At 70.1% G+C, this 113189-nt stretch carries 107 protein-coding genes (1 of these 107 running past the window's edge); 60 read left to right on the forward strand and 47 right to left on the reverse strand.

Going from position 1 to position 113189, the window contains the following annotated elements; all coding sequences use genetic code 11:
- Positions 1 to 46: 46 nt before the first annotated feature.
- The 4 genes from Pmi06nite_RS16620 to Pmi06nite_RS16635 all read right to left on the reverse strand — a co-directional run bounded on the left by Pmi06nite_RS16620 (position 47) and on the right by Pmi06nite_RS16635 (position 3035).
- Positions 47 to 1291 (reverse strand): RNA polymerase sigma factor, encoded by a 1245-nt coding sequence (locus Pmi06nite_RS16620; protein ID WP_203953919.1) that lies wholly within the window; start codon positions 1289 to 1291, stop codon positions 47 to 49.
- Positions 1292 to 1299: 8 nt separating this feature from the next.
- On the reverse strand, positions 1300 to 1707 hold the full coding sequence (locus Pmi06nite_RS16625; protein WP_239113984.1) for a YciI family protein: 408 nt from the start codon (positions 1705 to 1707) through the stop codon (positions 1300 to 1302).
- Between the two features lie 342 nt (positions 1708 to 2049).
- Positions 2050 to 2517 carry a hypothetical protein gene (locus Pmi06nite_RS16630; protein WP_203953921.1) on the reverse strand — a complete coding sequence of 156 codons (468 nt, stop codon included), beginning with the start codon at positions 2515 to 2517 and terminating at the stop codon, positions 2050 to 2052.
- A complete protein-coding gene (locus Pmi06nite_RS16635; RefSeq protein ID WP_203953922.1) occupies positions 2514 to 3035 on the reverse strand; it encodes an RNA polymerase sigma factor in 522 nt (173 codons plus the stop codon). The genes Pmi06nite_RS16630 and Pmi06nite_RS16635 overlap by 4 nt, the downstream gene beginning before the upstream one ends.
- Before the next feature lie 174 nt (positions 3036 to 3209).
- Here Pmi06nite_RS16635 and Pmi06nite_RS16640 point away from each other — a divergent pair, with 174 nt between their 5' ends.
- The gene (locus Pmi06nite_RS16640; protein ID WP_203953923.1) at positions 3210 to 3950 is read left to right on the forward strand and encodes a hypothetical protein; all 741 of its coding nucleotides are present in this window, start codon (positions 3210 to 3212) and stop codon (positions 3948 to 3950) included.
- Between the two features lie 20 nt (positions 3951 to 3970).
- Here the strand turns inward: Pmi06nite_RS16640 and Pmi06nite_RS16645 are convergent, their stop codons facing one another.
- Positions 3971 to 4711: an SDR family NAD(P)-dependent oxidoreductase gene (locus Pmi06nite_RS16645; protein ID WP_203953924.1), complete on the reverse strand. Its 741-nt coding sequence runs from the start codon at positions 4709 to 4711 to the stop codon at positions 3971 to 3973.
- A 293-nt stretch (positions 4712 to 5004) separates the two neighbouring features.
- On the opposite strand from Pmi06nite_RS16645, the gene Pmi06nite_RS16650 reads away from it, so the two are divergent.
- The 3 genes from Pmi06nite_RS16650 to Pmi06nite_RS16660 all read left to right on the forward strand — a co-directional run bounded on the left by Pmi06nite_RS16650 (position 5005) and on the right by Pmi06nite_RS16660 (position 7164).
- Complete coding sequence (locus Pmi06nite_RS16650; RefSeq protein ID WP_203953925.1) at positions 5005 to 5364, forward strand: ArsR/SmtB family transcription factor; 360 nt, start codon at positions 5005 to 5007, stop codon at positions 5362 to 5364.
- A 116-nt stretch (positions 5365 to 5480) separates the two neighbouring features.
- A complete protein-coding gene (locus Pmi06nite_RS16655) occupies positions 5481 to 5909 on the forward strand; it encodes an RrF2 family transcriptional regulator (RefSeq protein WP_203954153.1) in 429 nt (142 codons plus the stop codon).
- Positions 5910 to 5982: 73 nt separating this feature from the next.
- Complete coding sequence (locus Pmi06nite_RS16660) at positions 5983 to 7164, forward strand: globin domain-containing protein (RefSeq protein ID WP_203953926.1); 1182 nt, start codon at positions 5983 to 5985, stop codon at positions 7162 to 7164.
- Positions 7165 to 7176: 12 nt separating this feature from the next.
- Here Pmi06nite_RS16660 and Pmi06nite_RS16665 read toward each other — a convergent pair whose 3' ends face one another.
- Positions 7177 to 7593, reverse strand: coding sequence for a hypothetical protein (locus Pmi06nite_RS16665; RefSeq protein ID WP_203953927.1), 417 nt, complete (start codon positions 7591 to 7593; stop codon positions 7177 to 7179).
- A 40-nt stretch (positions 7594 to 7633) separates the two neighbouring features.
- Between Pmi06nite_RS16665 and Pmi06nite_RS16670 the strand changes: the two genes are divergently transcribed.
- A complete protein-coding gene (locus Pmi06nite_RS16670) occupies positions 7634 to 8251 on the forward strand; it encodes a CGNR zinc finger domain-containing protein (protein WP_203953928.1) in 618 nt (205 codons plus the stop codon).
- Between the two features lie 71 nt (positions 8252 to 8322).
- Here the strand turns inward: Pmi06nite_RS16670 and Pmi06nite_RS16675 are convergent, their stop codons facing one another.
- The 3 genes from Pmi06nite_RS16675 to Pmi06nite_RS16685 all read right to left on the reverse strand — a co-directional run bounded on the left by Pmi06nite_RS16675 (position 8323) and on the right by Pmi06nite_RS16685 (position 13962).
- Entirely contained in the window at positions 8323 to 10722 is a 2400-nt protein-coding gene (locus Pmi06nite_RS16675) for an HNH endonuclease (RefSeq protein WP_203953929.1), read from the reverse strand.
- A 233-nt stretch (positions 10723 to 10955) separates the two neighbouring features.
- Complete coding sequence (locus Pmi06nite_RS16680) at positions 10956 to 12305, reverse strand: carbohydrate-binding domain-containing protein (protein ID WP_203953930.1); 1350 nt, start codon at positions 12303 to 12305, stop codon at positions 10956 to 10958.
- Between the two features lie 259 nt (positions 12306 to 12564).
- Complete coding sequence (locus tag Pmi06nite_RS16685) at positions 12565 to 13962, reverse strand: hypothetical protein (protein ID WP_203953931.1); 1398 nt, start codon at positions 13960 to 13962, stop codon at positions 12565 to 12567.
- Between the two features lie 239 nt (positions 13963 to 14201).
- Between Pmi06nite_RS16685 and Pmi06nite_RS16690 the strand changes: the two genes are divergently transcribed.
- The 4 genes from Pmi06nite_RS16690 to Pmi06nite_RS16705 all read left to right on the forward strand — a co-directional run bounded on the left by Pmi06nite_RS16690 (position 14202) and on the right by Pmi06nite_RS16705 (position 19240).
- Entirely contained in the window at positions 14202 to 15791 is a 1590-nt protein-coding gene (locus tag Pmi06nite_RS16690) for a flavin monoamine oxidase family protein (protein ID WP_239113966.1), read from the forward strand.
- Between the two features lie 160 nt (positions 15792 to 15951).
- Entirely contained in the window at positions 15952 to 16668 is a 717-nt protein-coding gene (cseB, locus tag Pmi06nite_RS16695; RefSeq protein WP_203953932.1) for a two-component system response regulator CseB, read from the forward strand.
- A 1-nt stretch (position 16669) separates the two neighbouring features.
- The gene (locus Pmi06nite_RS16700; protein ID WP_239113967.1) at positions 16670 to 17932 is read left to right on the forward strand and encodes an ATP-binding protein; all 1263 of its coding nucleotides are present in this window, start codon (positions 16670 to 16672) and stop codon (positions 17930 to 17932) included.
- Positions 17933 to 18325: 393 nt separating this feature from the next.
- Positions 18326 to 19240, forward strand: a complete 915-nt coding sequence (locus tag Pmi06nite_RS16705; protein ID WP_373317309.1) for an endonuclease/exonuclease/phosphatase family protein — start codon at positions 18326 to 18328, stop codon at positions 19238 to 19240.
- Between the two features lie 5 nt (positions 19241 to 19245).
- On the opposite strand, the gene Pmi06nite_RS16710 is transcribed toward Pmi06nite_RS16705, so the two are convergent.
- Positions 19246 to 20193, reverse strand: a complete 948-nt coding sequence (locus tag Pmi06nite_RS16710; RefSeq protein ID WP_308442504.1) for a DUF2218 domain-containing protein — start codon at positions 20191 to 20193, stop codon at positions 19246 to 19248.
- A 109-nt stretch (positions 20194 to 20302) separates the two neighbouring features.
- Here Pmi06nite_RS16710 and Pmi06nite_RS16715 point away from each other — a divergent pair, with 109 nt between their 5' ends.
- Positions 20303 to 20857, forward strand: coding sequence for an ArsR/SmtB family transcription factor (locus Pmi06nite_RS16715; RefSeq protein WP_203953934.1), 555 nt, complete (start codon positions 20303 to 20305; stop codon positions 20855 to 20857).
- Positions 20858 to 21055: 198 nt separating this feature from the next.
- Positions 21056 to 22033 carry a hypothetical protein gene (locus Pmi06nite_RS16720; protein ID WP_203953935.1) on the forward strand — a complete coding sequence of 326 codons (978 nt, stop codon included), beginning with the start codon at positions 21056 to 21058 and terminating at the stop codon, positions 22031 to 22033.
- A gap of 25 nt (positions 22034 to 22058) precedes the next feature.
- Here the strand turns inward: Pmi06nite_RS16720 and Pmi06nite_RS16725 are convergent, their stop codons facing one another.
- Positions 22059 to 22970, reverse strand: a complete 912-nt coding sequence (locus tag Pmi06nite_RS16725) for a cupin domain-containing protein (RefSeq protein WP_203953936.1) — start codon at positions 22968 to 22970, stop codon at positions 22059 to 22061.
- Positions 22971 to 23041: 71 nt separating this feature from the next.
- On the opposite strand from Pmi06nite_RS16725, the gene Pmi06nite_RS16730 reads away from it, so the two are divergent.
- The gene (locus Pmi06nite_RS16730; protein ID WP_239113968.1) at positions 23042 to 24427 is read left to right on the forward strand and encodes an FAD-dependent oxidoreductase; all 1386 of its coding nucleotides are present in this window, start codon (positions 23042 to 23044) and stop codon (positions 24425 to 24427) included.
- Between the two features lie 92 nt (positions 24428 to 24519).
- Here the strand turns inward: Pmi06nite_RS16730 and Pmi06nite_RS16735 are convergent, their stop codons facing one another.
- The gene (locus tag Pmi06nite_RS16735; RefSeq protein WP_203953937.1) at positions 24520 to 25269 is read right to left on the reverse strand and encodes an SDR family NAD(P)-dependent oxidoreductase; all 750 of its coding nucleotides are present in this window, start codon (positions 25267 to 25269) and stop codon (positions 24520 to 24522) included.
- 162 nt (positions 25270 to 25431) lie between these two features.
- Between Pmi06nite_RS16735 and Pmi06nite_RS16740 the strand changes: the two genes are divergently transcribed.
- Positions 25432 to 26019 carry a TetR/AcrR family transcriptional regulator gene (locus Pmi06nite_RS16740; RefSeq protein ID WP_203953938.1) on the forward strand — a complete coding sequence of 196 codons (588 nt, stop codon included), beginning with the start codon at positions 25432 to 25434 and terminating at the stop codon, positions 26017 to 26019.
- A gap of 168 nt (positions 26020 to 26187) precedes the next feature.
- Here the strand turns inward: Pmi06nite_RS16740 and Pmi06nite_RS16745 are convergent, their stop codons facing one another.
- From Pmi06nite_RS16745 to Pmi06nite_RS16765, 5 genes are all read right to left on the reverse strand, one after another.
- Positions 26188 to 27000, reverse strand: coding sequence for an HAD family hydrolase (locus Pmi06nite_RS16745; protein WP_203953939.1), 813 nt, complete (start codon positions 26998 to 27000; stop codon positions 26188 to 26190).
- A complete protein-coding gene (locus Pmi06nite_RS16750) occupies positions 26993 to 28222 on the reverse strand; it encodes an MFS transporter (RefSeq protein ID WP_203953940.1) in 1230 nt (409 codons plus the stop codon). Before Pmi06nite_RS16750 ends, Pmi06nite_RS16745 begins: the two co-directional genes overlap by 8 nt.
- Positions 28223 to 28306: 84 nt before the next feature.
- A complete protein-coding gene (locus Pmi06nite_RS16755; protein WP_203953941.1) occupies positions 28307 to 28804 on the reverse strand; it encodes a winged helix-turn-helix transcriptional regulator in 498 nt (165 codons plus the stop codon).
- 52 nt (positions 28805 to 28856) lie between these two features.
- Positions 28857 to 29438 (reverse strand): NAD-dependent epimerase/dehydratase family protein, encoded by a 582-nt coding sequence (locus Pmi06nite_RS16760; protein WP_203953942.1) that lies wholly within the window; start codon positions 29436 to 29438, stop codon positions 28857 to 28859.
- A 91-nt stretch (positions 29439 to 29529) separates the two neighbouring features.
- The gene (locus Pmi06nite_RS16765; RefSeq protein WP_203953943.1) at positions 29530 to 30285 is read right to left on the reverse strand and encodes an SDR family NAD(P)-dependent oxidoreductase; all 756 of its coding nucleotides are present in this window, start codon (positions 30283 to 30285) and stop codon (positions 29530 to 29532) included.
- A 129-nt stretch (positions 30286 to 30414) separates the two neighbouring features.
- Here Pmi06nite_RS16765 and Pmi06nite_RS16770 point away from each other — a divergent pair, with 129 nt between their 5' ends.
- Complete coding sequence (locus tag Pmi06nite_RS16770) at positions 30415 to 30849, forward strand: Rrf2 family transcriptional regulator (RefSeq protein ID WP_203953944.1); 435 nt, start codon at positions 30415 to 30417, stop codon at positions 30847 to 30849.
- A gap of 37 nt (positions 30850 to 30886) precedes the next feature.
- Here Pmi06nite_RS16770 and Pmi06nite_RS16775 read toward each other — a convergent pair whose 3' ends face one another.
- From Pmi06nite_RS16775 to Pmi06nite_RS16785, 3 genes are all read right to left on the reverse strand, one after another.
- Positions 30887 to 31792, reverse strand: a complete 906-nt coding sequence (locus tag Pmi06nite_RS16775; RefSeq protein ID WP_239113986.1) for an aminoglycoside phosphotransferase family protein — start codon at positions 31790 to 31792, stop codon at positions 30887 to 30889.
- Positions 31793 to 31864: 72 nt separating this feature from the next.
- Positions 31865 to 33046 (reverse strand): hypothetical protein, encoded by a 1182-nt coding sequence (locus Pmi06nite_RS16780; RefSeq protein ID WP_203953946.1) that lies wholly within the window; start codon positions 33044 to 33046, stop codon positions 31865 to 31867.
- A gap of 55 nt (positions 33047 to 33101) precedes the next feature.
- Complete coding sequence (locus Pmi06nite_RS16785; RefSeq protein ID WP_203953947.1) at positions 33102 to 34196, reverse strand: hypothetical protein; 1095 nt, start codon at positions 34194 to 34196, stop codon at positions 33102 to 33104.
- A 180-nt stretch (positions 34197 to 34376) separates the two neighbouring features.
- On the opposite strand from Pmi06nite_RS16785, the gene Pmi06nite_RS16790 reads away from it, so the two are divergent.
- The 6 genes from Pmi06nite_RS16790 to Pmi06nite_RS16815 all read left to right on the forward strand — a co-directional run bounded on the left by Pmi06nite_RS16790 (position 34377) and on the right by Pmi06nite_RS16815 (position 39155).
- The gene (locus tag Pmi06nite_RS16790; protein ID WP_203953948.1) at positions 34377 to 35240 is read left to right on the forward strand and encodes an N-formylglutamate amidohydrolase; all 864 of its coding nucleotides are present in this window, start codon (positions 34377 to 34379) and stop codon (positions 35238 to 35240) included.
- 60 nt (positions 35241 to 35300) lie between these two features.
- Positions 35301 to 35822 carry a MarR family winged helix-turn-helix transcriptional regulator gene (locus Pmi06nite_RS16795; protein WP_203953949.1) on the forward strand — a complete coding sequence of 174 codons (522 nt, stop codon included), beginning with the start codon at positions 35301 to 35303 and terminating at the stop codon, positions 35820 to 35822.
- Entirely contained in the window at positions 35815 to 36471 is a 657-nt protein-coding gene (locus Pmi06nite_RS16800; protein ID WP_203953950.1) for an NADPH-dependent F420 reductase, read from the forward strand. The genes Pmi06nite_RS16795 and Pmi06nite_RS16800 overlap by 8 nt, the downstream gene beginning before the upstream one ends.
- A 45-nt stretch (positions 36472 to 36516) precedes the next feature.
- Positions 36517 to 37599, forward strand: coding sequence for an LLM class flavin-dependent oxidoreductase (locus Pmi06nite_RS16805; RefSeq protein ID WP_203953951.1), 1083 nt, complete (start codon positions 36517 to 36519; stop codon positions 37597 to 37599).
- 51 nt (positions 37600 to 37650) lie between these two features.
- Complete coding sequence (locus tag Pmi06nite_RS16810) at positions 37651 to 38064, forward strand: hypothetical protein (RefSeq protein WP_203953952.1); 414 nt, start codon at positions 37651 to 37653, stop codon at positions 38062 to 38064.
- 278 nt (positions 38065 to 38342) lie between these two features.
- The gene (locus Pmi06nite_RS16815; RefSeq protein ID WP_203953953.1) at positions 38343 to 39155 is read left to right on the forward strand and encodes a glutamate racemase; all 813 of its coding nucleotides are present in this window, start codon (positions 38343 to 38345) and stop codon (positions 39153 to 39155) included.
- Here Pmi06nite_RS16815 and Pmi06nite_RS16820 read toward each other — a convergent pair.
- Positions 39149 to 39988, reverse strand: a complete 840-nt coding sequence (locus tag Pmi06nite_RS16820) for a pentapeptide repeat-containing protein (RefSeq protein WP_203953954.1) — start codon at positions 39986 to 39988, stop codon at positions 39149 to 39151. The genes Pmi06nite_RS16815 and Pmi06nite_RS16820 overlap by 7 nt on opposite strands.
- Before the next feature lie 285 nt (positions 39989 to 40273).
- Here Pmi06nite_RS16820 and Pmi06nite_RS16825 point away from each other — a divergent pair, with 285 nt between their 5' ends.
- Together Pmi06nite_RS16825 and Pmi06nite_RS16830 are read left to right on the forward strand one after the other, a co-directional pair.
- Positions 40274 to 41176, forward strand: a complete 903-nt coding sequence (locus tag Pmi06nite_RS16825) for an alpha/beta fold hydrolase (protein ID WP_239113969.1) — start codon at positions 40274 to 40276, stop codon at positions 41174 to 41176.
- Between the two features lie 155 nt (positions 41177 to 41331).
- Entirely contained in the window at positions 41332 to 41673 is a 342-nt protein-coding gene (locus Pmi06nite_RS16830) for a hypothetical protein (protein WP_203953955.1), read from the forward strand.
- Positions 41674 to 41958: 285 nt separating this feature from the next.
- On the opposite strand, the gene Pmi06nite_RS16835 is transcribed toward Pmi06nite_RS16830, so the two are convergent.
- Together Pmi06nite_RS16835 and Pmi06nite_RS16840 are read right to left on the reverse strand one after the other, a co-directional pair.
- Positions 41959 to 42441: a nuclear transport factor 2 family protein gene (locus Pmi06nite_RS16835; RefSeq protein WP_203953956.1), complete on the reverse strand. Its 483-nt coding sequence runs from the start codon at positions 42439 to 42441 to the stop codon at positions 41959 to 41961.
- Positions 42442 to 42472: 31 nt separating this feature from the next.
- Positions 42473 to 43483: an NADP-dependent oxidoreductase gene (locus tag Pmi06nite_RS16840; RefSeq protein ID WP_203953957.1), complete on the reverse strand. Its 1011-nt coding sequence runs from the start codon at positions 43481 to 43483 to the stop codon at positions 42473 to 42475.
- A 91-nt stretch (positions 43484 to 43574) separates the two neighbouring features.
- Between Pmi06nite_RS16840 and Pmi06nite_RS16845 the strand changes: the two genes are divergently transcribed.
- Entirely contained in the window at positions 43575 to 44159 is a 585-nt protein-coding gene (locus tag Pmi06nite_RS16845; protein WP_203953958.1) for a TetR/AcrR family transcriptional regulator, read from the forward strand.
- Positions 44160 to 44279: 120 nt separating this feature from the next.
- Here Pmi06nite_RS16845 and Pmi06nite_RS16850 read toward each other — a convergent pair whose 3' ends face one another.
- Positions 44280 to 44972 (reverse strand): GNAT family N-acetyltransferase, encoded by a 693-nt coding sequence (locus Pmi06nite_RS16850; protein ID WP_239113970.1) that lies wholly within the window; start codon positions 44970 to 44972, stop codon positions 44280 to 44282.
- A gap of 93 nt (positions 44973 to 45065) precedes the next feature.
- Here Pmi06nite_RS16850 and Pmi06nite_RS16855 point away from each other — a divergent pair, with 93 nt between their 5' ends.
- The gene (locus Pmi06nite_RS16855) at positions 45066 to 45473 is read left to right on the forward strand and encodes a DUF5959 family protein (RefSeq protein ID WP_203953960.1); all 408 of its coding nucleotides are present in this window, start codon (positions 45066 to 45068) and stop codon (positions 45471 to 45473) included.
- Between the two features lie 70 nt (positions 45474 to 45543).
- On the opposite strand, the gene Pmi06nite_RS16860 is transcribed toward Pmi06nite_RS16855, so the two are convergent.
- The 7 genes from Pmi06nite_RS16860 to Pmi06nite_RS16890 form a co-directional block, all read right to left on the reverse strand.
- Positions 45544 to 46077, reverse strand: coding sequence for a DUF1707 SHOCT-like domain-containing protein (locus tag Pmi06nite_RS16860; RefSeq protein ID WP_203953961.1), 534 nt, complete (start codon positions 46075 to 46077; stop codon positions 45544 to 45546).
- A gap of 199 nt (positions 46078 to 46276) precedes the next feature.
- A complete protein-coding gene (locus Pmi06nite_RS16865; RefSeq protein ID WP_203953962.1) occupies positions 46277 to 46921 on the reverse strand; it encodes a hypothetical protein in 645 nt (214 codons plus the stop codon).
- A gap of 151 nt (positions 46922 to 47072) precedes the next feature.
- A complete protein-coding gene (locus Pmi06nite_RS16870; protein ID WP_203953963.1) occupies positions 47073 to 47507 on the reverse strand; it encodes a GlcG/HbpS family heme-binding protein in 435 nt (144 codons plus the stop codon).
- Positions 47508 to 47517: 10 nt separating this feature from the next.
- Positions 47518 to 47916 carry a glycerol dehydratase reactivase beta/small subunit family protein gene (locus Pmi06nite_RS16875; RefSeq protein ID WP_203953964.1) on the reverse strand — a complete coding sequence of 133 codons (399 nt, stop codon included), beginning with the start codon at positions 47914 to 47916 and terminating at the stop codon, positions 47518 to 47520.
- A gap of 3 nt (positions 47917 to 47919) precedes the next feature.
- Entirely contained in the window at positions 47920 to 49767 is a 1848-nt protein-coding gene (locus tag Pmi06nite_RS16880; RefSeq protein ID WP_203953965.1) for a diol dehydratase reactivase subunit alpha, read from the reverse strand.
- Between the two features lie 11 nt (positions 49768 to 49778).
- Positions 49779 to 52085: a propanediol/glycerol family dehydratase large subunit gene (locus Pmi06nite_RS16885; RefSeq protein ID WP_275409573.1), complete on the reverse strand. Its 2307-nt coding sequence runs from the start codon at positions 52083 to 52085 to the stop codon at positions 49779 to 49781.
- 33 nt (positions 52086 to 52118) lie between these two features.
- Positions 52119 to 52541, reverse strand: coding sequence for a diol dehydratase small subunit (locus Pmi06nite_RS16890; RefSeq protein ID WP_203953966.1), 423 nt, complete (start codon positions 52539 to 52541; stop codon positions 52119 to 52121).
- 269 nt (positions 52542 to 52810) lie between these two features.
- Between Pmi06nite_RS16890 and Pmi06nite_RS16895 the strand changes: the two genes are divergently transcribed.
- The gene (locus tag Pmi06nite_RS16895) at positions 52811 to 53635 is read left to right on the forward strand and encodes an SDR family NAD(P)-dependent oxidoreductase (protein ID WP_203953967.1); all 825 of its coding nucleotides are present in this window, start codon (positions 52811 to 52813) and stop codon (positions 53633 to 53635) included.
- Between the two features lie 96 nt (positions 53636 to 53731).
- Positions 53732 to 54361 (forward strand): TetR/AcrR family transcriptional regulator, encoded by a 630-nt coding sequence (locus Pmi06nite_RS16900; RefSeq protein ID WP_203953968.1) that lies wholly within the window; start codon positions 53732 to 53734, stop codon positions 54359 to 54361.
- Here Pmi06nite_RS16900 and Pmi06nite_RS16905 read toward each other — a convergent pair.
- A complete protein-coding gene (locus Pmi06nite_RS16905; RefSeq protein ID WP_203953969.1) occupies positions 54297 to 56000 on the reverse strand; it encodes a GAF domain-containing protein in 1704 nt (567 codons plus the stop codon). The genes Pmi06nite_RS16900 and Pmi06nite_RS16905 overlap by 65 nt on opposite strands.
- 69 nt (positions 56001 to 56069) lie before the next feature.
- Here Pmi06nite_RS16905 and exaC point away from each other — a divergent pair, with 69 nt between their 5' ends.
- Both exaC and Pmi06nite_RS16915 read left to right on the forward strand, forming a co-directional pair.
- A complete protein-coding gene (exaC, locus tag Pmi06nite_RS16910; RefSeq protein ID WP_203953970.1) occupies positions 56070 to 57593 on the forward strand; it encodes an acetaldehyde dehydrogenase ExaC in 1524 nt (507 codons plus the stop codon).
- Positions 57594 to 57595: 2 nt separating this feature from the next.
- Entirely contained in the window at positions 57596 to 58003 is a 408-nt protein-coding gene (locus Pmi06nite_RS16915; protein WP_203953971.1) for a DUF779 domain-containing protein, read from the forward strand.
- Between the two features lie 111 nt (positions 58004 to 58114).
- Here the strand turns inward: Pmi06nite_RS16915 and Pmi06nite_RS16920 are convergent, their stop codons facing one another.
- Positions 58115 to 59608 (reverse strand): aldehyde dehydrogenase family protein, encoded by a 1494-nt coding sequence (locus Pmi06nite_RS16920; protein ID WP_203953972.1) that lies wholly within the window; start codon positions 59606 to 59608, stop codon positions 58115 to 58117.
- 153 nt (positions 59609 to 59761) lie between these two features.
- Between Pmi06nite_RS16920 and Pmi06nite_RS16925 the strand changes: the two genes are divergently transcribed.
- Entirely contained in the window at positions 59762 to 60280 is a 519-nt protein-coding gene (locus tag Pmi06nite_RS16925; protein WP_203953973.1) for a PadR family transcriptional regulator, read from the forward strand.
- A gap of 15 nt (positions 60281 to 60295) precedes the next feature.
- On the opposite strand, the gene dxr is transcribed toward Pmi06nite_RS16925, so the two are convergent.
- The gene (gene dxr, locus Pmi06nite_RS16930) at positions 60296 to 61504 is read right to left on the reverse strand and encodes a 1-deoxy-D-xylulose-5-phosphate reductoisomerase (RefSeq protein WP_203953974.1); all 1209 of its coding nucleotides are present in this window, start codon (positions 61502 to 61504) and stop codon (positions 60296 to 60298) included.
- Positions 61505 to 61605: 101 nt separating this feature from the next.
- On the opposite strand from dxr, the gene Pmi06nite_RS16935 reads away from it, so the two are divergent.
- A complete protein-coding gene (locus Pmi06nite_RS16935; protein ID WP_203953975.1) occupies positions 61606 to 62055 on the forward strand; it encodes a group II truncated hemoglobin in 450 nt (149 codons plus the stop codon).
- A gap of 61 nt (positions 62056 to 62116) precedes the next feature.
- On the opposite strand, the gene Pmi06nite_RS16940 is transcribed toward Pmi06nite_RS16935, so the two are convergent.
- A complete protein-coding gene (locus Pmi06nite_RS16940; protein ID WP_203953976.1) occupies positions 62117 to 62710 on the reverse strand; it encodes a TetR/AcrR family transcriptional regulator in 594 nt (197 codons plus the stop codon).
- A gap of 205 nt (positions 62711 to 62915) precedes the next feature.
- Here Pmi06nite_RS16940 and Pmi06nite_RS16945 point away from each other — a divergent pair, with 205 nt between their 5' ends.
- Entirely contained in the window at positions 62916 to 64364 is a 1449-nt protein-coding gene (locus Pmi06nite_RS16945) for an MFS transporter (protein WP_203953977.1), read from the forward strand.
- Positions 64365 to 64455: 91 nt separating this feature from the next.
- Here Pmi06nite_RS16945 and Pmi06nite_RS16950 read toward each other — a convergent pair whose 3' ends face one another.
- Complete coding sequence (locus tag Pmi06nite_RS16950; RefSeq protein ID WP_203953978.1) at positions 64456 to 65037, reverse strand: TetR/AcrR family transcriptional regulator; 582 nt, start codon at positions 65035 to 65037, stop codon at positions 64456 to 64458.
- Positions 65038 to 65151: 114 nt separating this feature from the next.
- Between Pmi06nite_RS16950 and Pmi06nite_RS16955 the strand changes: the two genes are divergently transcribed.
- A complete protein-coding gene (locus Pmi06nite_RS16955) occupies positions 65152 to 65610 on the forward strand; it encodes a nuclear transport factor 2 family protein (RefSeq protein WP_203953979.1) in 459 nt (152 codons plus the stop codon).
- A 24-nt stretch (positions 65611 to 65634) separates the two neighbouring features.
- Here the strand turns inward: Pmi06nite_RS16955 and Pmi06nite_RS16960 are convergent, their stop codons facing one another.
- The 4 genes from Pmi06nite_RS16960 to Pmi06nite_RS16975 form a co-directional block, all read right to left on the reverse strand.
- Entirely contained in the window at positions 65635 to 66468 is an 834-nt protein-coding gene (locus Pmi06nite_RS16960; protein ID WP_203953980.1) for a helix-turn-helix transcriptional regulator, read from the reverse strand.
- 330 nt (positions 66469 to 66798) lie between these two features.
- Positions 66799 to 69417 (reverse strand): FtsX-like permease family protein, encoded by a 2619-nt coding sequence (locus Pmi06nite_RS16965; protein ID WP_203953981.1) that lies wholly within the window; start codon positions 69415 to 69417, stop codon positions 66799 to 66801.
- Positions 69417 to 72626, reverse strand: a complete 3210-nt coding sequence (locus Pmi06nite_RS16970; protein WP_203953982.1) for an FtsX-like permease family protein — start codon at positions 72624 to 72626, stop codon at positions 69417 to 69419. Before Pmi06nite_RS16970 ends, Pmi06nite_RS16965 begins: the two co-directional genes overlap by 1 nt.
- A gap of 126 nt (positions 72627 to 72752) precedes the next feature.
- Entirely contained in the window at positions 72753 to 73490 is a 738-nt protein-coding gene (locus Pmi06nite_RS16975; protein ID WP_275409574.1) for a GntR family transcriptional regulator, read from the reverse strand.
- A gap of 171 nt (positions 73491 to 73661) precedes the next feature.
- Here Pmi06nite_RS16975 and Pmi06nite_RS16980 point away from each other — a divergent pair, with 171 nt between their 5' ends.
- The 12 genes from Pmi06nite_RS16980 (at position 73662) to Pmi06nite_RS17035 (ending at position 86931) form a co-directional block, all read left to right on the forward strand.
- The gene (locus tag Pmi06nite_RS16980; protein ID WP_203953983.1) at positions 73662 to 74666 is read left to right on the forward strand and encodes a Gfo/Idh/MocA family protein; all 1005 of its coding nucleotides are present in this window, start codon (positions 73662 to 73664) and stop codon (positions 74664 to 74666) included.
- A gap of 4 nt (positions 74667 to 74670) precedes the next feature.
- The gene (locus Pmi06nite_RS16985; RefSeq protein WP_203953984.1) at positions 74671 to 75615 is read left to right on the forward strand and encodes a sugar phosphate isomerase/epimerase family protein; all 945 of its coding nucleotides are present in this window, start codon (positions 74671 to 74673) and stop codon (positions 75613 to 75615) included.
- 3 nt (positions 75616 to 75618) lie between these two features.
- A complete protein-coding gene (gene iolC / locus Pmi06nite_RS16990; RefSeq protein ID WP_203953985.1) occupies positions 75619 to 76584 on the forward strand; it encodes a 5-dehydro-2-deoxygluconokinase in 966 nt (321 codons plus the stop codon).
- Complete coding sequence (locus Pmi06nite_RS16995; RefSeq protein ID WP_203953986.1) at positions 76581 to 77480, forward strand: class I fructose-bisphosphate aldolase; 900 nt, start codon at positions 76581 to 76583, stop codon at positions 77478 to 77480. The genes iolC and Pmi06nite_RS16995 overlap by 4 nt, the downstream gene beginning before the upstream one ends.
- A complete protein-coding gene (gene iolB, locus Pmi06nite_RS17000) occupies positions 77477 to 78400 on the forward strand; it encodes a 5-deoxy-glucuronate isomerase (RefSeq protein ID WP_203953987.1) in 924 nt (307 codons plus the stop codon). Before Pmi06nite_RS16995 ends, iolB begins: the two co-directional genes overlap by 4 nt.
- Positions 78397 to 80343 carry a 3D-(3,5/4)-trihydroxycyclohexane-1,2-dione acylhydrolase (decyclizing) gene (iolD, locus tag Pmi06nite_RS17005; RefSeq protein WP_203953988.1) on the forward strand — a complete coding sequence of 649 codons (1947 nt, stop codon included), beginning with the start codon at positions 78397 to 78399 and terminating at the stop codon, positions 80341 to 80343. The genes iolB and iolD overlap by 4 nt, the downstream gene beginning before the upstream one ends.
- Positions 80340 to 81236 carry a TIM barrel protein gene (locus Pmi06nite_RS17010; RefSeq protein ID WP_203953989.1) on the forward strand — a complete coding sequence of 299 codons (897 nt, stop codon included), beginning with the start codon at positions 80340 to 80342 and terminating at the stop codon, positions 81234 to 81236. The genes iolD and Pmi06nite_RS17010 overlap by 4 nt, the downstream gene beginning before the upstream one ends.
- A gap of 121 nt (positions 81237 to 81357) precedes the next feature.
- Positions 81358 to 82323: a sugar ABC transporter substrate-binding protein gene (locus Pmi06nite_RS17015; protein ID WP_203953990.1), complete on the forward strand. Its 966-nt coding sequence runs from the start codon at positions 81358 to 81360 to the stop codon at positions 82321 to 82323.
- An 8-nt stretch (positions 82324 to 82331) separates the two neighbouring features.
- On the forward strand, positions 82332 to 83387 hold the full coding sequence (locus Pmi06nite_RS17020; protein ID WP_203953991.1) for an ABC transporter permease: 1056 nt from the start codon (positions 82332 to 82334) through the stop codon (positions 83385 to 83387).
- On the forward strand, positions 83384 to 84280 hold the full coding sequence (locus Pmi06nite_RS17025) for an ATP-binding cassette domain-containing protein (RefSeq protein ID WP_203953992.1): 897 nt from the start codon (positions 83384 to 83386) through the stop codon (positions 84278 to 84280). Before Pmi06nite_RS17020 ends, Pmi06nite_RS17025 begins: the two co-directional genes overlap by 4 nt.
- Entirely contained in the window at positions 84277 to 85302 is a 1026-nt protein-coding gene (locus Pmi06nite_RS17030; RefSeq protein ID WP_203953993.1) for a Gfo/Idh/MocA family protein, read from the forward strand. Before Pmi06nite_RS17025 ends, Pmi06nite_RS17030 begins: the two co-directional genes overlap by 4 nt.
- 126 nt (positions 85303 to 85428) lie before the next feature.
- The gene (locus tag Pmi06nite_RS17035; protein ID WP_203953994.1) at positions 85429 to 86931 is read left to right on the forward strand and encodes a CoA-acylating methylmalonate-semialdehyde dehydrogenase; all 1503 of its coding nucleotides are present in this window, start codon (positions 85429 to 85431) and stop codon (positions 86929 to 86931) included.
- Between the two features lie 68 nt (positions 86932 to 86999).
- On the opposite strand, the gene Pmi06nite_RS17040 is transcribed toward Pmi06nite_RS17035, so the two are convergent.
- The 3 genes from Pmi06nite_RS17040 to Pmi06nite_RS17050 form a co-directional block, all read right to left on the reverse strand.
- Positions 87000 to 88169 (reverse strand): phytanoyl-CoA dioxygenase family protein, encoded by a 1170-nt coding sequence (locus Pmi06nite_RS17040; RefSeq protein WP_203953995.1) that lies wholly within the window; start codon positions 88167 to 88169, stop codon positions 87000 to 87002.
- 92 nt (positions 88170 to 88261) lie between these two features.
- Entirely contained in the window at positions 88262 to 88996 is a 735-nt protein-coding gene (locus tag Pmi06nite_RS17045; RefSeq protein WP_203953996.1) for a sulfite exporter TauE/SafE family protein, read from the reverse strand.
- Positions 88993 to 89994 carry a LacI family DNA-binding transcriptional regulator gene (locus Pmi06nite_RS17050; RefSeq protein ID WP_203953997.1) on the reverse strand — a complete coding sequence of 334 codons (1002 nt, stop codon included), beginning with the start codon at positions 89992 to 89994 and terminating at the stop codon, positions 88993 to 88995. The genes Pmi06nite_RS17045 and Pmi06nite_RS17050 overlap by 4 nt, the downstream gene beginning before the upstream one ends.
- A gap of 99 nt (positions 89995 to 90093) precedes the next feature.
- On the opposite strand from Pmi06nite_RS17050, the gene Pmi06nite_RS17055 reads away from it, so the two are divergent.
- Together Pmi06nite_RS17055 and Pmi06nite_RS17060 are read left to right on the forward strand one after the other, a co-directional pair.
- Entirely contained in the window at positions 90094 to 91143 is a 1050-nt protein-coding gene (locus Pmi06nite_RS17055; protein ID WP_203953998.1) for a Gfo/Idh/MocA family oxidoreductase, read from the forward strand.
- Positions 91140 to 91991 carry a TIM barrel protein gene (locus tag Pmi06nite_RS17060; protein WP_203953999.1) on the forward strand — a complete coding sequence of 284 codons (852 nt, stop codon included), beginning with the start codon at positions 91140 to 91142 and terminating at the stop codon, positions 91989 to 91991. The genes Pmi06nite_RS17055 and Pmi06nite_RS17060 overlap by 4 nt, the downstream gene beginning before the upstream one ends.
- Here the strand turns inward: Pmi06nite_RS17060 and Pmi06nite_RS17065 are convergent.
- The gene (locus tag Pmi06nite_RS17065) at positions 91969 to 93015 is read right to left on the reverse strand and encodes a magnesium transporter CorA family protein (protein WP_203954000.1); all 1047 of its coding nucleotides are present in this window, start codon (positions 93013 to 93015) and stop codon (positions 91969 to 91971) included. The genes Pmi06nite_RS17060 and Pmi06nite_RS17065 overlap by 23 nt on opposite strands.
- Positions 93016 to 93237: 222 nt before the next feature.
- Between Pmi06nite_RS17065 and Pmi06nite_RS17070 the strand changes: the two genes are divergently transcribed.
- Positions 93238 to 93894, forward strand: a complete 657-nt coding sequence (locus Pmi06nite_RS17070; protein ID WP_203954001.1) for a class I SAM-dependent methyltransferase — start codon at positions 93238 to 93240, stop codon at positions 93892 to 93894.
- 32 nt (positions 93895 to 93926) lie between these two features.
- On the opposite strand, the gene Pmi06nite_RS17075 is transcribed toward Pmi06nite_RS17070, so the two are convergent.
- Positions 93927 to 94136, reverse strand: a complete 210-nt coding sequence (locus Pmi06nite_RS17075; protein ID WP_203954002.1) for a hypothetical protein — start codon at positions 94134 to 94136, stop codon at positions 93927 to 93929.
- 73 nt (positions 94137 to 94209) lie between these two features.
- Positions 94210 to 95160, reverse strand: coding sequence for a LysR family transcriptional regulator (locus tag Pmi06nite_RS17080; RefSeq protein ID WP_203954003.1), 951 nt, complete (start codon positions 95158 to 95160; stop codon positions 94210 to 94212).
- A gap of 110 nt (positions 95161 to 95270) precedes the next feature.
- Between Pmi06nite_RS17080 and Pmi06nite_RS17085 the strand changes: the two genes are divergently transcribed.
- The gene (locus tag Pmi06nite_RS17085; RefSeq protein ID WP_203954004.1) at positions 95271 to 96524 is read left to right on the forward strand and encodes an alpha/beta fold hydrolase; all 1254 of its coding nucleotides are present in this window, start codon (positions 95271 to 95273) and stop codon (positions 96522 to 96524) included.
- A 109-nt stretch (positions 96525 to 96633) separates the two neighbouring features.
- On the opposite strand, the gene Pmi06nite_RS17090 is transcribed toward Pmi06nite_RS17085, so the two are convergent.
- Entirely contained in the window at positions 96634 to 97083 is a 450-nt protein-coding gene (locus tag Pmi06nite_RS17090) for a carboxymuconolactone decarboxylase family protein (protein WP_203954005.1), read from the reverse strand.
- Between the two features lie 83 nt (positions 97084 to 97166).
- Between Pmi06nite_RS17090 and Pmi06nite_RS17095 the strand changes: the two genes are divergently transcribed.
- From Pmi06nite_RS17095 to Pmi06nite_RS17145, 12 genes are all read left to right on the forward strand, one after another.
- Positions 97167 to 98051 carry a sigma-70 family RNA polymerase sigma factor gene (locus tag Pmi06nite_RS17095; protein ID WP_203954006.1) on the forward strand — a complete coding sequence of 295 codons (885 nt, stop codon included), beginning with the start codon at positions 97167 to 97169 and terminating at the stop codon, positions 98049 to 98051.
- A 220-nt stretch (positions 98052 to 98271) separates the two neighbouring features.
- Positions 98272 to 100563 (forward strand): M64 family metallopeptidase, encoded by a 2292-nt coding sequence (locus Pmi06nite_RS17100; RefSeq protein WP_239113971.1) that lies wholly within the window; start codon positions 98272 to 98274, stop codon positions 100561 to 100563.
- A gap of 660 nt (positions 100564 to 101223) precedes the next feature.
- Positions 101224 to 102633 carry a TROVE domain-containing protein gene (locus Pmi06nite_RS17105; protein ID WP_203954007.1) on the forward strand — a complete coding sequence of 470 codons (1410 nt, stop codon included), beginning with the start codon at positions 101224 to 101226 and terminating at the stop codon, positions 102631 to 102633.
- A gap of 11 nt (positions 102634 to 102644) precedes the next feature.
- A complete protein-coding gene (locus tag Pmi06nite_RS43220; protein ID WP_505881654.1) occupies positions 102645 to 102722 on the forward strand; it encodes a 50S ribosomal protein bL37 in 78 nt (25 codons plus the stop codon).
- 40 nt (positions 102723 to 102762) lie between these two features.
- Positions 102763 to 103290: a PH domain-containing protein gene (locus Pmi06nite_RS17110; protein WP_203954008.1), complete on the forward strand. Its 528-nt coding sequence runs from the start codon at positions 102763 to 102765 to the stop codon at positions 103288 to 103290.
- Between the two features lie 119 nt (positions 103291 to 103409).
- On the forward strand, positions 103410 to 104447 hold the full coding sequence (locus tag Pmi06nite_RS17115; RefSeq protein ID WP_239113987.1) for a LacI family DNA-binding transcriptional regulator: 1038 nt from the start codon (positions 103410 to 103412) through the stop codon (positions 104445 to 104447).
- 71 nt (positions 104448 to 104518) lie between these two features.
- The gene (locus Pmi06nite_RS17120; RefSeq protein WP_203954010.1) at positions 104519 to 105775 is read left to right on the forward strand and encodes a sugar ABC transporter substrate-binding protein; all 1257 of its coding nucleotides are present in this window, start codon (positions 104519 to 104521) and stop codon (positions 105773 to 105775) included.
- A 13-nt stretch (positions 105776 to 105788) separates the two neighbouring features.
- On the forward strand, positions 105789 to 106781 hold the full coding sequence (locus Pmi06nite_RS17125; protein WP_239113972.1) for a carbohydrate ABC transporter permease: 993 nt from the start codon (positions 105789 to 105791) through the stop codon (positions 106779 to 106781).
- A complete protein-coding gene (locus tag Pmi06nite_RS17130) occupies positions 106778 to 107596 on the forward strand; it encodes a carbohydrate ABC transporter permease (protein WP_203954011.1) in 819 nt (272 codons plus the stop codon). Before Pmi06nite_RS17125 ends, Pmi06nite_RS17130 begins: the two co-directional genes overlap by 4 nt.
- Positions 107597 to 107696: 100 nt before the next feature.
- The gene (locus Pmi06nite_RS17135) at positions 107697 to 109688 is read left to right on the forward strand and encodes a glycoside hydrolase family 31 protein (RefSeq protein ID WP_203954012.1); all 1992 of its coding nucleotides are present in this window, start codon (positions 107697 to 107699) and stop codon (positions 109686 to 109688) included.
- Positions 109689 to 109742: 54 nt separating this feature from the next.
- On the forward strand, positions 109743 to 111971 hold the full coding sequence (locus Pmi06nite_RS17140) for a hypothetical protein (protein ID WP_203954013.1): 2229 nt from the start codon (positions 109743 to 109745) through the stop codon (positions 111969 to 111971).
- A 158-nt stretch (positions 111972 to 112129) separates the two neighbouring features.
- On the forward strand, positions 112130 to 113189 hold the 5' portion of the coding sequence (locus Pmi06nite_RS17145; protein WP_203954014.1) for a DNA glycosylase AlkZ-like family protein. The gene runs 44 nt beyond the window's last position; only the first 1060 of its 1104 coding nucleotides appear in the window; it begins with the start codon at positions 112130 to 112132; its stop codon lies off the right edge, out of view.

Below are 113189 nucleotides of genomic sequence, written 5' to 3' on the forward strand. Positions count from 1 at the left end.
AGACCGCGCGCGGCGGCGCGGGCACGCCGTAACGCGGCCTTCACCGTCACGAATCATCCTCCAGGCGGGCGGCGCGGGAGCGCAGGTAGCGCTGTTGCGGAAGACCGGCCGTCCGCCGGGCCGCCTCCTCGTAGGCCTCGCGGGCCGCCACACGATCACCGGCCATCTCGAGCAGGTGGGCCCGGACCGCGTGGAGCCGGTGGTCCTCGGCGATCCGCTCGTCGGCCGCGAGATCTCCGAGGATGTCGAGCCCCACCTGGGGACCGCGGGCCATCGAGACCGCGACGGCGTGGTTCAGCCGGACCATGGGATTGTCGGAGATCCGCATCAGCAGTTCGTACAGCGCCGTGATCTGCGGCCAGTCGGTCGCCTCCGCGCTCGGCGCCTCGTCGTGGACCGCGGCGATCGCCGCCTGGAGCTGGTAGGGGCCCGGCACCCCTCGCGGCAGCGCCTCGGTGACGAGTGCGACACCCTCGACGATGTGGCCGGCGTCCCAGAGGCCGCGGTCCTGCTCCGCCATCGGGATCAGCTCGCCGTCCGCGCCGGTGCGCGCAGGGCGGCGTGCGTCGGTGAGCAACATGAGCGCGAGCAGTCCCGCCACCTCGCCGTCGTCCGGCAGCACGCGGTGGACCATGCGAGCGAGCCGGATCGCCTCCGCCGACAACTCGCTGCGGTACAGGCTCGGTCCCGATGTGCTGGCGTAACCCTCGTTGAAGATCAGATAGAGCACGTGGAGCACGGCGCCGAGCCGTCCGGCGCGCTCCGCTCCCGCAGGCATGCGGAAGGGGATGCCGCTGTCCTTGATCCGCTGCTTGGCGCGGCTGACGCGCCGGGTCATGGTGGCCTCGGGCACCAGGAAGGCCCGGGCGATCTCCCTGGTCGTCAGGCCGCCGACCGCACGCAGAGTGAGCGCGATCTGGGACGCCGGCGACAACGCGGGATGACAGCACATGAACAGCAGGATCAGCGTGTCGTCGGATTCCGACGGCGGCGTGTCGGCGGCGGGCGCCGGCCGTTCGCCGGGCAGAGTCCACCGGGCGACGGTGTCCTCGCGGCGCCGGCGAGCCTGCTCCGCCCGCAGCAGGTCGGTCAGCCTGCGTGAGGCGACCGTGATCAGCCAGCCCAGGGGGTTGTCCGGGATCCCTTCCTCCGGCCACTGCGTGGCGGCCGCGAGGAGCGCCTCCTGCGCCGCCTCCTCAGCCGCGTCGAAATGCCCGTACCGCCGGACGACCGCGCCGAGGACCCGCGGCGCCAGCCGGCGCAGCAGGTCCTCGACCTCGGTGCCGGGCACGGAGGCGATCAGTAGTCCAGTTCCGCCTGGGATTCCGCGATCGGCCGGACGTCCGCGTAGGCCCTCGCGGCTACGTGCTCCGGGGCGGGGCACTCGCCCAGCCGGGCGGCGATCTCGGTGGCCCGGTCGAAGCTCTCGCACTCCAGGATCCAGTAACCGGCGAGGACCTCCTGGGTCTCCGCGTACGGACCGTCCGTCACGACCGTGGCGCCGTTCCCCGGCCCGAGTCTCCGCGTGTGGACCGGAGCCGCCAGCGCCCGCGTCTCGACGAGTTCCCCGGACTCCTCGAGGTCCTTGTTGAAGGCCTCCATGAAGGCGCCCAGGGCGGCGAAGTCCTCCGCGGACCAGGCCGGCGTGCCCGCCGCCTTGCCCGCCATGTTGTCGTAGTCCTGCTGGGAGGCATAGCTCAAGATCATGTACTTCACGGTCTCTCCCTTCTTCCGGCACCTCTGCGGTGCCGTACGTCAGAGACGTCGGAGCCGCCCGGCCATCCCGGACACCTGAACACCGGAGATTTCCAGATTTCCACGGAACGCGCTCCCCTGGGCTGGTTCGCGGTCACTCCGAAGGACCCGTACCGCGAGTACGAGGGCGCCCTGCCCGAGGGTGTCGAGCCGTTTCGCGAGGACACCGTGGTCAGCCCAGGAAGTCCAGCATCAGATGGGCGAGCACCAGCAGTCCGCCGACCGGAGCGAGGACTCCGACGAGCAGGATTCTGACGATCGTCGGCGGTGTTCTTCAAGGAGTCTTCGTGGGTTTCACTCCCCGCTCAGCTCGCGCTTGCGGCGCAGCAGCGTGGCACGACGGACGTGAGCGCGTACGGCGAGCACCGCGGACACCGCGACGAGGACACCCCCGGTCGCCAGCGGAAGGACCGGTCCGGCGCCCCGCTGGACGGCGATCGTCGTCACGACCGCGGTCGTCACGGCCGAAGCGGTCAGGGCGAGCCACGCGGCGATCACCCGATCGGTGGCGAACAACGGCGCCCGATGCGTCATCACCCACCCCCCGTAACTGGCCCAGGCCAGGCAGAGCACCGTGAACAGGGCGAAGGCGAGACGGGTTCCGCCGGGGAGCGGTCCCGGCTCGGTGATCAACAGCGCTCCCATGAAGACCGCCCCGGCCAGGCCCGCCGTCAGCGCCACCGCGGCGCGGATCCGCGCCCATGGCGACAACGGCAGCCGCCCGATCATCTCCTCCGCCGACACACGCGGCTCGTCGTTCATGGCTGGAATCCCCTCTCGGTCAGGTGGTCACGTAACAGGCGGCGGGCCCTGCTGAGCCGGGACTTGACCGTTCCGAGCGGAACCCGGCAGATCTGCGCGCAGTCCTCCAGGGACAGGTCCTCCAGGTAGAACAGCACGAGGATCTCCCGCTCGAGCACCGGCAGGCCGGACAGCGCGGTGACGAGCGCGGCGCGGTCCGTCGCCGCCTCGACCGGGTCGTCCATGACCGGCTCGCCGTCCGAGGTCCGCTCGGCCTCGCCGTACTCCTCCCGCAGACGGTCGGCCACCGCACGGCGGGCGATGGTGAAAAGCCAGGGTGCGAACCGGCCGGGCTCGCGCAGCCGGGGCAGCCCCCTGACCACGGCCAGCCAGACCTCCTGGGTCACGTCGTCGGCCCGCGCGGCGTCGAGCATCCGCCGCACGTACGTCCACACCGGCACGTGCCAGACGCGCACCAACTCGGCGAGCGCGGCACGCTCCCCGAGTTGGGCACGCACCACCAGCAACTCTTCGGTCATATCGTCCTCCCGTCACCCAGCACAGTCGGACGAGACGGCCTCCAGGTTCACGCGTCCTCGTGGACTCCTCATCCCGGACAGGTTGGACACCTGGTGCGCCCGGGTCAAGAATGCTCGGCGTCACGGCGTTCGAGGTCCGGACCGTCCGAGTCCGGAGCAAGGGATGTGCGGCGTATGGCCACCGAGATGCACCCGTACGCGGCGGCGGCCGTCGCGGCCCCGTACGCGCTGGACTACTACCTGGTGCTCCCGGACAGACCGTCCGCTGAGACGCCCGCGGAGGGAATCGTCGTGGAGGAGTTCGTCCTCGCCGACGACCACACGGCGATCGGCCTGGACAGCGCCGGGTGGACCGCGGCGGACGGCGACTGGTGGAGTTCGGCGGCCTTCGCCCGCGGGATGCGCGGGGACCCGGAACTACGGCGCCGCGTCGTCGCGGTCCCCCGCCGTGACGCCGAGGTCGTCTACCGGCGGCTCGGTGGGGGCGAACTGCCCGGTGAGACGGCGTTGCGGTCCCGCTTCCACGACCGTGAGCCGTTGGGCGAACCCCTCCTGCTGCTCAGCTCTCCCGAGGCACCCGCGGGCTTCCGCGAGAAGCGGGTCTATCGCGTCCTGTTCGCCGGCGAGGTGGGCCGGGACCGCCTGGCGCACCTGCGGGCGATCTGGCGGATGACGCTGTCCGACGACTTCGCCGATCCGCGAACGCGTGTGGTCGGCACGGCCTCATTGAATGTGGCCGACGACCTGTTCAGCTGGGATCTCCGCCGGATCGGTCCCGGTGTGGCGTGGTGCCTCGACCTGACCGCCTGCCTTGCAGGGCGATCCGGCGACACCGTACGGCCGCTGCTGCGGGAGTTGACGACGGTGATGCGTCACGAAGGACTGATCCCCGTGACGATCGAGCGTTTCTCCTGATCCTGGGCGGGTTCTTCAGGTCAGCCCCGGGTGGTGTAGCCCCCGTCGACCGCGAGTTCCACACCGGTCACGAAGCTCGAGCGCGACGAGGCGAGGAACAGGATCGCCTCGGCGATCTCCGACGGGCGGCCGATGCGGCCGATCGGGTTGCCGGTCCTCGCCCACTCCTCCAACTCCTGTTCGCCGAGCACGTCGACGACGGCGTCGGTCTTGGTGTTCCCGGGCGCCACCGCATTCACCCGGACACCGGTTCCGGCGAACTCGGTGGACCAGGAACGGGTGAGCGAGGCGAGTGCGGCCTTCGTCCCGCCGTACACGCCCGCGTTCGGCATGCCCTCGATGTCCGCGATCGTGGTGACCGTGACGACGCTGCCCGAGCCCCGGGCCGCCATCTTCTGCAGCAGCGGAGCGGTGAGGAAGTACGTGCCGCGCACATTGGTGTCGAACAGCCTGTCGAAGTCCTCCACGGTCTGGTCGGCGGTGGAGGCGAAGGGGAAGATGCCGGCGTTGTTGACCAGGATGTCGACGCCTGCCGCCTCCTCGGCGAGCCTGCGGACATCGTCCAGGTCGCTGATGTCGGCGGCGACATATCGGGCGGTGCCGCCCTCGGCCTCGATCTCCTTGACGACCGCCTCGAGCCGGTCGGCCCTGCGACCGGCCAGGATCACGGACGCGCCCTCGCGGGCGAACAGGATCGCGGTCGCCTGGCCGATCCCCGAGCCGGCCCCGGTGATCAGCGCCGTCTGATTCTGAAGTTCCATCTACAGGTCCTTGTCTACGCGAGCCGGACCCCGTCCGGCTCTGATCGGGCGACCCCCGTCCGTGGTGCCGCCGCCCGCTTCCGACCCGTCAAGGTACGACGAGTTCCGTACCTGTTTACACTTTCCACAGGTACGACACAAGCCGTACCTGAATCCTTTGCACCCCTTTGGCCTGGTGTGACATTCCGGGCTGCTCGCCGGAGGCGCAGCGCGGGATCGCTCGGGATCGCTCGCGCGAACTCGAAGGGAAGGCGCATGGTATGATCTACGTCGTACCTTGAGGGGAGTTCGTCATGCCGGACCCTGAGGGTCACCCCGCCGTCGAGGAGATGGAGCTCGGCTCTCTGTTCGCGGCACTCGCCGACCCTCACCGCCGTCAGGTCATCGAGGACCTGTGCCGGGAGGAGGACGGCGTCGAGCGGACCTGCGCGTCCTTCAAGCTCAACGTCTCCAAGTCGACCCTTACCCATCACTTCCGGGTGATGCGTGAGGCGGGCCTGCTCCGGCAGGTCGACTACGGCAACAGCCGCAAGGTGACGCTCCGCCGCGCGGATCTCGAGCAGCGCTTCCCCGGACTGCTCGACCTGGTCGAGGCGCAGCGGATCCCGTCCTCTCCGGACGCCGAGGCGACCCCCTCTCCCCCCGGCCCCTGAGGCGAAATCCCGCGGCCTTCTCCGCCCACGGAGACGGAGCGACACTCCCAGACCGTGCACGATCTCGGCCGGGGTGTTAATTGGTAACCAAGAATCCGATTTGATACGGTCACATGGTGCGCCTGACGAAGTTCACCGACATGGCCCTGCGCGTCACCATGCGCCTGGCGGCAGCGGAGCAGGGGGCCACGCTCACCACCCAGCAGGTGGCGGACGCGATGGCGATCCCCTACACCCACACCGCCAAGGTCGTCGCCCGCCTCCAGCACCTCGGGGTGCTGGAGGCCCATCGAGGACGTGGCGGCGGCCTGCAGGTGACCGGGTTCGGACGTGCGGCGTCACTCGGCTGGCTGGTCCGCGAACTGGAGGGCGAGGAGGAGGTCGTCGCGTGCGAGGGCGACCCACCGTGCCCGCTGCGGGCGGCCTGCCGTCTGCGGGGCGCGCTGCGCGAGGCGCAGCAGGCCTTCTACGCCGCGTTGGACCCACTGACCGTGGGCGACCTCGTCACCTCTCCGACCGGGCCGGTCCTGCTCAGCCTCGGATGATCCGGTAGCCCGAGCGAGGGTCGTCGGCGCATGCATTTTAATATGAAGATCACTTACTAATTTGGGGGACGACATGCTCTCACCGGACGCGGCGACCACCGTCCGAACCACCCTGCCCGCGATCGGCGACGCCATCGAGGACATCAGCGCGCGCTTCTACGACGGGATGTTCGCCGACCATCCCGAACTGCTGCGCGAGCTGTTCAACCGGGGGAATCAGGCCAACGGCCGGCAGCGCAGCGCCCTCGCCGGGTCGATCGCCGCCTTCGCCACCGCCCTGGTGCGGCATCCCGAGGAACGGCCGGACGCCATGCTCGCCAGGATCGCCCACAAGCACGTCTCGGTCGGTGTCACCACCGAGCAATACGAAGTGGTGCACAAATACCTCTTCGCCGCGATCGCGGACGTGCTCGGCGACGCCGTCACCCCGGACGTGGTCCGCGCCTGGGACGAGGTCTACTGGCTGATGGCGAACGCGCTGATCGCCCTGGAGGCGGGCCTGCGCCGGGACTCGGCGACGGGCTGGCTGCGGGCGACGGTGGTCGGGCGACGGCGCGAGACCGCCGACGCGGCCTCCTTCACCCTGCGGCCGGAGGTCCCGCTGACCTTCAAGCCCGGTCAGTACATCAGCGTCGCGGTCGCCCTGCCGGACGGGGCCCGTCAGATCCGGCAGTACAGCCTGTCGTCCGCCCCCGAGCGGGACGACTGCCGGATCACGGTCAAACGCGTGGGCGGCGGCGAGACCCCCGACGGCGAGGTGTCCAACTGGCTGCACGCCAACGTGGGACCCGGGGACGTGCTGACGGTCTCCCCGCCGTTCGGCGACGTGACGCTGCCCGGCGGCGACACCCCGCTGCTGCTGGCCTCGGCCGGCATCGGCGCCACTCCGATCCTTTCCATGGTGGAGCATCTCGCGGCCACCGGCTCCGCCCGGCAGGTCACCGTCGTCCACGCCGACCGTTCGCCGGCCGACCACGCGCATCGTGAGGAACTCATCCGGCTGGTCGACGGCCTGCCGGGCGCCACCCTGCACCGGTGGTACGAGGAGGCGGTCCACTGCGCCTGCCGGCCGGCGCCCAACGCCGGCTACGTCGACCTCGCGGAGATCGAGCTACCCGACCGGCTGACCGCCTACCTCTGCGGGCCGTTGCCGTACATGCGCAGTGTCCGCTCCCAGTTGCTCGCGCGCGGGGTGCCGGCCTCCGCCGTCCATTACGAGGTCTTCGGACCCGACCTGTGGCTGGGGCAGGACTGACCGGGCAGGACCTCAGGCCGCGAGAAGGCCGACGCCGAGGGTGATCACGCCCGCGGCCAGCGAGGCCGCGCCGAGCCACAGGATCGCGATGAAGCGGTTGGGCCCGGTGACCCCCCGGCCGGCCGACGAGGCGAAGAACCCGCCGGACATCAGGACCGCCGCCACCGGGACGCCCAACCGCGCGAGCCAGCCCGCCGCGCCGGTGAGAGTGGTCGCGTCCGCCAGTAGCTGGCAGACCAGGCCCAGTGTCACCAGGACACCGGCGTGAGCGTGCCCGGCACGGGCGAACGACTTCTGGAAGTCGGTCATCGGCACATCCCCACGGACGATCTTTGTCATGAACCAGCCACCGAACTCGATGGTCACGATCGTCAGGAACAGGAGGCCGGCGACGACGCGGCTGGCGTCACTCAGGGGGATCACAGCCATGGGGGGCTCCTCGTCATCACTATCTATGTACGATACGGCAGTGACGATAGATCCCGCCGGAATCACTAGTCAACAAACTTTTGACAGTTATGTCGCCGAGTTCGCCGGGCTCGCCCTCCGGCTCGTCAACGACCTCGCGAGCGAACACGCGCACGGCCGGCACGTCGATCCCCCACGCTCAGGGGCCGACCAGCTGGTGATCATCGAGGAGGCCCTGTCGGCCGACCAGAGCCTCCACACCGCCCCCTTCGGTCCCGACGGCGCCGAAGTGCTGACCGCCGCCGTCCGACGTCTTCGCGTCGCCGTCGACGCGTGCGTGGACGGCGACGTCCAGGGTGCAGCGGACGTGCTGAACGACCTGCTGGCGGCGCACAACGCGATGCCCAACCTGCACGGACGGCCCGGGCAGCCGCTGGTGCTCGCGTTCCACGCCGTCGGCCAGGGTCCGGTGGACTCCTACATCGCCGACATGGCCACCGGCATCGCGATGATCATCGGTGCGGGCCGTACGGCCAGGCTCGGCCGGTGCTCGGCCCATGAGTGCGATCGCGTCTTCTACGACGTCAGCCGCAACGCCTCGCGGCGGTTCTGCGATCTGTCCTGCCAGAACCGCGCCAAGGCGACCGCCTACCGGGCCAGGCGGGCCCACGACGCCTGAGGACGGCACGACCGCGCCTCCCCCGTCTCGGTGAGGGATCCGCGCCGCGTGCTCGTCCGGACCCGGTGCCCTCAGTAGGCGAGCGCGGGGATCGAGAAGCCACCCGCGTGCTGGGCGGCCCGGTGAATGGACCTCGGCACGAGGAGAAGGACGTTGTCACCCTCGACGTGGTGCCATGTCAGCGGGTCGGCGGGGTTGGTGCGGAACGCGACGGCCCGGGCCACGTCCGGATCCCCGTTGGCCAGCAGCCATCCGCGCGATCGCGCCAGGGCCCTGTCGGCGAGCCGTTCATGCAGATTGCGGTCGGGGATCGCGTACTGGTCGCGCGGGATGAGGGCTCGTTCCTCAGCGAATTGCGAAAAATCTGGATATCCGTTCCGGTACGGGATCGGGCGGTACCGGGCACGGATCAGAGCCACCGGGTCGTTCGGCGTGAAATCGGATTTGCCGGGCACCCCGCTCCACTCCCCCTGACGGGCCTTGCGGGGAGCGGAGAACGAGTCGATGTGCCCGTCCCCGGTCTCGCCGAAGATGAAGCACAGCGGGTCGCTGGAGAAGCGGCACCAGCGCCCGTTCTCCCGCTGCTTGCGCCAGACGTGGCCGTTCTCCATGATCACCTCTTCGGAGTACACCTCGCCCTGGATCGCCCGGCGAGCCGGGGACGACTGCGCGAGCTGGAACTCGTGCCGAAGCAGGTCGGGTTGCTGGGCCAGCCGGTCGCTGGAGAGCCCGGCCGTCGCCTTGAGCGTCCCCGGGTCGGCGACCTGGGGAGCCATCGCGTCGATCTCGGCCTTCACCCGGTTGGTGATCGACTCGCCGGCCGCCGGGGTCAGCTCCCGGATCTTGACGACCTCCTCGGCCAGGCCGACCGTGTTGCGGGCAGCCCTGGCCGCCTGGACCGAGCCCTTCAGCGTGACGAAGGCCGCCTTCAGCGCGGAGACTTCGGCGATCGCGCCGACCAGGGTGACCGCCAGCCAGAGGAACGACGGATCGTCACCCGCGATCGAATCGGCGCGGTCGAGCGAGGTCTCCTGGGTGGCCTTCTTGAACCGGTAGTCCATCAGCTCCTGGTATGCCGTCGCGATCGTCAACGCCGTGGTCCCGGCCTGCGCCGCGGTGGCCAGACCGGCCAGGACGGCCGTGCCCGCCAACCCCGCGGGAGCGGCCGCCGCGCCGGCCGTCAGGATGCCCGCCGCCACCGCGAAGCCGACCGTGATCGCCGCGAGCAGCCGCTGCCGTTCCGCGGCCTCCTCGTGCACCTGGCCCACCCGGTGCCTGACCCATTTCTCCTCGAACGGCTTGGCCTGCTTGCCCTTCAGCGTCAGATCAATGATCTTCGGGAGCTCCCACGCCTTCTCCTTGTCGTTCAAGGAGCGGGAGGCGGTGAGGTTGTCGCCGATCCGGCTGTCGATCTCGGTGACGACGTTCTTCTTGAGCCGGCGGTCGGCCAGGATCCCCCAGGTCGGCAGGTCCTCCAGGCGGCTCGCGGCCTTCCCGTCCTCGTTGTCGGTGTACATCGCCAGGGCCGGGAACGTCGCCTCGTGCGTCGTGCGCAGCTTCGCGTAGGACTGCTCCTCCTGGTACCACGCCTCGTTCGTCGTCCCGGCCGCTTCACGCAGGGCGGGATCGGGGAAGTAGGGGACGATCGGGGCCGGTGCGAAGGAGCCGGGATGGGCGGGCGTCTGGAGTTGCCTCCGCATCACACCGAAGGCGTCCTTGGCCTTCGCGGCCGCCGCGTCCGCTGAGTGGCGCCTGGCGGCGAGCGCCTTCGCGGCGGCGCGCAGCCCGTCCAGGTCGGGCTCCTCGACGGGCCAGCCCTCCCCGGTGTACTTGTCCCTCTCCTTGTTGAGCGCGTCCCGGCTCTTGGTGAGGACGATCTGGGCTCCGGCGGCCGCCTCGTCGCGGAAGCTCTCGACGTACTTGTTCCGCTCCTTCTGGAACGTCTGCAGCACGGGCTCGAAGGCGGCCTGGACCTGGTCGATCAGCGCGGGATCCGTCCCCTTCAACTGCAGGCGGAGGCGGTCCTCCATCCCCATCCGGAGGAAGGCGTACGCGAACGACTCCGCACCCTCGGCGCCCTTCTCGACGACCAGGATCTCCAGGGTGGTGCGCAATTGAGCGGGATCGCCGGCGAAGAAGCGTCCCTGGAAGGAGACCCCCGCCTGGGCCGCGGCCGGCGGCGCCCGCTGGACGGTCGGCTGCCCCGGCTGATGCCGGTCCTCCATCACGCGCTGGACGGGAGGCTCCTCGGTAAGGCCGGGATCGTGGGTGATGAGCTCCGCGGCCTGCTTGTCCTCCGCGGGGCAGGCGCACCCGGGGTCCTTCGGCGCGCACCGCTGCACGTCCACCGCCATCACACCGGGACGGCCCGGTGAGGCCGCGGCACCGCTCCGCTGCTGTACGGCGGAGGCGACCGCGCCGTTGCCCGCGGACCGCTGGAATCGCAGCAGCGTCTCCACACCACGCGGCATCCCCTGACGCGAGGCGGTCCTGTCCGGTGAAGCGCGCCGAACCTGCTGCTCACGTTCAAACACATCTGCTCCAGACGCTCGCTCCCCCCACCTTCGCCCATCCGTCTGCTCCGCCGTACGGAAGGAAGGGCGGCCTCAGGGGCGGGATCGGCTGCCCGAAGGGGCGGCCGGCGCCGGCGCGGCGACCGCGGACCCCGGCAGGGGTCTCACGGTCGCCGTGGTCGTGAGGTCCGCTACCGCACCAGGCCGAGGCCGGTGAACGAGCGGTCGTACTCGGTAAACGACTGGTTGCCGTACGGCCCGTAGACCCAGGTGCGCACGGAGTCGGCCTTGGTGTCGATCTCCACGAGGCGTACCGGGTTGGTGGTGTTGGAGTGGAACGTCTGGAGGAACGAGTAGATCTTGTTCCCGTGGACGCCGGTGTCCACCCGGTTGCCCGCGACGCCCACGTGACCGGAGAAGACGAACTTGATGTTGGCGTACTGCTTGATCAGGTTGTCGTACAGGTACTGCGGGCTGTTGGCTCCGTACGAGCCGCTCTGCTCGATGTTGCCGTTGGCGTCGATGTAGTCGTGCGTGACGACGACGACGTTGTGGTGCGGGTTGGCGGCGACGACGCTCTTGGCCCAGTTGACCACCTCGGTCCGCGGCCACAGTTCGAGGGTCATCACCAGCCACTGCACGCCGCCGGCGTCGTAGGTCGAGTAGGAGTTGTCGACCTTGCCCGCCTCGAACTGTCCCTTCACGGCGCCGTACTGGGCCGCGGTGAAGTACTGGTTGAAGACGCTTGTGTCCCGGACGAGTTCCCGCGTGTGCGCGGGGTCGCGCGCCGAGCCTCCGACACCGGTCGCCTGCGTGTCGTGGTTGCCGATCGCCAGCGAGTACGGGATCTTCGCCGTTTCGAGGGACCGCATCGCGTTCCCGGCGATCACGTACTGCGAGTGATCGGGGGTGTCCCAGTTGACGACGTCGCCGGAATGCGTGACGAACCGCAGGTCCAGCGCGGACTTGTTGCTCACCAGCCAGTCGGTGCGGTTCTTGAAGCGGGTGTCGCTCGCGTTCAGCACCTCCTGCTGGGTGTCGGGCATGACGGCGAAGCTGAACTTGGTGTCCGTGGTCGGCGTCTCCATCCGGGCGTAGGCCAGGTGGACGTTGCGGTCACATGCCGTCGTCTGCACGTCGTTGACGAGCTGGATCTTGATGGTGTGCGTGCCCGCGCCGAGCGCCGGCCCCACCCCGTAGGTGCCGTAACTCGTGGCGCTCACGATCGTGGTGTCACCGAGGAGCGTGCCGTCCGCCGTCACCCGGACGGTCGGCCAGCCCTGGCAGTTGTCACCGATCGCGCCGATCTGCACCCGGCCGGAGCCGTCGATCGTCGTGGTCGCGTAGCTGGAGTTGCTCCACAACGAGGCCTGCGTGCCGGACGCGGGCACCGGGATGCCCTTCGCCGGAGTGATCGTCCCGTCCACCACACTGAACTGCGAGGCCGGCGCGGCGCTCGCGGTGCCGGAGAGGCCCGCGGCCGCCACCGCCGCTCCCGCGATCGCCGCGATGACCGCGGATCTCGTTCTCCTGAAGCGCATCGTCGAATTCCTCCATGCACGTCATCCGCTGCTTGGCACCTGGATGCTAAGCAAGATCAGGTACGGCACATGAAAGACCTGAAACACATTGGAGATACGCCGGCTGTACTTCACATTTCGCCCGGCTCGCGGTTCGGCTCGTCTGTCAGGGCCGCTTCCGCGACCGGCTCGAGGGGGTCCGCGTAGTAGCGCCCGGACGGCGCGAGCGCCGCCCTGAACGCCGGCCGCCGCGATCTTCCCCGGCGATCACCGTGATCGCCTACATGCCGATCACTTTCTTGATGCCTTCGAAGAGGAAGTTGCCGCCCACGCCGACCGCCAGGTCCACACCCACCTGGTAGACGACGCCGAGCGTCTTCCGCACGCGGGAGACGGGCATCTCCGGCTCCGCCAGCGCCCCGCGGAGATCTTCCAGCGCCGCCTCGAGCCCACCCGGATCGGACGTCTCCGGGAAACGGTCGTGTTGCGCTTCGAGGAACTGGACGACGGCCTTCACCAGGGCGGTGATCTCCGGATCCCGCTCGTTGTGCACGATGTCGCCGACGCCGCCGATGTTCGAATACGCGAAGGTCGGGTTGTAAAGGTGGAACTGGTGACTGATCGTGGGCGCGGCAGGCCCGCCGACCGCGGGCGGTGAGACGGAACGCGTCCACGCCGTGCCGAGATCGCTCAGCTTGATCCTGTGGTCACGGACCTCGACGCCCAGCCTCGCCCGCAGCCGGGGCAGCCCCTCGAGGAGGGTGCGCCGCCGTCCGGGGTCGGGCACGGCGAGTCCGACCGCCACGCAGGCCCGTACGGCGTGCCGCGCCGACCGGGGTGGATGCCCCGCCCCGATCATGGACGCCAGCAGGACGCTCTCCTGGGCCCAGGAGGACGACAGGGCCGCCATCAGGGCGGACACCGCCTCCGCGAGGGTGACGTCGTCATTCGCCACGCGCGCCGGGACTCCCCTCCCGCCGCGCAGGAAGTGGTCGGCCGCACCCGCCGGGATGAAAGACCGGCCGGCGAGCCAGACACCCGATGTGCGTTCGTCCCCGGAGAGGTCGAGCACCAGGACGGGCGCGAACTCCGGCGGGGGCAGCGGATGCAGGTACGGCTTCGGGATCCCCGGAATGCGGGGCCGGGTGGGCCGCGGCCCCTGCGGATTCGCCGTCCATTCGGCGAGGTCCATCCGGAACTTGAGGTTCGCCTCGCGCTCGCGCTCATCTCGCTGCGCCGTCCGCCGCCGGTGGTCCGCCTCGTTGTCGGCGTTCCGCTCGCGGATCGACCGGGTCCTCTCGTCATGGTCGGCCTCGGAGCACACCCAGTCTCCGGGGCGGAGATCCTTCGCGCGTACACCCCTCGCCTTGTTCGGCGCGCGGTTGTACAGGGACCCTGCGATACGACCGCTCCGCGCGGAGCGTTCCGCCTCCCGGTGCAGGAGCACGATCCCGTCGGCGTACGTCGCGACGGCCAGGGCGACGGGCGGGACGGGCAGGAACCACCATGACGACCCGGTCGTCTCAATGAGGATCATCGCGACGACCGCGACGGGTGCGGCGGCGAGCAGCCCTGCTCTCGCAGACGCCCACAGAAGCCGTCCGTCGCTCTCCCTGGGAACGGCGGCCGCGATGACTTCTGGGGCAATGCGGACATCGTCGGAATTGCGGCTTCCCACCCGTCGATTATGTGCCCCGAAGATCGTTCATGGGGAGGGAAACCGGAAAGCGAGGGCCGATCCAGGCCTCCCCCATGCGCGCCCGCCGCGGCCGGATGGCGGGCTCTCGAAACACCACCGCAATCATCATGGAATGTCGAATTTTATGGAGGTTTGGGAGAAATTGCCCCGGAACATGATCGTCGATCCCATGCAACAGATCTTGCTCACACTTGCCACCAGAGATCTTGGAGGTGTCTGTGAGCTACAGCAGGCGTGGGTTCCTGACAGCAGTGGGCGCGACCGGAGGGGCGGGAGCGCTCCTCGCCACGATGGGCGCGCTCGGACTCGCACCGACCGCCGAGGCGGCGGCCCGCACGGCCTTCGTCCCCCCGCAACCATCCGACTTCACCCTCACCGGGAGGGGCGCGAAGAAGGTCGTCATCCTCGGGGCGGGAATCGCCGGCCTGGCCACCGCGTACGAACTGGGCAAGGCGGGCTACGACTGCACCGTGCTCGAGGCCCTGGACCGGGTCGGCGGCCGCAACTGGACCATCAGGGGCGGCGACCGGATCACCGAGCTTGACGGCTCGACCCAGATCGCACGCTTCTCCGACGGCATCTACATGAACGCCGGCCCCGCCCGGCTCGCGCAGTGGATGGTCACCATGGACTACGCCCGCGAACTGGGCGTGCCCCTGGAGGTCTTCACCAACTCCAACTCCCAGGCGTACATCTACAACGAGGCCGCGGGCATGACGGCGCCGGTCGCCTGGCGCACCGCCAAGGCGGACGTCTACGGGTACATCTCCGAACTGCTCTCCACGGCCACCGACAGCGGCGCGCTCGACGCCAAGCTGACCGCGCAGGACAAGGAGCGGTTGCTCTCCTTCCTGCGCTCCTTTGGCTCCATCGGCAACAAGGCGGCCGGCTTCGCCTACACCGGCAACGAGCACCGGGGCTACAGCGTCAACCCCGGCGCGGGCGAGCAGCCGGGCACCGTCCTCGGGCCGGTGCCCTCCCTGTCGGACGTGCTCGCCAGCGGCGTCGGCCAGCGGTTCTCCTTCGAGTTCGGCTACGACCAGGCGATGCTGATGTTCCAGCCCGTCGGCGGCATGGACGCCATCCCCAAGGCGTTCGCCGACGCGATCGGCAGGCACAGGATCTCACTGAGGTCGAAGGTCACGAAGATCACCGACCTGGCCCAGGGGGTCGAGGTCGAGTACCTGGACAAGAACGGGAAGACCAAGAAGATCAAGGCGGACTTCTGCGTGGCCGCCATGCCCCCGCACATCCTGGCCAAGACCCCGCACAACCTCGGCCCCGACGTGCAGGCCGCCCTGTCCATGCCGACGGTCACGTCATCCGGCAAGATCGGCCTGGAGTACCGCCGCCGGTGGTGGGAGACCGACGAGAACATCTACGGCGGCATCACCAACACCGACCTCGACCTGTCCGTCGTCTGGTATCCCTCCTACGGGTACGGCGGGCGGCGCGGCCTCATCATCGGCTACTACAACAACGGCGCCAGCCAGGACGCCTACGCCGCACTCACCCATCCGCAGCGGGAGAAGCGCGCGGTCGAACAGGGCATGAAGATCCACGGCGCGAAGTACCGCGACGAACTGGTGACATCGGCGTCGATCTCCTGGAGGCTGCAACCGCACATCGAGGGCGCCTGGGTCAGCTGGCCGTCCCGCACCGGCGGTTACCAACTGCTGAACAAGCCGGCCGGCCACGTCCACTTCGCGGGCGACTGGCTCAGCTACATGATCGCGTGGCAGGCGGGCGCACTGGAGTCGGCCCGCAAGACCGTCACCGATCTCCATCAGCGCGTGCTCACCAGCTGAGCCTCGGCGCACCGCAGGAAGGGCACGGTCGCACGGCGGCCGTGCCCTTCGCCGTCGGTCCCGCCCGCCCGTCACAGATGGCCGAGCGATCGTGAGCACGACGACGATCCACCGGCGGTCCCCTGTATTGTCCTGGTGATGCACGTACCGTTTGAGAGAGATGTCTGATTTGGCCGCCACTAGCGGACCGTCGGCTCCCGTCACCGTGCTGCTCGTCGAGGACGACGAAGTGATCCGCAAGACGGTCGGAATGGCACTGGAGCGCTACGGCTACGCCGTGACCTCGGCCGGCGACGGACTGACGGGTCTGGAACTCTTCCGGGACGGGCGACATGATCTGCTGCTGCTGGATGTGATGCTGCCCGGCCTGGACGGCATCGGGCTGTGCCGCAGAGTCAGGGAGTCCAGCCTGGTCCCCATCCTGATGATGTCCGCCCGTGGCGACTCGCTGGATGTGGTCTCAGGCCTTGAGGCGGGCGCGGACGACTACGTCGCCAAGCCCGTCGACACCGCGGTGCTGGTGGCCAGGATCCGCTCGCTGCTGCGCCGGGCCACCTTCTCCGCGGCCGCCGAGGAGCCTCCGAAGCCCGGCGCGGGTCTGATCTTCGGGGATCTGACCATCGACACCGACGGCCTGGAGGTGTTCCGGGACGGCGAGCAGGTCGCGCTGGCCCCCACCGAGTTGCGACTGCTGCTCGAGTTCGCGGCGAATCCGGGAATCGTCCTGGACCGGCAGACACTGCTGCGCAATGTCTGGGACTACGGGTGGGACGGCGACAGCCGCGTCGTCGACCTGTGCGTGCAGCGTCTGCGCAAGAAGATCGGCGCCGAGCGGATCGAGACGGTCCGCGGCTTCGGCTACAAGCTGCGGCGCTGAGGTGGACGCCGACATCGTCCAGGCCGCGCGCGGCCTGCTGAACCCGAGGTCGCAGCGTTGGAAGATCGTGGCGCTGGTGGCCATGGCGTCGTGTGCGGTCGCGCTCGCCGTGGGCGTGCTGGTCCATCGGAGCACCTTCGACCGTTCCATGGCCATCGGCAGGGAGCGGGCCCAGAACGCTTTGGGGCCCGTGGTCGACCAGTACCGGCAGACCGGCGTCGCCGACCCCCTGAGCGTGCAGGATCCGGACGCGATGCCACCGGCGCTTCTCCGGCAGGACCTGGAACAGGTCGGCTTCTGGTACGACGACCGCAGGCCGGACATCCCGTGGATGTGGGCCGCCGAGTCGGTCGACGGCCATGTGATCGCCGTCCAGATGGAGATGGGGTCGGAGTTGCGGAGCCTGCAGGCGCTCGACCGGCACATCGTGGAGGCCTCGCTCGCCGTGCTCGCCGTCGTCGTGCCGTTGGCGGCGCTGGCCGCCGAGCCGCCCAACCGGCGGTTGAGACGGGTGGCCAGGACCGCGCGGCGCATCGCCGACGGCGACCTGGACGCCCGGATCGGAACGGCCGGGCGGGCACGTGACGAGATCACCGACATCTCCTCGGCCGTCGACTCGATGGCGGGCGCTCTGCAGGAACGGCTGCTCACCGAGCAGCGCTTCACCGCCGATGTCGCCCACGAACTGCGCACCCCGCTGATGGGCCTGCTCACCGCGTCCGAACTGCTGCCGGAGAGCGAGGCGACCGACCTGGTCCGCGACCGGGTCCAGGTGTTGCGGACGCTGGTCGAGAACCTGCTGGAGATCTCCCGTCTCGACGCGGGCGCCGAATCGGCCGATCACGCCGTCGTGCCGTTGGACCAGGTCGTCGAGGAGTCCGTACGCCGTGCGGGACTTCAGGCCAGGCTGACGGTGACGGGCGATCCCGTCGCCGACACCGATCCCCGCCGGCTCGACCGGATCGTCGCCAACCTGGTCGCCAACGCGCACCGTCATGGACGGCCGCCGGTCGAGGTCGCCGTCGACGGGACGACGATCGTCATACGTGATCACGGTCCCGGCTTCCCCGGCGAGTTGCTGGCGGACGGGCCGCAGCGCTTCAGGACCGGGGCGGCGGAGCGCGGCCACGGCCACGGCCTCGGCCTGACCATCGCCCTCGGCCAGGCCCGGGTGATCGGCGCCGAGCTCACCTTCCGCAACGCCCCCGACGGCGGCGCGGTCGCCGTACTCCGGCTCCGAGGCCGTACGCGGCCCGAGGGCTGATACACATCCGAAACGCGCCTGAGCGGTCGCGGAGACGCGGCGCCGACGCAACGGATGCCCGCACACGGCAGAGTCGACCGGTGTGAACGGCGGTCGTTCGAGGTGATGCCGATCCCCTCTGGGACATCGGGATCATCCGCTTACACCGCCGATGCTCGGGTAGCCTGCGAGGCGAAGATGATCCTGCACGCGTACACCGCTCCCCAAAGGGATCTCCTGACCGGTTGGGATAACGGCCAGAAGGTGGTCGCCGCGGTTCAAGACTCGCTGCCCTCGGCTCTGGCGGCACGCCAAAGGGGGAAGTGAAGCCACATGACGACGACCGTCGACGCCACCTCGCAAGAGGGGGGCGGCCCTGGCACCGACAGCCGGCGTCGTTGGCAGGAGGCCGGAATGTGGCGGCGGGGGCGGATCATCGCAGGCCTGGCGGTCCTGCCTGTCCTGGTGATGTTGCTGCACGCCCACATCCCCAACCGGACCGGCAACTTCGGCAGTCTCACCGAGACCTTCCTGCCCTGGACGGGGCTGGCCGTCCCCCTGCTCGCGGCGTTCGCGCTGGCCCGCCGCTCGGCGACCGCCCTCGTCGCCCTGACGCTGCCCGCCGTCATCTGGCTCGCGCTCTTCGGCCGTACGCTCACCGACAAGCGAGAGGACGGCGGGGACCTGATCGTCGCCTCCCACAACGTCAACAACGACAACCCGGACCCGACGGGCACCGCGCGGGCCCTCATCGCGTCGGGCGCCGACGTGGTCGGGCTCGAGGAGCTCACCGCCTCCGCGGTGCCGATCTATGAGAAGGCCCTGGCCGGCGCGTACAAGTACCACGCGATCCGGGGCACCGTCGGCCTGTGGAGCAAGTACCCCATGAGCGGCACTCGGTCGGTCGGCATCGTGGAGTGGTCCCGCGCCCTGCGCAGCACCGTCCAAACTCCCCGCGGGCCCGTGGCCGTCTTCGTCGCCCATCTCCCGTCGGTGCGGGTCAATCTCGACGCAGGCTTCACCGCCGACCAACGCGACGCGTCCGCCCGGCTCCTCGCCGAGGCCCTGCGCGACGACCCGGTCTCGAAGGCGATCCTGGTGGGCGACTTCAACGGCACGGCCAACGACAGGGCTCTGGCCCCGGTGACCTCGCAGATGCGCTCGGCGCAGGGCGCGGCGGGTGACGGCTTCGGGTTCAGCTGGCCCGCGGCGTTCCCCATGGCCCGCATCGACCAGATCCTCGTCAGGGGCGTCGAGCCGGTCTCGTCCTGGACGTTGCCCGCCACCGGCAGCGATCACCTGCCCGTGGCCGCGTCCGTCGACTACTGACGGGTTCAGCGCCTGCGGGCGAGGGTGACGCCGTCCCGCACGGGCAACATCACCGAGTCGACCCGGGCGTCGGTGGCGATGAGATCGTTCAGGCGGCGCATCGCCAGATGGCGCTCCTCCTGGTAGGCCGGGTCCATGACGCGGCCGCCGAGGAACACGTTGTCCAGGACGACCAGGCCACCGGGACGCAGTCGCTGGACGATCTCCTCGTAGTAGGCCGGGTAGTTCTCCTTGTCGGCGTCGATGAAGGCGATGTCGACGTACGGCTCGGCGGGGAGCGCGCGCAGCGTCTCGAGGGCCGGACCGACCTTCAGGTCGATGCGGTCCGCCACACCGGCGCGCTCCCAGTAGTCCCTGGCGATGGAGGTCCACTCGTCACTGACGTCGCAGGCGAGCAGCCGCCCGTCCTCGGGCAGTCCCTGGGCGATGCAGATCGAGGAGTAGCCGGTGAACACCCCCACCTCGATGGCGTGGCGCGCGCCGACCAGGCGCACCAGCATGGTCAGCAGCGCGCCCTCGTCCCGGGAGACCTGCATGCCCGACGCGTCGCCGGCGGCCTCCCGCGTCTTGACGACCAGTTCGTCGAGCACGTCGCCGGCCGGCGTGCAGTGATCGAGCAGATAGTCGCCGACGACGGGATCGACGAGCTGCAGCGAACTCCCCGAGACGGGCTCCGTCCAGTCGACGACGAGCGACTCCTGGGTGGCGAAACGCAGCAGGTGGCGGGTCACGACGTCCTGGACGCCCGCCACGCCTTCCGCGTCACCGGCAGTCACGATCATGCCGAGGTGATCTCCGGACGGCGTGAGCACGCAGGTCCCCTGGGCGAAGGTGAGGGTCCCTCTGCCGTCGCCGGAGAGTTCCGCGGTCGTCTTGTGGCCCATATGCGAGATGAGCTGCTTTATGTAGCGAGAAGAGCGGGAGGTCGCGACATGTGCCGTCGAGACGGGCATCGAAGATCCTTCAACTAGGGCGAAGCGTCGAGAATCCTCAACGCTTGAACGAGTCTGAGGTTCGGCCCGGCCGTTTGTCAAAGCGTCGACATTCCTAGACACTTGGCCTGTGGAAGACGAGCCGACCGAGCAGGAGCACCTGGTCCTGCGCTCACCGGCGCAGTTCAAGGCACTGGGGCATCCGGTGCGCCACCGCCTGGTGAACGTCCTGCGCCAGCGGCCCGCGACGCTCGGCCAGTTGACCGCGGCGCTCGGCTCGACCAAGGGGACCATCGGCTATCACATGCGGATCCTCCGGGAAGCGGGCCTCGTCAGGCTGGCGTCCACCCGGCAGGTGCGAGGCGGCACCGAGCAGTACTTCGCACTGGTCAGCCGGGGCTTCAAGCTCCACGAGGAATCCGGGGTCGGCCCGGAGTTCCTCATCAACGCCGCCCTGGCCGAAATGTTGCCCCCACGTCCCGGGCAGGGAGGGCGCACGCTGCTGCGCCACCTCTGGCTCACGCCGGACGAGGCCGACGCGCTCGCCACGCGACTCCAGGCGTACGCCACGGACCCGCCCCCCGCCGACAGTTCCCGAGGCGAGGCGTACGGCCTTCTGGTCAGCCTGTATGCGGCCGACATCCCTGCCCTGTCCCCCGACGAACACGACGCGGAATCCCGCTGAACTCGCCGAGGTCAATCGCCGATCCGGCTTTCGCCTGCCGCCGTTTCCGCCGAGTGACTGTTCGCCGCGTTCTCCGGTCATTCCTGGAATGGAGGGGCCGGAAATTCAAACGCGTCCGCCCGTGACACAACGGTGTTCAAACCTTCTTCCGCGAGCCGCCGTCAAAAGGTCGACGGGGAATCAGCCGAGGGGGAGAACATGAGATCACTACGGGGAGCACTGACCGCGGCGGGGGCGGTCACGGCCCTGACTCTGGTGTCCGGAGCGGCCTGGGAGCCGGCCGCCACGACCCCGACGGCGGCCGCCGTGACATCGAAGTCTTCGGCCGCCGCCGCTTCACCGGCCACCGGCCAGGCCGGCGGGGTCTACATGCGGTTCGGCGCGAAGGGCACGGCCCAGGTCGTCTGGGCTCGGCCGGGCGAACCCCTGCGGGTGGCGACGCTGGGCGGCGGAAAGCACATCACCCAGTTCGCGGTGTCACCGGACGGCACCAAAGTGGCCTGGATCCATCAGGGAAAGGTCCACGTCACCCGCTACAACGCGACCGGCCGTGCGATCGGGGACCGGACGATCGCCACGGACGCGGGCCACGCGCCCTGCGAGACCCCGGTCTTCTCCCCGAACTCGACGACCGTCGCCTACCCGTCCCGGGCGAAGTCCGCGGTGCCGATCATCGCGGCCGCCAAGGCGGACGGGACGGGGAGACACGTCATCGGGCGGAGCGAGGGCTCGTGTCACCTCGCCTGGTCGGGCGACGGCCGCTACCTGGCCGGATACTCGGGCGGCACGGGAGGCGTCCACCTGCTCGACGTCAGGACGCGCACGTCGAGGAAGGCCGTCGGCATCAAGTACGCCAACCATGTCCAGAGCCTTTCACCCGACGGCCGCCGGGTGATCGTCCACCGGCTCACCCCTGCCGATCCGGGCGGCGACGGCCTGTGGCCCTTCGGGTTCCCTCCCTCGATCGTCGACACGAAGACGGGGAAGAAGGTCACCATCCCCGTTCGCGGCACCCTGATCGGCGCCATGTACCTCAAGGACGGCCGCCTGGTGGTCCGCGTCCAGGGCAGGGCGCACCACACGCTCGTGGTCGTGGGCGCCGACGGCGAGATCCAGCGGCGCACGGCGGAGCCCGCGAAGGTCCGCCAGGACGCACTGGCCGCCTTTCTGAAGTGACCGGTGGAATGCACGCTCTTTTCGGCTATGAGCGGGTCGCGTTCCGCCGGAATCGGGCCGGAGTGGTGGCCGTCGCCGTACGGAATGCTCGGCCGAAGGCCGATTCCGACCGGTAGCCGACCTCGGCGGCGACGGCACCGACCGGCCGGTCGGTGCCGGTGAGAAGTTCGGCCGCGGTCATCATCCGGATGCGGGTGAGGAAGTCCCCGACGGTCATGCCCGTGCCGCGGGTGAAGTGGCGGATGAAGGTGGCGCGCGACATCGAGGCGAGCCGGGCGAAGTCGGCGATGGTCCAGTCGTGTCCGGGGTCGCGGAGCACAGCGTCGATGGCCGTCCTCAGGCGCTCGTCGTCGACGGCCGTCCAGAGGGCGTCGCCGGCAAGACGGCGGTTCGACGTGCTGCGCAGGACCATCGCGAGGAGTGCGTCACACAGGGATATCACGATCGCCTCCGTGCCCGGGCCGTCGTTCTGCGCCTCGCTGCGCATCAGCGCGCTCAGCATCCGCACCGGTTCACTCGATTCGGCGCCGAAGGACACGTGCAGGGGGTCGGGCAGGGTCTCGAAGAGCAGTCCGCCTGCGCCCGGACCGAACGCGTAGTGACCGCAGAACAGATCGATCTCGCTCTCGGCACCCTGGCTTCGCGCGGTCAGGAACGCGACGCCGGCCTCTTCGACCACCGGTCCCGGGCGGCCCACGCCGCGTGTGTGGACGCGGTGCGCCGTCCCTCGTGGAAGCAGCACGACGTCCCCGGGCCTCAGATCGATGCTCCGGTCGGCCAGTTCGAGGGTGCACTCGCCCTCGAGGAGGAGATGGAAGGGCGCCTCGCCCGCAGGACGTACGGGGTTGTCGAGCGTCGAGTTACCGGCGAGCAGGCAGCGCTTGTCGATGCCGCCCCGCAGGCGGGCCAGGCGGATCAGATGACTTATCGAGTCCATGATACTTTCGCGATAGAAACTGAGACTTCATCGCCTTGTCGGCTCTCTCGTTCAAGATGGATTCTAGACGTATGAACGAAATGAGCACCGTTTTGAACGTCGATGTCCTGGTGATCGGGTTCGGCAAGGGGGGCAAGACGCTCGCCGCGACGATGGGCCGGCTGGGCAGGCGTGTGGTGATGGTCGAGCAGTCCGACCAGATGTACGGCGGCACCTGCATCAACATCGGGTGTGTGCCGACCAAGGCGCTGGTCCATCACGCCGAGTCGCGCCGCCGGGACGACACGGCACAGGAGTGGTACCAGCAGGCCGTCGGAACCGTGGAGAAGCTGACCACCCTGCTTCGTGGCAAGAACTTCCAGATGCTGGACACGATCGACACCGTGACGGTCGTCACCGGCCGCGCGCGGTTCGTCGGCCCCAAGACCGTCGAGGTCGGCGCCGGCGCCGACCGGCTCACGATCAACGCGGAGACGATCGTGGTCAACACCGGGTCCGAACCGATGATCCCGGACATCCCCGGCCTGCGAACCAGCAAGTACGCCACGACCAGCACCGATCTGATCAGCACGACAGAGTTGCCCCGGCGACTCGCCGTCCTCGGCGGAGGCTATCTCGGCATCGAGTTCGCCGCGATGTACCGCCGGTTCGGCGCCGAGGTCACCGTCCTGGAGGTCTCCCCGCAGATCTTGCGGCGCGAGGACGACGACGTGGCCGCGGCCGCCGTCGACATCCTCGTCGGCCAGGGCATCACCCTCGTCACAGGAGCGCAGGTCACCGAGGTCCGCGACGGGGACGACAGCGCGACCGTCGTCTACGAGAAGGACGGTCGGCGGCTCACGCTGGAAGCCGACAGCATCCTCGTCGCCACCGGCCGCTCGCCGGCCACCCGCGGGCTCGGTCTCGAAGCGGCCGGGGTCCGCACCACCGGGCGCGGGGCGATCGAGGTCGACGAACATCTGCGCACCAGCCGGGGGCACATCTTCGCGGTCGGCGACGTGAACGGAGGACCGCAGTTCACCTACATCTCGCTGGACGACAACCGCATAGTCGCCGACCAGCTGATCGGCACAGGCGCGCGATCCACGGCGGACCGGCAGGCGGTCCCGCACACCCTGTTCATGACGCCGCCGCTGTCCACGGTCGGGCTCACAGAAAGGCAGGCACGTGACCAGGGACACACGGTGAAGATCGCAAGCAAGCCCATCGCGGAGATCGCCGCGATGCCCCGGGCCAGGATCGTCGAGGAGACCCGCGGACTGATGAAGTTCGTCATCGACGCCGGCACCGACCGGATCCTCGGCGCGGCCCTGCTCAGCGTCGACTCGCAGGAGCTCATCAACACGGTCGCCCTCGCCATGCGCCACGCGGTGACGGCCGGTGAGCTCCGCGACACCATCTACACCCACCCCAGCTCGACCGAGGGATTCAACGAGGTCCTCGCCGCGGCCTCGTGAGACATGACTCACGCGGTGCGCTCCCCCGGTCGCGGAGGATCTCAGATGTAAGCGGATCGACCGTGGGGGGCCGAAGCGCGCTGCCATATCTCCTAGATCTGGGCGAACCCGCCGTCGACCGGCAGGTCGATTCCGTTGATGCCACTGGCGTCGTCAGACGCCAGGAACGTGACGGCGGCGGCGACCTCGTCCGGCTGGATGTTGCGGCCGCCGGGCATCTCGGCCGCGAGCTGACCGAAGAAGTCCTCGACGTCGAGGTCTCCGGCGAGGGCCGCGAGTCCGGGTGTTACCGTGCGGCCGGGGCTGACCGCGTTGACACGGATGCGGCGACCGGAGAGCTCCTGCAACCAGGAACGGACGAGGTTGCGGCCGGCGGCCTTCGTGGCCGCGTAGACACTGCGGCCCGGACCGCCCTTCACCCCGTCCACGGAGGACGTGACGATGATCGCGCCGCCGTCCGTGATCAGCGGGAGCGCCTTCTCGACGGTGAGGACCAGCCCCTTGACGTTGATGTCCAGGTGGCGGTCCACGAGGTCCTCGGTGATGGCGCCCAGGCTGTGCCCCTGCAGGATCGAGGCGTTGGCGAACAGGATGTCGATCCTCCCCCGGGTCTCCCGTACGCGTGCGTAGAGGCGATCGAGGTCGTCCGCCTTGGACACGTCCGCCTGCACGGCGATGACGTCGCCTCCGAGTTCCGCGACCGCCTTGTCGAGCTCCGCCTGCCGGCGGCCCGCGATGACGACGGAGGCCCCTTCCGCGAGGAATCGGCGGGCGGTGGCCAAACCGATTCCTGTCGACCCACCGGTGATGACGGCGGTCTTGCCCGCGAGCACTTCTGACACGACTCCCCCTTCGGCTCCGGCACACACCGGCGTCGGTGCCGGCGGCTGAAGCAGCAGTTCATGGACCGATCGGTCCCGGACCGATCGGTCCCATATTGGACAAGGCGCTGACCGAAGTCAACTTTTGAAGGACCGATCGGTCCGCTAAGGTGGGTGCCGGAGGTGATCCGGTTGGCACGCAGGCCCGCACCCGACACGCGTGAGCGGATTCTCGACACCGCCGCCCTGCTGTTCTACGACCACGGCGTGCAAGCGGTGGGAATGCAGCAGATCATCGACCGGGCGAAGTGCGGAAAGAGCCTGCTCTACCGCGAGTTCCCCAGCAAGGCCGAATTGGTCGCGGAGTATCTGGAGCGCGCGAGGCAGGACTTCGGGCGACAGTACGCGGAAGCCGACGATCACGCGGGGAGCGACCCCTCGGCACGGTTGATCGCCTTCGTGGAGGCGATGGCCGAGAGCGTCCAGTCGCCCGACTATCGCGGTTGTCCCTTCCGTAACTACCTGGCGGAAGTAGCCGACCACGACGACTCCGCCGGCCGGATCGCGACGGGGTACCTGCTCGACAGTCGTGCGCGGATCGAGGACTTCGTCGCCGACATGAACGTCGCCGCCCCCGACGTCCTGGCGGAGCGGATCTGGCTGATCGTCGAGGGCCTGCACACCGCGGCGGCGCATCCGGGCGGTGCACGAGCCGCGGATGTCGCCCTGTCACTCGTCCGGGAACTCGTCCGCGACGCGACGAGGGTGTGACGACCGGCCGGCGGATCACTCGTTGGGCAGCACCGTCGCGATGGTGAGCCGCGCCGCCGACCGGGCCGGGAGGCACGCGCCGAGCATCGCGATCAGCACGCCGGTTCGCCTGACATGTGGCTGAGGCCGCCTGATCGCGACTACTGGAAATGACCGGGTGGCCCGCCACTACAGCGTGGCCAAGACCTGCGCGACGCCGTCGTCGTCCACGGTTCCGGTGAGTTCGCCGGCGGCTTCGATCAGTTCGGCGGGCGAATGACCCATCGCCACGCCGCGGCCGCTCTCGGCGGCCCAACTGAGCAGTTCGATGTCATTGTGGCCGTCGCCCACGGCCATCACCCGATCCCGCGGGACGCCGAGCTCGACGCGTACCCGTTCGATCGCCGTGGCCTTGTTCACGCCCTCACCCGCGATGTCGAGCCACGCAGTCCAGCCGATGGCGTAGCTCACCTGGCGCAGGCCCATCCTCTCGACCAGGGCGAGGAAGTCGCCCATGTCGTGGCCAGGGGAAATCGCCACAACACGCGCGGCCGGCCGGTCCAGCAACTCCTCGAACGCCACTTTCACCTGCTCGCTGTCGAGACCGGTCGTGGCGGCGGGGAACGGTTCGGTGTACCGGTAGCGGCCGTGTTCGTCCTCAACCGCGAAGCGGGCGTTCACCAGGTGCGCGCTGATCGACCGGAGCACATCGGCCGGGTCGAAGCACTCCACCCGTTCACGCCGGTAGCCGCTTGGCACACCCGGGTCACGGTGCAGGGTGGCCGCGCCGTTGGAACAGACCAGGAACCGCGGCGCGATGCCGAGATGAGCGAGCACCGGGACGGCGGTCGCGGAAGAGCGGCCAGTGGTGAGCACCACATGGTGACCGGCCGCGTCGAGTCGGCGGACCTGCTCGCTCACCGCGTCGCTGATGGAGCCGTCTTCGCGGAGCGTGGTTCCGTCGATGTCCAGGGCGACGAGCCACGAGGCGGCGTCAGGCACGGCGTTCGATGCGGGTCTGGGCGATGAGGCTGATGAGCGCGAGGAGGACGGTCAACGCCGTGTAGCAGACGACTGCCGGCACCTCGCCGAGAGGGCCCACGAGCTGTCCCTCGATGACGATGGGCACTCCGAAGGCGACGTAGGAGACGACGTAGATTCCGGCAACGACCCCCGCACGCTCGTGCGCCGCCGCGAGCGGGAAGACGAGGCGCAGGGCCGCGGAGAACGACGCACCGAAGCCGGCACCGGCGACGGCCTGCCCGATGATCATGATTGTCAGGCTTCCGGCGAACACGCCGCCGATGATGCCGACGGCACCGACGATGGACGCCCAGATGCCGATGGTCATCGCCCGCCGGGGGCCGACGCGTGCGAACGACAGTCCGACGACGGTCGACACCGCCGGCGCGATGAACCCGGCCAGGCCGTTCAGCAGGCCGCTGTCCAGATGGAAGACGCTGCGAACCATGCTCGGGGCCAGCCCCCCTGAGAGGCCCGCGAGCATCCAGACCGCGGCGACCACGGGCGCCGCGGCGGCGAACTCCTTCCGGGCAGCGGGCGGGATCGCGACGCGCGGGATCATCGAGCGGAGCGCACCGGGGGTGCGGGGCATGGTCTCCGGAGACAGGACGACGACGACGGCCCCGAGAATCGTGAGGATGATCAGGACGGTGAAGATGATGGAATTGGCCGCAGGCGTGAGCTGGATCGCTAGTCCAGCCAGCAAGGAGCCGAAACCCAGACCGCCTGTCAGGCCGACGCTGCCGAGGATCGTGCCCAGTCTCTTCTTGCCCGGCGGGGCGAGTTCGACGAGCGCCGCGGTGAAAGCAGCCGTCGCCGCACCGCTGGCGACACCTTGCACGATGCGGCCGGCGATCACCCACCCGATATCGGGTGCGACGAGGAACAGGACGTTCGACGCGAGCTGGATGACCAGAGCTCCGATCAGAACCGGGCTCCGGCCGACATGGTCGGACAGCGACCCCAGTGTGAGGACTGCGGCGAGGAAGCCGATCGCGTAGACGGCGAATGCCAGCGTGAGCAGCGACGGCGGAAACTCCCACTGCTGTTTGTAGACCACCAGCAGCGGCGTCAGCACGCCTGCCGCGAGATACAGACTGGTGAACGCGAGCGCCGCACCCGTCAACGCCAGTCCGGCGGGGAGAGTGGGCCGCAGGCGGCGGGGCGCGGGCGCCTCGGTGATTACCTGGGATGAGGACAAAACGGTTCCCTGAAGAGACCACGCGCAAAGGCGCGGTGGTCGAACAATCGGTGGTGGCCGGCGCGAAGCCGGCCGGATGAACGGTCAGCCGCTCTGCGGGTTGGCCCAATCGCCGTGCGCCACTATCGCGAGGTCCTCAAGCTCGAGATCCCTCCCGGATGCGGTGCGCGGGCCGATGACGACCGGCTCACCGGTGCCTCGTTCCACCAGGCGCAACGGCCCGCCGTCCTCACCTTGCAGGTGCTTGTTGCCCCACTGCATGAGCGCGAATACGGCAGGGACCAGATCTCTGCCCTTCTCGGTCAAGAGGTATTCGTAGCGGCTCCGCTTACCCGGCTCCTGATAGGGCTGTTTGACGAACAAGCCGATGTCGGTCAGTTCCTTGAGCCGCGTCGCAACGATCGCGTCGGTGATCTTCGTGCGCCGGGCGAAGTCGTCGAACCGGGTCGTGCCGTAGAAGGCCTCACGAAGGATCAGCATCGACGACCGCGTGCCGATGACATCCATCGACTTCCCGATCGAGCAGTTTTCCAGCCGCCACGTGCTGCGGTCGGCCAGAACACCTTCAAACGTGAGCGACATGACTTCCCCTCAACCCTTAATCCAGCGCGGCTCGACGGCAGGATCGCCGTCGCTAGTCGGTGATGACGACGACGCCCGACGGCTCGCCCAGCAGTTCCACCGTACGTTCGGCGGCACGGTCGATCTGGACGCGAGGCTCCGCGGGGATCTGCTCTTCGTTGTAGGTGCCGGGCCCGTAGAACTGCCCGTAGCTCAGCACGACGCCGCCCTCGGCGAGGACGGAACGTTCCAGCTCGGCGACGGCCAGGGCGTCGGGCCCGTCAGGCAACTGCCAGGCGACGGTCTGGGCCAGGATCTTCGGCGACCCGCTCCGCCGTGCCGCCTCGATCACGTTCCGGTTGCCCTCGGTCCGGATGCGAGCGTTCAGCTCCGCGTGATCACCGATCTTCTCCACCTCGTCCGGCAGATCGGTCAGCTCGTTCAGAATGACGTCCGGGTTGAAGTCACGAACCGCCTGGATCAACGCGTCCCGGTCGAACACATCACACACGATCGGCTCGGCGCCGAGCTGAGCCAGCAACTCCGTCTTGCTGGACGAGCGCGTCATGCCGCCGACCACGTGCCCCGCGTGAACCAACCGGGGAATCAGCCGCTGCCCGATCACGCCGGACGCACCCGCAAGAAATACCCTCATGATCCCTCCTGGCTATACGATTTAATAGCTAGAACCTAGATGCTGCCTCCCATAGCGTCAAGTCAGACCCGTCGGGGGCACGCGGCAGGGTTCAGGCGTTGTACCCGCCGTGGGCGTCCAGCACCGCGCCCGTCACGTACGACGCGGCCGGGCTCGCCAGGAAGGCGATCGCCGCGGCGATCTCGTCCGGGTGGCCCATGCGCTGCAGGGACAGCGCGCCGAGCATGGCCTTGAGGGTCTCGGGGTCCGGCGGTTCCATTCCGCTCTCCATCAGTCCGGCCTCCACGACGTTGGCCGTGATGCCCCGGGGTCCGAGGTCCCGCGCGACGCCCATGGTGTACCTCTCGATGCCCGACTTGGTCGCCGAGTAGTCGGCGAGGCCCGGAACGCCGACCCGGGAGCCCAGTCCGGAACTCACCGTGATGATGCGGCCGTCCGCGCGCAGCACCCGGGAGGCTGCCCGGATGACGGCGATCACGCCGAGGTAGTTGGTGGCGTGCATCCGGTCCAGTGCGGCGGTGTCGACGTCCGGGTCGTCCACCGTACGGCCCTGCTCCGGTGAGATCGCCGCGTTGTTGACGAGGATGTCCAGGCCGCCGAAGTACGCGACCACGTCGTCGATCAGCGCCGGCGCCCGGCTCATGTCCGCCTGGTCGGACTTGAAGGCGACGGCCTTCACCCCCTTGCCGCGCACCTCGTCGACGACGGCCTTCGCCTGGTTCTCGGAGCTGACATAGGTGAACGCGACATCGGCGCCCTGCTCGGCCAGGAGCCGTACGGTCGCGGCCCCCAGCCCGCGGGATCCCCCGGTGACCAGGGCGACCTTGCCCGTGAGCGGCTTGTTCATTCTTCCCACCTCGCTGATCGGTCCTTCACGACTGTCGTAACGCTAGCGGTTACGACATCAAGTCGCAACAATTGCTGTTACGACTGTTCGGTCGTAACATAGATCGTTGCGGCCGAGAGGAGCGGGTTCATGAGCGCCAACAGCAGGTTGACCATCGCCGCCCACGCGCTGGCCTGGATCAGCCTCTATCAGCGCCAGGGCCATGAGGTCGCCACTTCCGAGCAGATCGCGACCAGCGCGAACACCAATCCCGTGGTGATCAGGCGGCTGCTCGGCGAGCTGCGCAGGGCGGGGCTCGTGGAGTCCCGGCGGGGCATGGGCGCGGGCTGGTCGCTGGCCCGCGAACTGGATTCGATGACTTTGCTCGACGTGTACGAGGCGGTGGAATCCGGCCCGCTGTTCGCGATGCACCGCGCCACTCCGGACCAGGGGTGCGTGGTGGGTTACGGCATCCAGCCGGCGATGCAGGGCATCTACGAGGGAATCGAGGAGACCCTGAGGCGCGAGTTGGCCAGCGTCACGATGGAGGACGTGCTCCGGGACGTCCTCGCGGCGCCTCGCTAGTGCTGCGCCAGGCGACGTTCGCCCTGGCGACGACGCATCACGAGGGTCGCCGAGGACCGCCGTCCGCCAGGATGCGTTCCAGGGTGCGCCGGCCCATCCGGCTCATGGCCGGGTTGGTCTCGCGGTAGTACCAGACGAGCCCCATCGCCTGTTCGAAGGCCCACGCCTTGCCTCGCTCCCATTCGAGATCGTCGCACTCGAGGTCCAGGCGGAGCACCTCCCGCGGTCCTGCCTCAACCAGATGCCAGGCACTCACGAGATCGAGGGCAGGGTCGGCCGGTCCGAAGCCGCCGATGTCGAGAATCCCGGCCAACCGGCCGGCGGACACGAGAACGTTGCCGGGAATGAGATCACTGTGGGTCATCACGTCGGCCGCTTCGTGCGGCAGGCTTCGAAGGTTCTCCCACATCCGGCGGAGCCGGCGAACGTCCAGGAGTTGTTCGCTGTGCTTGAAACAGGTCTCCATCCACGCGTCGTGGGATTGAAGGTCGCCTCCCCGGCCTTTGCCGGCGAACGTGCGGCCACGCGTGTCGATCGCGCGCAGGTCCCGGATGAGATCAGCCAGGTCGTGGGCGAACGCGACTGATTCGCCCGGGTCCTCGTCGGTGGCCACGACGCCGGGCAGCCATGTCTGCACCGACCACGGAAGCGGGTATCCCGCGCCGGGTTCACCCAGCGCGACCGGCTCGGGCGTGGGAAACCGCGTGCGACCTGCCAGCTCGCGGGCCGCCTCCGCTTCGGACTCCAGCCGGCGCCGCGTCGAGTCGACGTTCTCGGGCTGTAGAGGAAACCGAGCCGTGAAGCGGTCGCCGATGCGAAAGATGGCGTTGACCGTCCCATGGGCCGCGACCCCTGTGACGGGCAGGCTCCCCCACTCGGGGAACTGCTCGTCCACCAAGGTGCGCACCGTCTCCGGTGACACCGTCAACTGGTCGGCGTGCATCTTCACACCGGCAGCGTTCCGCGTCTCGGTCTTGTCCCGCAACGTCTTTTCGATCCCGCCGCTTTCACGCTTTCACGCGGACCCGGCCTTACGCAGGGGGACGTCGGTGCTGGGCTCGGCGCCGAACCGGCCCACGAGGTCGATGGGGAACTGGCGGGCGAGCCCGGCCAGGCGGGCGGCGACCTGCGCGACCTCGTCGGCGGTGTGCGGCTTGGCGCTCCACCGTTCCAGGATCAGGTCGCGGCCCTCTATCCGCCAGCCGACCAGCCCGAACGCCATCGTGGCCGAGCGAACCTGCGGCGTCAGCAGCGCCTGCCCGAACGCGGCGTCGGCGGTCTCGGCGCGCAGATCGTCGGGCGTCGCGGCCGGGACGCCGTTCGCGAACGCGGAGAACAGGTCGTCAGGTCTGCTCCCGCGCGCCGAGAGCACCTGGACGCGCGGGTAGGCGACCGGCAGGTGGACAGCCCAGTACGTCCGGCGCGTTTCCGGCCCGCCCGGCTCGCTGTCGAACGCCGTGAACGGGAGCCCCTCCACTTCGCCTGCCAGGACCCCGAACGAGCCCATCGTGAAGGCCTTCTTGTTGCCGTACAGGTCCCGCCAGCGCAGCGTCAGGTCGCCGCCGTCGTCCTTGTAGAGCCAGCCGTGTCTCGCGGCGAACTCCTTGCGGTCGGCGACACTGCGCAGTCGCCGCCGCGAGCCGATCCTGATGTAGACCATCAGCGCGACGAGCAGGGCCCCGCCGAACATCAGCCAGCCGTACAGGGTGCCCACCGTCCGGCCGACCGCGATCGCCCCGATCACCAGCGCCACCAGCGCGTAGCCGACGACCAGGTTGCTCACCGGGCCCAGGCGGCGCTCCTTGTCAAGGAGCCCGTAGGCCACCAGCGCCACCGCCGGGACGCCGCCGAACAACAGCCAGCCGTACAGCGGAGAGCTCAGCTGGCCGAGCGCGATCGATCCGAGGATCAGCGCGAGCACCAACTGGGGGGCGAACCCGTACTGCACCGGCTGGTCGAAGTAGGTGTGGCCGTCGTGCCACCTACGTCCCGCGGGCGTCCGCTCGGAGTTGACCGCCAGGCCGAACAGCCAGTGCAGCGGTGACAGGAGCACCATCAGGCCCGCCCCGGCCAGAATCGCGACGCGGACGTCGTCGCCTCCGGTGAGCGCCCACCCGGCGGCCACGCCGCCGAAGACCATGGCGACCACGAGGAACGGCATCAGGCATCCGAGCCCCGTCCACCTCATGAAGATCACGGCTCTGTCCTCCGGGGGAGATCGTCCTGGTCCGCGATCATATGGGGGAGCGTGGTCAGGAGACGAGGGTTCTGCAGTGCTTCCACGCGAGTTCGAGAACGGCCGCGCCGGCCGCCTGCATCGGCTCGTGATGGACGTACCGGCTCACCGAGTCGTCATCGAACGGGATGCCCTTCGCCCCGACGACCCGTCCTTCTTCGTTCGAGGTGGCGATGTCGCCGAAGACGGCGTCGAAGGTGCTCGCCTCGATCACCGTGACCGCCAGGATGTCCGTGGCGAAGGTGAGGGGGTCCACTCCGACGCCCAGGACGAAGGACCGCAGCCGGTCGTCTTCGCGGGCGTCGGTCAACTGCCGGTAGAGCGGCCAGGTCTCGTAGTCGAAGGCGTCGCCGTACACCTCCGATCGCTGGAGGAACTCCTCGGCGTACTCGCGGACCACGCACTTCCACAGGTCGAAGTCGGCGGTCTCCGCGTGGGGGTCCTCCTCGGCCGGTTGGAACACTCCCACGGGCATGACCTGGTAGAGCCCTCCCCCGTGCGCGACGCGGGCGGGGTCACGCCAGTGGAGCACGAACGTCATGGCTCCGGTGTGGCTGTCGCGCCGCAACGTCAGCATGGACACCGCGGGCAGCGCGACCCGGGAACGCAGGTCGGTGGGGTCGGCGACGAGCCCGCGGAAAGGCAGCCCGGTCTCGTTCAGAAGCCGGGCCGCCGCGAACTCGTGGGCGACGGTCTCGCCGACGTCGATGCCGTCGAAGTAGTGGCCGCGGGTGAAGCTCATCTCCGGCCAGGCCACGTCGAGCAGGCGGTAGCACGTGCGGTTCTCGAACAGCCGGGGCCTGTCCAGAGCCTCCATCGCCTGGGCGTACGACGAGATGCCCGGCGGGAGCACGGACCCGGCTTCCGCTTCGCGACCGGTCACGGCCGCGGGAGAAGGCCGGTCCATCCATCGCAGGCCGATCCGATGAAGCTCGAGGGGCTGAGCCGGCGTCCATGCCTGCCGGGTCAGCAGGTGCGTCGATCCGACCTTGGGCAGATCGGGATAGAGCCGGTCGGCCGCTTGGGCCAGCTCGTGACGGTGCTCGTTGAGGTGACGACGAACGTCGCGCCAGGCCGAGGGGGATCTGTGCGACTGCGCGCTCACGTTCATCGGTGCTCCGGGGAGAAAGGAGTGTGACTACCGTCCGAACCCTACGACGGCTGACGGCGCGATCCCGGATCCGTGTCCTCCACGCGCACGTCGGGCCCGGCGCGCGACGACGCGCTCCCCCGGTCGTTGATCACCGCCTCGTCCAGAGGACGCGGCGGTCAGGACGGGTACGGTGAACCCGTGGCGAGCCCCCGGAGCTTCGATCAAGACGGCATCCCGGACGATGCCGTCGAACCGGTCTACCGCGTGCTGCCGGGCGCGCCGACCTCCGCCGTGGTTCTGCACGTTCCGCACGGCTCCCGCGCCCTGACCGCCTCCGCCCGTCACAGCATCCTCCTCGACGACGACGCCCTCGCCGTGGAGTTGGACCACATGACCGACGCCCATACCGGGCTCATCGCCGCCCGGGCCGCGGCCGCCGCCACCCGCACGCCATGGCTTCTGGAGAACCGGTACTCCCGGCTGGTGGTGGATCCCGAACGTTTTCCCGACGCGCGTGAGGAGATGCGCGCCGCCGGCATGGCCGCTGTCTACACCCGCACCGCGCACGGCCGACGGCTTCGCTTCGACGACGACGCCCGCGACCAGGGTCTCCTGGCCTGGCATTACCGGCCGTACGCCGCCGCCATGACCGACCTGGTCGACGCGCGACTGGCCGCCACCGGCCACGCCGTCGTCATCGACGTGCACTCCTATCCCAGCCGGCCGCTGCCGTACGAGTTGCACGGCGACGGCCCACGCCCCGCGATCTGCCTCGGCACGGACCCCTTCCACACCCCGCACGAGCTGGTGCGCGCCGCCCGCGACGCGTTCGCCGGCTTCGGCGACATCGACCTGGACACCCCCTTCGCCGGCTGCTACGTGCCGCTGAAGCACTACGGTCTGCGGCGGGCGGTCACCGCGCTCATGATCGAGATCCGCCGGGACACCTACATGAGCGAGCCCGGCGGGCCGCCCACCGACGGCGTCGGCCGTCTCGCCACGGCGCTGGCCGGCCTCGTCGACACGGTGTCATCCGCCGCACCGCACCCGGACCCAATTTGATTGACGCGTCAATCATATGCTTAATTATGGTTGACGCGTCAATGAGATGAGGTGCGGATCATGAGAGACGACGGCCGCGTGACCAGCGCGGCGACCCGGCGGCGGATGTCGGTGGGCGAGCTCGCGATCTGGCGGGCGCTGGTCGACACGACCGCCGAGCTCCGCAGAATCCTGGGAGCGCAGTTACTGCGCGATTCGGGAGTCTCACCGGCCGACTATCACGTGCTGCTGGCGTTGAGCGAGGCGAACGGCGGGCGGCTGCGGTCATCAGAGCTCGCGGCGGAGATCGATTGGGAGCGCAGCCGGTTGTCCCATCATCTCGGGCGGATGGAGCGGCGCGGCCTGATCCGCCGCGACGACTGCTCCACCGACAGCCGCGGCGCCGAGGTGTCGCTGACGGAGGACGGAGCGCGGATGTTCCGGGGTGCGACCGCACCCCACGCGCTGGCCATAAAGAAGCATTTCGCCGACGCCCTGACGCCTGCGCAGTTCGAGGCGCTCGACGACATCCTGCGCACCCTGCAGAACCACCTCCACCCAGAACAGGCCGCCGCCATCACCCGAGAGGATCTCCATGTCTGACAGGGCCATGCCGTCGCCACGCATCGCCGTGCTCGGCGCCGGGCACGTCGGCCCGGTGATCGCACGGGTCGCGATCGAGGCCGGATACCACGTGACGATCTCGGCTTCCGGCGATCCCGAGAGGATCGCGCTCATCACCCAGATCCTGGCGCCGGGAGCCGAGCCACGATGGGCGGCCGACGCCGTCAGGGAAGCCGACATCGTGGTGCTGGCGATCCCGCTGCACAGGTTCGCGAGCTTCGACCCCGCCCTGGTGGCCGGCAAGCTGGTCATCGACACGATGAACTACTGGCCGCCCACCGACGGCGTTCAGACGATGTTCGAGGACCGCCGGTACGGCAGCAGCGAGATCGTTCAGCACCGGCTCTCGGAGTCGACGGTCGTGAAGACCTTCAATCACAAGGGCTACCACGAACTCGAAGAGGAACGCCGGCCGGCGGGCTCGCCGGAACGCCGTGCCCTCGGCGTCGCCGGCGACGACCCGGGCGCTGTGGACCTCGTGGCGGAGGTCATCGAGCGCATCGGCTATGACGCCGTCCGGCTGGAGAGCCTGAGCTCCGGCCGCCTCTTCGAGCCCGGCGGCCCCGTCTTCGGCGCGTCGATGCGCCGGACCGAGTTCGTGCGGGCCGTTTCCCTCGAAGCCGCCTGAAGCGATCACCCTCTCCCGATTCACGACCAGACAAAGAGACTCGACGTGACCACGACACCGTCACCCGCCGGACAGGCGTCCGCGGGCGAACCCGCGACGTTCCCCCTCGTCCTCGGCCTCGACACCTTCGGCGATGTCACCCATGACGGTGACGACCGCCCGCTCTCGCATGCCCAGACGATCCGGAACATCGTCGAAGAAGGCGTCCTCGCCGACCAGGTCGGCCTGGACTTCTTCGGAATCGGCGAACACCACACCGGCGACTTCCCCCTGTCGGCCGGCGACGTGGTCCTCGGCGCGATCGCCGCGCGTACGACCCGCATCCGCCTCGGATCCGCGGTCACGGTGTTGAGCTCGGACGACCCCGTCCGGGTGTTCCAGCGCTACTCCACGCTGAACGCCGTCTCCGGCGGCAGGGCGGAGGTCATCCTCGGGCGTGGCTCCAGCATCGACTCGTTCCCGCTCTTCGGTTACGACCTGTCCGACTACGAGACCCTGTTCGAGGAGAAGTCCCAACTGTTCGCCGAGTTGCTGAAAGGCGGACCGGTCACCTGGGAGGGCGAGATGCGCGCCCCCCTCCGCGACCAGGACGTCGTGCCGCACATCGAGTCCGGGCCCTTCCCCGCGTGGATCGGCGTCGGCGGCAGCCCGCAGTCGGTCGTCCGCGCGGCACGTTACGGATATTCGCTGATGCTCGCGATCATCGGCGGCTCGCCCGCGCGCTTCGCGCCGTACTCCCAGCTGTTCCACCAGGCCCTGGAGAAGTTCGGACGCCCCGCCCTCCCCATCGGAGTGCACTCGCCCGGACACGTCGCCGCCACCGATGAGCAGGCCCGTGAGGAGTTCTGGCCGCGCTATCTGGAGGTCATCCGCCACGTCAGCAAGACCCGCGGATTCGCGGTCCCGACCAAGCAGTCCTTCCTCCACGAGATCGGGCCTCATGGCGCGCTCTACGTCGGGTCGCCGGAGACCGTCGCGCAGAAGATCGCGGCGAATCTCACCGCGCTCGGAGCGAACCGCTTCGACCTGAAATACGCCATGGGCGGTCTCTCGCATGAGGCGCTCATGACCAACATCGAGCTTTACGGCACACAGGTCGCCCCGCGCGTCCGCGAACTCCTGGCGTGAGGGGCCGGCCCCGTCTTGACGGGGCGCGTGACTGACGATCATCCTGGCGCCATGCATACGCGCCTGATCGCGGTCCTCGCCTCATCGGCCGTCCTCACAGCCTCCCTGACAGCCTGCGGCGGCCCCAGTCCCGCCGACACCTGCGCCGAGGCCTTCACCATCCTGAAGGACGCGAAGATCGACCCCCAGCAGTGGGCACTGAACCGCGGCGCCCCGGTCTCGGCCGCGGAGGGCAAGCAGAAGGCCGAGGCACTCGCCCGAGTCGCGGCGTTGCAGACCGACGACAAGGATCTCCAGACCAGCTTCGCCCACATCAAGAGCGGCAGCCAGACCTACCAGGACGAGCTGGACAAACTGGCGGCCGACCCGAGCCGCGAGCCGAACGTCCAGCTTGCGGGGGCAGCCGTCGGGTTCTTCATGGTGTCGCTCAGCCAACGGTGTGACCAGAAGGGTTTCAAGCCCTGACCAGGTGCGTGGCCACGAGCGACGGCACGGCGGGATCGATGGGCATTCGGCGCCCGGCCACCCGGCTCTTGCCACCCCGGCCGTGGCCGGTCGCTCCCACAGCCGTCGTCGACAAGCCGCGGCTTTTCGTTTTCTCACGGAAGTCGTCCGAGATTCCATGAGGAACGAAAGCGGCGGCGCCTTGCCCCACCCGCGTGCCTCGACCTCCTGTGCAGCGGGACTCGCCCATCCACCTGCACCCGGCCGAGGTCTCGTGACGCACCGCTATGTTGAACGGCATGGCTGTTGCGTTGATCGACTCCGGGTTGGGGCTGCTCCCGACAGCGGGATGGCTTCGGCATCTCCGTCCTGACCTCGACCTCGTGCTGTGCATGGATCCCGAAGGCATGCCATGGGGGCCGCGCAGTGAATCGTCCATCACCCAACGTGTCCTGACGGCGGCGGAGGCGGTCGCCGAGATGGAGATCGACGCCATCGTGGTCCCGTGCAACACCGCGAGCGTCACGGCCCTGGAAGCTTTGCGGGCGATGTTCGAGCCCGGGGTGCCGGTGGTGGGAACGGTGCCCGCGGTGAAACCGGCGGCCGCGGCCGGCGAGCCGTTCGCCGTGTGGGCCACCGCCGCGACCACCGCGAGCGATTACCAGGCCCGGCTGATCGGCGCCTTCGCCAACGGGCAATCGGTCGAACGGGTGGCGTGCCTCGGGCTCGCCGAGGCAGTGGAGCGCGGAGACCTCGCGGCAGTGCACGAGGCCATCGCCGCCGCGGCGAGACGAACGCCTGAGCATTGCACGGGGGTCGTCCTCGGGTGCACCCACTACCCGCTGGTCAGTGCGGAGATCGCGGCCGGCCTGCCCGCCGTCTCCACTCTCTATGACAGCGCCGAGGCGGTGGCTCGCCAGACTCTGAGGCGACTGGACCTGCCGGAGCGGCCCGACTCCGGTCTCGGGACCATCGAGGTCCTGCTCAGCGGTCATGCCGGGGAACTGCCCGCGAGCGCACACGCGTTCCCCCTCGGTCGCGCCATCGCCTCAGGCGAGCGGATCACCCGTCACCTCCTGCCGATCGCCGCCGCCCGCACACCTGGTCACTGATCGTCCGCGGCGCGCACGCGCACGCCGAGGTCCGCGGGCAGGCCTGTGGTGAGGCTGTCGGTGATGACGGTTTCCAGGCCGACGACGTCGCTGAGATCCGCCCCGGTCAGATCCGCGCCGCGTAGGTCGGCCCTCGTCAGCCGGGCCCCTTTGAGATCGGCCCCTCTCAGGCCGGCGCCGGAGAAGGTGGTGTCCGTCAAATCGCAGGCGGCGAGTTTCGCGTCCGCGAGATTGGCGTCCGCGAAGCAGAAGCCGCTGAGGTCGAATCGGCTCAGTTCCGCACCGCGCAGGTCGACCTTCTCCAATTCGATTCCGGTCCCGGGCAGCACCATGGTGCGACGTGCCAGGGCCCCCATCGCGCCGGCCACATCGTCAGGGAGCTCGGCATGATGCGCGGGCCGAACGGCATCGGCATCGGCGGATGCTGTTTTTGGCCACGGCGCTTGTTGCCGGACGAACGAGGCCAGTAACGCCGCGACGTGTCCCCGATAGTGCGGCGCCGTCTCCGCGATCTGCTCCATCGCATAGACCCCGCCGTGCCGGACGGACAGCTTGTCGCTCGCCAAGTCCTCAATGGCCTTGGTGAACAAGTCGATGAACTGCCCCTCCCTGCTGATGTGGACCTGGCGCATCGTCGCCGCGGCGCCCAGAGCGATGCCCCCGAGCGCGAGCAGACCGCCGAGTCCCTGCAGCAGGGTGGAGCGCACGTCGTTCTCCGCCTGGAGCCGGTCGGCCGCCGTGAGAGCCGCCGCGGCGCGCTCCCCCACGGCGTGCTCGACCAGCCAGGCCGGCAGGAACATGAGACAGCCGAGGAACGCCGCGATGACGACCACGACCGTGAGGGTGACGAGCACAGGGGAACGACGCATGACCGTGCATCGGAATCGGACCCGTGAACGTTCCGGCGTCGGCATGTCGCGTAACTCGCACGAGCGTCCGTACAGATTTCACATTCGAACCGGGCGGCGGTCGCCGCGACGTTTCCCATTCACTTTGCCACTTTGAGTATATATCTTTATTTTCCTGTTGTCCATTTCCATTAATTCATTGAATTCCATTTGCGGACGCGGAAAATGCATGTATGTTCATGCCTGCCCTAGAGAGGAGATGGTGTATCGGTGAGCGAAGACAAAGCACTTAATGTCGGCCCGTCAGGAATCGAGGTGACCTATGAGCGTCTCGGTGACCTCCAGGCGCCGCCCGTTTTTCTGATCATGGGTGGCGGCGCACAGATGATCAATTGGCCGGACGGCTTCTGCGCCGAACTGGCCGGCCGGGGCGTTCAGGTGATCCGGTTCGACAACCGCGACACCGGCCGGTCGTCACACTTTCCCGACGCGCCGGTGCCCGATCTCCAGGCGGCGATGGCCGGCGACGTGTCGTCGGCGTCGTACACGCTGTCGGACATGGCGGCCGACACCGTCGGCCTGCTCGACGTCCTCGGGTACGGCGGCGCCCACATCGTCGGCGCGTCCCTGGGCGGGATGATCGCCCAGACGATCGCGATCGAACATCCCCACCGTGTCCGGTCGCTGACGTCGATGATGTCCACCACCGGGGAGAGCGGTGTGGGCCAGGCCGACTTCACGAAGCTGGGCGACTTGGGAGCACCGCCCGAGGACCGTCAGGGCTTCATCGACTGGCAGGTCCGGGCCTTGCGGGCGGTGGGGTCCCCCGGGTTCGAGTTCGACGAGGCCGCCGTGGCCGATCGGGCCGGACGCTCCTACGACCGCGATCGCGACCGCCTGGGCATGGCGCGCCAGTCCGTCGCGGTCCTGGCCTCGGGCGACCGTACGGCGCGGCTGCGCTCGTTGCGGGTGCCCACCCTCGTGATCCACGGCGCCGACGACATCATGTGCGATGTCAGCGGCGGGCGCGCCACCGCCGCCGCCGTCCCCGGCGCCGAACTGGTGATCATCGACGGCATGGGCCACAGCCTGCCCCGCGAACTGTGGCCCGAGTTCGCCTCCCTGATCACGAACCTCGTCCAGCGCGCCGAGACGGTTTCGCTGACCGGCTGACAGCGGGTGGACACGACGTCACTGTCGCCAAGGTGGCCGACGACCTCGATGACCCGCCGGCTTCACTGGTTGGTACGTTGACCGCCATGGATGACGCACGGGTTCGGCAGGATAGAGCGACGAGACCTGTCCCGGTGCGTCGAGGGCTGAGAGTCATGGCCACCTGGTACGCGGGAGCTTTTGCGGTGGCGATGGCAGTCGTCATTCTGTTCTTGTCGGTGGGGGTGGATGACCAGTCCGAACCGCTCCGGTCGTGTACCGCTAAGACGCTGGAGTGCTGGAGGACGTCCAGAACAGACATCTTCATGTTCGCCGTGATTGTCGGTGTGCTGCTCCTGCTCGTCAGCCTGCCCGGATCGCTGGTGGCGTTGGCCGTCATGACTGTGAGTCGGGTGCGCTCGGCGATGGTCACCGGCACGGTGGCCGCTTTCGCTGGGTGGTTCGCAGGCACGTTGGGTGTGCTGTGGATCTGGAGAGTAGGTGTCCCTTGGCTCTAGGACGGCGGGGAGCCGAGCTGCCGAAGGCCCTGGGCGGATGCGGAGGCGGTGACAAACGTTGCAGCCCCGGAAGTCGACGGGGCATCGTCGAGGACTGAATTCGTACGACAAGGCGTTGGCGGCTGTACTCGCTCCCGAGGAAGCCGCCTTTGAAATGTGGACGGGCAAGATGGCGCGGGATCACGGATTTGCCGAAGGTGTCCATGCTGCACGCCATTGGTGTAGCAGCGCGGGCATGACTTAATTCGGCGATCAGCATGGCGGAGGAACCTCGATGATCGCCTACTACTCGGCGTTGTCCATACCGAGGAACAGCTTCGCGATACGCCACTCGCTCTTGGCGCGCTGCAGCCTGAACGTGTAGAAGCCGGTCGTGATCACGCTCGGGCTTCCGCCCGCGTTCGAGGTCAGCATCAGGTAGGCCCGCACCTCGACCGTGCCGGCGTCCGCGCTGTGGAAGACGATGTTGATGAGGTTGTGCCGTCGCTGATCGGTCTGCGCGTCCATCGCATCTCGCACGAAGTCGAGGATTGCCGCGCGTCCGACGAACGGGCCGAGGTCGACCTCGCCGGCGATCGTGAACGTCCAGGTGGCGTCCTCAGTCAGGACGCTCTCCAACGCCACCAGGTCTTGCTGATCCAAGGCGAAGGCGTAGCGCGCCAGCGTCTGCTGGACGGCGAACTGCTCCGCAGGGTGGAGATCCACGTCTCCCGCAGGCGTTGCGGTGAGGTAGGTGCTCCCCCAGCCGGGGGCCGCGGTCGTCTTCATGTCGAACCTCGGAGGCGTGAACGGCTCGTCCTCATGCGACCGTGAGCACGATCTTGCCTTGGATATGGCCACGAGCGGCTCGTTCATGCGCCCTTCGAGCATCCGCAAGCGGAAACGTGCTGTCTATGGCGACGCGAAGCGTGCCCGCGTCGAGCAGGCGTCCGAGTTCTGCGAGTTGCGGGCCGTTCGAGCGCACTTGGGTGCCCGAGGTCGTGACGCCTAGCTTCGCGGTCTCTTCGGGGTCGTATTCGGCGACGAACACCGGGTACAACGCGCCGCCGCGCCTGAGCGTGCGCAGGAAACGACTGCTGTCGGGACCGCCGACGGTATCGAGAACGAGATCAACGTCGTGCGCGACTTCCTCGGGACGGCTCTTGGAGTAGTCGATGAACTGGTCGGCGCCGAGTTCGCGTAGGAACGGCTCGTGCACGCCCGATGCCACCGCGATGACGCGTGCACCCTTCCATTTCGCCAGCTGTAGCGCGAAGTGCCCCACTCCGCCCGCGGCGCCGTTGACGAGCACCGTCGTCTCGGCGTTCAGTGCCATCGGTCGGTGCTGTGCCGCTTGAAAGGGCGACGGATGATCGTGTCCGAGCTCGATCAGGAACTGCCACGCGGTGAGCCCTGCCATAGGCGCCCCTGCGGCGTGCACGTGATCGATGTGAGCCGGCTTGCGTGCGAGGTCTGACACGGGCGCGGCGACGTACTCGGCATATGCGCTGCCCTCGAGGCCGGGAAAGCGAAGGAGGCCGAAGACTTCATCACCGACGGAGAGGCCGTCTACGTCCGCGGAAACGGCCACGACGACGCCCGACACGTCCGTCCCCGGAATGGCGGGCAAGCTCAAAGGCGGCCTCATCGCAGGAGGCACGTTGGGCATTCCTTCGCGCACGTACCAGTCGGGGGGATTGACGCCGACCGCGTGAACGCGAATGAGCACCTCACCCGGCTTCGGCTCGGGAATCGGCACCTCGTCGTGACGCAGCACCTCAGGACCACCGAACTCGTGCAGCCGGATCGCCTTCATCGTGTTCGTCGGCATCGCTTCCCCTTGATCAGTGTAGATTGGCTATCCTTAAACGAAGCAGTGCTCCGATTATGTGGAGCACTGCTCCGATTGTCAAGGTGGGCATATGCGAGCTGACGCCAGGAAGAACTACGACCAGCTACTCGCGGTCGCGAGCGCCGTCGTGACCGAGGAGGGCGCCGACGCATCGCTGCGCGATATCGCCCGCAGAGCCGGCGTCGGGCTCGCCACGCTGTACCGTCACTTCCCGACGCGAGAGGCCTTGCTCGAGGCCTTGCTCCGTACGGGTTTCGACGAGCTCACGACAAGGGCGGACGAACTCGAAACGTCGAGCTCGCCCGAGGATGCTCTCGTCTCGTGGCTACGCGACTGCGTCGCGTGCGCGCATGAGTATCGGGGCGTTACGGCGCTGATGATGGCCGCCATTGAAGACACCGAGTCCGCACTCCATGCTTCGTGCGTCACGATGCGCGCGGCAGGCACGCGGCTCCTCACCCGCGCTCAGGCCGCGGGCATGGCACGGACCGACATCGATGGCACCGATCTGTTCGCGCTGATCGGAGCGCTCGCATGGCTCAACGACCAACCCTCGCTCGCGCCACGCGCCGATCATCTCTTCGGCATAATCGCCGGCACGATCCTGACGAATCCGCACCCCGTGTCTCCCAGCTCAGAGGGAGTGGATCAGTAGACGATTCCTGAGCTGACAGTGCGGGTTCGATTCCCCTCCCCCGCATACGTGTTCAGGTGCATGCGGAGATCAGGTAGAAGGGGTTCGGGCACGGAGACGACGCTTGCCAGGCGAGCGGTGTCAATGGTTCGGCTGTGTTGGATGCGGAGTGTCGGGAACCATGCCAAGCATGTCGTTGGTGAGGCCCCATCGCCCATGACCTCGCCACGCACCATCGATGAACAAGAGATCGGGCGAGTAACCCTCGTAGCGGAAGCCGTGGCGTTGGACCAATTTGATGGACGCTTGGTTCTCGGGCCGGATCTGCGCTTCCAGCCGATGCAACCGTAGCTCCTCGAACGCATGGCGCAGCACCAGGCCAAGGCCTTCTGACATGTACCCGCGACCGGCGTAGGGCGCGAAGGCGGCGTAGCCCAGCGAGCCGCTCTGGAAGCGTCCACGGATGATGCTGTTGATGTTGACATTGCCTGCGATGGCACCGGTGTCGCGCAGACAGACCAGCAAGCCTTCCGCGGATTGCCCTTCATCGAATCGACTGACGAACGCCTGGAACGCCTCCGGGGCCGCGGGCAGGTTCAATCCGACGCTGGCATGGACCCGTTCAAGAAACTCGTCTTGATCATGACTGGTGATGCGGCGCAAGACCACGCGAGGAGAGCGCCCAAGGTCAACGTTGGACGCCCCTGCGGTTTGCCCGATTTCTTCGATCCCGCCGCTCTCAAGCACAGACGGAACGCTATCGCGCGGCGGCGCTGCGGCCGGATCGGCATCCAGAGAAAGCGCGATCCGCCTAGGCACACCAGCGGCGGCCACCCAGTGAAAATGCGTTGGTGCTGACAGCGTAGGTGGGCCACGATCCTTCTCATACACATCCCGGTGAGGAGAGTTGTGGCTCAGATTGTTCCGATGGATCTGGTTGTTCTCGCCGACGACGAGGGCAACAGCGTCTACATCAAGGTTCTCGGCCGCCATCGCATGTTTGACGGGCTCGCGGCTGAGATAGTCGTCGCGACCCCCTTTGTGAGTGGCCGCATCGACCTCGCGTTGTCGGCCCTGAGTCTAAAAGCGTGGGCTGACGCCCTGGACAGACTGGATGCCGGTGAGGACATCGCATGGATGGCCATGAGCAGAGGACCTTCCATCTTCATCCAGCTCACGGGCGAGCGCGACTGTCCAGAGGTCGTCGTGGAGGACGAGTCAGGCTCCATGGTCACTGTGCGTGTTCCGATAGACCTTCCGGAGGACTGGATTGCGAGCCACCGGCGGCGTCTCCACGACCTGACGGCTGTCTGGAATCCGATTCCGCCGGCGTGAGAAGGACAAGCCGGTGCCCAGAGGGCAGATCAGTAGCCGATTCCCCAGCTGACGGTGCCCGCGCCGCAGGCTAACGTCGAGGCCGCTGCTCGATGATTTTCGCGTGTACGAGTGTGCCGACGAGCTCGATGCGGAGAAGGGGATCGGCAACGGCGTCCTTGGAGAGAAGCTTGACCTTGGAGTACGTGCGGTTGAGCCCGTCGGCGTCGACCACGATGCCCGGCGAGCCGACGATGAACAGCTTGCTGTGCACCATCTCCGCGTCGATGCGCAGGACACTCGCAGTGATCACCGCGCGGGTGAAGTCCAGGGTGACTCGGCCGTGTTGGGTGCGAAGCCTGATGCGCGCGGGCACCCGCCACGGCCCCTCCTTCACGTACTTGCCGCCCCCTTGCTCGACCACGAGTACGTCGGGGGCCACGGGGACCAGGTCAGCGGTGAGTCCGGCCAGCTCGCCGAGCGTCCGGGCCGAGAGCGCACGCTCCAGCCGGGTGTCAAGTTCCTCGGCATCGAGTCGACCGTCGCCGGCGGCGATTCGCAACGCGTCCACGACACGGTCCCGGTCCCCGTGCGATGCCCGCAGATCGGGCAGATCATCCGACATGGCAAGCACGCTAGCAAGGCGACCGATACCCGGCCATCGATTCCGATCATGATTCGGAGAAGGCCTGGAGGATGCCCAGAGCCGGCCCCGCGGCGTTCCTCGGATGAGGGTGCCTCGCGAGGGAGTGATCTCCCCGCCTGGGCTGAGGCGTCAGGCCGGGCGGGGCCCGCTCGGCGAGCGGGCCCCGCCCGGTGACATGTCAGAGCTGGCCGCTCTCGATCGCCTGCTTGAGGGCCGACTGCGTCTGCTGGTGCGACGCGACGCCGTTCTGGACGACGAAATCGATCAGCGACGCGTCCGCGTCGAAGGTGAGGCGCTCGGTGACCTCGGTCTTACCTCCGCTCACCTTCTTGAAGACGATCTTCTGGTGCGTGACCACGTTGGGCTCCGACCAGGTGTCCGTCTCGTAGGAGTAGTCGTCGCGGTCGATCCGCTGCTGTGCGTGCGTCTTCAGGGAGACGACGGTCCCCTCGAACGGAATGTCCTCGATGGCCGTGAAGTCGTTGTACCGCAGGCCGCAGGAGAAGTAGGTGTCGTGGGTGACGACCCGCTTGAGGAACGCGGCCCTGCCGATGTGGTTGTTGATGTTGGAGTAGGCGGCGAACACGTTCTTGATCGGCGCGTCGATCTTGACGGTGATGCTGGTCTTGACCCGGCTCCGGCCCGAGCCCGGGAGGGGCGGCGTGACGTCGGTGAAGTCGTAGGTGTCCCAGGCCGTCTGCCACTGAGCGGCGATCTCCGCGTCGGTTTCGGCAGTGTCGGCGCTGGCGGGGGCGGAGAGGGCGGTGACCATGACGGCCGCCACCAGGAACGGTGCCGCCAGAAGTCGGAGGAGCTTCTTCACATGTACCTCAAGAAGAGTCAGGGGATGCAATTGATCTTCTATCGCATGTGGAGGTGATTGAGAACACTTCGCGCCGAAGATCCACACGCGCTTCTTCGCTCGTGTGTCCCGTCGCTCCGGCGTCACGACATCCGGCCGGACGCGACGGCCTTCAGGCGGACGGCTGCGCCAGGCCGTTCCCGAAGGCGTCCGCGCCGGCCGTCGCGACCGCGACGTCCTGCTCGACGGTTCCCGCGCTCACCCCGATCCCGCCGGCGACCTCGCCGTCCTCCCCTGTCAGCGGGATGCCGCCGCCGAAGATCACCAAGCCGTCGTTGGTCACCTCGATGCCGTACAGCGGGCCGCCGGGCGCGGCGGACACTCCGAGCTTTTCGGTCGTCATCGCCATCAGCACGGCGGTGCGGGCCTTGCGGACGGCGATGTCGATGCTCGCGAGTATCGCGCCGTCCTGGCGCGCGAACGCCAGCAGGTGACCGCCGCCGTCCACCACGGCGACGTTCATGGGCTGCCCCATCTCCTCGGCCTTGCCCAGCGCGGCCTCCAGCACGACTCGGGCGTCGGCGAGGCGGAGCCGTACGTTCGCCATGGTGCCTCCTTCACTGACCGGTGCGGACCGGCGCGTCCTTGAACGGAATGCCGACGACCAGCCTGGCCGCGTTGTGCCCCAGGGTCCGGGCGTCGGCCGCCCGGCCCGCCAGCGCGGGCATGTCCGGCGGAAGTTTCGCATGGTGCACGCACACGCTCCCCGCGTCGTCCACCCCCACCCCGACGTCCAGGTTGGACGCCTGGGCCGCGGCGAAGGCCAGCTCCACCGCGCTGCCGCCCGTAGCGTCCTCGGTCCGGAACGGCACCCCTTCCTCCTCCATGCCGGCGCCGAGTTCACGCAGGCAGTGGAGGTTTCCGGGACGGCACAGCACCACCACCGCGGGCCGGTTCCGTCCCGTGGGCCCGGGCCCGCTCTCTGCGGCCCGCCCGGAGTGCGGTTCTCGATCCATGGCCTAACCGCACCTCACTGCCGCACACGTCGCGCGCGCCGAGGCGTGGCGGGCGACCAGGCCGGTGGCCACGGCGTTGCGCGGGCCCTCACAACCACGCACGTTGCCGGTGCCGCTGACGATCCCGAACTCCGATACGGCTTCGGCGATCATGTCGGGGATCTCGAAGTCCAGCGCGGCGCCGCCGAGGACGACCAGGAAGCCGATCCGCCTGATGTCACCGGCCGGGGCGACCTGCTCCAGCGCGCGCAGCGCGTTGGTCACGAAGACCCGCCGCTTGGCCGATCTGCGCACCTGACGGATCTTCTCCACGCCGTGCCTGGTCCGGATCGGCTGCATCCCGGCATCGGCGAGGACGACGACCCGTGCGAAGGCTTCGGCGGGCAGGGGTTCGTCGAAGAAACGGACCGTGCCGTCCTCCATGCGGATGTGGAAGAAGCTCTCCGCCTTCGCCAGCGGGAACTTCTTGATCTCTTCGGCGAGCTCCCGGCTCTCCAGCCCGAGTTCGGAGTCGATCAGGCTGGTGACCAGGTCGCCGGCGCCGGCGAGATGGACCGAGCGCACCTCGGCGTCCTCCATGGCGACCGCCGCGTCGGTGGATCCACCGCCGAGGTCGAGGATCGCCACCGGCTTCGCCGTCCCGGGGGTGGTGAGCGCGCCCAGCAGAGCCATGTCGGCCTCGACGCCGCCGATGAGCACCTCGGTGCCGAGCGCCTCGCGCAGCCGCGCGGCGAGCAACTCCATCGGCCCCTTGCTGGTGCGCACCATCGCGGCCAGCGCGACGGCGTTCTCCAGCGCGAACTCCCCCGCCAGGCCGCCGGTGACCCGTTGCGGGACGAAGGTGTCCACGGCGAGCACGTCCTGGATGCGTACGGCATCGCGCGGCATCGCCGTCAGGTCCGCCATGGTGTCGCGAACGCGGGCGAGCATTCCGCCCACGTGCGTTCCGGGCTCGCCGTCCGCGTCGACCAGCGGCTGAACCCGGCGCAGCGTCTCCATGATCTCCTCGGCGCCGGCGTCCATGTCGACCGACCGCTTCGCCCGTTCGCCGATCAGGGTGAGGCCGCCGGCCGCAATCCTGCGGTCGGTGATGTCCCCCGCCGGCGTGCGGACCACGACGGCCGAACGGTTGCCCACGAGGGCCCGCGCCACGGGGGCGATCAGGCGGGTCTGGTCGGGGTCGAGCCCGAACACCGTGGCGATCCCGTAGGAGTTGGACAGGGTCCGGATGGTGCGGCCCTGCTCCGCGACCTCGACCGCGGCCGGCATGCCCAGCGGCACCCGGTCCACCAGCGTGACCTCGTCGACCACCGGGATCGGCTCACGGAGCCGGTTGACGATCAGGTTGGCGTCGTCGGCGCGCACGACCGCGCCGGCGACCCGGACCCCGCGCGCGGTGGCGGCGTTGATCCCCGCCGCGACGTCCTCGAAGTCCGTGCCCGCCCCCGCGACGCAGATCACCGCGTCGTCCGGGGCACATCCCGGCAGTTCGGCGAAGGCCACGGTGGTGCCGACCCCCAGCCCGACGCCGCCCGGAGTGTCGGGGTTGTGCCCGATCATCGTGGACTCGGTGATGATCGTCTCGGTGATGGTCTCCATGGCCAGCCCACTGATCACCGGGGTGGCCTCGTTGACCAGCACCGCCTGGACGTCGGCCGGATCGCGCCCGGCCGCGGCCAGCGCGCCGCGCACCACCTCGACGACACCCGGGACGTTCGCCGTGGTCCCCTTCACCCCCGAAGTCCTGCCCAGAGCCGCGGAGAGGTAGGTGACCTGCCCGTCCTCACCGATCTCCGCGGCGCAGGCCTCCGTCGTCGAGTTGCCGATGTCGACTCCCACCACCAGGGACATGACCGTGTCCCTCAGCCGGTGTGGAGCATGCGGATCAGCACCTCGAGTTCCACCGGTTCCGCGCCCGGCTGTACGAACTCGGTCTCCTTGATGTGCAGCAGCGCGGCCTTGGCCTGCCAGCGCGGGCGGGCCATGTGGTCGTTGCGCGAGGGCACCGGTTCCGGCGACTCCCCCTTCGCATAGCGGGCGGCGTTGCGGCCGATCCTGCGGAAGGTCTCCAGGTCCATCAGGGGCGCCTGCGGGAACAGCTCCAGGTTGGACAGGCGGAGCAGGTCCCTCTGGTGGATCATGGTGGTGCCGCGCGACATGATGCCGACTCCGATGCCGGACCCGGAGAGCCTGGCCGCGGTGTGTGCGATGACCGCCAGGTCCGAGCTGCCGCGGACCCGGATGACGCGGGCGTGCACCCCCTGCTCCTCCACGCCGGCCAGCAGTTCGCGCAGCACCTCGGCGTGCGGGACCTCGACGATCGTCCTGGAGAAGAAGTCGCCGAACGCCGGGGAGAGGCCGATGACCACCTCGCCGGAGCGGCGCCCGGGCCTCGCGGGGCCCTTCTCCTTCAGGCTCAGCGTCCTGCCGGTGACCGCGCCCGCCGACGGGCCGGTCCCCTCTTCCGGATCGCGGGCGCTCACGACGTGCCGCAGTCGTTTCATCTCCTCCCAGCGCGCACCGCCCGGGCGGTATCCGCTGCCGGGCCCCGCGTAGTCGTTCGGGTCGTTGACGGCCGAGAGCGTCGTCAGCTCCGGCGTCAGGATCGCCGACGTGTGGAGGAGGTCGCCGGAGACCCGCTGCCTCAGCACACCGAGCAAGGTCTCGGCGACGTCGGGGAACCCGCCGGCTTCCAGTCCCTTGACGATGTCGAGTCCGGTGACGCCCCGGTCCATGACCGACTGCGCCGCCTTCAGGTCCTCGAGCACGTCCCGCAGCGGCAGTTCCCTGCTGCCGTGCGAGTAGGTGACCGCCTCGATCTCCCTGTCCGTGATCGGCGCCAGGCCGAGATGGGCGAACACCCCCTGCAGCGCACGCGCGGCCCGGTTCCGGGCCGAGAGGATCTCCGCCTCGGGGACGTGCCGGAGCGCGCCGTCGACCTGCAGGTCGCGCTGGATGGTGTTCCAGTCGTCGAAGTCCTCGGGATCCAGGTTCGATCCGGCGAACATGTTGTCGTAGTTCGGCACACCGGAATAACCCGAGCAGATGAAGTCGGTGCCGGACAGCAGTTGCGGCAGCAGCCGCGCGGTGCGGCGCATGTCGGAGTGCGAGAAGGACTGGTCGTTGCCGGAGGCGCACTCGAGGTCGACGGTGCTGGCGATCAGGTTCTCCGCCAGCACGGCGCGGATGCCCGCCGGGACCGCGCCGGGCACCCCGATGCAGCTGATCGAGCCGTTCTGCAGGCCCTGGACCCCGGCGCCCTTGGCGACCAGGATGCAGCGGACCTCCAGGTAGAGCATGGACTTGCCCTCGGCGTTGCCCATCTGCACCTCGGAGCCCGTCCCCGACGTGAACCGCATCTTGATCCCGCGCGAGGCGTAGGCGGACGCGAGGAACGCCTTCGACCACGGGGTGTCGTCTCCGTCGCAGAACACCTGCTCGGTGCCGTACACCGAGATCGTCTCCGCGTAGGCCGTGATGCCGCGCATGCCGAGCTCGAGCTCGGTGGCCTCCTCCAGCGCGCACTGGGTGAGCACGCCGGGCTTTCCGGTCTGCGCCCCGACCTGCAGGGCGATGGCCACCAGCGGCGCATAGCGGACGACGCCGAGTGTGGTCTCCAGCTCGCGGAACCCCCGCAGCGCGGCCTCCGCCGCGTCCGCGGCCACCTGGACCGGGTTGTCCCTGGCGCTCGTGGAGTGCGCCTGGTTCGCCGGGGTGCGCCGAGCCCGCATCTTCTGCAGGGCCGTCATCATCTCGACGACGTTCATGGTCTTGACGACCTCGAGCAGCTTGGCGGGTGTGAGGCCGCGCGAAACCGCCAGCACGTCGGCCCGCGACACCCTCGGATCGACCAGCATGTACGCGATCTCGATGGGCTCCAGCGCCATCGCCTGTTCGGCGGCGCCGGCGTCGATCGCGTGGTCGGCGATGAACTGGTCGAGGAAGTCGAAGTCCTTCCTGTCCTTCCCGTCCATCTCCACGACGATCCCGTTCTCAACGCGCACGCTCGGCGACGGGTCGAAGGGGCTGTCCATGGCGACCATGCCGACCTCGGGCCACTCCTCGACGAAGCCGTCCAGGTTGACGGGACGGTTCTCCAGGATCTCGGTGCGCCTGGATCGCCGGGCGGTTCCCCGTCCCGGGTCGCCCGTGACGTTCTTGGCCTTCATCTACGCTCCCATCTCCTGACGCCTCCGGCGTGGTCAGCCCGCGAGGATGCCCCGGCGCTCGTACACCTCGGCCGCTTCCCTGATCAGCCGGGCGCACAGCGTTGCGGAGTGGTCGCGCTCCAGTTCCTCGGCGATGCCGGCGAGTTCCTGCTTGGTGGAGGCGCCCGGCCGGAGCGCGTTGTAGATCCGCAGCACCTCCTCGTCGGGCAGCGCCGTCATCTCCGCAGCTCTGCGGAAGTTCTGGCCGAGCTGCGGCCTGCCGACGGAGTCGGCGATCCGCGCCTGCAGCCGGAGCGTCTCGGCCGCGATGCGGAGGTCCTCGGCCACGACCTCGCCGTCCAGGACGGCCCGCATGGTGATCTCGTCGAGCCGTTTGCCGGTGGGGGTCCTGATCAGCTCGGGCCGACGGGACGCCAGGGGGTAGTCGTGTTGCGGATCCAGTTCGGCGGGGGTCATCGACTCGTACCTGCCTTCACACGCGACTCTGCGGGCTCGATGCCACGGGAGGCGTCGCTGTCTCAGGCCTCGACGGCCATGAGTTCACGGAGGCGTCGACGAACGAGGAAATGGTAGGAGGCGTCGCGTTGCAACGGCGTTGCGTCCCCGGCGTCCGTCGTGGCAGGTCCCGAAGGTGCCAGGCCGTACGGACTCCCCCGTGACGAGCCGCGCCGGCACCGTTGTAGGTTGGTAAGTATGCAGTTACTTACCAACGTGAAGGCGGGGCAGTGAAGAAGACTCTGATGGTCACCGGCAGTTCCCGGGGGCTGGGAAGGGCACTGGCGGAAGCCGCGCTGGAGCGGGGTCACCAGGTGGTGGTCACCGCACGCGACCTCGCCGCCGTGCGCGATCTGGTGGAGGAGCACCCGCGCGCCGCGCGCGCCGTCCCCCTCGACGTCACCGATCCGCAGGCCGCCGGCGCCGCCGTCCGGACCGCCGTGGAGGAGTTCGGCCGCCTGGACGTCCTGGTCAACAACGCCGGCTACTCCGACATCGCCGCCATCGAGGACACCGGCCTGGAGGACTTCCGGGCGCAGGTGGAGACCAACCTGTGGGGTGCGGTCCACATGACCAAGGCCGCTCTGCCGGTCCTGCGGGAGCAGCGCGGCGGGCATGTCGTGCAGGTGTCCTCAGTGAGCGGACGGCTTGCGCCGGCCGTCGGCCTGGGCGCCTACGTGACGGCGAAGTTCGCGCTGGAGGGATTCTCCGAGGCGCTGGCGGCCGAGGTCGCGCCATTCGGGGTGAAGGTGACGATCGTGGAGCCGGGCTCCATGGCGACGACTCTGGCGTCGTCGATGAGGCTCCTGAAGCCCAGCGCGCCGTACGCGGAGGCCATGGCGCCGATGCTGAGGCGATACGGCGATCCGGACGCCGCCTACGGCGTGAGCCCGCGGCGCGCCGCGGACGTGCTGCTCGGCGTGCTCGAACTGCCGGAACCGCCGCTCCGGCTTCCTCTCTCCGCCGCCGCCTTCGACCGCATCCGCGAGAACGAGGAGCGCAAGATCGCCGAGCTGGACCGGTGGGAGGATCTCAGTCGATCCGCCGATGCGTGACCACGTGCATCACTGCACAGATCAGGCGAAGCGCGACAGGGAACGGGAGACCCACCATGATCGATGACATGCGCGAGCGGCACGCGGTGGCCCCCAGTGGCTCCTGACGCCGGCGGCCCGCGGTCCGCCCGGGACGCGGCGGCGACACGACGCCGCATCCTGGACGCCGCCACCGCGGAATTCTCCGCTCTCGGCCTCTCCGGTGCGCGTATCGCCCGCATCGCGGACGGCGCCGGAGCCAACCAGCGGATGATCTACGCGTACTTCGGCAACAAGGACGGCCTGTTCGACGCCGTCCTCGAACACAACATCCTGCTCGTCCAGAGCGCCGTCCCCTTCGACGCCGCCGACCTGCCCGGGTACGCCCAGCGCGTCTTCGACTTCTACCGCGCCAACCCCCACCTGGTCCGGCTGGAGTTGTGGCAGACCCTGGAACGCCCGGACTCCATGCGGTCCTCGCCTCTGATCAGGTCGGCCCTCGCCCACAAGGCCGCAGCCCTCGAACAGGCCCAGGCGGCCGGGCTCGTCAGCGCCGTCCTCCCGGCCGCGGAGCTTCTCGACCACATCCTCACCCTGGCCCACGGTCACCCCATGAACGCGGGCGACGCGGCCTCCTGGACGGACGGGCAGCGCGCCGCCCTGGCCGCGGGGGTCGCCGCGCTCACCGGTCAGCCGCCCGGCGGCGCACCTCCCCCGGCGACCGTTCCTCCTCGTCGTCCTCGGTGAGCAGCCAGGCCAGCCTGGCCGCGGCGACCGCCTGCCGCGGATCGTGCGGGTGCAGTTCGCCTGCGAGGCGTTCGAACACCTCGAGGTCGTCGCTTCCCGGCTCGCTCTGCCCGAACGTCCATAACGCCTCGAGGTCGTGGTGGTCGAGGACCGCCGACCGCAGCGCCGCGAGCAACTGGTAGCGCTCCGCCCGGATCGCGGGGGCCTCGGAACGGGCGAGCAGCGGCACGTGACAGGCCGCCGCCGCCGTCCGGACGTCGCCTGCCCGCAACGCGGCCCGCACGGCCAGGAAGTCGGCCTCGACGTCCGCCCGCAGCCGGTACTGCCGGGGATCCATGACGGACTCGCCGACCTGCGCCCGGAGCCGGTGGACCTCCGAACGGGCCGTCGTGGGGTTGCCCTCGTCCCCGTAGAGGTGCAGCGCGAGTTGTTCGGCGGTCAGGCCGGCGGGATGCAGGGCGAGCACGGCGAGCAACTCGGCTCGCCGCAGGGTCAGGGGCAACTCGCGGCCGTCCAGCACGGCCGCCGGCCGGTCGCCGAGGAACGACAACGAGAGCTTGGCCCGGTGGTCCGCCGCCCGCGCCGGACGGGGAACCCGGAGGAGATAGCCCTCCGGCAGCGGCTCCACCAGCGCCTCGAGTCCGCCGTCGAGCAGGACCCGATCGGCGCCGGGCGGGACGGAGATCCGGCCGGGCCACCGCATCTCCGGCTGGGCCGCGACGACCCGGCCGGTCCTGGTCAGCAGTGCGCCCGCCTCACCTCGTAACCCTGTCAGGTGCCGCATGTTCGCGGCCCGCAGGCGCTCGTCGCGTGACTCCATCAGATCGCGAAGGTGTCCCTCGGCGAGTCGCGCGGCGGCGTTGACCAGGCAGACCACAGCGGGGTGCAACGTGTGGAGCGGCCCGCTGACGTCGATCGCGCCGAACGTCGTCCCGGTGTCCGGGTCGTGGATGGGCGCGGCGGCGCAGGTCCAGGGATGGTAGGTGCGCACGAGATGCTCGGCGGAGTAGATCTGCACCGGGCCGTCGATCGCGAGCGCGGTGCCCATCGCGTTGGTCCCGATGGCGTCCTCGGTCCAGCGGACGCCCTCGCGCAACCCGATCGGATCCGCGCGCCGGCAGATGTCCGACGGTCCCTCGCGCCACAGGATCGTGCCGTCCGCATCAGTGATGAGCATGACGTGCCGGGACTCGTCCGCGATGCCCACGAGCAGTTCGCGCAGCAGCGGCACCACCGCGTGCAACGGGTGAGCCGAGCGCACGTCGGCCACCTCTTCCGATCCGTAGACGACCGGCGGGCGGTAGTGGTCGGGGTCCACGTGCGCGGCCAGCGAGCGCCGCCAGGACTCGGAGACCATCGGGCGGGGCGGGGCGGGCGGCTGCTCGCCGCTGAGAACGGCCTCGCGGACCTGCTGCAGCAGGTGGAACTGCGCTCCGGGATCCGGCGACAGACTCGCGGCCGCCGTGATCCCAGCGATTTCGAGATCCATGGTGCACTCCGCGGCGACCCTGAGGGGCGCGTCAGGGCGGCCGCCACCGACGATGGCCGGGTTCACACCCGCGTCCCGGCCCGGAGCCGTGCCGGCGAGAGCGGGCGAGCAGCGCCGTGCCCGCGCCTCCCCCGTGCAACGACGCTGCAACGCCGATTTCCTTACGTTCGGCGTATCCCCCGGTTTCAGAATAATTCAGCGTTTGGGGAGGTCAGGCGCATGGTGCGGTATGCGGCGCCGGGCGAGGCCGGCAGTGTCGTGTCGTTCCAGCCTCGTTACGATCACTTCATCGGCGGAGAGTACGTACCGCCGGCCAAGGGACGGTACTTCGAGAATCCCACTCCGGTGACCGGCAGGACGTTCACCGTGGTGGCGCGGGGCACCGCCGAGGACGTCGACAGTGCGGTGCGTGCCGCGGACGGCGCGGCCGCGGCCTGGGGCCGTACCTCGCCCGCCGCGCGCAGCGAGGTGCTGAACAAGATCGCCGACAGGATGGAACAGCACCTGGAGGCCATCGCGGTGGCCGAGTCCTGGGAGAACGGCAAGCCCGTACGGGAGACCCTCGCGGCCGACATCCCGCTGGCCATCGACCACTTCCGCTACTTCGCCGGGGCGATCCGCGCGCAGGAGGGTTCGATCTCGCAACTCGACCCCGACACCGTGGCCTACCACTTCCACGAGCCCCTGGGCGTGGTCGGACAGATCATCCCGTGGAACTTCCCCATCCTGATGGCCACCTGGAAGCTGGCCCCGGCGCTGGCGGCCGGCAACACGGTGGTGCTCAAGCCCGCGGAACAGACCCCCGCGTCGATCCACGTGGTGCTCGAACTGATCGCCGATCTGCTCCCGCCGGGAGTGGTGAACGTGGTCAACGGGTTCGGCGTGGAGGCGGGCAAGCCGCTGGCGCAGCACCGGGGAGTCCGCAAGGTGGCGTTCACCGGGGAGACCACCACGGGGCGGCTGATCATGCAGTACGCCAGCGAGAACATCATCCCGGTCACCCTCGAACTCGGGGGCAAGAGCCCGAACGTCTTCTTCCGCGATGTCGCGGACGCGCGCGACGCCTTCTACGACAAGGCGCAGGAGGGCTTCGCGATGTTCGCGCTGAACCAGGGCGAGGTGTGCACCTGCCCGTCGCGGGCGCTGATCCAGTCGTCCATCTACTCGTCGTTCCTGGCCGACGCGATCCCGCGGGTGGAGAGGATCAGGCAGGGCCACCCCCTGGACACCGAGACGATGATCGGGGCCCAGGCGTCCAACGACCAACTGGAGAAGATCCTTTCCTACATCGACATCGGCAAGGAAGAGGGCGCCCGCGTCCTCACCGGAGGCGAGCGGGCGGATCTCGGCGGCGAGTTGTCCGGGGGGTACTACGTCCGGCCGACGGTGTTCGAGGGCGACAACAAGATGCGGATCTTCCAGGAGGAGATCTTCGGGCCCGTCCTGTCGGTGACGAAGTTCGACGAGTACGACGACGCGATCAAGATCGCCAACGACTCCCTGTACGGGCTGGGGGCCGGGGTGTGGTCGCGGGACGGGAACACCGCCTACCGCGCCGGCCGGGAGATCCAGGCGGGACGCGTGTGGACCAACTGCTACCACGTGTATCCGGCGCACGCCGCCTTCGGGGGGTACAAGCAGTCGGGCATCGGCCGCGAGAACCACAAGATGATGCTCGACCACTACCAGCAGACCAAGAACCTCCTGGTGTCGTACGCGCAGAACGCGCAAGGGTTCTTCTGATCATGCCGGGCCCTGACGGCGGATCACCCTCTTCGGAGGGACGCGTGGACCTCACCGAGACCGCGGCGGGCCTGTTGCGCCGGCTCACCGAGGAGCACGGCCCGCTGATGTTCCACCAGTCCGGCGGATGTTGCGACGGCAGCGCGCCGATGTGCTACCCGGCGGGAGAGTTCCGCACCGGCGCCGCCGACGTCCACCTCGGCGACCTCACGGTCGACGGCGTCGCCGCGCCGATCCCGGTGTGGATGTCGGCGTCGCAGTTCGAGTACTGGCGGCACACCCACATCACCATCGACGTGGTGCCGGGCAGGGGCGCCGGATTCTCCCTGGAGGCACCCGAGGGGATGCGCTTCCTGACCCGTTCCCGGCTGCTGACCCTCGAGGAACTCGGCGTACTCGGCGACGTCTGACGACCGGGGCGTGAAGTGCTGAGGGTGGGGTGGCCGACGCGGCCACCCCACCCGATCCCGGTGACGGTGCGGATATCCGGTCTCACAGCGTCCTCGGGAGCCTGTGGAGGGCTAGCCTCCGATCTGGGCGCAGACCGCCTTCACCTCGGTGTAGGCCTCCAGCGCCTCGTGGCCCATCTCTCGTCCCCATCCGGACTGCTTGTAACCGCCGAACGGCAGGGCCGCGTCGAAGACGTTGTAGCAGTTGATCCAGACGGTGCCGGCCCGGATCTTCGCGGCCAGCGTGTGCGCCTTGGAGATGTCTCGGGTCCAGATTCCCGCGCCCAGTCCGAAGCTGGTGGCGTTGGCCTGGGCGGCGATCTCGTCCAGGTCGGAGAACGGAGCGGCGACCACGACCGGCCCGAAGATCTCCTCGCGGACGACCTTCATGTCGGGGCGGGTGCCCGTCAGGACGGTGGGCTCCACGAAGTAGCCGCGGTCGCCGTGACGCCTGCCGCCGGCCCGCGTCTCCGCGCCCTCGGTGCGGCCGGACTCCAGGTAGCCCGTCACCCGGCGCAGTTGCTCGTCGGAGACCAGGGGACCCATCTGCGTGTCGGCCTCCAGCCCGGAGCCGAGCTTGATGCCGCGGGCGATCTCGGAGACGCCCTCGACCACCTCGTCGAACCTGCTCTCGTGCACGAACAGCCGTGATCCCGCCACGCAGCACTGGCCGTGGTTGAAGAAGATCGCGTTCGCCGCGCCCGCGATGGCGATCTCGGGGTCGGCGTCGTCGAACACGACATTGGGGCTCTTGCCGCCGAGTTCCAGAGTGACCTTCTTCAGGTTCCCGGCCGCGGCGTGCACGATCAGCCTGCCGACCTCCGTGGAGCCCGTGAAGGCGACCTTGTCGACGTCGTCGTGGGCCGCGAGCGCCGCACCGGCCGTCTCGCCGTACCCGGGGAGGACGTTGACCACGCCGTCCGGCACCCCGGCTTCGGCGATCAGTTCGGCGAGCCGCAGCGCCGACAGCGGGGTCTGCTCGGCGGGCTTGAGGATCACCACGTTCCCGGTCGCCAGGGCGGGCCCCAGTTTCCAGGCGGCCATCAGCAGCGGGAAGTTCCAGGGGATGATCTGGGCCACCACGCCGACCGGCTCGCGCAGCGTGTAGGCGTGGAAACCCGCACCCGGCATGTACGGCACGGACAGGGCGATCGTGTTCCCCTCGATCTTCGTGGCCCAGCCCGCCATGTAATGGAACAGGTCGGCGGCCAGCGGGACGTCCGCCGCGCGCGCCACGGCCAGGGGCTTGCCGTTGTCCAGCGACTCCAGCTGGGCGAGTTCCTCCGCGTGCTCGAGGATCAGGTCCCCGATCTTCCAGATGATCCGGCCTCGTTGTGAGGCGCTCATCCGCGACCACGGTCCGGAGAAGGCCCGCCGGGCGGCGCGCACGGCCCGGTCGACGTCCTCGGTGTCGGCCTCGGCGACGTGTGCGAGGGTCTCACCGGTGGCCGGATTGGGGGTGGCGAACGTCTTGCCCGAGGCCGCGTCCACCCATCGCCCGTCGATGAAGAGCTGCCGCGGAGTGGCTACGAAGTCCTCGACGCTCTTTTCCAGGGTCACCGTCATCAGTGTCGGCTCCCATCTGTTCAGAGGGCGCTCTCCCGGCCGCACCACGTGCCGGCGGTCAGCCGGCCTGGGGGGCCGGGCGAGCCAGTAGTCACAATGAGACTACTTGCGATGTGAGAAGACAAGGGGGCCCCGGCCTCTAGTCTTGGATCCGTGGAGCCGCCCCCGTTGTCGTTCACCGAATGGCTGGTGCTGGCCCTGGTCGCCGAAGGTCCCACACACGGATTCGCGGTCGCCCGGATCACCGGGGCCTCGGGCCCCGTCGGCGCGATCTGGCAGGTCCCCAAGCCGCTGGTCTACCGCGCGTGCGGCCGGTTGTCCGATCTCGCCCTGATCCAGCGGGCGGGCACCGCCCCCGGCGACGGCGGGCCGGAACGCAACCTCGTCGCCGCGACCCCCGCGGGCCTGGCCGCCGTTCAGGCCTGGCTGGTGCGGCCGGTGGGTCACATCCGCGACATCCGCTCAGAACTCCTGGTCAAGCTCGCCCTCCTCGACCGAGCCGGAGTCAGCCCGGGGCCGCTGCTGGACGCCCAGCGTGACCACCTGATCCCGATCATCGCCGGCCTGGAGCGCCGCCTGGATCAGGCCACCGGGTTCGACCACACGCTGGCCTCGTGGCGGTACGAGACCGCCCAGGCGACCATGAGGTTCCTCCAGGCCGTCATGCGCTGACCACCCGTCGCGGGATCATGCCGCGCCGGTCAGCTCCCGCGCCCGCACCCGGGCCCACGTCTCCGCGGCCAGCACGGCTTCGAGCGTCATCTCGCCGACGGCCTGGTCGTGCTCGCCCATCACGCGTTCGACCGTGTCGGTGATCTCGAGGAACGACAGGCGCCCGTCGAGGAAGGCCGCGACGCACTCCTCGTTGGCGGCGTTGAACACCGCGGGCGTCGTTCCCCCCGCTTCCCCGGCCGCGCAGGCCAGGCGGAGGCCGGGGAAGGCGTCGTGGTCGACGGGAAGGAAATCCCAGGAGGACGCCCTGGTCCAGTCACAGGCGGGCGCGGCGTCCGGCACACGGTCGGGCCACGACATTCCCAGGGCGAGCGCCATGCGGATGTCCGGTGGAGCGACCTGGGCCAGGGTCGAGCCGTCGTGGAACTCGACCATGGAGTGGACCATCACCTGCGGATGGACGACGACCTCGATCCGGTCGAAGGGGATGTCGAACAGGAGATGGGCCTCGATGACCTCCAGCCCCTTGTTGACCAGGTTCGCGCAGTTGACCGTGATGACCGGCCCCATGTTCCAGACCGGGTGCGCGAGCGCCTGTTCGGCGGTGACGTCCGCCATCTCGGCGCGGGTGCGTCCGCGGAAGGGTCCGCCGCTGGCGGTGACGATCAGGCGGCGTACCTCTTCCGTCTTCCCGCCCTGGAGGCACTGGAAGAGCGCGGAGTGCTCGGAGTCGACCGGGATGATCTGGCCGGGCGCCGCCAGTTTCTTGACCAGCGCCCCTCCGACGATGAGCGATTCCTTGTTCGCGAGGATCAGCCTGCTCCCGGCCTCCAGCGCCGCCAGGGTGGGCGCGAGACCGACCGAGCCGGTGATGCCGTTGAGCACCGCGTCACAGGGCAACGAGGCGAGCCGCGCCGAGGCGTCGGGACCGCAGACGATCTCCGGCAGAGACGACCCGGCGGAGCCGAGGCCGCGCCGCCGGGCTTCCGCCCGCAGCGCGTCCTGGAATCTCCGCGCGCCGTCGGCCGCGGCGATGCCCACGTAGCCGACCTCCAGGTCGAGCGCCTGCCGGGCGAGGAGGTCGAGATCCCCGCCGCCGGCGGAGAGGGCCCTGACGCGGAAGCGGCCGGCGTTGCGCTGGATGACGTCGATCGCCTGGGTGCCGATCGACCCGGTCGACCCGAGAAGAACGAGGCTGCGGGGCTCGTGGTGCGGGGAAGGCATGATCGGATGCTATCGACGCCCTCCGGCCGCCCTCTCAGCGGTCGGAATCCGATCCTGGGGATGGGGGTCACAGACGCGCATGTATAGGTAACGATGTAATCATGGAGTCGCTTTATGATCACGCAGGCGGTCACGACGGCCTTCACCGGTTCATCGACATCTTCTACGCCAGTGTCCTGTCCGATCCGCTGCTGCAGCCGTTGTTCGGCGCGGGACGGCCTGAGCACGTGGCACACCTGACGGCCTTCACCGCCGAGACCTTCGGCGGTCCCGAAACGTTCTCCCAGGAAATGGGTGGTTTTCTCGGGCTCATCGAAGTCCACCGCGGTCTGAGGATCAGCGAGCCGCAACGGCAGCGGTTCGTCGAGTTGTACATGGCGGCCGCGGATCGGGCAGGGCTTCCCGCCGACCCGCCGTTCCGTGAGGCGCTCCGGTCCCACGTCGAGTTCGGCTCGCAGGTGGCCGTGCAGAACTCCCATGCGGAGACCGATGACCAGTTGCACCCGCTCCGCGAGGTCCCGCACTGGGACTGGCCCACACCGTCCGCATGATCCCCGCCCCGCGGGTCACCGCTGTTCGCATGCGTAGAAGGCGGTGACACGGGCGGCGGGGTCAGACCGCCCCGGCAGGCCGGGCGCGCACACCGTCGAGGGCGATTCCGAGCACCCGCTCGCGCTGCTCGTCGTCGACGAAGGACGCTCCGGTGATTCCGCCGACCAGGCGGAGCACGTCGTCGAAGCTGATGTCCGCGCGGGCGTCCCCGGCCTCCTGCGCCCGTGCGAACAGCGGCTCCCCTGCTCCGTACATGATGTCTCTGCACGAGCGGAACATCGCGGATTCGCGGTTGAGCGCTTCGGAGATCGCGGCCTTTGTAGCGACATATCCGACGAAGCGTCGCAACCAGGTGACGAGGGCCTCCCACGGCGGCAGGCCGGCCACCTTCTCGGCCTCACGGCGGAGCCCCTCCACATCGTCGACGTACACCGCGTCGAACAGGTCCTGGCGCGTCGGGAAGTTGCGGTAGAGGGTGCCGATGCCGACGCCCGCCCGGCGCGCGATGTCCTCCAGCGACGCCCCGGTGCCGTGCTGGGCGAAGGCCTCACGCGCCGCGACGAGCAGGGCGTCGAAGTTCCTCCGGGCGTCGGCACGGTGCGGGCGCCGCACCACGTCGGCGGAGCCGGTGCCTGTGATTGTTCTCTCTGTCACAGATGACTCCCAGGTAAGGCGGCCGTTTGTCAGCGGAGGCTTGCCTCCGTTATTGTGGAGGCATACCTCCGCTATTGCGGAGGTTCTCCTCCACTTTACAGCCTGGGTCGTCGTCCGCGGATGCCGTGAGAGGCACCGGCGGCCGGCCTCCTCGCCGGCATGCCCCCCCGCGGCCCAGGCGTCATTCATAGTCGAAGGACTCTTCATGGCAGGCGCCACCTCAACGGCGCGGCGCACCTTCCTGGTGCTGTCCGCCGCCGCCGCCGCATTCTCGATCATGCAGTCGCTGGTCACCCCGGTGCTGCCGACCATCCAGCACGATCTGCACACCAGCCAGGGCACGGTGACCTGGGTGCTGACGGCGTGGTTGTTGTCCGCGTCGGTCGCGACCCCTCTGCTGGGCCGCATCGGCGACATGATCGGCAAGGAGCGCACCCTTCTCGTCGCCCTCGGCGCGATCGCCGTCGGGTGCCTGATCGCCGCGCTCGCCCCGAACCTCGGGGTGCTGATCGTCGGCCGGGTGGTCCAGGGGCTCGGCGGAGCGGTGTTCCCGGTGTCGTTCGGGATCATCCGCGACGAGTTCCCCCCTGAGCGGGTGCCTTCCGCGGTCGGCGGCCTTTCCGCCGTCATCGCCGCCGGAGGCGGCCTGGGCATCGTGCTGGCCGGTCCGATCGTCGGAGCGCTGGACTGGCGGTGGCTTTTCTGGATTCCGATGATCGTCGTGACGGTGACCGCGATCCTCGCCTACAGGTATGTGCCGGAGTCTCCGGTGCGGACTCCGGGGCGCGTCGACTGGCTGGCCGCGGTGCTCCTGTCGGGGTGGCTGGTGGCGCTGCTGGTCCCGCTCAGCGAGGCCTCGTCGTGGGGCTGGGGGTCGGCCCGGACGATCGCGTCGTTCGCCGCCGCGGTGGTCCTGTTCGCCCTGTGGATCACGGTCGAGACGAGGTCCCGCAACCCGCTGATCGACATGCGGATGATGCGGCTGCCCGCCGTGTGGACGACCAACCTCGTGGCGCTGCTGTTCGGCGCGGGCATGTTCTCCGTGTACGCGTTCCTGCCGCAGTTCATGCAGATACCCCGGGCGGCGGGCTACGGGTTCGGCTCCACGGTCACCGGCGCCGGTCTCCTGATGTTGCCCATGCTCGTGACGATGGCCGTCGGCGGAACGGTCAGCGGCCCGATCTCCCGTCGCGTCGGAGCCAAGGCCCAACTCGTGTGGGGGTCGGCGGGCAGCATGCTCTCGTGCGCCGCGTTCGCCGTCTATCACGATCAGCCGTGGCAGATCGCCGTCGCCGGCGGCGTCTTCGGTCTCGGCCTCGGCCTCGCCTACGCCTCGATGACCAACCTGATCGTGCAGAGCGTGCCGGCGAACCAGACCGGCGCCGCCAGTGGTATGAACGCCAACATCCGCACCATCGGCGGGTCGATCGGCACCGCGGTGGTGAGCTCCGTCATCACGGGTCATCTGGAGCCCGGTGGCCTGCCGTACGAGTCGGGCTTCACGCACAGCTTCTCGGTGCTCGCCCTGACCTCGGCGGCCGCCGTCGTCGTGGCGCTGTTCATTCCCACCGTGCGCGGGCGCCGGGCGTCCGCGGCCGCCGTGCGCGAGACCCCGGCCGCCGCACCGGCGTCTGTCGGCGGCGGGAAGGACTGACGGCGCGGGCCGGCACACGGCCCGCCGCCCCCGGTCCGGCCCCCGCCCGGGGCGGCCGTCCTCCGTCTCCCCTCGGGCGACGTCCTCCGTCTCACCCGGCTGGGGCCGGAGGACGTGTCCGCCTGGCGGATTCGAGCAGCAGGCCGGCCGCCGCCCTGGCCTGTGCCGCCGTTCCGGGATCACGGAGGATTCCGGCGGTCACCATGGCGCCCTCGGCGAGCAGGAGCAGATGGCCCGCCAGGTCGCGGGGAAGGTGAGCCCCGTCGGTGAGCGTCTCCAGGTATCGGCCGAACGCCTGCTTGTGCCGCCGGGCCTGCGCGGCGACGGTCGCCGACGTGGCCCCCAGCTCGCCGTAGGAGTTGATCCACGCACACCCGCGGAAGCCGGGCTCGCCGAACCACAGTTCGAGCCAGTCGAAGACGGCGATGATCCGGCCCTCCGGGTCGTCACACGACTCCACGTGCTCGGCGAGGCGCCGCCGCCAGCTGAGGTCGCGGCGCTCGAGGTAGGCCTCGACGAGCCGGTCCTTCGTGGCGAACAGCTGGTAGAGGCGCTTGAGCGACACACCCGACAGGCTGCGGATCTCGTCCATGCCCACGGCCTGGATGCCCCTGCCGTAGAACAACTCCTCCGCCGCGTCGAGCACGTGGTCGCGCGCCGCCTCCCGATCCACTCCATCACCTCGCCCCTGCCTTGACTGAGAGAACCAGCGTTCTCTAGGTTAGTGGAGAACGCTCGTTCTCCACGACGGGCATCGTTCCCCCGCACACATCAGAGAGGTGAGGGCATGGCCCAGCGCCCACCATTGCCACCGTTCGACCACAAGACCGCGCTGCAGAAGGTCCAGGCCGCCGAGGACGCGTGGAACACCCGCGACCCGCAGAGGGTCGCGCTCGCCTACACGCCGGACTCGGTCTGGCGCAACCGCGACGCCTTCGTGACCGGGCGCGAGGCCATCGTCGAGTTCCTCACCCGGAAGTGGGAGCGCGAACTCGACTACGCGCTGCGCAAGGAACTGTGGGCCTTCGACGGCAACCGCATCGCCGTGCGCTTCCAGTACGAGTGCCACGACGCCGACGGCCGGTTCTGGCGGAGCTACGGCAACGAACTCTGGGAGTTCGACGCCGACGGCCTCATGGCCCGCCGGGAGGCCAGCATCAACGACGTCCGCATCCAGGAGCAGGACAGGCGCATCTTCGGACCGCGCCCTGACGACGAGCGCGGAGTCCCCTTCCCGATCCGGTGACGGGACCCCGGCGGTCGCGTCACATCATCGTGCGGCGGCGAGGCCGGCCAGTCTGGCCAGAGCGTGCTCGGACGGACTGCCGGACTCGGCCTGGAGGACCGCCAGAAGCTGGCCGGGGGTCCGGCAGACCGCGAAGACCTCGAAGGTGAAGGCCATGTCACCGACATCGTCGCGGTGCAGACGGATGGACCCGTGGGTTCTGCCCCGCACTTCATGCCGGGCCCACAGCCGGCGGAAGTCGTCGCTTTCGAGCGAGAGCTCCTCGACCAGCTCGTACAAGGACGGATCGTCGTGGTTCGCCCCCACGGCGGCCCGGAGGTGTGCCACCTTGAACGAGGCCTCCTGCTCCCAGTCCAGATAGAACTCACGGGACGCGGGGTTGAGGAAGGTCATCCGCATCAGGTTGCCGTTGTGCTCCAGACCCTCATGAAGGGCGGCGTTCAGCGGGTTCTGCGCCAGCACATCCCAACGGCGGTTCACCACGAACGCCGCCACGTCGTGCTGGCGCTCGATGAAGCGCAGCACCTCCGGGCCGACAGGCTCGCCCCGGCTGCCGATCACCTTCCTCAGCTGACTCGCCCTTCGGTGTGCCAGCTCGTAGAGGTGCCGGGTGGCCTCGAGGTCGAGCTGGAGCACCCGTGCGAGGGAGCCGAGGACCTGATCCGAGGGATCACGCTCCCTCCCCTGCTCGAGCCTCACGTAGTAGTCGGTGCTGACACCGGCCAGCCGGGCGACCTCGTCATGGCGAAGCCCGGTCGTCCGCCGCCGGCGGGCGACCGAGTCCATTCCCGCCTGATCGACCGTCGTGACCTGACGCCTGGCGCGCAAGAACTCGCCGAGAGGGCCTCCACCTGCCATGTTCACAATTAATACAAAGGCTCCGCCTCCGAGCGAGGTCGTGCTGTACCCAGCAGTGCGACACCCACCCATGGGCGCTCACCGCGGACGCACCGCGATCAGGGGCTGACCATCCGCAAGCCGGGTCACCCACCTCACGGGGCGGTACATCTAGGCGGGGGGCATGGGCGCCGTTTCCGTTTCTCATGGAATCTCGGACGATTTCCATGAGAAACGAAAAAGCCGCGGCTTCTCGACGACGGCTGCGGGAGTGACTGGCCACGGCTGCGGGAGTGACCGGCCGCGGCCCGTGTCCGCGAGAGTCCGCCGATGACCACAGGGCGCGGCCTGTCACGGGGCCTGCCCCATTTGCAGGACTCCGGCGACCGCCCGCCCTGTCATCGCGTGTAAACAGGCACCGAGGACGGCGACCGCGGCCACTCCGGCGGCCAGCAGCGACGGCGTCCCCAGACTGATCGGGAACCCGTCGACCGGCAGGCCGGCGTAGGCGGACAGATCGATGCCGGAGCCGAGTGCGAGCGGAAGCGCGAGTCCGAGCGCGAGGCCCGCGAGCGAGGCGAGCACGATCAGAGGCGCGATCTCCAGCACGGTCAGGCTCCGCGCCTGCCGCCGGGACAGCCCGGCGGTCCTCAGGTACGCGAGCGTGCGGGCCCGGTCCGCGGCGCCGATCATCAGCGCGATGACCACCGCCACGAGCGCGTAGCCCGCGAGAGCGACCGTGACGAGGGTGAACGCCATCACGATCGTGCTCGTCAGCGGGCTGTCGGCGATCTTGCGCAGAGCGTCGTCGGCGGTCACCACGAGGACCTGCGGATCGTTCACGACCCTGGCCAGGCTCGCCCGGTCGGCGTCCCCCTTCACCAGCAGCGTGTTGGCGAACGGAACCGTCCCCGACCGCTTCGCCGCGTCGTACGGCAGGACGATCAGCTCGTCGCCGGCCTCGGCCAGTCCGGGCAGCGCGCTGATCGTGCCCCTGTTGACCGCCGTCATCCGCGCCGGCCAGCCGAGCTCGAACGTCGTCAGGCCGCTGAGCGACGGCGAGACCAGCGCGGGCACCCCTGCCGACACTCCGGGGGCCGGTGCGGGCACGACGAGCGGGGTGCCCGACGCCATCCGCCGGTAGGCCGCGAGATCCACCGCGACGATGCGCACCCTGCGGCCGCCGACGCTGATCTGGGCGATCCCCTTGGCCACCGGCAGCACCTCCTCGACCCCCGGCAGTTCGCGCACCCGTTCGATGGTCCCGGGCGCGATGTCGGCGTCCCGTTCGATCCGGGCGGAGGCACCGACCTGCCGCCAGGCGGCGGTCCGCTGGGTGTCGCCGATCGCCTGGGAGACCACCGCCCCGAACACGGAGACTGCCAGCGCGGGCAGCAGGATCAGCACCGCCAGGGCGGCCGCCCCCCTGGCCCTGGCCGCCTGGGCGAGGGCGAGGAAGGGCACGGCCCGATGCCGTGCCAGCCGGCCGGCCAGGCGGAGCGGATAGGGGTAGCCGCGCTGCGTGACCAGTGCCGCCGCGAGCGTCAGCGCGGCCGGCACGGCCATCAGGAACGGGTCGCCCGCCTCCGCGGAGCCGCCGGTGAGGCCCCGGGTGGGCAGCAGGTATGCCCCGGCCAGGGCCAGACCGACGACCGTCACCTCCGTGACGATCCTGCGCGGCGAGGGCCGCCGCAGGACGGCGTCCTCCCGCCGGCCGTTCAACGGCTCGCGGTAGGACCGGGCGAGCCGTACGACGGGGAGGGCGATCGCGGCCAGAGCCGGGATCACGGGCCCGATCAGCGCGGCCGGGGTGACCGGGCCGGGCACCAGGAACGCCAGGCCGTACCCGAGCAGGACGGCCGGCAGCGCCGCGAGGGCCGCCACGGCGGAACCCGTGCCGACGATCCGGACCGGCCCCGCGCCCCTGGCCCGCATCAGCGTCAGCCCGGCGCGCATCCGCTCGGTCAGCAACTGCGACGCGAGCACGATGACGCCGACCGAGACCAGCCCGAGCCCGCCGAGGATGAGGAGCATCAGCGTCTGCGCGGTCGCCAGCTTCCTGAGGAAGCCGGTGAGCAGCGGGGAGAGGCCGGTCTCCAGCGTGTACTGGCCCATCACGGTGGACCTCCCGCCGACCATCCGGTTGTAGACGCCGAGAGCGTCCACCACGTCCGGGGCGTTGCGCGCGGTCACCGCACCCGTGTCGAGGCCGAGCACCCACGAGTACCGCACGCCGAGACTGCTGTCCATGTGGGCCAGGCTGTCCGCGCCGGTGAGCCCGGTGACCAACAGCTGGTCGATGTCGCCGCTGGGTCGCAGGCTCACGTGCGGGACGCCCCGGTTGTGCTCCCAGAACCCGTCCGCGGGATCGACGAGCTCGAAGAACCCGGTGACGCGGGCGGCGAGCCGCCCGTCCGCCCCGAGCAGCAGCGTCGAGCCGACGTGCAGGCCCAGCTTGTCCGCCGCCTCGTGCACGAGAGCGAGGTCGACCCGGTCGAGGTCCCGCCCGCCGACCCGGACACGCCCGGCGGGCCCCGGCGGGGCTCCCTCGACGTAGCGCACGCGGCGGTCGGCCGCCGGCAGCCAGGCCAGGTCGACGAACTGAAAGTCCTGGTTCGGCTCCCCCACCCTGCCGACCACCGGCGTGCCGTACGTCGACGCCCCGTAGTGGCCGTTCCCACCGGCCTGGACGACCTTCCGGAGGGCGGGCGGCAGGGCTCCCCGCCATTGGGCGTCCGCGGCGGCGAACCGCGACGGGCTGGTGTACAGGTCGCCGATCGGTTGCGGCCAGAACGCCACGTCCAGGTCGACGAGGTCGGCGGTGCTGTCGTCCAGGACGCGGCGGAGGGAGTCGTCGTACGACTGCTCGAAGGTGCGCGGCAACACCGCCAGCAGCAAGGACGCGGTGAAGGCGAGCAGCGCGAGCGCCGCCGCCGCTCCTCGATGCGCCCGCAGAAGCGTGAAGGGCATCAGTCCTCCCCGATCCGTACGGCACTGCCCGGCCCGTGCCCGGACAACCGGCGGGCCAGCGCCGCCACGATGGCCAGCAGGGCCACGGCGACTGCGGCCAGCAGCGCGACCGTGGGAGCCCAGGGGATGTCGAGCGTGACCGCCGGGGTGACCGCGGCCGCCTGTCCGGTGAGCACGATGTGCGGCACCACCAGCACGGCCATGACGACGGCGATCCCCGTGCCCGCGGCCAGCGACAGGACGACGACGAACGACTGCTCGACGGCGAGCAACCCGAACACCTGACGGTGGCTGACGCCGATCGCGCGCAACAGGGCGAACTCGGTCGTGCGCTCCCGCGCCACCACCGCGGCGTTGACCAGGAAACCGAGCAGCGCGAAGGCCACCGCCGACAGGAAGCCGAGCACGAGCGCACCCTGCAGTCCACTCGCCAGCGGGTCGTCACGGAACCGCCGGACGAGGGTCTCTCTGTCCACCACGGTCTGGTTCCATTCGGGGTGGTGGGCCAGCGCGGCCACGGCGGCGGAGGTGTCACCTCCGCCCGCGCTCAGCCACCACTCGGCGATGGGACGCGGCGCGCGTCCCTCGGTCAGATCCTGGTAGGCCAGCGTGCGGAGGTCGGTCAGCAGGGCCGGCTCGCCGGGGGCGGTTCCGGGCAACGCCGACGCGATGGCGACGGGCATCACGAGCATCGTGGCCCCGCTCATGGTGACGGAGTCGGCCACGCCCACCTTCAGCCCGGCCTTGGCGGCCAGGTCGGCGGTGACCACTATCGGCAGCGCCCGGGTGCCGGAGGGAGCGCTCGGCATGACGGCCAGCCGCAACGGCTGGGCCGCCGCCTGGGCGGACGGAGGAGACACCCGAACGGTGAAACCGCCTGGTTCGACCGATTGCTCACCCACACCCGCCCAGGCCGTCAAGGCGTCGGGCAGCGGGACGGCGGCTCCCGTGTCGGTCCGCAGGCCGTCCAGCGCGGGTGTCACGGCTGTCAGGTCGCCCGGGTCGGGCAGGTCCAGCAGCAGAGCCTGTACGGCGAGGGGATATGCCGGCCGGCCCGACCTCCCGGCGAGCGCCTGAAGGTCGAAGCGCACCTCCTGGCCGCCCTCCTCGAGAGAAACGGCGGCCGTCTGCTGGACGGTGCCGAGCGCGTCCACGACCGCCAGTCGCAACCGGACCTCCCCGTGCGCGGCGCCGGGGGGCGTGAGGCCGAGCCGTACGCGAAGGGACAGGGCGTGCGGCTCGCCGGGAAGCGGGATCGGCGACACCCGCGGGCGGGCGGCGGCGAGGTCGCGTCCGAGCCGCGGCACCGGGGAGGACACGAGGTCGTCACGCCACAACATGACGCCCCCGAGCCGGTCCGCGTCCATGGCGAGGAGGGTCGCCTGCGTCCCCGCGAAGTCCACCGTCTCCCGCTGAACGGGAGCGGCCTCGGTCACGCCGGGCAGCGCCCTGTACACCGCGCCCCGGCCGAGCCCGCCGAGCTCCGGCCATTCGGCGGGCGCGGAGACGCGCAGGTCGGCCCCCGCCTGATGGCGGGCCTGATCCTCCTGGGAGAGACGCCAGGTCGCGGAGGTGGCCAGCGAGACGACGCCGATGGCGATCGCCATCGTGAGCAGCAACGCGGGGCCCGCGTACCGCAACGGGCGGCGGCTGACCTGCGACGAGCCGAGCACGGGAGTGAGGCCGCGCCGCCGGGCCGTGAGCCGCTCGGCGATCGCCGACGCCATGGGGATCAGGCGCAGGCCCAGCAGGCCGCCGCAGAGCAACGTCAGGGCGGGTCCCGTCACGATCAACGGATCGATGCCCAGCCCGCCCGCGGCGGTCGAGGTGACCGGGGCGCCGTACAGTCCGAGCTGCCAGATCGCAAGCGCGGCCGCCGCGAGCAGAGCCACATCCGCCCCCGCGCGCTGGATGAACCCCCGCCTCTCCCCCCGCCCGCGGGCCGACCGCTCCTCGACGTAGGTGCGGCGCGCGCCGCGCAGCGCGGGCAGCACCAGCAGGACCGCGCACGCCAGCGCCACCGCGGCGGAGACGAGGAAGGAGGCCGCGTCGGGCACGGGCGCGAGCCGTACGCCTGAGGACCGGATCCAGGGGACGGCGCCCAGCGCGGCCAGGACCCACGGAGCCAGCAGCGGCGCGATCACCATCGCGGGCAGCGCGACCAGCAGCGCCTCGCCGGCGGCGAGCAGGCCGAGCCGTACGCCGCCCGCTCCCCGGGTGCGCAGCAGCGCCACCTCCATCCTGCGGTGGTCGGCCAGCAGCCGGGCGGTGAGCGTCAGCGCGTAGGCGGCGAGCAGCAGCAGTTGGAGGACCGGCACGAGCATCGTGGACCGCGCGACCAGCGCGGCCTGGTCGAGTTGCTCCAGCATGTCCGGCAGGCGGGTGAACGTGGCGCACGTCGCGCAGTCGCGCCTCAGGTCGTCGCCGAGCGCGGAGACGGAGGCCGCGAGAGTCCGCAGCCGGTCTCTCGGCAGGTCCCGCAGGTCCGGTTCCGCGAGCCAGGCCGCGGACACGTCGGTCGCGAAATACCGCTGGAAGTCGCCCGGCGCGACCACGAGCGGCCCGTAGGTGGTGTAGTTGCCCGTCTCGACGCCCCGGCGCAGCAGTTCGTCGCCCTTCCACCGGTCGTCGTACGGGTCGAGCAGGTCGAACACCCCGGCGACCCGCGCGCGCACCGGCTGGTGGCTGAGCCGCCCGACGACCGTGAAGCCGTCGCCGACGGTCAGGCCCATGGCCTGCGCGGACGACTGGGAGAGCGCGACCTCCAGCTCTCCCGCCTCCCGAGGCCAGGCGCCCGCGACGAGGCGGCTGCGCCGCTCGATCCCCTCGTAGGTCGCGAATCTGGTCAGGTCGGGCCGCTCACGCCGTTCCTGACCCGGCAGCGCGTACGAGTCGGACCGGATCGACCGGGTCACGGTGAACGGCAGGTCGCCGTAGGCGTCGCGGGCGTGGGAGCGGACGGCGGCGTCGACCTTCTGAAGGTCGCCCGAGCTGATCAGGGTGCTCACCCTGGCCGACGTCGTCGACAACGGGGCCACCGCCATGGCCCGCCGGACCCCGGACTCCGTCACCACCATGGCGTAGGTGATCAGCGCGACGAGCGCGGTGGTGGCCAGCAGGACGGAGCCGAACGCGGTGAGCAGCAGCAAGGGCTCACTGGAGGCACGCCGGAGCAGCAGTGGCACCCGTCGTGCGCGCCCCGGCGCCATGCCCGCTCCAAAGGATCTCGGCTGAAACCCCTGAAGAATAGTCCGGCATGTCCGCATAGATCAGCTATTACGGACCGCTTTGTGAAAGTGCCGGGTCTGCCGGTCACCGCCGGACCGGCCGACGCGTCACCGCTTGTCGACCATGACCTCGATGCTGTAGTCCTGCGCCCGGTAGCTGTGGTCGCCGTACTCCACCGCGTTGCCCACCGCGTCGAAGGCGACGCGCGTCATCGTGAGAACGGGCTCGGAGGGCTTGAGCCCGAGGTGGCGCCGCTCGGCCGCGGTCGGCGTCCGCGCTCCGATCGTCTGGTGCGCGACGACCGGGCGCACGCCGCGGTCCCGCATCACGGCGTACAGGCCCTCCCCCTCGAGGTCCTCACGGGTGATGTCGTTGTAGACCGGTGGCAGCCAGTTGTGGAGGATCGCCAGAGGGCGCTCGTCGGACAGCCGCAGGCGAATGATCGACAGCAGCTCGGCGTCGGCGGGCAGATCGAGCGCTGTGGCCACACGCTCGTCCCGCACGATCTCGTGCTTGAGTACGGTGGTCGCCGGCCGGCCGCCGTCACGTTTGAGGTCGTCGTAGAGACTGGTGAGCTCGGCGCGCCGGTGCACCTTGCGGTTGGCGACCGTGGTGCCGAGCCCGCGCCGCCGCAACAGGAGGCCCTGGTTGACCAGCTCCTGTATGGCACGCCGTACCGTCGGGCGCGACAGACTGAGGCGCTCCGCGAGGGCGATCTCGTTCTCGAACGGGTCACCGGGCTGCAGCATGCCACTGGCGATCGCGCCGCTGAGCTGCTCCGCGAGCTGGTGGTAGAGGGGCACGGGGGAAGAGCGGTCGATCGAGACGCCCACTTGGATTGCCACGGGCCGAGTGTACTCCCGTGTGTGAGAACGACGTTACGAGAATATGTCAGTACAAAGTCTTGACGTGACATTTGGCGAACGGGCACGCTACCCATCATCGTCGGCTGCCGAAACAGGGCCTCATGCCACGGCGGGCACAACAAACGACGTAGATCGAAACGGGGATCACGAATGCGCATCGGGCTAGCGGGCGTCGGACGGATAGGCGCCTTCCATGCCAGGACCTTGGCGGCTCTCGACTTCGTCGACGAGCTCGTCGTGACGGACGCCGACCTCGGGGCGGCCAAGACCGTCGCCGACGAGCTCGGGGTCGAAGTCGCTCCGGACGCCGAGGCGCTGCTCGCGTCCGGCGTCGACGGTTTCGTGATCACCACGGCGACCCCCGCCCACGCGCCGCTCCTGCGTCAGGGCATCGCCGCGGGGGTTCCCACGTTCTGTGAGAAGCCGGTGGCGGCCACCCTCGAGGAGACCATCGGGCTCGCCGAGCTCGTCGCGTCCACCGGCGTGCCGGTGCACGTCGGCTTCCAGCGGCGGTTCGACGCCGGTTACCGGCGGGCGCGGGCGGCGGTGGAGTCCGGCGAGCTCGGATTCGTCCACACCATCCGGGCCAACACCCACGACCAGGCCCCGCCGCACGCGTCCTACATCCCGACCTCCGGCGGCATCTTCCGCGACTGCAACGTGCACGACTTCGACATCCTCCGGTTCGTCTCCGGACGGGAGGTCGCCTCCGTCTACGCGACGGGTGCCAACAAGGGCGCCGACTTCTTCGCCGCGGCCGGCGACGTCGACACCGCCGGGGCGCTGCTGACCCTCGACGACGGCACGATCGTCCTGATCTCCTCGACCCGCTACAACGGCGCGGGCCACGACGTCCGCATGGAGGTCCACGGCGAGAAGGGCACGATCGCCGTCGGGCTGGACCACTCGCTGGCGATGCGCTCCGCCGAGGAGGGCGTCGACTTCCCCAGGGGTCCCCAGAAGTGGTCGTTCATGGAGCGCTTCCTCCCGGCGTACCAGGCCGAGCTCACGGCCTTCGCGGAGGTCGCCCGTGGTGAGCGGACCTCCCCGTGCACCGTCGCCGACGCGCTCCAGGCCTCCCGCATCGCCGAGGCGTGCGAGCGCTCCCGGGCGGAGCGCAGGCCCGTCGCCCTTTCCGAGATCGAGGGGATCTGAGGACATGACCACTGTGAGCACCCCGAGCACCCAGCCGTCAGGCGACCGCCGCCCCGTGGCCGACCGCGTCGCCGGAGCACCCATCTCCTGGGGCGTCTGCGAGGTCCCCGGATGGGGTTTCCAGCTCGAACCGGACACCGTGCTGCGCCAGATGCGCGAGCTCGGCCTGAGCGCCACCGAGTTCGGCCCTGACGGCTTCCTGCCCGACGACCCCCAGGCCAAGGCGGAGACGCTGGCCGGCTACGGGCTGAAGGCGGTCGGGCAGTTCGTCCCCGTGATCCTGCACCAGCCGGGCCACGACCCCCTCCCCGACGTCGAGCGCGCCATGGAGGGTCTGGTCGCGGCCCAGGCCTCCACCGTCGTCATCGCCGCCGCCACCGGCCAGGAGGGCTACGACGACCGTCCGGTCCTCGACGACTCGGGCTGGTCGACCCTGCTGGGCAACCTCGACCGCATCACCGACGCCGCGGCCGCCCACGGGCTCGTGGCCACGCTCCACCCCCACGTCGGCACGATGATCGAGAGCGGCGAGGAGACCGAGCGGGTGCTCGCCGGCAGCCGCATCGGCCTGTGCCTCGACACCGGGCACCTCCTCATCGGCGGCGGAGACCCCGTCGGCATCGCCCAGCGCAACCCCGAGCGGATCGTCCACACCCACCTGAAGGACGTCCGGGTGGACTGGGCCAAGCGCGTGCAGTCCGGCGACGTGACCTACACCGAGGCCGTGGCCGGTGGCATGTACGTCCCGCTCGGCGAGGGCGACGTCGACATCAGGGCCATCGTGGCCGCCCTCGAAGGCAGTGGGTATGCAGGGTGGTACGTCCTCGAGCAGGACACCATCCTCGCCGCCGCACCGGCCGCAGGAGGGCCGGACCCGGTGGCGGACGTGCGGACGAGCATCGCGCACCTGCTCGCCGTGGCCGGCGACCCGAGCGCAGCGGAGGCATGACCGATGGCCCCAGCGGCATACGATCTCGTGGCCATGGGCCGGGTCGGGGTGGACATCTACCCCCTCGACTCCGGCGTGGGCCTCGAGGACGTCGAACGCTTCGGGAAGTTCCTCGGTGGCAGCGCGACCAACGTGAGCGTGGCCGCGGCCAGGTACGGCCGCCGGTCCGCGATCATCACCCGTACCGGCCGGGATCCGTTCGGCCGGTACGTTCACCGGGCGCTGCGTGACTTCGGCGTCGACGACACGTTCGTCACGGAGGTCGACGGCCCGCCGACGCCGGTGACCTTCTGCGAGATCTTCCCCCCGGACGACTTCCCGCTGTACTTCTACCGCTACCCGACCGCCCCCGACCTGATGATCGAGGCGGACGAGCTGCCGCTCGACGCGATCCGTGACGCGTCGGTCTACTGGGCCACCGTCACCGGGTTGTCTCAGGAGCCGTCGCGCGCGGCGCACTTCGCCGCGTGGGAGGCCAGGGGACGGCGGTCGCACACCGTCCTCGACCTCGACTACCGGCCGATGTTCTGGCCGGACCGCGCCGAGGCCGCCGCACAGGTCGGCAGGGCCCTCGACCACGTCACCGTGGCGGTGGGCAACCGCGAGGAGTGCGAGGTCGCCGTCGGCGAGACCGACCCGCAGCGTGCGGCGGACGCCCTGCTCGAGCGCGGAGTGGAGCTCGCGATCGTCAAGCAGGGCCCCAAGGGCGTGCTCGCCGCGACCGCCGACGAGCGTGTCGAGGTCCCCCCCTTCCCCGTCACGGTCGTCAACGGCCTCGGCGCCGGGGACGCCTTCGGCGGCGCGCTCGTCCACGGGTTGCGGGGCGAGTGGGATCTGCATCGCATCCTGCAGTTCGCCAACGTGGCCGGCGCCATCGTCGCCTCGAAGCTCGAGTGCTCCAGCGCGATGCCGTACGAGGCCGAGGTCGAGGCCGTCCTCGCCGGCCAGGAACATGAGGGGGGACGATGACGACGACGTCGAGCCGGGCGGGCATCGCCGAGCTGACCGAGATCCGGGTGCGCGAGCCCGGGCGGATCACCGAAGGGTGGGCCGCGAGGCGACGCCGCGAGCTCGTGGGCGAGGACGGCCGGCTGCTCATCGTGGCCGCGGACCATCCGGCCCGCGGCGCACTCGGCGTCCGCGACGACCGCCATGCGATGGCCTCGCGCAGCAACCTGCTGGAGCGCCTGGCCACGGCGCTGTCCCGCCCGGGCGTCGACGGCGTGCTCGGCACACCGGACATCCTCGACGACCTGCTGCTCATGGGCGCTCTGGACGACAAGGTCGCCATCGGTTCGATGAACCGGGGTGGTCTGCAGGGTTCGGTCTTCGAGCTCGACGACCGGTTCACCGCCTACACGGCCGAGGAGATCGCGTCCAGCGGCCTCGACGGCGGCAAGATGCTGACCCGGATCTGCTACGGCGACCCCGGCACCGTCGCGACGCTCGAGGCGAGCGCCCGCGCGGTCACCGATCTGGCCGAGCAGGGCGTGATGGCGATGGTGGAGCCCTTCCTGTCCGTCCGCCAGGACGGCCGCGTGCGGAACCTGCTCGACCCCGACTCGACCATCACCTCCATCCACATCGCGGCGGGGCTCGGCGCGACGAGCCGGCACACCTGGCTGAAGCTGCCGGTCGTCGATGAGCTGGAGCGGGTCATGGACGCGACCACGCTGCCGACCCTCCTGCTGGGCGGGGATCCGAGCGGGCACCCGGACGAGACGTACGCCGCGTGGGGCCGGGCGCTGGACCTGCCCGCCGTGCGCGGGCTGGTCGTGGGGCGGGCGCTGCTGTTCCCGCCGGACGGCGACGTCGCCGCAGCGGTCGACATCGCCGCGGGTCTCGTGCACGGGACCAGGCCATGAGCGACAACGGACGCTGGGTCCACCCCTTCGGGACCGCCGCCGCGGGCGAGTTCGAGGTGTCGATCGACGACACCCTGGACGGATGGGCGCACACAAGCCTGCGGGTGGCCACGCTGGAGCCGGCCGGCCAGGTGACCGTCGCCACCGGCGAGGACGAGGTCCTCGTCGTGCCGCTGCGGGGAGGCGCCGAGGTCACGGCGGTCGACCAGGCGGGCGAGCGGCACGAGGCCCGGCTCACCGGGCGGGAGAGCGTCTTCGCCGGTCCGACCGACGTCGCCTACGTCCCGCGGGGGTCGCGCCTCACCGTGCGCAACCCCGGAGCGGACCAGGTGAAGGTCGCGCTCTGCGGCGCGAAGGCGGCCAAGCGTGAGGTGCCGCCGCCGTTCCGGCACGTGGCCGTCACCGATGTCCCCGTCGAGCTCCGCGGAGCCGGTACGGCCTCGCGCGAGGTGCGCAACTTCGGCGTCCCGCAGGTGCTCGACGCCGACTCGATCATCGCCTGCGAGGTCGTCACTCCCGCGGGCAACTGGAGCTCCTACCCGCCGCACAAGCACGACGAGGAACGTGACGGCGTGGAGACCGAGCTCGAGGAGATCTACTACTTCGAGGTCGGGATCGAGTCGGGCGGCCCGGCTCAGGGCGCGGACCCCGTCGGCTACCAGCGGGTCTACGGCACGGACGCGCGGCCCATCGACGTCCTCGCGGAAGTCCGCTCCGGTGACGTCGTCCTCGTGCCGCACGGATGGCACGGCCCGGCGATGGCGCCTCCCGGTTACGACCTCTACTACCTCAATGTGATGGCCGGCCCCGGCTCGACCCGGGCCTGGCTGATCTGCGACGATCCCGCGCACGGCTGGGTGCGGGAGTCGTGGGCCCAGCAGGACGTCGATCCCAGGCTTCCGATCGGAGGATTGCGATGACCTCGACCGCAGAGACGGTGCGCCTGACCGTGGGCCAGGCCGTCGTCCGTTTCCTTGCCAACCAGTGGAGCGAGCGCGACGGGCGCCGCCAGAAGCTGTTCGCCGGGTGTCTCGGGATCTTCGGCCACGGCAACGTCGCCGGGGTCGGCCAGGCGCTGCTGCAGAACGAGCTCGCCGGCGGCGAGGAGCGCCTGCCGTACGTGCTGGCCCGCAACGAGCAGGCGATGGTCCACACGGCGGTGGCCTACGCGCGGCAGAAGGACCGCCTGCAGACGTGGGCCTGCACCGCGTCCGTCGGCCCCGGTTCGACCAACATGCTCACCGGGGCCGCGCTCGCGACCGTCAACCGGCTCCCGGTGCTGCTCCTGCCCTCGGGCACGTTCGCGACCCGGGTGGCCGGGCCGGTGCTGCAGGAGCTCGAGGCGCCGTACGCCGCGGACCTCACCGTCAACGACGCCTTCCGCCCGCTGTCGCGCTTCTTCGACCGGGTCAACCGGCCGGAGCAGCTGCCCTCGGCGCTCCTCGGCGCCATGCGGGTGCTCACCGACCCGGTGGAGACCGGGGCGGTGACCGTCGCGCTGCCCCAGGACGTGCAGGCGGAGGCGTTCGACTGGCCGGTGGAGCTCTTCGCCGAGCGGGTCTGGCGGGTGGCGCGGCCCCTGCCGGAGGCCGTCGACGTCGAGGACGCCGCCGCGCTCATCCGCTCGGCGCGCCGCCCGCTCGTGGTGGCCGGGGGCGGGGTGCACTACTCCGGCGCGGAGGACGCGCTGCGCGCGTTCAGCGAGGCGACCGGGATCCCGGTCGGCGAGAGCCAGGCCGGCAAGGGCTCGCTGCCGCACGGGCACCCTCAGGCGATGGGCGCCGTGGGCTCGACGGGCACGACCGCCGCAAACGCACTCGCCGCCGAGGCCGACGTCGTCATCGGCGTCGGGACCCGCTACAGCGACTTCACCACCGCCTCACGCACCGCCTTCCAGGACCCTGACGTCCGCTTCGTCAACGTCAACGTCGCCCGTTTCGACGCCGGCAAGCTCGCGGGGTTGTCGGTCGTGGCGGACGCCCGGGAGGCGCTCACCGCGCTGACCGCGGCCCTCGACGGGTACACGGTGGACCCGGCGTACCGCGACCGGCAGGCGGAGTTGTGGCGGGACTGGGACGCGCGCGTGGAGGCGGCGCACAACCCGCCCGCGGAGGTCACCGACGCGCTCGCCGAGGGCGTGCTCACCCAGGGCACCGTCCTCGGCTGCGTCAACGAGCTGTCCGACCCGAGGGACGTGGTCGTGTGCGCGGCCGGCTCCATGCCGGGCGACCTGCACAAGCTGTGGCGGGTCCGGGACCGCAAGTCCTACCACGTCGAGTACGGCTTCTCCTGCATGGGCTATGAGATCCCCGGAGGCGTCGGCGTACGGCTGGCCGACCCGGACAGGGACGTGTTCGTCCTGGTGGGCGACGGCTCCTATCTGATGATGCCGACCGAGCTGGTCACCGCGGTGCAGGAACGACTCAAGATCATCGTCGTCCTGGTGCAGAACCACGGCTTCCACTCCATCGGCTCGCTCTCCGAGTCGCTCGGGTCGCAGCGGTTCGGCACCCGGTACCGCTACCGCAACGACGCCACCGGCCGCCTGGACGGAGAGCGGCTGCCGATCGATCTGGCCGCCAACGCCCGGAGCCTCGGCGCCACCGTGATCGAGGCGCACAGCCGCAAGGAACTCGAGCAGGCGATCAGGGACGCCAAGGCCGCTCCCGCCGACGGCGGTCCCGTCGTCATCCACGTCGAGACCGATCCCAGCGTCCACGCCCCGGACAGCGAATCCTGGTGGGACGTCCCGGTCAGCCAGGTCAGCGATCTCGACACCACGCGGCGGGCCCACGACGAGTACGTGGCGCACAAGGCCACGCAGCGCCCCCACCTGGCGCCGGTGGACAGGGACGGCCGATGAGCAGACCGGCGATGATCGGCAGCGCGCCGGACAGCTGGGGAGTGTGGTTCGCCGACGACCCCCTGCAGACTCCCTGGGAGCGCTTCCTGGACGAGGTAGCCGCCGCCGGTTACACGCGCATCGAACTGGGACCGTACGGCTACCTGCCCACCGACCCCTCCCGCCTGCGCGACGAACTCGACCGGCGGGGCCTGACCATGACCGCGGGCACGATCTTCGAGCACCTGCACCGCGCGGACTCGTGGGACAGCACGTGGAAGGACGTCTCCGCGGCCGCCTCGCTGACCGCCGCCATGGGCGCCGAGCACCTCGTGGTCATCCCCGACTTCTGGCGCGACCCCCAGACCGGGGAGGTCATCGAGGACGCGCGCCTCACCGACGAGCAGTGGCCGGCGTACGCCGCGCTGATGAATCGGCTCGCGCGCCGGATCAGGGAGGAGTTCGGCCTGCGGATCCAGTTCCACCCGCACGCCGACACACACGTGGACACCCACGAGAACGTCGAGCGGTTCCTCCACGAGACGGACCCCGGCCTGGTGAACCTGTGCCTCGACACCGGGCACATCGCCTACTGCGGCGGCGACAGCCTGAAGCTCATCCGGGACCACCCCGACCGGATCGGTTACGTCCACCTCAAGCAGGTCGACCCCGGAATCGTCGCGGACGTGCACGAGAAGGGCATCGGCTTCGGCGAGGCCGTACGGATGGGTGCCATGTGCGAGCCGCCGAACGGCGTGCCCGAGATGCCGCCCATCCTCAATGCTCTGGCGGAACTCGACGCCGAGATCTTCGCCATCGTCGAGCAGGACATGTATCCGTGCCCTGCCGACCAGCCCCTGCCCATCGCGACGCGGACCCTGGGCTACCTGCAGTCCTGCGGCCCGCTGCGCTGACCCGCTCCACAAGAGGCAAACCATCACGAACCAGTTCATCTAGTTCCTCAGTTCCGCCCCACCGCGGTGGCGGACGACGAAAGGCAGAACCAAGGTGATCCGTACATCTCGCATCTCCGTCATGGTGACCGGCACATTAGCGGCGCTCGTCCTGGCCGCGTGCAGCTCCAGCGGAGGCAAGCAGCCCGCCGAGGCGAGTGGCGCCGCCAAGGCGGGGGTCGCCGACACCCCCCAGATGACGATCGCCCTCATCACCCACGCGGCCCCCGGTGACACCTTCTGGGACCTGGTCCGCAAGGGCGCCGAGGCCGCCGCCGCCAAGGACAACGTCGACCTGCAGTACCAGTCGGACCCGGACGGAGCGAACCAGGCCAACCTCGTCCAGTCCGCGATCGACAAGAAGGTCGACGGCATCGCGGTCACCCTCGCCAAGCCCGACGCGATGAAGGCCAACGTCGAGAAGGCCGTCCAGGGCGGCATCCCCGTCGTCGCGCTCAACGGCGGCATCGACGACTGGAAGGCCATGGGCATCTCGGGCTACTTCGGCCAGGACGAGAAGATCGCGGGCGAGGCGGCCGGCGAGCGGCTCAAGGCCGACGGCGCGAAGAAGGCGCTCTGCGTCATCCAGGAGCAGGGCCACGTCGGCCTGGAGGCCCGGTGCGACGGCGCGAAGGCCACGTTCCCGGACACCGAGAAGATCTACGTCACGGGCACCGACATGCCGAGCGTCCAGGCGGCCATCACCTCCAAGCTCCAGCAGGACCCGAGCATCGACCGCGTCCTCGCCCTCGGCGCCCCGTTCGCGCTGACCGCCGTCAAGTCGGTCAAGGACGCCAGCAGTTCTGCCAAGGTCGTCACCTTCGACACCAACAAGGACCTCGTGACCGCCATCAAGAACGGTGAGGTCGAGTGGGCGGTCGACCAGCAGCCCTACCTCCAGGGCTACCTCGCGGTGGACAGCCTGTGGCTCTACAAGGTCAACGGCAACACCATCGGCGGCGGCCAGGCGACCCTGACCGGCCCCGCTTTCATCGACAAGACCAACGTCGCCAACGTCGAGAAGTTCGCCGCCAACGGCACGAGGTGAGCTGACAAATGACTGCTACGGCAACGGAGCCGGGCAGGGCGGGGGCGACCCGGGACGACCGGGTCGCCAGCCGTTCCCTCGCCGCCCGGTTACTGAGCCGGCCCGAGGTCGGGTCGCTCATCGGCGCAATCGTGATCTTCCTGCTCTTCATGGCGGTGGCGGTCCCCTTCCGCAACATCGCCAACGTCGGGACGATCCTCTACGGGGCCTCGACCATCGGCATCATGGCCGTCCCCGTGGGACTGCTCATGATCGGCGGCGAGTTCGACCTGTCCGCGGGCGTCGCGGCGACCACCTCCGGCCTGTCCGCCTCCCTCATCGCCTGGAACCTGGGCCTCAACGTCTGGGTGGGCGTCATCCTGGCGCTCGTCGTCTCCGTCGCCGTCGGCGCGTTCAACGGGTGGCTGCTGTTCAAGACCGGCCTGCCGAGCTTCCTCGTCACACTCGGCACCTTCTTCATCCTGCAGGGCGTCAACCTCGGCGTGACGAGGCTGCTGACCGGCAACGTCGCCACCGCCGACATCAGCGACATGGACGGCTTCGTCAGCGCGCAGAAGGTCTTCGGCTCCGAGATCACACTCGGGCCGGTCACCCTGAAGGTCACCGTCCTCTACTGGGTCGTGCTGACCCTGATCGCGGCGTACGTCCTGCTGCGCACCCGGGTGGGCAACTGGATCTTCGCGGTCGGCGGCGACTCCGCCGCGGCCCGGGCCGTCGGCGTCCCCGTCAAGGCGACGAAGATCGGCCTCTTCATGGCCGTCGGCTTCTGCGCCTGGCTGTCCGGCATGCACCTGCTCTTCCAGTTCAACACCGTCCAGTCCGGCGAGGGCGTCGGCAAGGAGTTCATCTTCATCATCGCCGCGGTGATCGGCGGCTGCCTGCTCACCGGCGGATACGGCTCGGTGATCGGCGCCTCGATCGGTGCGCTGATCTTCGGGATGACCCAGCTCGGCATCAACTACGCCGGATGGAACCCCGACTGGTTCAAGACGTTCCTCGGGGTGATGCTGCTGCTCGCCACCGTCGTGAACGTGTACGTCAAGCTGAAGGCGGACAGACGATGAGCTCCGCGACCGTCGAGCGGCACGACGCCGCGCACTCGGACACCCCCATCCTCACCCTCGACGACGTGGGCAAGAGCTACGGCAACGTGCACGCGCTGCGCGGTGTCAGCCTCAACGTCCGCCAGGGTGAGGTCACCTGCGTGCTCGGTGACAACGGAGCAGGCAAGTCCACCCTGATCAAAATCATCTCCGGCCTGCACGAGCACACCGACGGCACGATGACGCTCGACGGCGTCGAGTGCCGTTTCCCGTCCCCGCGCGCCGCCCAGGCCAGCGGGATCGCCACCGTCTACCAGGACCTCGCCCTCGCGCCCCTGATGTCGGTCTGGCGGAACTTCTTCCTGGGCAACGAGATCCACAAGGGGCTGTTCCGCACACTGGACATCGCCCGGATGAAGCGGATCTGCGACGAGGAGCTGGCCAAGATGGGGATCATCATCCCCGATCTCGACCGGCCGGTGGGCGGCCTCTCCGGCGGCCAGCGCCAGTGCATCGCGATCGCCAGGGCCATCTACTTCGGGGCGAGGGTCATCATCCTCGACGAGCCGACGGCCGCGCTCGGCGTCAAGCAGTCCGGCGTCGTCCTGAGGTACATCGTCAAGGCCCGCGACGCCGGCCTCGGCGTCATCTTCATCACCCACAACCCGCACCACGCCCACCTCGTCGGCAACCACTTCGTGATCCTCAAGCTGGGCCGCGTGGTGCTCGACGCCCACCGCGACGAGCTAACGCTGGAGCAGCTCACGACGGAGATGGCGGGCGGCCAGGAGCTCGCGGAGCTGAGCCACGAGCTGCGCGGGGTCGACCCGGGCAAGGTCGTCACGCCCGCCGAGGTGGAACACGGTCAGGTGGAGGCCCCCGCCCGCCCGCAAGAGGAGGAACCGAGCGCATGAGTGCGGCACCCTTGCGGGTCGGGGTCGTCGGCGTCGGCCTGATGGGCGCCGACCACGCCGAGCGCCTCGTCCACCGCATCGCCGGAGCGGACCTGGTCGCGGTGTCCGACCCCGACACCGCGAGGGCCGCCGAGCTGGCCGCCCGCTTCGACGGCGTCCGCGCCGTCGGCGACCCGCTCGACCTCATCGCCGACGAGGGCGTCGACGCCGTGCTCATCGCCTCGCCCGGCTTCGTCCACGAGGAGCAGGTCCTCGCCTGCGTCGAGCGCGGCAAGCCCACCCTGTGCGAGAAGCCGCTGACGATGGACAGCGAGTCGTCGCTGCGTGTCGTCGAGGCCGAGCGCAAGGCCGGCCGCCCGCTCGTCCAGGTCGGCTTCATGCGGCGCTTCGATCCCGAGTACGCCGAGATGAAGCGGCTGATCGACTCCGGCGACCTCGGCCGGATCCTGCTCGTGCACAACACGCACCGCAACCGGAGTGTCGCGGACTCGTTCCGCTCGGAGATGATCGTCCGCGACTCGCTCGTCCACGAGGTCGACGTCTGCCGGTGGCTCTTCGGCGACGAGATCGAGACGATCACCGTGCTCGCCCCGAAACCCACCGGAGAGGCCGCCGAGGGGATCCTCGACCCCCAGGTGGCGATCTTCCGGATGGCCGGCGGCGGCATGGCCACGAGCGAGGTCTTCGTCAACAGCCAGGTCGGCTACGAGGTGCGCTGCGAGGCCGTGGCCGAGCGGGGCAACGTCACGATCGGCCTCGGGCAGAGCGTGTTCGTCCGCCGCGCCAACCAGTACGGCGGCCGCATCCCGGACGACTTCCGTGACCGCTTCGCCAGAGCCTACGACGCGGAGGTCCAGGCCTGGGTCGACGCGTCGCGCCGCGGCGAGGTCGTCGGGCCCACCGCCTGGGACGGGTACGCCGCCACGGCGGTGTGCACGGCCGGCATGGAGTCGCTCGCGACCGGCAGGCCCGTCACCGTCGCCATGGCCGGCCGGGCAGACGTCCTCGGGGGTGACCGGTGAGGCTCGCCCTCGATCCCCAGACCATCCACGACCGCCTCGGCCGACGGGCCGCGCCCCCCGCCTTCGCACCCCCCGGACCACCGGCACACCGCCGACCATCCAGCACGTAGAAGGACCGTGAACACCGTGAGCACCGAACCCGCCCGCATCACCCACCTCGTCGGGGGCCGCCCGTGGGAGGGCACCTCCGAGCGAACCGGCGAGGTCTTCAACCCCGCCACCGGAGCGGTCACCGGCCGCGTCGACCTCGCGTCCGCCGGCCTCGTCGGCGAGGTCGTGGCCACGGCCGCGGCCGCGTGGCCGGGCTGGGCCCGCACCTCCCTCGCCAAGCGCACGCAGGTGCTCTTCGCCTTCCGCCAGCTCCTCAACGAGCGCAAGCACGAGATCGCCGCGCTGATCACCGCCGAGCACGGCAAGGTCCTCGACGACGCGCTCGGCGAGGTGACGCGGGGCCTCGAGGTCGCCGAGTTCGCCTGTGGCATCCCGCATCTGCTGAAGGGCGGGTTCAGCGAGAACGCCTCCACCAACGTGGACGTGTTCTCCATCCGGCAGCCGCTCGGCGTCGTCGGCGTGATCTCGCCGTTCAACTTCCCCGCCATGGTCCCGCTGTGGTTCATCCCGGTCGCCATCGCCTGCGGCAACGCCGTGATCCTCAAGCCCAGCGAGAAGGACCCCTCGGCGGCCCTCGCCGTGGCCCGGCTGTGGACCGAGGCCGGCCTGCCCGACGGGATCATGAACGTCGTCCACGGCGACAAGGAGGCCGTCGACACGCTGCTGACCCATCCTGACGTCAAGGCCGTCTCGTTCGTCGGCTCCACCCCCATCGCCCGGTACGTCTATGAGACCGGGACCGCGAACGGCAAGCGGGTCCAGGCCCTCGGCGGCGCCAAGAACCACATGCTGGTCCTGCCCGACGCGGACCTCGACCTGGCCGCCGACGCCGCCGTCAACGCGGGCTTCGGCTCCGCGGGCGAGCGCTGCATGGCGATCTCCGCCCTCGTCGCGGTCGACACCGTCGCCGACGAACTCGTGGAGAAGATCAAGGACCGGATGAGCAAGCTGCGCACCGGCGACGGCACCCGCGGCTGCGACATGGGCCCGCTCGTCACCGGTGCGCACCGCGACAAGGTGAGCGGCTACGTGGACGCCGGGGCCGCCGAGGGGGCGACCGTCGTCGTCGACGGCCGCGACGGCGAGTTCGACGGCGGCGCGGACGGCTTCTGGCTCGGCCCGACGCTCCTCGACCACGTCACCACCGACATGTCCGTCTACCGTGACGAGATCTTCGGCCCGGTGCTCTCGGTCGTGCGGGTGAAGTCGTACGAGGACGGACTCCGCCTCATCAACGCCAACCCGTACGGCAACGGCACGGCGATCTTCACCAACGACGGCGGCGCCGCACGGCGCTTCCAGAACGAGGTGGAGGTGGGCATGGTCGGCATCAACGTGCCGATCCCGGTGCCGGTGTCCTACTACTCGTTCGGCGGATGGAAGAACAGCCTCTTCGGCGACACCCACGCCCACGGCACCGAGGGTGTGCACTTCTTCACCCGCGGCAAGGTCGTCACCTCCCGGTGGCTCGACCCGAGCCACGGCGGGCTCAACCTGGGCTTCCCGCAGAACGACTGACCGCTGTGACGTGTGACCTCACCCCGAGCCGGGGTGAGGTCACACGGTCATGCGGAGGCGGCCCCCGGTCAGCGGCTCAGCTTGGCCGCGGCCTGGGCCGCGAGGCGCTCGGCCAGGACCTCCGGGGACGTGCCCGCGTCGAGCGCCTCCTCGACGAGCGCGGCCTGGGTGGGCGGGGCCATGCCCCCGATCGGCCGGTCGCGGTCGAGGTTGGTGGGGAAGGAATAGCCCTCGGCGGTGGCGGCCACGACGTTGGCCAGGGCGCGGCGATCCCACCCCGCGGCCTTGCGGGAGAGCAGCGCGGGGTAGACCGCGTTCACCATGCGCTCGCGGTCGACGGTCTCCATGGCCCGCCCGAACGCGGACGAGACCTGCAGCAGGTTGGCCATCCGCCTGATGTCCGCCGAGTGGTTCGACCCGGCGGCGTGGAACAGCGCCGGGTTGAAGAAGACCGCGTCGCCCTTGCCCAGCGGCAACTGGATGTGGTGACCGGCGAAGTAGTCCTGGAACTCCTTCAGCCGGTAGGCGAGGTAACCGAGGCCGTACTTCTGCGAGTGCGGCAGGTAGAGCGTCGGACCCGACTCCACCGGCATGTCGCAGTGGGCGACCGCGCCCTGGAGGGTCAGCAGAGGGGAGAGATCATGCACGTGCGCGGGATACAGCGCCGAGACCTCCGGCGACTGGAAGCCGAGGTGGTAGTCCCGGTGGACCGTCTGCCCCTCTCCCCCGGGGTTGACGACGTTGACCTGGGAGGTGACCTGGTAGCCCGGGCCCAGCCAGGCGGTGGACACCAGGGCGACGGCGTCGTCGGCGTAGTAGTCGGCGAAGGCCTCCGGATCGGCCACCGCGAGCTTCTCCAGCGCGTTCCAGACCCGGTCGTTGGCACCGGGCTTGGCGAAGTGGTCGCCGACCGCGACCCCGGACGCCCGCTGTTCCTCGATCATCCGCGTGAACGCCGCGCTGACCCGATCGACCACGGCGGGGTCGAAGGCCCCCTCGACGACGACGATGCCGGGCCCCGCCGACAGGGCGTGGGCGATCTCCGCCTGCAGGGGGCGCCCGCCGTCGGGCTCGGCCGCCGCGCCCCGCAGCACGGCCGCGGCGTACACCGGGACCTCCTGCTCGACGCGGTCGGCGTTCGGATGGTCGGCGCGGTCGGTGCGCGCCTTGAGCACCTGGAGGAGATCTTCGAGCCGGGCGTCGCCGGCACGCAGCCGGCCCTGTGGAGCGGTGGCCATGGAATCCTCCTGTAGACGACGGAGTCGGCGTTTCCTCCAGCATGTTGCGGACCGTCGGGCCGTACCAGCGGCGAAGTGCCTCAAGGCGGCCGTCAGCGCGCGACCAGGGCCAGCGCGGCGAGGACCGACGCACCGAGCACGGCCTGTTCGAAGCGGGCCTGGCTGATCCGCCGCGCCACGTGGAGGCCCGCCCAGCCGCCGACGAGGACCAGCGGCGCGAGGACGAGCGCCAGGGTCATCGTCTCGGTGTGGAACAGCCCCAGGCTCGCGCTGAAGGGCACCTTGCAGAGGTTCACGCCGAAGAAGAAGAACGCGCCGGTCCCGAGGAAGCGCCGCTTCTCCACCCCTCGCGCGATGAGGTACAGGGTCATCACCGAGCCCGCCGCGTTCGCGATCATGGTCACGAATCCCGCGGCGAGGCCCGCTCCCACCGCGGCCGTCCTCCCGGACGCGATGCCACCGGCCGCCGGAGGGCGCCAGCGCAGCAACAACTGGAGGACGGCCATGATCACGAGCAGTACGCCGATGACGCGCCGCAGCAGGTCGTCGTCGACCACGGCGAGGAACAGCGCGCCCAGCACGAGCCCGGGCAGCACCGCGGGGATGAGCCGGCGCAGCAGCGACCAGTCGCAGTCATGGCGGTAGTGCCAGACCGCCATGACGTCCCCGACGAGCAGCACGAGCAGGATGGCCGCCGTCGACTCCCTGGCCGGCATCAGACTGGCGAAGACGGCGACCGAGATGGTCGCCAGACCGCCGATCGCGGTCTTGGCGAATCCCACCAGGAGCGCCGCCACCCCGAACAGGACCGCGACGGCCACGGTCATCGGGGAGCCCCCGTGGTGGCCCGGACCACCAGGGCCGGCGCCACGACCACCGGGTTCCCCGGCGGCTCTCCTCCATCGAGGCGGGACGCGGCGCGCTCGATGGCCAGGCGGCCCAGCGCGTCCGCGTCCTGCCGAACGGTCGTCAGGGCGATGTGGGCGTAGGACGCCGCCCGGATGTCGTCGAACCCGACGACCGACAACTGCTCGGGGACCTTCAGCCCGGCACGGCGGACCGCGTCGACGAACCCGAGCGCGCAGCGGTCGTTGAAGGCCGTCACCGCCGTCGGCCCCTCCCCCGGAGGCAGGCCCAGCAGCACGGCGGCGGCCCGGGCGCCGTCCTCCTCGGTGAGGCCACCGGGCAGGAGCGGCATCGGGGGAAGGCCGAGGCGGCGCACGGCGCTCCGGTAGCCCCGGCGGCGCTGCGCCGCCCCCGGCGCCCGGCCTCCGTCCGCGTGGACGATGCGTCGATGGCCGAGCCCGTGGAGATGCGTCACCGCCTGGCGCAGGCCCTCCGCATCGTCGGTGCGCACCACGTCGACGCCTTCCACGCGCACGTCGCGCAACACGCTGACGGTCGGCAGCCGGCCCGCCAGTTCGGACAGTGCCGGGGACGGCAGCGCCGAGCCGACCAGGACGATCCCCTCACACCGCTCCGCGAGCAGGGCGCGGACCGCCTCCTCCTCGGAACGGCGCGGGGTAACTCCGCTCAGCACCACCTCGTAGTCCGAGACGGCCGCCGCGGCGTACAGGCTGTCGATCAGATCGCCGTGGAAGGCGTGGCCGACGCCGAACACGACGCCGAGCATCCGGGTGCGGGTCCTGCCCAGACGGCTGGCCCGCCGGTCCGGCTGGTAGCCCAGATCGGCGGCCGCGGCGAGCACCCGCTCGCGGGTGCCCTCCGAGGCGCCCACCGCGCCGCGGAAGACGATGGAGACCAGCGCCCGGGAAACACCCGCGCGGGCGGCGACGTCCTCCATGGTCGGGCGAGCGACACTCATGCGGACCACTGTAACTGGAGCGCTCTAGTCGCGCGCCCTTGACGAGGCGCCGAGGTCGGCGCGATGCTCGTACTAGAGCGCTCTAGTCTAGGAGTCTTCGTGCCCTTCCCCTCCCCTCTTCCCGAGCCGGTGCGCTTCGGGCTCATCGGCGCCGGCCGCATCGGCACCTTCCACGCCACCACGCTCGCCCGGCGCCTTCCGGAGGCCGAGTTGGTCGTCGTCGCCGACCCCGCGGGCGGGGCGGCGGAGCGGCTCGCCGCACCACTCGGCGCCGCGGCCACCACCGATGTCGACGCCGTGCTGGCCGACGATCGCGTCGAGGCGGTGGCCGTCACCTCCTCCTCGACCGCGCACGCGGACCTCGTGATCAGGGCCGCCGCGGCGGGCAAGGCCGTGTTCTGCGAGAAGCCGATGGCGATGACCCTCGACGAGGCGGACGAGGCGATCGCGGCCTGCGAGCGGGCGGGCGTGCCCCTGCAGGTCGGGTTCAACCGCCGCTTCGCCGCCGACTTCGCCGCGGCCAAGAGGATCGTCGAGGACGGCGGCGTCGGCACGCCGCAACTCCTCCGCTCGCTCACGCGCGACCCCGGCCTGGCGGATCCCGGGGCGGTCCCGCCGTGGACGATCTTCACCCAGACGCTCATCCACGATTTCGACACCCTCAACTGGTTCAACTCCGGCGCGGCGGCCGTGGAGGTCAACGCCATGGCCGACGCCCTCGTCGCACCCGGTTTCCGCTCCGCCGGGCTCCTCGACACCGCCGTGGTGACCATCCGGTTCGGCAACGGCGCGCTCGCCACGGCGGAGGCGAGCTTCTCCGCGGCCTACGGTTACGACGTGCGCGGCGAGGTCTTCGGCTCCGCCGGGATGGTGACCGTCGGCACCCCGGCCCAGCCTGCCGTACGGCACTGGAGCGGCGCCGGCGTGGCGGGCCCGACCGTGCGTGCGGACACCGAACTCTTCCCCGACGCGTACGCCGCCGAACTGGCCGCCTTCTGCCTGGCGGTGCGTGAGGGCACCCCGCCCCTGGTGGGAGGACACGACGCGCGGGCCGCGTTGCGGATCGCGCTGGCGTGCGTCGCGTCGGTCGAACGCGGCGCTCCGGTCCGCGTCGGCGAGATCGACCGGCCCGAGGAGGCCGCCGTATGAGCACGCGCGGCAGGCAGGGCCCGTTCACGTTGGCGGTCTGCGCCGAGATGGTCTTCCGTGAGCTGCCCGTGGCCGAGCGGGTCCGGCGGATCACCGAACTGGACTTCCAGGTCGAGATCTGGGACTGGACCCGCCACGACATCGGCATGCTGGCCGCCCTCCGCGAGGAGGGGGCCGTCTACTCCTCCATGACCGGCTACGTGCGGGGAGGTCTCACCGATCCGGCCGCCGCGGACGAACTGCTCGCGACCGCCGCGGAGTCCGTGGCGGTGGCGCGGCGGCTCGGGATCCCGAGGCTCAACCTGCACGGGACCGGCCTCGACGGTGACGGCCTGCCGGTGGTTCCGGCGACGGAGGTGACCGGCGCGATGTGGCTGGCCGCACACCGCACGCTCGGCCGGATCGCCCGCCTCGGGCAGGAGCACGGGGTCACCTTCGTGCTCGAGAACCTGAACACCGCCGTGGACCACCCGGGCGTGCCCTTCGGCCGGGCGGAGGACTGCCTGGCGCTCGTGGAGTCGGTCGGCGGCGACCATCTGCGGCTGATGCTCGACCTCTACCACGCCCAGATCGGCGAGGGGAACCTCATCGAGCTGTGCCGCCGGGCCCTGCCGTGGATCGGTGAGATCCAGGTGGCGGACGTGCCGGGACGCTGCGAGCCCGGCACCGGCGAGATCAACTACCCCGCCGTCGCACGGGCCCTGGCGGCCATGGGCTACACCGGCACGATCGGCCTGGAGGGCTGGGCCTCCGGGGACGGCACGGCGGCCCTGCGCGCCTTCCGGGACGCCTTCACCGTCGAGTCCTCCGTACGCGGCACGGAGATCACAACCATCCCCTCCGTTTGAACACCATGTAGAGCACGGCGGAGGCCAGGACCATGGCGACCAGAGCCAGGGGGTAGCCCAGGACCCAGTGCAGCTCCGGCATGTGTTCGAAGTTCATGCCGTACACGGTGCCGATGAGAGAGGGAGCGAAGATGATCGCCGCCCAGGCCGAGATCTTCTTGATCTCCTCGTTCTGGGCGTAGCTGGCCTCGGTCAGGTGCTTGACCTCCTCGTTCTGCGCCTGACCGATCAGCGCCGCCTTGATGGTGAGGGTGGTCTGGTAGAACTCGATGACCCCCTGGAGGTACTCCCGCTCGCCGTCGGCCACGCGGCGGATCCGCTCGAACTGGCCGGCGATGTCGACCACGAGGCGCTGCCCTCCGGGCGAGATCCGCGTGAGACCGGCCATCCCCCCGTAGATCGCGCTGCTCAGCGCGCCCATGGTCCGTACGGCGAGCAGGCCGTGGCGGGCGCGGAACAGCTCGTTGAGGAACTCTTCGGGTTCGCCGACGTGCCCGCCGGTGACCCGCTGCTCCAGTCGCCACACGTCGCTGGTCACCGTCTCCACGTACTCCTCCTGGTTGCGGATCAGAGCGGAGACGATCGCGTGGGACAGTTCGAAGGCCGTGGCGGGCCGCAGGCGCCCGGCCTTGATCCGTGACAGGACGGCCCGGGTCTCGCGCAGCGCGATCTCCGGATCGACCGCCGGGTTGATCGGGCCGTGGACCGTCACCAGGTAGTTGCGGCCGACGAACTGGTCGAGCTCGATGTAATGCACGTGGCCGCGCTCGCCCCGCTCCGGCGTGTGCAGGACGACGAACACGTGGTCCAGGTAGGCGTGCATCTTGGGCACCCGGTTGCGTTCGACGCAGTCCTTGACCGCCATGGGATGGAAGGCGAACACCTCCGACAGCACTCGTGCGGCGTCTCTGTCGCAACTCGGGATGTCCACCCACACCAGGCCGTCCTGCCGGGCGAGCAGCCCCGCCAGTTCCTCGACGGTACGCTCCTCGATCCCCTCGTCACCGATCAGGCGCACGTCCATTCGGCCTCCACCCCCGAGCGCAACCGCTGGACCAGACCCCGGCGCCGTGTTGCCCCACTCATTCGATCCTGCCAGGGCGGCCATTCCCATCTCGGTCATGGACCCCCGAATCCACCCATCATGGAACCTCCCCCGTCAATCGGGCGTAGCGATGCGAGCCGTACCCGTAAGGATCGAATCAAGATTCCCGTGGCAAACGACTGATCAGCTCATATTTGGTCCATGACGATGATTTCCTCGTGGCGAGCGGCGGACGTCCGGCAGTGGCACGGCCGCGGCATGGAGCAGTTCCATCACCCCCGTCCCGCCTGCTTCGGCCACGGATCGTCCCTCCGGCCCACGGAGGAGCGCCGCCTGCTGACGGAGGGTCTCAGCGGAACGGTGCTGGAGATCGGTGCGGGCGACGGGGTCAAATTCGCCTGCTACCCGAACACGGTCCAGGAGATCGCCGTCGCCGAGACCGATTCCTTCCTGCTCGACACGGTCCGCCTGAACTGCGAGCGGGGACCGGTCCCGGTCTACCGGGTCGCCGGCGACGTCACCCGCCTCCCGGTGCCGGACGGCGCGTTCGACGCCGTCGTCTGCTCGCTGATCCTGTGCACCGCGCCCGACCTCGGGCAGTCCCTCGCGGAGGTCAAGCGGGTGCTCAAGCCCGGCGGCGAACTGCGCTTCTACGAGCACGTGCGGTCGGCCAACCCCCTCGCCGCGGTCGCCGAGAGTCTCGTCACGCCCCTCTGGTCACAGGTGTGCGGGGGCTGCCACCCCGCCAGGGACACGCTGACCGCCATCGAGACGGCCGGGTTCGTGGTCGATCACGTGTTCCGGTTCTCCGTCCTCGCGGTCAGCCATGTGATCGGCGCCGCCAGGAAGACCGCCTGACGGCCGGCCACCCGACCGCCGGCGGCGGGAGGTCATGTTCTCGGGGTCCCCTGGCCCGGCCTGGCCGGAGCCGCCGCCCGATCACGCAGAGCGGCCGCGCGGACGGCGAGAGCCTGCGACAACGCTTCGCAGTCGTCGAGGGTGAGCGGAGCCCGCGGCAGGAGATACAGCAGCCCGGCGGGCCCGTCGACGAGGTCGACCGGCAACGGGCGGGTGGGCGCTTCGATGGATGTGGTAGTCACAATGGGCGTCATTCTGCCGCCTGGCACCGACAGAAATCGCGGCATTTGTTCGCGGACCGGCGGCCGCGCGTCTTCAGGCGGGAGCCGTCCCGTGCTGACGGGCGAGCCAGGCCGCGTAGTGCGGGCGTTCGGCGATCGCCTCACGATGCGCCTGCGCCGCGAACGCGGTCAGCTCCTCGGCACGCCGGGCGAGCGGGCCGTCGCGGCGCCAGGCCACGAGATGCCGGAGCCACAGCGGATTCCCGGCGAGCGGGCGCACCACGATGCCCGGACCGTCCTGCACCGTGGCCTGGCAGGGTGAGACCGCGTGCCCGCCGGCCACCAACTGCCGGATCATCGTCTGCTCGGTCATGCTGTGCGGGACCCGTGGGGTGAAGCCCGCCTCCTGACACGCGGAGTAGACGCACTCGGGCCAGCCGACGCCGTCGGGCGGCGAGATCACCCAGTCGTCCCCGGCGAGGTCGGCCAGACGCACCTCCTGCTCGCCTGCGAGCGGGTGCCCACTGCTCATGAGCACGAAGACCGGCTCGGTCGCCACGAGCCGCATGCCGACCGAGGGGACGGGGGGCAGTTCGTTTCCCGGGTAGTCGACCAGGGTCGCCGCGTCGAGGCGGCGCGAGGCCAGCAGGTCGAGCAGGAGCCGCGGGGAGTATTCGGTGTGCACGGTGATCGACACGCCCGGCACCGCGAAGAGCCGGCTGAGCAGGCCGGACAGCATGGGCGTCACATATCCCCCGATGCGCGCCACGTCCGACTGGTCATCGTCGGCCCTGACCCCGCTGAGCAGTTCGTCCACGGTGAGCAGGATGGATCTGGCCCGGGTCAGCACGAACTGGCCGAAGGGCGTCGGGGTGATGCCGAGGCGTCCGCGCCGGAAGAGCTGCCCGCCGAAGGCCCCCTCGACCCGCTGGAGCTGGGCGGTGAGCGCGGGTTGCGACACCCCGACGGCGATGGCGGCCTTGCTGAGGCTCCCGGCGTCGGCGATGGCGCAGATCACCCGCAGGTGGCGAAGCTCCAGCTGCACAGCAGCCCCTCCTTTCACCCCTATAACGCCAGGAATATACCTCTTCAGGATTTGCGGCATATTTCGTAGTTCGCCCAGGGTGGAGCCGAGACCGATAAGAGGAACGCCGCATGCCCGTCACCCACCGCCACTCCGGATACGTCTTCACGGACCACACGATCACGGTCCCGCTCGACCACGCCGCCCCAGGCGGCCGGACGATCGAGTTGTTCGCCCGTGAGGTGATCGCCGCGGACCGGGAGCCTGCGCGCCTGCCCTGGCTGCTCTACCTCGAAGGCGGCCCGGGCAACAGGGCCCCGCGCGAGCTCCCCGCCTGGCTGGAGCGGGCGAGCCGGGACTTCCGGGTGGTCCTGCTCGATCAGCGGGGCACGGGACGGAGCACGCCCGTCACCCGGCAGACCCTGACCGATCTCGCCGTCTCCGCGGACGACCTGCGCCACTTCAGGGCCGACGCCATCGTGCGCGATGCCGAACTGCTCCGGGCCCACCTCGCGGGTGACCGCCCGTGGACCGTTCTCGGCCAGAGCTTCGGCGGGTTCTGCGCGCTCACCTACCTGTCTCTGGCCCCGGAGGGCCTGCGTGAGGTGATGATCACGGGTGGGTTGCCGTCGCTGACCGCCTCGCCGTACGACGTGTATCGGGCCGCCTACCCACGCGTCCTGGCCCACAACGACCGCTTCTTCGCCCGCTATCCGGGTGACCAGGAAATCGCGGCAAAGGTCGTGGATCACCTGCGGGACGACGAGGTGTCACTGCCGGGCGGCGACGTGCTCACTCCGCGCCGGTTCCAGACCCTGGGCATCACGTTCGGCCAGGAGCGGCGCTTCGACCTCCTCCACCACCTGCTGGAGGAGGCGTTCATCGGGAACGGCCGGCTCTCCGACGCCTTCCTGCGCCGGGTCGACTCCGTGGTCTCCTTCGCCGAACGCCCCCTCTACGCCCTGCTGCACGAGATGATCTACTGCCAGGGCGAGGCCTCCGCCTGGGCCGCACACCGGGCGTCGGCCGCGTTCCCCGAGTTCGACCTGGAGCGGGGCGGGCCGATCCGGTTCACCGGCGAAATGATCTTCCCGTGGCACTTCGACGAGGACCCCGCGCTGGCGCCGCTGCGCTCGTGCGCCGAGCGACTCGCCGCCTACAGCGCCTGGCCGCACCTGTACGACCCCGACCGCCTGGCCCGCAACACCGTGCCGGTGGCCGCGGCGATCTACCACGACGACATGTACGTCGACCGCGAGCACTCACTCCGTACGGCCGGCGCGGTGGGCGGCCTGGTCCATTGGATCACCAACGAGTACGCCCACGACGGCCTCAGCCGCGGCCCCGCCGTACTAAACCGACTGATCCACATGGTCCGCCGCTGACCGAGGCCGGATCTCCCCCGGCCTCCTGACGGCACGGCGGCATCGGTCGGCGGGACGTCATCCCCTGCTTCGAGAGGCGCGGCTCCCCGTGGATGACATCCCGCCGGGCTCACCAGGTCTTGCCGGCCTGCTCCCGGATCGTTCGGTTGATCCGGTTGAAGAAGTTGGTCAGCGCGATCTCTAGGTTGATCGCGGACAGCTGCCCCTCGTCGAAGTGAGCGGCGGCGGCGTCCCAGATCTCGTCGGTCACCCCTGGCGCGCCGTCCTGGATCCGGGTGGCGGCCTCGGCCAGCGCGAGTGCGGCTCGCTCCGCCTCGGTGAAGAAGGGCGTCTCGCGCCAGGCGACCACGTTGTGCAGCCGCTCGTCGGTCTCCCCGTGCTTCTTGGCCGCCGCCACCCCGGCAAAGACGCACGGGCTGCAGCCGTTGATCTGGCTGGCCCGCAGGTGGACCAGCCCGAGCACGAGCGGGTCGACGCCGCCGGCGTGAATCGCCTTGTAAAGGTGCTGGATCGCCGTCATCACGTCGGGATTCGCCGGGCTCTTCATGCGTGCTTCCATCGGTCTTGCTCCTTCATCGGTTACCTGGGCCCCTCTGGGCCCGTCATCACCCATGACGGAGCAGATCCGAGGAAGGTAACAACATGTCCGATACCAGCCCGGCGGACCCGGTGGGCGAGGCGTTCGAGGCCCAGCGCGACCGGCTGCGCGCGGTCGCCTACCGCATGCTCGGATCGCACGCCGACGCCGAGGACGTGGTCCAGGAGGCCTGGCTGCGCCTGGCCCGCCAGGACGCCGCGACCATCCACAACCTCGCCGGCTGGCTGACCACGGTGGTCGGCCGGATCAGCCTCGACGTCCTGCGGTCGCGCCAGACGCGTCCTGAGGCGTCCTACGACGACCAGTTGCCCGAACTCGTCGTGACGGCTGACGACGGCCCCGCGCCGGAGGACGACGTGGCGCTCGCGGACTCGGTCGGGCTTGCGCTCCTGGTCGTCCTGGATTCGCTCGGGCCGAGCGAGCGGCTGGCGTTCGTGCTGCACGACCTGTTCGGGGTGCCGTTCGACGAGATCGGCCAGATCCTCGGCAGGTCCGCCGACGCCGCCAAGATGCTGGCCAGCCGCGCTCGCAGGAAGGTGCGGGAGACCGAGCGACCGACGGCCGCCGGTCGGGAGCAGCGCGAGGTGGTCCAGGCCTTCCTGGCGGCGGCTCGCCGCGGCGACTTCGAGGGGTTGCTGCGCGTGCTCGACCCTGAGGTGAGGCTGACCGTCGACACCCCCGACGGTGCGGTCGTCATCCTCGGCGCCACCAAGGTCGCCGAAGGCGCATCCGCGCGAGTCGCCGCCGGTGCGGCCGCGAGAGGGCGAGCAGTGCTCGTCAACGGCCTTCCCGGGTTCGTCGCCTGGCGCGAGGACGGAACTCCGCTCTCGGTCATGGCGTTCACCGTCGTCGACGGCCGGATCGTCGCCATCACGACCGTGATCGCCCCGGCCAGGCTCGCGTCGATGAACCTGCCGGATCCGGGGTGAGTCCGCCGAGCCGACCGGCAAATGCAATTCAATCGCCAACAATGGTCGGAATGGTCTTTTGTCTGGTCGCGAATTCGCCAGTGAGGTCAGAACGCGCAAATAGTAATTACAGTCACCATTAAGCCATAAATCCAGAGTTATCCCTACTTGGGATGGGCACGCGGGGCACTGCGGGGCGGATAGTGCAGGCACACTCCGATTTGTCGCTGGAGGTCCCCCCGTGCGCATTCCCAGGCCGTTCACGGCCTTGGCGGCCCTCTCGATGACCGCCGTCTTCCTCACCGTCCCCGCGGCCCAGGCCGGAGCCGACACCACCACCGCTGCCGTCGGCAGCGCGACCGTGGTGCCGCTCCAGGTCACCGGTGATCCCGCCAAGCGCTTCAACCTGATCATCATGGGCGACGGCTACACCGAGGGCGAGCAGTCCACGTTCGCCGCGGACGCCGATCATCACCTCAACGTGTTGTGGTCGATCGAGCCGTACAAGTCGTACCGCAACTACTTCAACGTCTACCGGGTCGACATCGTCTCCGGCGAGTCCGGCGTCGGCTGCGACCCCGACCTGTCAGCAGGCCGGAAGACCACGCCGTTGAGCATGGGCTTCTGGGGCGGCTGCAACGCGTCCAGCGTCCAGCGGCTGCTGACCCTGAACAACTCGGCCGCCAACTCCTACGCCAACATGGTCGCGGGAACCCGCAGCGCCAACCGGCAGATCCTGGCGCTGGCCAACAGCGGCACGTACGGCGGCGCGGGCGGCACCTATGCCACCGCCTCGGGACACAACTCGATGTCGGCCCTGATCGCCCCGCACGAGATCGGCCACTCCCTCGGCGGCCTGGACGACGAGTACTCCTACTACTCGCGTGGCGTGGACGGCGGACCGTACGCGGGCGGGGAGCCCTCCTCCGCGCACCACACGTTGCTGACCGAGCAGCAGATGCTCGACCAGCAGAAGAAGTGGTGGCGCTGGCTCGGCGAGCCCAGCGAGGCCGGCGGCCTCATCGGCAGATACGAGGGCGGCCTGTACAAGAGCAGCGGCGTCTGGCGGCCGAGCCAGCACTCGATCATGCGGACCCTGGGCTACTACTACGACCAGGTCAGCCGGGAGATCATGACCCAGAAGATCGCGGCCAAGGTCAGCCTCATCCAGGGCAGCACGCCCACCACCTCTCCTGTCGGCGCCGACCGGGTGCTGTGGGCCGAGCCGATGCACCCCAACACCCATTCGCTCACCACAGCGTGGAGCGTGGACGGCACTGAGCTTTCCGGCCACGGCACCTCGCTCGATCTGCGCACGCTGAGCCTGTCGCCCGGCACGCACAAGGTGACCGCGACCGTCGCGGATCCGACCGGCTTCGTCCGGGACCCGGCCATCCGCACCGCGCTCACCGCGACCCGCACATGGACGGTGGACACGAGCCTGACCACCACCCCCGCGGCGACCGGCCCCGGCTTCCTGTCGTCCACGCCGACAGGTCTGCCCGTGGCCCGCGAGGAGGTCGTCTACGCCGAGACCACCCACCCCGACGACGGCGTCCCCTCCGTCACCTGGGCTCTCGACGGCGCGCGTCTCGACGACACCGACGGGGACCTCGACCTGGGAGCCGTACAGCTCACGCCCGGCGACCACACCCTCACCGCCACCTCGGGCGGCCAGACGCTCACCTGGACCGTGGACGACTCACTGCCCACGACCGAGTACGAACTCTCCGAACCGCTGGCCGGGTCGGGCGACGCCTACGTCTACAACGGTCCCTTCACCATGAAGCTCACCGGCCAGGACGACCAGCCCGGATACGTCGTGCGTGAGTCGCGGGTGGACGGTGACGGATGGTTCAACTACTTCGGCTGGCCGACCTCCGCCGACCTGCCGTGGCAGTTCAGCGAGAGCGGAACCACCATCGACAGCCTCACGTACGGCAAGCTGCCCCGCGGCGCGCACACTGTCGAATACCGCTCCATCGACGCGGCCGGCAACTACGGACAGCCGAAGAGCTTCAAGGTGACGACCCTCGCGGCGCCGCCGGAGTGCACCACGACGATCACCGGCCCGCGTAAGGGGGCTCTCGTCGTCACCTCGGGAGTCACCTGCCTGAACGACGCCGAGATCAGCGGCGCTGTGACGGTGCGCCGTGGCGCGTCGCTGGTGGTGAACGGCGGCACGATCAAGGGCGGGCTCACGTCGTCGTCCGCCGCCCAGGTTCACCTGCTCAAGGCCCACGTCAACGGTTCGATCGCCATCTCCGGGACGACCGGGGCGCTGGTGATCGCCGGCTCCGACATCACCGGGGCGGTGAGCCTGACCGGCAACACCACGACTGACCCGGCCGTGGTCACGGGCACCACCATCCACGGCGCGATGGCCTGCGCCGCCAACACGCCCACGCCCTCCAACGCCGGAGTGGCCAACGACCTCACCGGTGCCGGCGCCCAGTGCGGCGGCCTCGTCACGACGTCCCAGCCCAAGAACCGGAACCTGTCCTACGAGGCGGTCCAGCCCGCGCGAGGCTGACGCCGAATTCCACCGAGAACCCGCGGGGCGTCCTCATCTGAGGGCGCCCCGCGCGCATGCCGAGCCTCCGTCGATATCGGCTGGTGAGCCGCTGAAGCACCCGGCCCATCGCGGTGCCCACCGTCGCGCCGGCCCTGCGATCGGGCGTCAGGAGCATCGAGACCGTCGCGGCGACATCATCGGAAATCCGGCGTTGACACGCTATTTATGCCTGCGGGCGGACTCGTCATCAGGAAGGCGTCAACGTCGCTTGCCTGGCGCTTCACGAGCCGACAGAGTGGATTCTCGACCGAATCGGGCACCCGGAAGGGAGGGAAGCATGACACCGCGGATCGCCTGCACGGAGATCTCCGGCCGCGCGTGCCTTCTCTCCTTGTTTGTGCCCGTTCGATGTCACGTCCCTTGAGCCGGGACGTCCGTACGGGTGGCGGGTCCCCGTTGCACATTCAGACCGACCCGTTCCGCGCCGTGACCACGATCATGTGATCCGGCGCCGATGGCCTCCCGGTGAACGCCCCAGACAGGCGGACGAGGTTGCGGCCGGGCATACCCGCGCCTCCTTCGCCGAGCCTCGGGGCTTCACGGAGAAATCCGGTCACTCCATCTCGGGAGGCCCCCCAAGGGCGGGAACAGGTTCCCGCCGATCAATGGAGAAGGGCCATGACCACACCTCACCCCCTCGCGCCTTCGATCACGACCGCCAAGAAGGAACTGTTCCTCCTGGCCGCGCGTACCGTGGCCGACGACTCCGCACAGGACCCCGGCGATCGCTTCGCCACCCTGGTCGATCAGTTGGCGGTCACCGAGGCGCCATGGGTCCGCGGCCTCATCGACTGGACGGGCAGGCAGCCCGCGCTGCGGCGGTTCGGCATCGCGGTCGCGGTCGAGTTCATGCACGCACGGATGGTGGCCGGTCTGGGCGCTCCCGGAGAGAGGCGCGAACTGATCGACAACCTGCTGACCCGGGCCGACGAGCCGGGCGACCTGCTCGCGCACTGGGTCCGCCGCCATGGCAACTCGATCCCCAAATCAGTCAAGGCGGGCGTGGCCGACGCCGCCGCGCGACTGTACGACGAAGTCGCGCTCCTCACCTACGACACCGAGGACGCCGCCATGCGCTTCGCCGAGGTGATCGCCCTCACCCACCCCAAGCCGATCGGCAAGATCCAGAACGAGATCTTCCAGTACGCGGCGCTTCGCCGGCGCGGCTCTCACCCGGTTCCCGACTCGCTGACGACGCTGCGCGCACGGGCCCAGTTGGAGGCCGTGCCGGCCGACAGACGTCTTCGCACACTCGACCGGCCCGACGCCGGCGGCGTGTTCGTCAAGGCCGCGATGAACTGGCAGCAGGTACGCGACTGGCTGGGCGGGACGATGACCGACAAGGCGTGGGCCGTGGTCGTCCCGCCGATGAGCTACCGGGAGCGACTGGCGCACCTGCCCGACTTCGACCGGGCGGGCCTGGCCGACGAGGTCGCCGACTGGATATCGGCTGATCTGGCCGCGCAGAAGTCGGTGAAGCGCGGCCGGGCGCTGCCGGTGGAGATCCTCACCGCCCACCGCTCCGTCCCCTCGTCGCGCTGGACATGGGCGCTGGAGCAGGCCCTGGAGCACTCCCTGGATCAGGTGCCGGCCCTGCCCGGGCGCACGGTCATCCTCGTGGACCGCAGCGAGCCGATGTCCGCGCCGGTTTCCGCGACGTCGCCGCTGACGCGAGCGGACGCGTCGGCCGTCTTCGGCGCCGCCCTCGCGTTGCGGTCCTCCTCCGCCGACCTGGTGGAGTGCGGACGGGTCACCGGACCGGTCACGGCAGGCAGTGGCGACCGGCTGATCGACACCGTCGCCCGGTTCGCCGAACCGGGCGGTGGCCAGACGGTGGCCCAGGCTCTGCGCGAGCACGTGCGGGGGCATGACCGGGTCGTCGTCCTCACCCACCCCGGCGCCGCGGTCGAAGCCGCGGAGGCCGTGACCGTGCCCGGCCACGAGCACATCATCACCGACGTCAGCGACGCCTGGTTCGCCGCCATCCCGCACATCGAGATGGCGCGCACCGGCGCCTGGCCCTTCTAAGAGAGATCACCATGTCCAAGCGTGCCCGCAAGAAGCGCACCCGCAGGAACAAGAACGCCAACCACGGAATGAAACCCGGCCACGGCTGATCTCCCGAGGGCTCCGGCACGGCGACGTGCCGGAGCCCTCGTGGCCGAGAAAGTGATCATGATGCTTCCCGAGCTCTTCCTTCCGCGTCCGTCCCGCGGCTACCTGTCGCTGGCCGTGGTGACGGCCCTGCTCGGATTCGCGGCGGCGACCAACCTGACCGCCGGGACCTTCGCCGAGATCCTCTTCGGTCTCGGCCTCGCCCTCGTCGCGGCGTACCTGCTCGCCCTGGCACTGTGTTTTCCGCTGATGCGCTACGTCGTGTCGGAGACGACGCTGACCGCGAAGTACGGCCCGCTGCTCCGCTACCGCATCCGGCTGTCCGACATCACCTCCGTGACGTCCTCCCATCTCGCCCAGGACTCCGCGGCCGCGCTGGCCATGCCCGGCATCGCCCTGTACGGCATGCGCTGCGCGGGGCTCGGCCGCGTGCGCATGTGCGCGACCCGGCCGTCGAACAACGTGCTCGTGATCGGGACCAGGGACGGCACGCGCTACGGCGTCACCCCGGCCGACGAACGCGCGTTCCGGGACGCCCTGCGACGCCACGGCGTGCCGGTCGGGCCGTGAGCACCGACCGGGCCGCTCCCCGCGTCGCGGGACGGGCGAAGATGGGTCTTGTCAGCGATCAGTGCTGATGTTACGTTGCCGAAATCGAATCAGTTCGAAAGCAGGAGACGGCCTTGACGGTGACCATCGCCGACGTCGCGCGGCACGCGGGCGTGTCACGCAGCACGGTGTCGTACGTGCTGAGCGGCAAACGGTCGATCTCCGCCGAAACCATCAAACGGGTCGAGCGCAGCATCGAGGAACTGCAGTTCCGGCCGCACGCGGGCGCCCAGTCGATCCGGACCCGCCGCACCGGTGTCATCGCGATGGCGCTGCCCCTCGTCCACGGCCCGCACAACCAGGTGCAGATGCCGTACGTGTGGGCGGCCCTGGCGGCGGCGCGGGAGGCCGGCCTCAAGCTGCTGATGTTGCCCGACGACGACGGCGAGACCGCCATAAGGGACGCGGTCGGCACGGCGCTGGTCGACGGCGTCATGGTGATGGAGGTGCAGCAGCGCGACCAGCGGGCGAAACTGCTGCGCTCGCTGAAGTGCCCGGCGGTCCTGGTCGGCACCCCCGACAACCCGCAGGGCCTGCCGTACGTCGACTTCGACTTCGCCGCGTGCGGCCGGTTGTGCGCCGAGCACCTGCTGGAACTCGGGCACTCCCACATCGGCTTCCTCGGCCAGCCGCCCGAGACCTACCGGCGGGGCGTCGCCTACGCCGCCCACGCCCGCGACGGCGCCATGACCGCGCTGCGCGAGCAGGGCGCCCAGGCCACGTGGACCGCGTGCGACCCCTCCTCCGGCGGCGTGGTCGCCGCGCTGGAGGAACTGCTCGCGGAGGACCCCGAGATGAGCGGCCTGATCGTCTACAACGAGTGGGCGCTCCCGCTGGTGGTCGACCGTCTCGCCTCGCTCGGCCATCGGGTCCCCGGCGACATCTCGGTCATCGCGATCTGCCCCGACGACGCGGTCGAACGCCTGGCCCATCCGCTGACCACGGTCTCCCTGCCCGTGGAGGACCTGGCGCGGATCTCCGTACAGCGCCTGGCCGACCTGATCAACGGCGAGCGGCCGCCGTCGGTCACCATGCTGGCACCTGAGCTGAAGGTCAGGGAGAGCACCGGCCGGCGGCGCGACGCCGCCGCCGGCACCCACCGCCCCACGACGGATTAACCCCCCTCCGCTCCACAACAGGGCGAACGTTCAACCGCCGTTCGTCGAATCAGTTCGAAAGGCAGTCCACGATGACACGCATATCGGGTCCCTCCGTCCGGTTAGCGCGCCGCGCCGCGGCCGTCACCGTCGTCACCGTCACCGCGCTGTCCGCGACCGCGTGCGGCGACAGCGTCGGGGACACCTCCGGGACCGGCTCGGGCAGCGCCTCGACGCTGACCGAGATCGACTACTACGAGGCCGCGCCTCAGAACACCCAGCTGCCGAAGCTGCTGGACGAGTGCGGCGCCCAGGTGGGCGTCAAGATCGAGCATCAGCAGGTGCCGCGCGCCCAGTTCATGCCCAAGCTGCTGCAGCAGGCGTCGTCGCGCGCGATGCCCGACCTGGCGCTCATCGACAACCCGGACCTGCCCCAGCTGGCCGCGACGGGGGGCCTGCTGCCGCTGTCCGACGCGGGGCTGACCACGGAGGGGCTGTACCCCTCGATCGTCGAGGCGGGCCAGTTCCAGGACAAGACGTATGGGATCGCGCCCGGCGTCAACGGCCTGGCGCTCTACTACAACAAGGACGTCTTCACCGAAGCGGGCCTGACGCCGCCGAAGACCTGGGACGACCTGACGAAGGCCGCCCGCGCCCTGACCAAGGGCTCCCGGTACGGCATCGCGTTCTCCGCGGTGGGCACCGAGGAGGGCAGCTTCCAGTTCGAGCCGTTCTTCTGGACGGCCGGAGCCAGCCTCAAGCAGCTGGACTCGCCGCAGGCCGTCCAGGCGCTGACGTTGTGGAAGGACCTGGTGGACGGCAAGTCGGCGTCCAAGTCGGTGGTCACCTGGACCCAGGCCGACGTCAACGACCAGTTCATGGCGGGCAACGCCGCGATGATGGTCAACGGCCCGTGGCAGCTCCCCACGCTGAACGAGAACAAGGACCTGCACTTCGGCATCGTCCCGATCCCGATCCCGTCGCCGGAGGCCAAACCCGTCACGCCGCTCGGCGGCGAGGTGTGGACCGTGGGCCACAGCGACCCCGCCCGGGAGAAGAACGCGGTCGCGGTCCTGAAGTGCCTGCTCAGCCAGGACAAGAGCCTGGAGTGGTCGACCAACGCCGGATACATCCCGAGCAACCAGGCGGCGGCCGAGCAGATGGCCGCCTCCAACCCCCAGTTGGCCGCGTTCGTCGAGGAGGTGGCCACCGCCCGGGCACGCACCGCCGAGCTGGGAACCGCGTATCCGAAGGCCAGCGAGGCGCTGTTCAACGCGATCCAGGCGTCCCTGGCCGGCGGCACGCCGCCGCAGGAGGCGCTGAGCGCGGCGCAGGACGCCGCGGCCTGAGAGGACCCCTCTGATGATGGCCGACACCATCCACAGCCAGGCCGCGCCGGCCGGCGGCGTCCGCGTGCGCCCCATCGGAAAGCCGATGGGGCGGAGCGCGGGCGTTCGCGGAGGCCGGGGCGGCACCGGCTGGGCCGCCTTCGGTTTCATCGCGCCGGCCTGGCTGTACGTCGCCGCCTTCTACGTTTACCCGCTGGCGGGCAACGTGCGGATGAGCTTCCAGGACTACACGGTGACCTCGTTCTTCACCGGACGGGCGCCGTTCGTCGGCTGGCGGAACTACGAGGCGGTCTGGCGGGACCCCGCGTTCGCGAAGACCGTGGTGAACACGGTGGCGTTCACGGTGGGTTCGCTGCTCTTCCAGTTCGGCATCGGCCTGGCGCTGGCGGTGTTCTTCCAGCGCCGGTTCCCCCTCGGCGGCGTGCTGCGCTCACTGCTGCTGGTGCCGTGGCTGCTGCCGCTGGTCGTGTCCGGCACGGCCTGGCGGTGGATCATGGAGACCGACTCGGGCGTGCTCAACCAGGCGTTGATGCAGGCCCACCTCATCGACCAGCCGATCCCGTGGCTGGCCAGCACGAGCGTGAGCCTGCTGTCGGTGACGCTGGTCAACGTCTGGGTCGGCATTCCGTTCAACATGGTGATCCTCTACGGCGGCCTGCAGGGCATCCCCGCCCACCTCTACGAGGCCGCCGCGCTGGACGGGGCCGGCGCCTGGCAGCGGTTCCGGCACATCACCCTTCCGCTGCTGCGCCCGGTGACCGCCGTGGTGCTCACCCTCGGGCTCATCTACACCCTGAAGGTGTTCGACGTGATCATGGTGCTCACCCAGGGCGGGCCGGCGAACTCCTCGCAGACCCTGACGACCTTCGCCTACGACCTGTCGTTCCAGCGGCTGACGTTCGGTCACGGAGCCGTCGTGGGCAACCTGCTCATCGTCGTCGCCGTGGTCTTCGCCTTCGTCTATCTCCGCGCCACCCGCGACGGCGAAGGACGGGCAGCCGCATGACCGCCTTCCGCCGGTACGCCACGACGGCGGCGGGGGTGCTGATCCTGGCGGTCATGCTCTTCCCGCTGTACTGGATGGTGAACGCGTCCCTGCTGCCCTCCACCGAACTGGTCGGCAGTGAGCCCGCCTGGCTGCCGATCCACGCCACCTTCGACGGGTACCGCAACGCCCTGTCCAGTCAGGGCGGTCACCTGCTCACGAGCCTCTACGTGTCGCTGGGCACGGTGGCGGTGACGCTGCTGATCGCCGTCCCCGCGGCGTACGGGCTGGCCCAGCTTCGCGCGGCCGGTGGCAGGCTGCTGGTGTTCGCGCTGCTGATCGCGCAGATGATCCCGGGCATCGTGATGGCCAACGCCCTCTACGTCGCCGCGGACGCCCTGCACCTGATCAACTCGCCGCTCGCGCTCATCCTGGCCGACTCGACGCTGTCGGTGCCGTTCGCCGTCCTGATCCTGCACGCGTTCATGCGGACGGTGCCCACCGAGGTGCGCGAGGCCGCCGCGATCGACGGCGCGTCACGGCTGCGGACGCTTCTGTCGATCATCCTGCCGGTCAGCCGCAACGCCGTGATCACGGCCGGCCTGTTCTCGTTCCTGTTCGCCTGGGCCGACTTCCTGTTCGGCGTAACCCTCACCTCACGCGACGAGCGGGCACCGATCACGGTCGGCATCTACCGGTTCATCGGCGCGCACATGAGCGACTGGAACAGCGTGATGGCCACCGGGGTAATGGCGTCCGTGCCGGTCGCGGTGCTGCTGGTGGTGGCCCAGCGCTACGTCGCCGCCGGCATCACCGCCGGCAGCGTGAAGGACTGACCGCCGTGGACCGCCCCCCGCCCCGCACCATTGACCGTCGTGGACCGCCCCCACGCTTCCACTCCCACGAATCCTCTGATCTTCCGTGACAGGAGAACCCTTGCCTCGTCCGTTCACCGAGTCCGCGCACCAGCTCATCTGGCGGCGCGGACACGAGGTGCTCGCCATCCAGCCGTGGGGCCGCGACAGCGTGCGGGTGCGCGCCGGCGTCCACCACATCCTCGACGGCCTGCCCGGCGCGCTCGACGCGGAACCCCCCGCGCCGGACGGCGCACGCGTCGAGATCGGCGCGGATCAGGCCACGCTGACCTGCGGCATGCTGACGGTCACCGTGACCGCCGAGGGGCTGCTGACCGCCACCCGGTCCGACACCGGCGCCGAGTTGCTGCGCGAGGAGCCGGCCCACTTCTGGTGGCCGGGGTCGCGCCACTTCGAGGCGGCCGGCGGCGGTCACCACCGCATCGAGCAGCGGTTCGCCGCCTACGACGGCGAGAGGATCTACGGGCTCGGGCAGCACGGGCACGGCCGGTTCGACCAGAAGGGCATGGTGCTGGAGCTGCGGCAGCGCAACGGCGAGGTGACGATCCCGTTCGCCGTGTCCAGCCGGGGCTACGGCCTGCTGTGGAACAGCCCGGCCGTCGGCCGGGTGGAGTTCGCCGCCAACGGCACCCGCTGGGTGGCCGACCAGGCCCGGCAGCTCGACTACTGGCTCACCACGGGCGCGACGCCCGCCGAGATCCTGTCCCATTACGCCGACGCCACCGGGCACGCCCCCCGGCTGCCGTCGTGGGCGTCGGGGTTCTGGCAGAGCAAGCTGCGCTACGAGAGCCAGGAGGAACTGCTGGGCGTCGCCCGCGAGTACGCCCGCCGCGACCTGCCCCTGTCCGTCATCGTCGTCGACTACCTGCACTGGCGGCACATCGGCGACTGGGACTTCGACCACGACGCCTGGCCCGATCCCCACGCGATGGTGGACGAGTTGCGGCGCCTCGGGGTGGAGCCGGCCGTCTCCGTGTGGCCCTCGGTGAGCCCGCTGTCGGCCAACTACGGCCCGATGCGCGAGGCCGGACTGCTGATCGCCACCGAGAGCGGCGCGGCCGTCCACGCCGAGTGGCCCGACGGCGAGTCGGACTCCGACATCGGCGTGGCGTTCTACGACGCGACCGACGAGCGGGCCAGGGACTGGCTGTGGGACCAGTTGTACGAGCACTACTACAAGGCCGGGGTCCGCATCTGGTGGCTCGACGCCTGCGAGCCGGAGACGCGGCCGGGGCACGCGCACAACCTCAGCTTCGCCGCCGGCCCGGGGAGCGAGGTGGCCAACCTCTACCCGCGGGAGCACGCGCGCGGCGTCTATGAGCACATGCAGGCGCTGGGCGAGACCGAGGTGCTCTCGCTGTCCCGCTCGGCCTGGGCGGGCTCGCAGCGCTACGGCGTGGCCCTGTGGTCAGGCGACATCCCGGCCACGTTCGACGCCCTCGCGTCCTCCGTACGGGCCGGGCTGAACGTCGCGATGAGCGGGATGCCGTGGTGGACGACCGACATCGGCGGCTTCCACGGCGGCGATCCCGACGATCCGGCGTACCGCGAGCTGATCGTCCGGTGGTTCCAGTTCGGCGCGTTCTGCCCGCTGTTCCGTCTGCACGGCCACCGCGATCCGCGGGTCAACCGCAGCTTCGTCGGCGTGTCCGGTGGCCCGAACGAGGTCTGGTCCTTCGGCGACGAGGCGCTTCAGGCGATCACGGACATGATGGGCCTGCGCGAGCGGCTGCGGCCGTACCTGCACGACCAGTTGCGCGACGGCGAGCGCACCGGGCTGCCCCTGATGCGCCCGCTGCTGCTGGAGTTCCCCGGCGACGCCGCCGCCTGGGCCGTCGACGACCAGTTCATGTTCGGCCGCGACCTGCTGGTGGCCCCGGTCACCGCACCCGGCGCCCGCAGCCGCGAGGTGTACCTGCCCGCCGGAGCCTCCTGGACGCACACCGACACCGGCGTGGTCCATCTCGGGGGCACCCGGGTCACGGTCGACGCCCCTCTCAACCGGATCCCCCTGTTCGCCCGGGACGACGCCCGGCTTCCCATCCATCCCTGACCCACCCGGCGCGTCCCCGGTCCGTCCGCCTCTACCCACCCCCCAGGAGGAGTGATGACCCCCCACGCCCGCCTCCACGCCCGTATCCGCCTCACCCGTCTCATCCGCCGATGGCTCGCGCCGGTGCTCGCCGTCGCCGCCGTGGTGGCGATGACCCCGCTGCTCGCGGCGCCCGCCGGCGCCGCGGACGGCACGGTCACCGTCAACCTGGCCCAGCGCGGCAAGGTTCCGACCCGCGCCGGCGCGGGATTCCTCTACGGACTCGACCAGAACGGGTCCGCACCGGCCGACGACCTCCTGCAGCCGCTGCGGCCGACCCTCTTCCGGGGCGGCGGCGCCCGCATCGCCGGCCACGGCTGGATCGGCGACGGCTACGCCGCCGGACCTGGCTACCAGGTGCGCCTCACCTCGGCGCTCGACCAGGCCCGGCGGGTGACGGCCGCCCCGTACGGCGCGGCCTACCACCTGCTCGTCTCCGACGTCTGGGGCGCGGACACCGAACAGCCCGCCGGCACCGTGTACCCCTGCGACAACGGCGACTGCGCCAACTGGCGGACGTTCGTCGGCAGGCTGGTCGCCGACGTGCGCGCCTCGGGTGTCCCGGTGCGGTACGACATCTGGAACGAGCCCGAGGGCACGAGTTTCTGGCCGCGCGGCGTCAACAGCGCCCAGTACTTCCAGATGTGGGACACGGCGGTGAACGAGATCCGGCGGCTCGACCCCTCGGCCGTCGTCGTCGGCCCGTCCTTCGGCGGCTACAACCGCACCTGGATCAACGACTTCCTGGCCCGCACCAAGGCCGACGGGACGCTCCCCAACGTGCTGAACTGGCACTTCAGCAGTGATCCCGTGGCCGACGCGACCGACGCCAAGGGCGTGCTGGCCGCGAACGGCATCCCGGCGATGCCGCTGACCATGGACGAGTACCTGTTCTCCCAGCAGCAGAACTCCGGCTACCTGGCCTGGTATCTGGACCGGCTGGCGCTGTCGGACATCTCGGCCGCCGCCCACGCCATCTGGTCGGACTGCTGCGTCGCCGGGACCCTCGACTCCGTCCTGACATCCGGCCGGCAGCCCACCGGGCAGTGGTGGGTCTACCGGGCGTACGCCCAGATGACCGGCAACCTGGTCGCGACCACGAACGCGAACGGCGTCGCCGTCGCCGCCGCTCTCGACCAGGGGCAGGGACGTGCCGTCGCGCTGCTCGGCAACCAGTCCGGGCAGACCGGCACCACGACCGTCGCCGTCAACGGCCTGTCCGCCGCGCCGTGGCTGGTCGTCAACGGCACCGTGCGGGTGAAGGTGGAGCGGATCCCGAATCAGAGCCCGCTGTCGGCGCCCTTGACCGTGTCCGAGGGGAACGTCGCCGTCACCGGCGGCGCGATCAGCGTCCCGGTCACCCATGCCTCCGGCACCGACGCCTACACCATCACCCTGACCCCCGGCGGCGGCGCACCGGGCACCGGCACCGTTACCGTCGACGGCGACACCACCGGCACCGGCGACCTGCAGTTCCAGTACGGCCCGAACTGGGGCCTGACCACCGGCGTGCCCGACATGTACGCCGGAACGGCCAACTGGAGCCACACCGCCGGAGCAACCGCCACGTTCCGCTTCACCGGCACCCAGGTGGCTCTGCGTGCCGTACGCGACGTCGACCAGGGCAGGATGACCGTGTCGGTCGACGGAGGGGCCGCGCAGACGGTCGACGACTACAGCGCGTCCCGCGACGCCTCCGCCGTCGTATGGACCAGCCCTGTCATGTCCTCCGGCGCGCACACGCTCACGATCGTCAACACCGGCCAGCGCAACCCCCAGAGCGGCGGCGTCAACATCGCCCTCGACCGCGCCGACGTCTCCCAGCAGGCCGCCCCGCCGCCGACGACGGTCACCGTGGACGGCGACACCACCGGCACCGGCGACCTGCAGTTCCAGTACGGCCCGAACTGGGGCCTGACCACCGGCGTGCCCGACATGTACGCCGGAACGGCCAACTGGAGCTACACCGCCGGAGCGACGGCGACGTTCCGTTTCACCGGCACCCGGGTGGCCCTGCACGCAGTGCGGGACGTCGACCAGCAGATCATCGCCGTCTCGATGGACGGCGGCCAGGAGACCACCGTCGACGGCTACAGCCCGTCCCGCAACGCCTCCGGCGTCGTATGGACGAGTCCGGTCCTGCCCACGGGCGCCCACACCCTGCGAGTGCGGCTGACCGGCAACCGCAACGCCGCCAGTTCCGGGTACAACGCGGCGCTCGACAGCGCCGACGTCACCCGATGACCCGTCTTCCCCGGTGCGCCGGCCGTACGGCGCACCGGGGAAGGCTCGGACGCGGCCACGAGCGCGACGTCGATGTGGTGGATCCTCCTGGACGGCGAATCCCGGAGAGATCGTCCGGGCGGTGGCTCCCGCTGAGATCGGTCGCCTAACCTCGTGTCGTGACCGTCCACGAGCTTTCTCGTACTGACGCGCGCCGCATCGCCGTGCAGGCGCAGCTCCTGGACAGCTCGCGGCCTGCCGAGCTGCTCGATGTGGTGCGTCATCTGACCCTGCTGCAGATCGACCCGACCGCCGCCATCGCGCCGAACGCCGACCTCGTCGCGTGGAGTCGCCTCGGGTCGTCGTACGCACCGGCGGGCTTGACCACGGCGCTTGAGAACCACACGCTGCTCGAGCTCCGGGCGATGATCCGGCCCAGCGAAGATCTCGCGCTGTACCGCGCCGAGATGGCCGAGTGGCCGGGGAGCGGGAAACCGACCGCATGGCGGGAGTACAACCGCGACTGGGTGCGCGCCAACGACGCGTGCCGTCTCGACATCCTCGATCGGCTTCGTTCCTCGGGGCCGCTGCCGTCACGCGATCTGCCGGACACCTGCAAGGTGCCGTGGAAGTCGACCGGGTGGACCGACAACCGCAACGTCACGCAACTGCTCGAGTTCATGGTGTCGCGAGGCGAGGTCGCCATCGCCGGGCGCGGCGGTCGCGAGCGGCTCTGGGATCTGGCGACGCGGGTCTACCCCGATGACCCGGTGGTCCCCGTCGACGAGGCGTCGCGCATCCGCGACGAGCGGCGGATGCGTGCTCTGGGCATCGCCCGCGCCCGAGGGCCGGTGTATCCCGGTGAGCCCGCGGACGTGGGCGAGGCGGGTGAGCCGGCCATCGTCGAGGGGGTCAAGGGCAGGTGGCGAGTCGATCCGGCCCTGCTGGGCCGGCCGTTCTCGGGACGTGCGGCGTTGCTGTCCCCCTTCGACCGGCTGTTGCACGACCGCAAGCGCGCCGTCGAGCTCTTCGAGTTCGACTACCAGCTGGAGATGTACAAGCCCGCCGCCAAGCGCCGGTGGGGATACTTCGCGTTGCCGATCCTCTATGGCGACCGGCTGGTGGGCAAGCTCGACGCCACCGCCGACCGCGCGGCCGGGGTGCTGCGGGTCGACGCGATCCACCGGGACGCCGCCTTCACCGAGACCATGACCGACGAGATCGGTCACGAGATCGAGG

It is taken from the genome of Planotetraspora mira (assembly GCF_016863275.1).
In the GTDB taxonomy this organism is placed as follows: Bacteria; Actinomycetota; Actinomycetes; order Streptosporangiales; family Streptosporangiaceae; genus Planotetraspora; species Planotetraspora mira.

Bases quoted from the DNA above. Each gene is read 5' to 3' on its own strand.
- Pmi06nite_RS16795 (WP_203953949.1), top strand. From the start codon at position 35,301: ATGAGAGACGACGGCCGCGTGACCAGCGCGGCGACCCGGCGGCGGATG.
- Pmi06nite_RS16800 (WP_203953950.1), top strand. From the start codon at position 35,815: ATGTCTGACAGGGCCATGCCGTCGCCACGCATCGCCGTGCTCGGCGCC.
- iolC (WP_203953985.1), top strand. From the start codon at position 75,619: ATGGCCCCAGCGGCATACGATCTCGTGGCCATGGGCCGGGTCGGGGTG.
- Pmi06nite_RS17045 (WP_203953996.1), bottom strand. From the start codon at position 88,996: ATGACCGTGGCCGTCGCGGTCCTGTTCGGGGTGGCGGCGCTCCTGGTG.
- Pmi06nite_RS16870 (WP_203953963.1), bottom strand. From the start codon at position 47,507: ATGGCGAACGTACGGCTCCGCCTCGCCGACGCCCGAGTCGTGCTGGAG.
- Pmi06nite_RS16960 (WP_203953980.1), bottom strand. From the start codon at position 66,468: ATGGCAGGTGGAGGCCCTCTCGGCGAGTTCTTGCGCGCCAGGCGTCAG.
- Pmi06nite_RS16755 (WP_203953941.1), bottom strand. From the start codon at position 28,804: ATGTCGCTCACGTTTGAAGGTGTTCTGGCCGACCGCAGCACGTGGCGG.
- Pmi06nite_RS16680 (WP_203953930.1), bottom strand. From the start codon at position 12,305: ATGCGCTTCAGGAGAACGAGATCCGCGGTCATCGCGGCGATCGCGGGA.
- Pmi06nite_RS17015 (WP_203953990.1), top strand. From the start codon at position 81,358: ATGGTGACCGGCACATTAGCGGCGCTCGTCCTGGCCGCGTGCAGCTCC.
- iolB (WP_203953987.1), top strand. From the start codon at position 77,477: ATGAGCGACAACGGACGCTGGGTCCACCCCTTCGGGACCGCCGCCGCG.
- Pmi06nite_RS16970 (WP_203953982.1), bottom strand. From the start codon at position 72,626: ATGGCGCCGGGGCGCGCACGACGGGTGCCACTGCTGCTCCGGCGTGCC.
- Pmi06nite_RS16945 (WP_203953977.1), top strand. From the start codon at position 62,916: ATGGCAGGCGCCACCTCAACGGCGCGGCGCACCTTCCTGGTGCTGTCC.
- Pmi06nite_RS16775 (WP_239113986.1), bottom strand. From the start codon at position 31,792: ATGCACGCCGACCAGTTGACGGTGTCACCGGAGACGGTGCGCACCTTG.
- Pmi06nite_RS16890 (WP_203953966.1), bottom strand. From the start codon at position 52,541: ATGACCCCCGCCGAACTGGATCCGCAACACGACTACCCCCTGGCGTCC.
- Pmi06nite_RS16885 (WP_275409573.1), bottom strand. From the start codon at position 52,085: ATGAAGGCCAAGAACGTCACGGGCGACCCGGGACGGGGAACCGCCCGG.
- Pmi06nite_RS16815 (WP_203953953.1), top strand. From the start codon at position 38,343: ATGGCTGTTGCGTTGATCGACTCCGGGTTGGGGCTGCTCCCGACAGCG.
- Pmi06nite_RS17070 (WP_203954001.1), top strand. From the start codon at position 93,238: ATGACGATGATTTCCTCGTGGCGAGCGGCGGACGTCCGGCAGTGGCAC.
- Pmi06nite_RS16640 (WP_203953923.1), top strand. From the start codon at position 3,210: ATGGCCACCGAGATGCACCCGTACGCGGCGGCGGCCGTCGCGGCCCCG.
- Pmi06nite_RS17090 (WP_203954005.1), bottom strand. From the start codon at position 97,083: ATGGAAGCACGCATGAAGAGCCCGGCGAATCCCGACGTGATGACGGCG.
- Pmi06nite_RS16770 (WP_203953944.1), top strand. From the start codon at position 30,415: ATGAGCGCCAACAGCAGGTTGACCATCGCCGCCCACGCGCTGGCCTGG.
- Pmi06nite_RS16645 (WP_203953924.1), bottom strand. From the start codon at position 4,711: ATGGAACTTCAGAATCAGACGGCGCTGATCACCGGGGCCGGCTCGGGG.
- Pmi06nite_RS17105 (WP_203954007.1), top strand. From the start codon at position 101,224: ATGACCACACCTCACCCCCTCGCGCCTTCGATCACGACCGCCAAGAAG.
- Pmi06nite_RS16845 (WP_203953958.1), top strand. From the start codon at position 43,575: ATGCGAGCTGACGCCAGGAAGAACTACGACCAGCTACTCGCGGTCGCG.
- Pmi06nite_RS16965 (WP_203953981.1), bottom strand. From the start codon at position 69,417: ATGCCCTTCACGCTTCTGCGGGCGCATCGAGGAGCGGCGGCGGCGCTC.
- Pmi06nite_RS16760 (WP_203953942.1), bottom strand. From the start codon at position 29,438: ATGAGGGTATTTCTTGCGGGTGCGTCCGGCGTGATCGGGCAGCGGCTG.
- Pmi06nite_RS17130 (WP_203954011.1), top strand. From the start codon at position 106,778: ATGACCGCCTTCCGCCGGTACGCCACGACGGCGGCGGGGGTGCTGATC.
- Pmi06nite_RS16720 (WP_203953935.1), top strand. From the start codon at position 21,056: ATGAGATCACTACGGGGAGCACTGACCGCGGCGGGGGCGGTCACGGCC.
- Pmi06nite_RS16765 (WP_203953943.1), bottom strand. From the start codon at position 30,285: ATGAACAAGCCGCTCACGGGCAAGGTCGCCCTGGTCACCGGGGGATCC.
- cseB (WP_203953932.1), top strand. From the start codon at position 15,952: ATGTCTGATTTGGCCGCCACTAGCGGACCGTCGGCTCCCGTCACCGTG.
- Pmi06nite_RS16915 (WP_203953971.1), top strand. From the start codon at position 57,596: ATGCCGGGCCCTGACGGCGGATCACCCTCTTCGGAGGGACGCGTGGAC.
- Pmi06nite_RS16710 (WP_308442504.1), bottom strand. From the start codon at position 20,193: ATGCCCGTCTCGACGGCACATGTCGCGACCTCCCGCTCTTCTCGCTAC.
- Pmi06nite_RS16785 (WP_203953947.1), bottom strand. From the start codon at position 34,196: ATGAACGTGAGCGCGCAGTCGCACAGATCCCCCTCGGCCTGGCGCGAC.
- Pmi06nite_RS16860 (WP_203953961.1), bottom strand. From the start codon at position 46,077: ATGTCGGATGATCTGCCCGATCTGCGGGCATCGCACGGGGACCGGGAC.
- Pmi06nite_RS16665 (WP_203953927.1), bottom strand. From the start codon at position 7,593: ATGGCTGTGATCCCCCTGAGTGACGCCAGCCGCGTCGTCGCCGGCCTC.
- Pmi06nite_RS16835 (WP_203953956.1), bottom strand. From the start codon at position 42,441: ATGAAGACGACCGCGGCCCCCGGCTGGGGGAGCACCTACCTCACCGCA.
- Pmi06nite_RS16995 (WP_203953986.1), top strand. From the start codon at position 76,581: ATGACGACGACGTCGAGCCGGGCGGGCATCGCCGAGCTGACCGAGATC.
- Pmi06nite_RS17125 (WP_239113972.1), top strand. From the start codon at position 105,789: ATGATGGCCGACACCATCCACAGCCAGGCCGCGCCGGCCGGCGGCGTC.
- Pmi06nite_RS16875 (WP_203953964.1), bottom strand. From the start codon at position 47,916: ATGGATCGAGAACCGCACTCCGGGCGGGCCGCAGAGAGCGGGCCCGGG.
- Pmi06nite_RS16980 (WP_203953983.1), top strand. From the start codon at position 73,662: ATGCGCATCGGGCTAGCGGGCGTCGGACGGATAGGCGCCTTCCATGCC.
- Pmi06nite_RS16955 (WP_203953979.1), top strand. From the start codon at position 65,152: ATGGCCCAGCGCCCACCATTGCCACCGTTCGACCACAAGACCGCGCTG.
- Pmi06nite_RS17030 (WP_203953993.1), top strand. From the start codon at position 84,277: ATGAGTGCGGCACCCTTGCGGGTCGGGGTCGTCGGCGTCGGCCTGATG.
- Pmi06nite_RS16675 (WP_203953929.1), bottom strand. From the start codon at position 10,722: ATGCCGCGTGGTGTGGAGACGCTGCTGCGATTCCAGCGGTCCGCGGGC.
- Pmi06nite_RS17025 (WP_203953992.1), top strand. From the start codon at position 83,384: ATGAGCTCCGCGACCGTCGAGCGGCACGACGCCGCGCACTCGGACACC.
- Pmi06nite_RS17140 (WP_203954013.1), top strand. From the start codon at position 109,743: ATGACCCCCCACGCCCGCCTCCACGCCCGTATCCGCCTCACCCGTCTC.
- iolD (WP_203953988.1), top strand. From the start codon at position 78,397: ATGACCTCGACCGCAGAGACGGTGCGCCTGACCGTGGGCCAGGCCGTC.
- Pmi06nite_RS16985 (WP_203953984.1), top strand. From the start codon at position 74,671: ATGACCACTGTGAGCACCCCGAGCACCCAGCCGTCAGGCGACCGCCGC.
- Pmi06nite_RS16730 (WP_239113968.1), top strand. From the start codon at position 23,042: ATGAACGAAATGAGCACCGTTTTGAACGTCGATGTCCTGGTGATCGGG.
- Pmi06nite_RS43220 (WP_505881654.1), top strand. From the start codon at position 102,645: ATGTCCAAGCGTGCCCGCAAGAAGCGCACCCGCAGGAACAAGAACGCC.
- Pmi06nite_RS17085 (WP_203954004.1), top strand. From the start codon at position 95,271: ATGCCCGTCACCCACCGCCACTCCGGATACGTCTTCACGGACCACACG.
- Pmi06nite_RS16725 (WP_203953936.1), bottom strand. From the start codon at position 22,970: ATGGACTCGATAAGTCATCTGATCCGCCTGGCCCGCCTGCGGGGCGGC.
- Pmi06nite_RS16855 (WP_203953960.1), top strand. From the start codon at position 45,066: ATGGATCTGGTTGTTCTCGCCGACGACGAGGGCAACAGCGTCTACATC.
- Pmi06nite_RS16630 (WP_203953921.1), bottom strand. From the start codon at position 2,517: ATGAACGACGAGCCGCGTGTGTCGGCGGAGGAGATGATCGGGCGGCTG.
- Pmi06nite_RS17095 (WP_203954006.1), top strand. From the start codon at position 97,167: ATGTCCGATACCAGCCCGGCGGACCCGGTGGGCGAGGCGTTCGAGGCC.
- Pmi06nite_RS17050 (WP_203953997.1), bottom strand. From the start codon at position 89,994: ATGAGTGTCGCTCGCCCGACCATGGAGGACGTCGCCGCCCGCGCGGGT.
- Pmi06nite_RS16935 (WP_203953975.1), top strand. From the start codon at position 61,606: ATGGAGTCGCTTTATGATCACGCAGGCGGTCACGACGGCCTTCACCGG.
- exaC (WP_203953970.1), top strand. From the start codon at position 56,070: ATGGTGCGGTATGCGGCGCCGGGCGAGGCCGGCAGTGTCGTGTCGTTC.
- Pmi06nite_RS17040 (WP_203953995.1), bottom strand. From the start codon at position 88,169: ATGGCCACCGCTCCACAGGGCCGGCTGCGTGCCGGCGACGCCCGGCTC.
- Pmi06nite_RS17060 (WP_203953999.1), top strand. From the start codon at position 91,140: ATGAGCACGCGCGGCAGGCAGGGCCCGTTCACGTTGGCGGTCTGCGCC.
- Pmi06nite_RS16920 (WP_203953972.1), bottom strand. From the start codon at position 59,608: ATGACGGTGACCCTGGAAAAGAGCGTCGAGGACTTCGTAGCCACTCCG.
- Pmi06nite_RS16660 (WP_203953926.1), top strand. From the start codon at position 5,983: ATGCTCTCACCGGACGCGGCGACCACCGTCCGAACCACCCTGCCCGCG.
- dxr (WP_203953974.1), bottom strand. From the start codon at position 61,504: ATGCCTTCCCCGCACCACGAGCCCCGCAGCCTCGTTCTTCTCGGGTCG.
- Pmi06nite_RS16810 (WP_203953952.1), top strand. From the start codon at position 37,651: ATGCATACGCGCCTGATCGCGGTCCTCGCCTCATCGGCCGTCCTCACA.
- Pmi06nite_RS17020 (WP_203953991.1), top strand. From the start codon at position 82,332: ATGACTGCTACGGCAACGGAGCCGGGCAGGGCGGGGGCGACCCGGGAC.
- Pmi06nite_RS16830 (WP_203953955.1), top strand. From the start codon at position 41,332: ATGGCCACCTGGTACGCGGGAGCTTTTGCGGTGGCGATGGCAGTCGTC.
- Pmi06nite_RS17010 (WP_203953989.1), top strand. From the start codon at position 80,340: ATGAGCAGACCGGCGATGATCGGCAGCGCGCCGGACAGCTGGGGAGTG.
- Pmi06nite_RS16705 (WP_373317309.1), top strand. From the start codon at position 18,326: ATGTGGCGGCGGGGGCGGATCATCGCAGGCCTGGCGGTCCTGCCTGTC.
- Pmi06nite_RS16650 (WP_203953925.1), top strand. From the start codon at position 5,005: ATGCCGGACCCTGAGGGTCACCCCGCCGTCGAGGAGATGGAGCTCGGC.
- Pmi06nite_RS17120 (WP_203954010.1), top strand. From the start codon at position 104,519: ATGACACGCATATCGGGTCCCTCCGTCCGGTTAGCGCGCCGCGCCGCG.
- Pmi06nite_RS16840 (WP_203953957.1), bottom strand. From the start codon at position 43,483: ATGCCGACGAACACGATGAAGGCGATCCGGCTGCACGAGTTCGGTGGT.
- Pmi06nite_RS17065 (WP_203954000.1), bottom strand. From the start codon at position 93,015: ATGGACGTGCGCCTGATCGGTGACGAGGGGATCGAGGAGCGTACCGTC.
- Pmi06nite_RS16625 (WP_239113984.1), bottom strand. From the start codon at position 1,707: ATGATCTTGAGCTATGCCTCCCAGCAGGACTACGACAACATGGCGGGC.
- Pmi06nite_RS16635 (WP_203953922.1), bottom strand. From the start codon at position 3,035: ATGACCGAAGAGTTGCTGGTGGTGCGTGCCCAACTCGGGGAGCGTGCC.
- Pmi06nite_RS16880 (WP_203953965.1), bottom strand. From the start codon at position 49,767: ATGTCCCTGGTGGTGGGAGTCGACATCGGCAACTCGACGACGGAGGCC.